At 74.2% G+C, this 83,647-nt stretch carries 75 protein-coding genes and 6 pseudogenes; 34 read left to right on the forward strand and 47 right to left on the reverse strand.

The annotated features are described in order from the left end of the window. A pseudogene (locus tag ABTY56_RS23110) lies at positions 1-704 on the forward strand (hypothetical protein); the annotation flags it as partial. A gap of 127 nt (positions 705-831) precedes the next feature. Here ABTY56_RS23110 and ABTY56_RS23115 read toward each other — a convergent pair. Both ABTY56_RS23115 and ABTY56_RS23120 read right to left on the reverse strand, forming a co-directional pair. Beyond that, a complete protein-coding gene (locus ABTY56_RS23115; protein ID WP_350630886.1) occupies positions 832-2,091 on the reverse strand; it encodes a CaiB/BaiF CoA transferase family protein in 1,260 nt (419 codons plus the stop codon). Continuing rightward, positions 2,088-2,366 carry a hypothetical protein gene (locus ABTY56_RS23120; RefSeq protein WP_502893170.1) on the reverse strand — a complete coding sequence of 93 codons (279 nt, stop codon included), beginning with the start codon at positions 2,364-2,366 and terminating at the stop codon, positions 2,088-2,090. Before ABTY56_RS23120 ends, ABTY56_RS23115 begins: the two co-directional genes overlap by 4 nt. 305 nt (positions 2,367-2,671) lie before the next feature. Here ABTY56_RS23120 and ABTY56_RS23125 point away from each other — a divergent pair, with 305 nt between their 5' ends. After that, positions 2,672-3,424 (forward strand): FadR/GntR family transcriptional regulator, encoded by a 753-nt coding sequence (locus ABTY56_RS23125; RefSeq protein WP_350630887.1) that lies wholly within the window; start codon positions 2,672-2,674, stop codon positions 3,422-3,424. 128 nt (positions 3,425-3,552) lie between these two features. Here ABTY56_RS23125 and ABTY56_RS23130 read toward each other — a convergent pair whose 3' ends face one another. Next, positions 3,553-4,284 carry a (2Fe-2S)-binding protein gene (locus tag ABTY56_RS23130; RefSeq protein ID WP_350630888.1) on the reverse strand — a complete coding sequence of 244 codons (732 nt, stop codon included), beginning with the start codon at positions 4,282-4,284 and terminating at the stop codon, positions 3,553-3,555. A 291-nt stretch (positions 4,285-4,575) separates the two neighbouring features. After that, a complete protein-coding gene (locus ABTY56_RS23135; protein ID WP_350630889.1) occupies positions 4,576-5,142 on the reverse strand; it encodes a hypothetical protein in 567 nt (188 codons plus the stop codon). 161 nt (positions 5,143-5,303) lie between these two features. On the opposite strand from ABTY56_RS23135, the gene ABTY56_RS23140 reads away from it, so the two are divergent. After that, positions 5,304-6,596 (forward strand): ATP-binding protein, encoded by a 1,293-nt coding sequence (locus ABTY56_RS23140; RefSeq protein ID WP_350630890.1) that lies wholly within the window; start codon positions 5,304-5,306, stop codon positions 6,594-6,596. A 104-nt stretch (positions 6,597-6,700) separates the two neighbouring features. On the opposite strand, the gene ABTY56_RS23145 is transcribed toward ABTY56_RS23140, so the two are convergent. Both ABTY56_RS23145 and ABTY56_RS23150 read right to left on the reverse strand, forming a co-directional pair. Beyond that, a complete protein-coding gene (locus ABTY56_RS23145) occupies positions 6,701-8,002 on the reverse strand; it encodes a metallophosphoesterase (RefSeq protein WP_350630953.1) in 1,302 nt (433 codons plus the stop codon). Beyond that, positions 7,927-8,307, reverse strand: a pseudogene (locus ABTY56_RS23150) (fibronectin type III domain-containing protein); the annotation flags it as partial. The gene ABTY56_RS23145 and the pseudogene ABTY56_RS23150, both read right to left, overlap by 76 nt. Before the next feature lie 99 nt (positions 8,308-8,406). On the opposite strand from ABTY56_RS23150, the gene ABTY56_RS23155 reads away from it, so the two are divergent. Then, on the forward strand, positions 8,407-9,114 hold the full coding sequence (locus ABTY56_RS23155) for a response regulator (protein ID WP_350630891.1): 708 nt from the start codon (positions 8,407-8,409) through the stop codon (positions 9,112-9,114). Positions 9,115-9,610: 496 nt separating this feature from the next. Here the strand turns inward: ABTY56_RS23155 and ABTY56_RS23160 are convergent, their stop codons facing one another. Beyond that, a complete protein-coding gene (locus ABTY56_RS23160; RefSeq protein ID WP_350630892.1) occupies positions 9,611-11,275 on the reverse strand; it encodes a peptide-N4-asparagine amidase in 1,665 nt (554 codons plus the stop codon). A 197-nt stretch (positions 11,276-11,472) separates the two neighbouring features. Here ABTY56_RS23160 and ABTY56_RS23165 point away from each other — a divergent pair, with 197 nt between their 5' ends. Continuing rightward, complete coding sequence (locus ABTY56_RS23165) at positions 11,473-12,465, forward strand: pseudouridine-5'-phosphate glycosidase (RefSeq protein WP_350630893.1); 993 nt, start codon at positions 11,473-11,475, stop codon at positions 12,463-12,465. Between the two features lie 3 nt (positions 12,466-12,468). Next, complete coding sequence (locus ABTY56_RS23170) at positions 12,469-13,347, forward strand: carbohydrate kinase family protein (protein WP_350630894.1); 879 nt, start codon at positions 12,469-12,471, stop codon at positions 13,345-13,347. A gap of 33 nt (positions 13,348-13,380) precedes the next feature. Here ABTY56_RS23170 and polX read toward each other — a convergent pair whose 3' ends face one another. Both polX and ABTY56_RS23180 read right to left on the reverse strand, forming a co-directional pair. Further along, complete coding sequence (gene polX / locus ABTY56_RS23175) at positions 13,381-15,108, reverse strand: DNA polymerase/3'-5' exonuclease PolX (RefSeq protein ID WP_350630895.1); 1,728 nt, start codon at positions 15,106-15,108, stop codon at positions 13,381-13,383. Between the two features lie 118 nt (positions 15,109-15,226). Then, positions 15,227-16,048: a histidine kinase gene (locus ABTY56_RS23180; protein ID WP_350630896.1), complete on the reverse strand. Its 822-nt coding sequence runs from the start codon at positions 16,046-16,048 to the stop codon at positions 15,227-15,229. 363 nt (positions 16,049-16,411) lie between these two features. On the opposite strand from ABTY56_RS23180, the gene ABTY56_RS23185 reads away from it, so the two are divergent. Continuing rightward, the gene (locus ABTY56_RS23185) at positions 16,412-17,029 is read left to right on the forward strand and encodes an ArsR/SmtB family transcription factor (protein ID WP_350630897.1); all 618 of its coding nucleotides are present in this window, start codon (positions 16,412-16,414) and stop codon (positions 17,027-17,029) included. Next, positions 17,026-18,438: an MFS transporter gene (locus ABTY56_RS23190; RefSeq protein WP_350630898.1), complete on the forward strand. Its 1,413-nt coding sequence runs from the start codon at positions 17,026-17,028 to the stop codon at positions 18,436-18,438. Before ABTY56_RS23185 ends, ABTY56_RS23190 begins: the two co-directional genes overlap by 4 nt. Positions 18,439-18,493: 55 nt before the next feature. On the opposite strand, the gene ABTY56_RS23195 is transcribed toward ABTY56_RS23190, so the two are convergent. Both ABTY56_RS23195 and ABTY56_RS23200 read right to left on the reverse strand, forming a co-directional pair. Next, positions 18,494-19,168 (reverse strand): DUF6629 family protein, encoded by a 675-nt coding sequence (locus tag ABTY56_RS23195; RefSeq protein WP_350630899.1) that lies wholly within the window; start codon positions 19,166-19,168, stop codon positions 18,494-18,496. Positions 19,169-19,440: 272 nt separating this feature from the next. Then, positions 19,441-20,283, reverse strand: a pseudogene (locus ABTY56_RS23200) (DMT family transporter); the annotation flags it as partial. 329 nt (positions 20,284-20,612) lie between these two features. On the opposite strand from ABTY56_RS23200, the gene ABTY56_RS23205 reads away from it, so the two are divergent. After that, positions 20,613-20,876: a dsRBD fold-containing protein gene (locus ABTY56_RS23205; protein ID WP_350630900.1), complete on the forward strand. Its 264-nt coding sequence runs from the start codon at positions 20,613-20,615 to the stop codon at positions 20,874-20,876. Positions 20,877-21,018: 142 nt separating this feature from the next. Here ABTY56_RS23205 and ABTY56_RS23210 read toward each other — a convergent pair whose 3' ends face one another. Continuing rightward, on the reverse strand, positions 21,019-21,225 hold the full coding sequence (locus ABTY56_RS23210) for a hypothetical protein (RefSeq protein ID WP_350630901.1): 207 nt from the start codon (positions 21,223-21,225) through the stop codon (positions 21,019-21,021). Between the two features lie 478 nt (positions 21,226-21,703). After that, the gene (locus ABTY56_RS23215) at positions 21,704-22,564 is read right to left on the reverse strand and encodes an alpha/beta fold hydrolase (RefSeq protein ID WP_350630902.1); all 861 of its coding nucleotides are present in this window, start codon (positions 22,562-22,564) and stop codon (positions 21,704-21,706) included. Between the two features lie 162 nt (positions 22,565-22,726). Between ABTY56_RS23215 and ABTY56_RS23220 the strand changes: the two genes are divergently transcribed. Next, complete coding sequence (locus ABTY56_RS23220) at positions 22,727-23,206, forward strand: MarR family winged helix-turn-helix transcriptional regulator (RefSeq protein ID WP_350630954.1); 480 nt, start codon at positions 22,727-22,729, stop codon at positions 23,204-23,206. Here the strand turns inward: ABTY56_RS23220 and ABTY56_RS23225 are convergent. Then, on the reverse strand, positions 23,181-24,107 hold the full coding sequence (locus ABTY56_RS23225) for an AEC family transporter (RefSeq protein ID WP_350630903.1): 927 nt from the start codon (positions 24,105-24,107) through the stop codon (positions 23,181-23,183). The two genes, ABTY56_RS23220 and ABTY56_RS23225, sit on opposite strands and share 26 nt — an antisense overlap. 187 nt (positions 24,108-24,294) lie before the next feature. Here ABTY56_RS23225 and ABTY56_RS23230 point away from each other — a divergent pair, with 187 nt between their 5' ends. Then, complete coding sequence (locus ABTY56_RS23230) at positions 24,295-24,753, forward strand: HD domain-containing protein (protein WP_350630904.1); 459 nt, start codon at positions 24,295-24,297, stop codon at positions 24,751-24,753. A 246-nt stretch (positions 24,754-24,999) separates the two neighbouring features. Here ABTY56_RS23230 and ABTY56_RS23235 read toward each other — a convergent pair whose 3' ends face one another. Together ABTY56_RS23235 and ABTY56_RS23240 are read right to left on the reverse strand one after the other, a co-directional pair. After that, positions 25,000-25,374: an aggregation-promoting factor C-terminal-like domain-containing protein gene (locus ABTY56_RS23235; RefSeq protein WP_350630905.1), complete on the reverse strand. Its 375-nt coding sequence runs from the start codon at positions 25,372-25,374 to the stop codon at positions 25,000-25,002. A gap of 489 nt (positions 25,375-25,863) precedes the next feature. Beyond that, positions 25,864-27,519, reverse strand: a complete 1,656-nt coding sequence (locus ABTY56_RS23240; RefSeq protein WP_350630906.1) for a carboxyl transferase domain-containing protein — start codon at positions 27,517-27,519, stop codon at positions 25,864-25,866. 280 nt (positions 27,520-27,799) lie between these two features. Here ABTY56_RS23240 and ABTY56_RS23245 point away from each other — a divergent pair, with 280 nt between their 5' ends. Then, complete coding sequence (locus ABTY56_RS23245; RefSeq protein ID WP_502893171.1) at positions 27,800-28,192, forward strand: ribonuclease; 393 nt, start codon at positions 27,800-27,802, stop codon at positions 28,190-28,192. A gap of 115 nt (positions 28,193-28,307) precedes the next feature. Here ABTY56_RS23245 and ABTY56_RS23250 read toward each other — a convergent pair whose 3' ends face one another. Then, the gene (locus tag ABTY56_RS23250; RefSeq protein ID WP_350630907.1) at positions 28,308-29,123 is read right to left on the reverse strand and encodes an MOSC domain-containing protein; all 816 of its coding nucleotides are present in this window, start codon (positions 29,121-29,123) and stop codon (positions 28,308-28,310) included. A 158-nt stretch (positions 29,124-29,281) separates the two neighbouring features. Here ABTY56_RS23250 and ABTY56_RS23255 point away from each other — a divergent pair, with 158 nt between their 5' ends. Then, the gene (locus ABTY56_RS23255; RefSeq protein ID WP_350630908.1) at positions 29,282-29,953 is read left to right on the forward strand and encodes a TetR/AcrR family transcriptional regulator; all 672 of its coding nucleotides are present in this window, start codon (positions 29,282-29,284) and stop codon (positions 29,951-29,953) included. 248 nt (positions 29,954-30,201) lie between these two features. Next, positions 30,202-30,783, forward strand: coding sequence for a universal stress protein (locus ABTY56_RS23260; RefSeq protein WP_350630909.1), 582 nt, complete (start codon positions 30,202-30,204; stop codon positions 30,781-30,783). A 55-nt stretch (positions 30,784-30,838) separates the two neighbouring features. On the opposite strand, the gene ABTY56_RS23265 is transcribed toward ABTY56_RS23260, so the two are convergent. From ABTY56_RS23265 to ABTY56_RS23275, 3 genes are all read right to left on the reverse strand, one after another. Beyond that, complete coding sequence (locus ABTY56_RS23265; RefSeq protein WP_350630910.1) at positions 30,839-31,549, reverse strand: alpha/beta hydrolase; 711 nt, start codon at positions 31,547-31,549, stop codon at positions 30,839-30,841. A 401-nt stretch (positions 31,550-31,950) separates the two neighbouring features. Next, positions 31,951-32,841: an aldo/keto reductase gene (locus ABTY56_RS23270; RefSeq protein ID WP_350630911.1), complete on the reverse strand. Its 891-nt coding sequence runs from the start codon at positions 32,839-32,841 to the stop codon at positions 31,951-31,953. Continuing rightward, positions 32,838-33,746 (reverse strand): NAD-dependent epimerase/dehydratase family protein, encoded by a 909-nt coding sequence (locus ABTY56_RS23275; RefSeq protein WP_350630912.1) that lies wholly within the window; start codon positions 33,744-33,746, stop codon positions 32,838-32,840. The genes ABTY56_RS23270 and ABTY56_RS23275 overlap by 4 nt, the downstream gene beginning before the upstream one ends. Before the next feature lie 45 nt (positions 33,747-33,791). Between ABTY56_RS23275 and ABTY56_RS23280 the strand changes: the two genes are divergently transcribed. After that, positions 33,792-34,331, forward strand: coding sequence for an Lrp/AsnC family transcriptional regulator (locus ABTY56_RS23280; protein ID WP_350630913.1), 540 nt, complete (start codon positions 33,792-33,794; stop codon positions 34,329-34,331). A 129-nt stretch (positions 34,332-34,460) separates the two neighbouring features. Here ABTY56_RS23280 and ABTY56_RS23285 read toward each other — a convergent pair whose 3' ends face one another. Continuing rightward, positions 34,461-35,267: an IclR family transcriptional regulator gene (locus ABTY56_RS23285; RefSeq protein ID WP_350630914.1), complete on the reverse strand. Its 807-nt coding sequence runs from the start codon at positions 35,265-35,267 to the stop codon at positions 34,461-34,463. A gap of 366 nt (positions 35,268-35,633) precedes the next feature. Between ABTY56_RS23285 and ABTY56_RS23290 the strand changes: the two genes are divergently transcribed. The 3 genes from ABTY56_RS23290 to ABTY56_RS23300 all read left to right on the forward strand — a co-directional run bounded on the left by ABTY56_RS23290 (position 35,634) and on the right by ABTY56_RS23300 (position 38,921). Further along, the gene (locus ABTY56_RS23290) at positions 35,634-36,944 is read left to right on the forward strand and encodes an extracellular solute-binding protein (protein ID WP_350630915.1); all 1,311 of its coding nucleotides are present in this window, start codon (positions 35,634-35,636) and stop codon (positions 36,942-36,944) included. A gap of 139 nt (positions 36,945-37,083) precedes the next feature. Next, positions 37,084-38,064 carry a carbohydrate ABC transporter permease gene (locus tag ABTY56_RS23295; protein WP_350630916.1) on the forward strand — a complete coding sequence of 327 codons (981 nt, stop codon included), beginning with the start codon at positions 37,084-37,086 and terminating at the stop codon, positions 38,062-38,064. After that, a complete protein-coding gene (locus tag ABTY56_RS23300; protein WP_350630917.1) occupies positions 38,061-38,921 on the forward strand; it encodes a carbohydrate ABC transporter permease in 861 nt (286 codons plus the stop codon). The genes ABTY56_RS23295 and ABTY56_RS23300 overlap by 4 nt, the downstream gene beginning before the upstream one ends. A 66-nt stretch (positions 38,922-38,987) precedes the next feature. Here the strand turns inward: ABTY56_RS23300 and ABTY56_RS23305 are convergent, their stop codons facing one another. From ABTY56_RS23305 to ABTY56_RS23315, 3 genes are all read right to left on the reverse strand, one after another. After that, on the reverse strand, positions 38,988-39,326 hold the full coding sequence (locus ABTY56_RS23305) for a hypothetical protein (protein WP_350524749.1): 339 nt from the start codon (positions 39,324-39,326) through the stop codon (positions 38,988-38,990). Position 39,327: 1 nt separating this feature from the next. Further along, on the reverse strand, positions 39,328-40,152 hold the full coding sequence (locus tag ABTY56_RS23310; RefSeq protein ID WP_350630918.1) for a VOC family protein: 825 nt from the start codon (positions 40,150-40,152) through the stop codon (positions 39,328-39,330). 120 nt (positions 40,153-40,272) lie between these two features. Further along, positions 40,273-40,914: an alpha-ketoglutarate-dependent dioxygenase AlkB gene (locus tag ABTY56_RS23315; protein WP_350630919.1), complete on the reverse strand. Its 642-nt coding sequence runs from the start codon at positions 40,912-40,914 to the stop codon at positions 40,273-40,275. 91 nt (positions 40,915-41,005) lie between these two features. On the opposite strand from ABTY56_RS23315, the gene ABTY56_RS23320 reads away from it, so the two are divergent. Together ABTY56_RS23320 and ABTY56_RS23325 are read left to right on the forward strand one after the other, a co-directional pair. Next, positions 41,006-41,659, forward strand: a complete 654-nt coding sequence (locus tag ABTY56_RS23320) for a hypothetical protein (RefSeq protein WP_350630920.1) — start codon at positions 41,006-41,008, stop codon at positions 41,657-41,659. A 105-nt stretch (positions 41,660-41,764) separates the two neighbouring features. Continuing rightward, entirely contained in the window at positions 41,765-42,283 is a 519-nt protein-coding gene (locus ABTY56_RS23325; protein ID WP_350630921.1) for a universal stress protein, read from the forward strand. Between the two features lie 24 nt (positions 42,284-42,307). On the opposite strand, the gene ABTY56_RS23330 is transcribed toward ABTY56_RS23325, so the two are convergent. From ABTY56_RS23330 to ABTY56_RS23370, 9 genes and pseudogenes are all read right to left on the reverse strand, one after another. Further along, positions 42,308-43,927, reverse strand: coding sequence for an amidohydrolase (locus ABTY56_RS23330; RefSeq protein ID WP_350630922.1), 1,620 nt, complete (start codon positions 43,925-43,927; stop codon positions 42,308-42,310). Further along, positions 43,924-44,766 carry a PaaX family transcriptional regulator gene (locus tag ABTY56_RS23335; RefSeq protein WP_350630923.1) on the reverse strand — a complete coding sequence of 281 codons (843 nt, stop codon included), beginning with the start codon at positions 44,764-44,766 and terminating at the stop codon, positions 43,924-43,926. The genes ABTY56_RS23330 and ABTY56_RS23335 overlap by 4 nt, the downstream gene beginning before the upstream one ends. Before the next feature lie 91 nt (positions 44,767-44,857). Next, positions 44,858-45,616, reverse strand: a complete 759-nt coding sequence (locus ABTY56_RS23340) for a maleate cis-trans isomerase family protein (RefSeq protein WP_350630924.1) — start codon at positions 45,614-45,616, stop codon at positions 44,858-44,860. A 109-nt stretch (positions 45,617-45,725) separates the two neighbouring features. Further along, on the reverse strand, positions 45,726-46,619 hold the full coding sequence (locus ABTY56_RS23345) for a fumarylacetoacetate hydrolase family protein (RefSeq protein WP_350630925.1): 894 nt from the start codon (positions 46,617-46,619) through the stop codon (positions 45,726-45,728). A gap of 17 nt (positions 46,620-46,636) precedes the next feature. Beyond that, positions 46,637-47,851 carry a cupin domain-containing protein gene (locus tag ABTY56_RS23350; RefSeq protein WP_350630926.1) on the reverse strand — a complete coding sequence of 405 codons (1,215 nt, stop codon included), beginning with the start codon at positions 47,849-47,851 and terminating at the stop codon, positions 46,637-46,639. Next, positions 47,848-48,822, reverse strand: coding sequence for a carbon-nitrogen hydrolase family protein (locus tag ABTY56_RS23355; protein WP_350630927.1), 975 nt, complete (start codon positions 48,820-48,822; stop codon positions 47,848-47,850). Before ABTY56_RS23355 ends, ABTY56_RS23350 begins: the two co-directional genes overlap by 4 nt. A gap of 9 nt (positions 48,823-48,831) precedes the next feature. Then, the gene (locus ABTY56_RS23360; protein WP_350630928.1) at positions 48,832-51,213 is read right to left on the reverse strand and encodes an oxidoreductase; all 2,382 of its coding nucleotides are present in this window, start codon (positions 51,211-51,213) and stop codon (positions 48,832-48,834) included. After that, positions 51,210-51,545, reverse strand: coding sequence for an acyl-CoA thioesterase (locus ABTY56_RS23365; RefSeq protein WP_502893172.1), 336 nt, complete (start codon positions 51,543-51,545; stop codon positions 51,210-51,212). The genes ABTY56_RS23360 and ABTY56_RS23365 overlap by 4 nt, the downstream gene beginning before the upstream one ends. Before the next feature lie 93 nt (positions 51,546-51,638). Beyond that, positions 51,639-53,237: pseudogene (locus tag ABTY56_RS23370) on the reverse strand (AMP-binding protein); the annotation flags it as partial. 332 nt (positions 53,238-53,569) lie between these two features. Here ABTY56_RS23370 and ABTY56_RS23375 point away from each other — a divergent pair. Both ABTY56_RS23375 and ABTY56_RS23380 read left to right on the forward strand, forming a co-directional pair. Further along, the gene (locus ABTY56_RS23375; protein WP_350630929.1) at positions 53,570-54,832 is read left to right on the forward strand and encodes a sensor histidine kinase; all 1,263 of its coding nucleotides are present in this window, start codon (positions 53,570-53,572) and stop codon (positions 54,830-54,832) included. Continuing rightward, positions 54,817-55,464 (forward strand): response regulator transcription factor, encoded by a 648-nt coding sequence (locus ABTY56_RS23380; protein WP_350630930.1) that lies wholly within the window; start codon positions 54,817-54,819, stop codon positions 55,462-55,464. The genes ABTY56_RS23375 and ABTY56_RS23380 overlap by 16 nt, the downstream gene beginning before the upstream one ends. A gap of 1 nt (position 55,465) precedes the next feature. On the opposite strand, the gene ABTY56_RS23385 is transcribed toward ABTY56_RS23380, so the two are convergent. The 4 genes from ABTY56_RS23385 to ABTY56_RS23400 all read right to left on the reverse strand — a co-directional run bounded on the left by ABTY56_RS23385 (position 55,466) and on the right by ABTY56_RS23400 (position 60,127). Next, positions 55,466-56,536, reverse strand: a complete 1,071-nt coding sequence (locus ABTY56_RS23385; protein ID WP_350630931.1) for a hypothetical protein — start codon at positions 56,534-56,536, stop codon at positions 55,466-55,468. Between the two features lie 269 nt (positions 56,537-56,805). Further along, positions 56,806-58,176 carry a hypothetical protein gene (locus ABTY56_RS23390; RefSeq protein WP_350630932.1) on the reverse strand — a complete coding sequence of 457 codons (1,371 nt, stop codon included), beginning with the start codon at positions 58,174-58,176 and terminating at the stop codon, positions 56,806-56,808. A 134-nt stretch (positions 58,177-58,310) separates the two neighbouring features. Further along, on the reverse strand, positions 58,311-58,808 hold the full coding sequence (locus ABTY56_RS23395) for a GNAT family N-acetyltransferase (protein WP_350630933.1): 498 nt from the start codon (positions 58,806-58,808) through the stop codon (positions 58,311-58,313). Beyond that, complete coding sequence (locus tag ABTY56_RS23400; protein WP_350630934.1) at positions 58,805-60,127, reverse strand: DUF6271 family protein; 1,323 nt, start codon at positions 60,125-60,127, stop codon at positions 58,805-58,807. Before ABTY56_RS23400 ends, ABTY56_RS23395 begins: the two co-directional genes overlap by 4 nt. Before the next feature lie 448 nt (positions 60,128-60,575). Here ABTY56_RS23400 and ABTY56_RS23405 point away from each other — a divergent pair, with 448 nt between their 5' ends. From ABTY56_RS23405 to ABTY56_RS23435, 7 genes are all read left to right on the forward strand, one after another. Continuing rightward, positions 60,576-61,775, forward strand: coding sequence for a peptidoglycan-binding protein (locus tag ABTY56_RS23405; RefSeq protein ID WP_350630935.1), 1,200 nt, complete (start codon positions 60,576-60,578; stop codon positions 61,773-61,775). 181 nt (positions 61,776-61,956) lie between these two features. Next, complete coding sequence (locus ABTY56_RS23410) at positions 61,957-62,646, forward strand: DUF2269 domain-containing protein (RefSeq protein WP_350630936.1); 690 nt, start codon at positions 61,957-61,959, stop codon at positions 62,644-62,646. A 36-nt stretch (positions 62,647-62,682) separates the two neighbouring features. After that, a complete protein-coding gene (locus ABTY56_RS23415; RefSeq protein WP_350630937.1) occupies positions 62,683-63,723 on the forward strand; it encodes an MsnO8 family LLM class oxidoreductase in 1,041 nt (346 codons plus the stop codon). A 737-nt stretch (positions 63,724-64,460) separates the two neighbouring features. Then, positions 64,461-64,844 carry a hypothetical protein gene (locus tag ABTY56_RS23420; RefSeq protein WP_350630938.1) on the forward strand — a complete coding sequence of 128 codons (384 nt, stop codon included), beginning with the start codon at positions 64,461-64,463 and terminating at the stop codon, positions 64,842-64,844. A gap of 163 nt (positions 64,845-65,007) precedes the next feature. Then, positions 65,008-66,192, forward strand: a complete 1,185-nt coding sequence (locus ABTY56_RS23425) for a hypothetical protein (protein ID WP_350630939.1) — start codon at positions 65,008-65,010, stop codon at positions 66,190-66,192. 82 nt (positions 66,193-66,274) lie between these two features. Further along, positions 66,275-66,670, forward strand: coding sequence for a roadblock/LC7 domain-containing protein (locus tag ABTY56_RS23430; protein WP_350630940.1), 396 nt, complete (start codon positions 66,275-66,277; stop codon positions 66,668-66,670). Positions 66,671-66,780: 110 nt separating this feature from the next. Further along, complete coding sequence (locus ABTY56_RS23435) at positions 66,781-67,155, forward strand: hypothetical protein (RefSeq protein ID WP_350526656.1); 375 nt, start codon at positions 66,781-66,783, stop codon at positions 67,153-67,155. Between the two features lie 35 nt (positions 67,156-67,190). Here the strand turns inward: ABTY56_RS23435 and ABTY56_RS23440 are convergent, their stop codons facing one another. The 8 genes and pseudogenes from ABTY56_RS23440 to ABTY56_RS23475 form a co-directional block, all read right to left on the reverse strand. Beyond that, positions 67,191-67,616 carry a DUF6188 family protein gene (locus ABTY56_RS23440; RefSeq protein WP_350630941.1) on the reverse strand — a complete coding sequence of 142 codons (426 nt, stop codon included), beginning with the start codon at positions 67,614-67,616 and terminating at the stop codon, positions 67,191-67,193. Positions 67,617-67,758: 142 nt separating this feature from the next. Next, positions 67,759-68,886: an NUDIX hydrolase gene (locus ABTY56_RS23445; protein WP_350630942.1), complete on the reverse strand. Its 1,128-nt coding sequence runs from the start codon at positions 68,884-68,886 to the stop codon at positions 67,759-67,761. A gap of 206 nt (positions 68,887-69,092) precedes the next feature. After that, positions 69,093-69,971 (reverse strand): SGNH/GDSL hydrolase family protein, encoded by an 879-nt coding sequence (locus tag ABTY56_RS23450; protein ID WP_350630957.1) that lies wholly within the window; start codon positions 69,969-69,971, stop codon positions 69,093-69,095. After that, positions 69,952-71,148 carry a glycosyltransferase gene (locus ABTY56_RS23455; protein WP_350630943.1) on the reverse strand — a complete coding sequence of 399 codons (1,197 nt, stop codon included), beginning with the start codon at positions 71,146-71,148 and terminating at the stop codon, positions 69,952-69,954. The genes ABTY56_RS23450 and ABTY56_RS23455 overlap by 20 nt, the downstream gene beginning before the upstream one ends. 233 nt (positions 71,149-71,381) lie before the next feature. Beyond that, positions 71,382-72,527: pseudogene (locus tag ABTY56_RS23460) on the reverse strand (glycosyltransferase family 4 protein); the annotation flags it as partial. 120 nt (positions 72,528-72,647) lie between these two features. Next, positions 72,648-72,836, reverse strand: coding sequence for a YegP family protein (locus ABTY56_RS23465; RefSeq protein ID WP_350630945.1), 189 nt, complete (start codon positions 72,834-72,836; stop codon positions 72,648-72,650). 280 nt (positions 72,837-73,116) lie between these two features. Further along, the gene (locus ABTY56_RS23470; RefSeq protein ID WP_350630946.1) at positions 73,117-73,764 is read right to left on the reverse strand and encodes an HNH endonuclease family protein; all 648 of its coding nucleotides are present in this window, start codon (positions 73,762-73,764) and stop codon (positions 73,117-73,119) included. Positions 73,765-74,080: 316 nt separating this feature from the next. Continuing rightward, positions 74,081-75,463, reverse strand: a complete 1,383-nt coding sequence (locus tag ABTY56_RS23475; RefSeq protein WP_350630958.1) for an amino acid permease — start codon at positions 75,461-75,463, stop codon at positions 74,081-74,083. 422 nt (positions 75,464-75,885) lie between these two features. On the opposite strand from ABTY56_RS23475, the gene ABTY56_RS23480 reads away from it, so the two are divergent. Continuing rightward, entirely contained in the window at positions 75,886-76,110 is a 225-nt protein-coding gene (locus ABTY56_RS23480) for a hypothetical protein (RefSeq protein ID WP_350630947.1), read from the forward strand. A 113-nt stretch (positions 76,111-76,223) separates the two neighbouring features. Here ABTY56_RS23480 and ABTY56_RS23485 read toward each other — a convergent pair whose 3' ends face one another. Both ABTY56_RS23485 and ABTY56_RS23490 read right to left on the reverse strand, forming a co-directional pair. Further along, positions 76,224-78,320 (reverse strand): MMPL family transporter, encoded by a 2,097-nt coding sequence (locus tag ABTY56_RS23485; RefSeq protein ID WP_350630948.1) that lies wholly within the window; start codon positions 78,318-78,320, stop codon positions 76,224-76,226. Between the two features lie 106 nt (positions 78,321-78,426). Beyond that, positions 78,427-79,389: a deoxyribonuclease IV gene (locus tag ABTY56_RS23490; protein ID WP_350630949.1), complete on the reverse strand. Its 963-nt coding sequence runs from the start codon at positions 79,387-79,389 to the stop codon at positions 78,427-78,429. Positions 79,390-79,588: 199 nt separating this feature from the next. Between ABTY56_RS23490 and ABTY56_RS23495 the strand changes: the two genes are divergently transcribed. The 4 genes and pseudogenes from ABTY56_RS23495 to ABTY56_RS23510 form a co-directional block, all read left to right on the forward strand. Further along, complete coding sequence (locus ABTY56_RS23495) at positions 79,589-80,965, forward strand: cytochrome P450 family protein (RefSeq protein ID WP_350630950.1); 1,377 nt, start codon at positions 79,589-79,591, stop codon at positions 80,963-80,965. 335 nt (positions 80,966-81,300) lie between these two features. Continuing rightward, positions 81,301-82,383: a right-handed parallel beta-helix repeat-containing protein gene (locus ABTY56_RS23500; protein WP_350630951.1), complete on the forward strand. Its 1,083-nt coding sequence runs from the start codon at positions 81,301-81,303 to the stop codon at positions 82,381-82,383. 41 nt (positions 82,384-82,424) lie between these two features. Next, entirely contained in the window at positions 82,425-83,459 is a 1,035-nt protein-coding gene (locus ABTY56_RS23505; protein WP_350630952.1) for a methyltransferase, read from the forward strand. A 45-nt stretch (positions 83,460-83,504) separates the two neighbouring features. Continuing rightward, positions 83,505-83,647 (forward strand): annotated as a pseudogene (locus tag ABTY56_RS23510) (hypothetical protein); the annotation flags it as partial.

The following is an 83,647-nucleotide window of genomic DNA, read 5'->3' on the forward strand; positions in this document are numbered from 1 at the left end:
ACACCTCGGTGGTGGCCGCCACGGCGGTGTTCACCAACGTCACCGACAAGCAGGGCGTCCCGCTGCACGTCACCGACCTGACCACCCTCGCCAAGGGCGACCCGACCGGCCAGGGCCTGTTCTTCCTGCTGGTCGCGCTGAGCATCGGCTCGTACGCGAGCGTGGCGGCGATCGGCGCCGCCGGAGCCGGGCTGAGCATGAAGATCCGGGCGCTCGTCGGCGTGGCGGTCTCGCTGGTGGTCAGCGTCATCGGCATCGTCACCGCCGGGCCGGTGTTCCACGTCGTCGACCACGACCTCGCCGCGATCTGGGCGCTGGGCTGGCTCTACTCGGCGGGGATCGTGCTGATCGGCATCGGCCTGCACAGCTTCCTGAAGCGGTGGACCACGCTGACGATGATGGTCCTGTTCGTGATGCTCAACTTCACCTCCTCGGGCGGCATCTTCCGGCCCGACCTGCAGAACGGCTTCTTCGGCGCCCTGCACGGCTTCTGGACCGGTGCCGGCTTCCTGGAGGGCGCGCGCAGCATCCTGTACTTCGACGGCGGCGCGGGCCTCGGCGGGCGCGTCGTGTCCCTGCTGGTCTGGCTGCTGCTGGGCGCGGCGGCGGTGGTCGCCGGGGCGGCGTACGAGGGCCGCGGGCGTCGTCCGGTCGAGCCGCCGGCAGAGGCCGAGGAGGAGATGGAGGAGGCGGTGGCGGTCTGACCGCACTCCTGGGAAAGGCTTCCACCCGGTGCCAGGGCATCGGCATCGGATGGAGGATTGGCGGCCCGCGCCCGGCTACGGACAAGCCGGACGCGGGCCGACGTGCGGGCCGACGTGCGGGCCGCGCTCAGACCGTTGCCCCGGGGCTTCCGGGGTCCGCGGCATCGGCGTGGGGTGCTCGGACCGCGGGTGGCACGGGTGGCACGGGTGGCACGGGTGGCACGGGTGGTACGGGGGTCGCCGGGGCGTCCAGCCAGGCGGTGAGCTCGGCGGTGTGCTCGCCGAGCCCGGGTGGGGGCAGCTGGTAGCGCGGAGGGGTGCGGGACAGGCCGATCGGGTTGGCGACCAGGTCCAGCGGGCGGCCGTCCGGGCCGGGCAACGGGGCGCGGGGGCTCAGGCCGAGGGAGTCGGCCAGGGCGAACGCCTCGGCCACGTCGTTGACCGGGCCGCAGGGCACGCCGAGCGGGGTGAGCACCGCGAACCACTCGGCGGCGGTGCGGCGTTCGAGCCGGGCGGTGAGCTCGCGGGCGAGCGCGGACACGTGCGCGACCCGGTCGGAGTTGGTGGCGAACCGCGGGTCGCCGGCCAGCTCGGGTGCGCCGACACCCCGGCAGAGGGCGGCGAACTGGCGGTCGTTGCCGACCGCGACGACGAGCGGGCGGTCGGCGGCGGTGAACACCTCGTACGGGGCGATCGAGGGGTGGCGGTTGCCGAGGATGCCGGGCACGGCTCCGGCCAGGGTGTACCCGGCGGACTGGTTGACCAGGCCGGAGAGCAGTGTGGACAGCAGGTTCAGCTCCACCAGCTGGCCCCGGCCGGTGCTCTCGCGATCGCGCAGCGCCGCCAGCACGCCGACCGCCGCGTGCAGCCCGGTGAGCACGTCCACCAACGCGACCCCGGCCTTCACCGGCTCGCCGGGCGCCGGGCCGGTCACCGACATCAGGCCGCCGACCGCCTGCACCAGCAGGTCGTAGCCGGGGAGTTCGGCTCCCTTGCCGGAGCCGAAGCCGGTGATCGAGCAGTAGACGAGCCGGGGGTTGAGGGTCTGCGCACGGGCGGGGCCGAGACCGTGGCGCGCCATCGTGCCGGGTCGGAAGTTCTCCACCAACACGTCGGCGCGGCGGACGAGTTCGACGGCGCGGGCGAGATCGGCCGGGTCGCGCAGGTCGAGGGTGAGGGAGCGCTTGTTGCGGTTGACGGAGAGGAAGTAGGTGGCCTCGCCCTGGGCGTGGGGCGGGCCCCAGGCGCGGGTGTCGTCGCCTGTGCCGGGTTGCTCGACCTTGATCACGTCGGCGCCGAGGTCGGCCAGCAGCATGGTGAGGTAGGGCGCGGCGAGGACGCGGCCGAAGTCGGCGACCAGGACGCCGTCGAGGGGGAGGCCGGTCATGCGACCGGTCCCCGGTCGACTGCTTCCCGTGCGGCTGCCGCGATCAGGAAGCTCCAGACCATCGGCGGGCCCGCGGTCTTGAGGGAGGAGGCGAAGAGCGTGTACACGCCGACGACGGGGGAGAGATAGGTGAAGCCGAGGGAGAAGTTCGCCCAGAGGCTCATGTCGCGTTTGAACTCGGAGGTGTAGCCGAGGGTGGCCAGCCGTTCGGCGTCCGCGTCGGGGGCACCGCCGGGAGGAGGGGAGGTGGTGGCACGTGCACTGGCATCGGTCATGACCTGCTCCTGGGAACGTGTCGTGATGCGTCGGGGGAGTGCGTGGGCGGAGTGCGTCGGGGGAATGCTGTTCGGCAGTGTTGTGCAGCAGTCGGGCAAGTGCTCTGCGGCAGTGCGGTGATCTGGGGCAGTGCGGAGTTCTGCGGCGGCGCGTGGGGCGAGCGGGCCCGCGTGCGGGCCGAGGCTGCGGAAAACATACGAGACTGGGTTTCTAGCGGCAAGGGTGCGCGCCGACCGGCGGTACCCTGCCGGAAGCACCCGGCCGGGCGGTGAACCGGCGGCGGCGATCGAGGAGGGGGCACGGCATGGCGACCATCGGCAGTGCGACCCCGCTGCTCAGCGCCGTGCTCGCGCCGCTCACCGACCTCGGACGCGCCGACGCGGTGGCCCGCCGGATCACCGAGGCGATCGCCCTCGGCCTGGTCGCCGACGGGGACCAACTGCCCAGCGAGAACGACCTGTCCGACCAGCTCGGCGTCGCCAACGGCACCGTCCGGGAAGCGCTCGCGCTGCTCCGCGAGGCCGGCCTGATCGAGACCCGGCGCGGCCGCAACGGCGGCAGCTTCATCCGCACCCCCGTCGAGGGCTCCCAGCCCCTCCAACTCGCCAGGCTGCGGGACATCGCCACGGTGGACCTGCGTGACCTCGGGGACGAGGAGCTGGCCGTGTTCGGCACCGCCGCCCGGCTCGCCGCCGAACGCGCCCCCGCCGACCTCGGCCCCCGGCTCACCCGCCTGGTGCACGAGCTGCGCGACGCTGCCGGGCCCGCCGAGCAGCGCCGCGCCGACGCCCGCTTCCACATCGAACTCACCGTCGCCGCGCAGTCGGTGCGCCTCACCCAGCTCGCCGTCCGGCTGCAGGCCGAACTCGGCCCGCTGCTCTGGCTGCCCGCCCCGTACGGCGCCGACCAGGAGCGCCTCGCCGAGCAGCACCGGGAGATCCTGGTCGCCGTCCTGGCCGGCGACGCGGTCGGCGCCCGCGCCGCCGCCGAGGCGCACGTCGTCGGGTGCGTGCACCACCTGGTCCGGGGGCACCTGGAGTTGGCGGACGACAGCTGACCGGGCGTCGTGCCGTCGTACCCGGAACCCCACCCGCCCGCCGGAGCCGTCATGGCCAGCACGTTCACCCTGCCTGCCACCGCCGAGTGTGACACTCATTTGTCAAGGTATTCGTTGTTCCGCTCCCGCTACCTGCCCCGGCCGCTCTCCCGACGCGTCGGCGGTTCGGTGAAGCAGCAGTCCCCGCAGAGCCCGGCGCCCGGCCCGACCCGGTAGTAGAGGCAGCAGCTGTTCCGTCGGAACGCCGTGCCGCGCGGGCCCGTGCGCAGCGTGCCCGCCCCCGCCAGCGGCGGGCGGCCCAGCAACTCCGCGACCAACGCCCCTGCGGCGCCCGGCGCATGGGCGTCCAGTACCCGCAGCGTGCCGGCCAGCGCGGAAGCGGCGTTGCCGAGCAGCAGGCGTGGGGAGAGCGGCGCGGCGGCCCGGACGGCTGCCGCCAGCGGCTCCAACTGGCCCACCAGCACGGCGGCGTGGAGCCGGTCGGCGAGCGTTCCGGCGGCCGGCCGGGCGGGCTCCGGTGGCGTCCACAGGTCGAGCGGGCCCTGGTCGGGGATCCGTACCCAGGCGTGCTCCAGCGTCGGGACCGTTCCCAGCAGGACGGCCGAACCGAGACCCACCGACCAGAACCGGGCGGCCAGCCCCAGGTGCAGGATCGAGGCGGCGACCCGGGGTTCGTGGGTGCCGAGGCGCTGCGCCACCACCCGCAGGCGCCCGGCCAGCGGTGCGTCCGGGCCGGTGCCGTACAGCTCGGGAAGCGGGCGGAAGCCCTCGGGCGGCACCCCGTCGGAGGAGGTGTCCAGGGCGAAGTACGGGCCGACGGCGGCGAGTCGGCCGTAGTCGGGGGTCGGCGATCCGGGCATGGGGGCACGTGGGTCGGGCGCGGGGTTCAACGGCCCTCCCCTGTGGGGTCGTTGAACCCCGCGCCGGCTTCGGATGGCCCGGGTGCGGTCGGGCGGTCGGGCGACATCGGGGCCTCCAGGGGGTCCGGGTGCTCGGGGCGGCAGCGACCGGGCGGCAGCGACCGGGCGACGGCGTACGGCCCGTTCGGACCCCCAAGGGCCCGTTCGGACCCCCAAGGCCCCGTTCGGATCCGGAGGGCCTGGAGATCCCGTGGGCCCAGGAAGGCCAGGAAGGCCCTGGTCGGGCGGGTGTCAGCCGCGCACGGTGAAGTCGCCGGCGGTCGTGCGGATGAACGGTACCGTGCCCTGGCAGTCCGCGACCGGCTGGCCCAGCGCGGCCCAGACCCAGCCGAGCCGGTCCCCGTGGCGGCCGTTGTCCTCCACCGAGACCGAGACCTTCCGGCCGACCACCTCCAGGCCCGGGAACCACGGCGCCTCGCCCTTGGTGATCACGCCGGTGGCGATCGCCTCCCGTCCGCCGACGCCCAGGCAGGTGATGTCCCCCTCGAAGTCGGCGACCAGCCGGCCGTCGTTGTGCACGTGACGGACGTGGAAGTGGCCGCGGGTGGTGCCGGGGTCCGTGTTGCCGGCGGCGCGGGCGTCGACCGAGATCCGGACCGGGTCGCCCGCGAACTCGCCGAACGCGGAGGTGAGGACGGTGTCCCCGGTGCCGCGCAAGCTCACCGCCCCCGCCCCCGCCGCGGCCCCGGCGTCGCCCGCGCTCGCGGCCGGCTCCGCGGCGGAGGCCGGCACGGCGGTGGCCACCGTCGCGACCAGCAGGAGGATCGAGGCCGCAGCGGTGGCGAGGCGACGGTTCATGACGGTTGGTTCTCCTTCGGGACGGTTGCTCCGGCGACAACGAGTCTGCTGCAGCCGGCCCGGCCGCACCTCACGCTGCGGAGGGGAGTTCGACGGTGCGCCCCTCCCTCCCGGGGATGAGGCCCGCCTCCCCCGGGAGAGCGGCCCGTAGGCTCGGCCGGGTGCGCACCGAATCCCTGCCTCACCCCGCCCGGCCGCGCCAGCTCCGGCGCCCGCTCGCCGTCGTCGCCGCCCTGGTCCTGACGGCGCCCGTCGTGCTCGCCCACGCGGGCGAGCGCGGCGCGGCCGTGCTGCCGGCCCTGACGGCCGCGCTCGCCGCAGTGGTGGCGCTGCTGTCGTGGCCCGCGGGGCGGGTCGCGCTCGCGCCGGCCGCCGCGGCGGTGGCCGGTGCCTCGCTGCTGCTCGACCTGCTCTACTCGGGCCCGTACCGGCTGCCCGCGTTCTGGCTGCCCTTCGAGTGGACTGCGCTGCTCGGGCTGCTGTTCCGGGCCGTGCGCCGGCTGCCCGACCGGTGGGCGGGGCCGGTCGGCGGTCTGGTCGGGCTCGCGGCCGTCGTGCTGCCGCTGCGGTTCGCCCTCCGGACGCCCCAGGGCGGTGCGGCCGGCCCGGTGGTCGGTGTGCTGTTGTCCCTGTTGCCGGCGCTCGGGGTCGCGGGGGCGGCGCTCTACCTGCGCGTCCTGGACGCCCGCCGGGAGCGGGCCGTCGCCCGGGCCCGGCGCGAGCAGCGGCTCGAAGTGGCCCGGGGGCTGCACGACTTCGTCGCCCACGAGATCACCGGCATCGTGCTGGAGGCCCAGGCCGGTCAACTCCCGGGCCAGGAGCCGGCGGAGACCGCCGCGCTGCTGCGCCGTCTGGAGGAGGCCGGGCTGCGGGCGTTGGACTCGATGGACGAGATGGTGGGAGCCCTGCGCGAAACGCAGAGCGGCGGCCCGGACGGTCGGGGCGAGTGGGACGGACAGGGCGAGCGGGACGGGCGGAGCGAACCGGACGGGCCGGGCCGGGAGGACGGGCGGAGCGAGCAGGCCGCCGGGGCGACCACGCGCCGCCTGGGCCTGGCCGACCTCCCCGAACTGGTCGCCCGCTTCGGCGCTACGGGCGGCGGCCTGCGCGCCGACGCCGAACTGGCCCCCGGCGCCGCCGACCTGCTCCCCGCCGAGACCCAGGCGACCGCCTACGCCGTCGTCCTGGAGGCCCTCACCAACATCCGCCGCCACGCCCCGCAGGCCACCGAGGTCGCCGTCCGGGCGGCCCCCGGCCCGGACGGCACCGTCCGGGTGACCGTCACCGACAACGGCGGTCCCGCCCGCAAGCCGCTGCTGCGCCGCCGCCCCGGCTCGGGCGGGACCGGACTGGCCGGCCTCACCGCCCGCACCGCCGCGCACGGCGGCTCGCTGAGCGCGGGCCCGGTCGAGCCCGCGGGCTGGCGGGTCACCTGCACCCTGCCGGGGCGGTAGCGCGGGCCGGGGAGTCCTCCGAGGAGGCCGGCCTCCCGAGGGCGGCGCCCGGCCGAGCCCCCCGGCAGGGGCCGCCCGCGGTGCGTGCCGGGCGGGTCGGCCGGTCAGCGGCCCCGGCCGCCGCCGCGGGCCCCGCGCGGGCGGGTCAGGGTGAAGCGGTCGACGGGGACGAGGTCGCCGTACGGGCCGCTGACGGAGTAGTAGGTGACGTCGATGGTGGTCTGCCCGCCGCGGTCACCCGGGTGGACGTCGAAGGACGCGAAGCCGTACGGGTTGTCGGCGTCGCGGAAGGCGGACCACGGGGCGTCCTCGATCACGTACACCGGCGGGCGCTTGCCGGTGGCCGGGTCGACGGCGCCGACGCCGGTGATGACACGGGCCTTCGGGGGGTCGAAGAAGAGCTGGTTCGACGGGGCCGACGTGCCGCCGCCGCCGATCACCATGTGGACGGTGCCCTTGGTGGTGTCGATGGTCTGCGTGCCGGTGGCGACCGGGATCGGCGTGCGGGTGTCGGTCGGCTGCTGGCCGCGGATCGGGTGCGAGCGCTCGTAGTGGTGCTCGTGGCCGCAGACCACCAGGTCCACGCCGTACCTGTCGAACAGCGGCACCCAGGCCTCGCGGATGCCGAGGTCGGCGCCGTTGAACTTGTCGGCGGTGGAGATCACCACCTGGTGCATGCAGACCACGATCCAGTCGATCTCCGGGTCCGCGTTCGCCGCCGCCAACTCCCGCTCCAGCCAGCGCTGCTGGGCGCCGCCGGAGTAGCCGTGGACGTAGGAGTTGCCGCCGTCCTGGTAGGCCACGTCGTCGTTGTTGAGGCTGATGACGCGCACCGAGCCGGCGGTGAACGAGTACCACAGGCCGTGCAGTTCCTCGTCCGAGCCGGAGTTCGGCAGGTCGAAGTAGGCCTGGTAGGCGCCGTAGCCGATCGGGCCGTTGCCCTTCTCGTTCTCGTGGTTGCCGGCCGCGGGCATCCAGGGGCGGTGGCGGGCGGAGCGGGTGTTGTTCTCGAACCAGTCGGACCAGGTGCGGATCCGGTCGGTGGCGATGTTCGCGTAGCAGAGGTCGCCGTTGAGCAGGTGGAACAGCGGGGCGATCCGTTCGACCCCGGCGGTGGTGTCACCGGCGGCGGGGCTGCCGAGGTTGTCGTTGGCGTAGCCGTTGGCGGTCTTCTTGCCGAGGGTGGGGGTGCCCTGGTCGCCGAAGCTGGTGAAGGTGAAGGCGGACCGGCCGCGCGGGGCGGTGCGGACGGTGCCGAGCTCGGGGGTGGCGCGTCGTGGACGGCGGCGTAGACGTAGTCGGTGTCGGGGTGCAGGCCGGTCAGCCGGGCGTGGTGCGCCTGGACCTCGGTCCCGGAGGCGGCGTCCCGGTAGGTGCGGGTCGCGGCCTGCACGGTGCGGCCGAATCCTCCGTTCGAAGTCCCGTACATCACCCGGGGATTGGCGACGGACCTGGTGGTGTGCCAGGACACCACCACCTCGCGCGAGGCGTCCGAGCCGAACTGGAGGTGCAGACCGGCCACCCGCGGGGCACCGGAGCGCCCGGGCCGCTGCCACAGCAGCGGCGAGTCGGCGGAGGCGGCCGGGGCAGCGGCGGCGGGGGTGGCGGCGAGGCCGGAGAGGGACACGGCACCGCCGAGGCCGAGGCCCGAGGCGCCGGCCAGGAGTCCGCGCCGGCTGACGGGGAGACGTCCACTGGAAGCGTTCATCATGGCGGTCAGCTCACCGCACGGAGGTGAACCGCGCCGGGGCCGACGCGTGAACTTTCCCGTCGGCCGGTCCGGGGCGGGGCTCGTGGCAGACTGCTGGGCGTGACGCGTGCGAACGGTGAGAGCCCGCGGGTGATCCGCACCCTGATCGCGGACGACCAGGAGGCCGTGCGGCGCGGCGTGCGGCGCCTCCTGGACGCCCAGCCGGACATCGAGGTGGTGGGGGAGGCCGCGGACGGGCTGGCCGCGCTGGAGCTGGCGGCCGAACTGCGGCCGGACGTCGCGCTGGTGGACATCCGGATGCCGCGGATGGACGGGCTGGAGCTGACCCGGCGGCTGGCCGGGCCGGGGGTGGCGCAGCCGGTGCGGGTGGTGGTGCTGACCACCTTCGACCTGGACGAGTACGTCTACCCGGCGCTGCAGCACGGGGCTTCGGGGTTCCTGCTGAAGCGTTCCGGCCCGTCGCTGCTGGCCGAGGCGGTGCGGGCGGCGGCCGACGGGGAGAGCCTGATCAGCCCGTCGGTCACGGTCCGGCTGCTGCAGCACGTGACGGCGCCGCGCCGGCCGGAGCCTCGGGGGAGGGCCCGGGGGCCCGCGGCCGTGGTGCCGTTGACCGAGCGGGAGGTGGAGATCGCCGGGCAGGTCGCGGCGGGCCGCACCAACGCGGACATCGCCGCGGAACTGTTCATCTCGCCGGGCACGGTGAAGACCCACGTCGCGAGCATCCAGCGCAAGCTCGGCGTGGCGAACCGGGTCGGGATCGCCGTGCACGCCTGGGAGATGGGCTACGCCGTACCGGACCGGCCGTAGCGGACCGACCGTAGTGGACCGGGCGCCCGCCGGTGCGGGTGGGTGCCGGTACGGATGTCCGTACCGGTGCCGGACCGGTGGCCCGTTCGGACAGTGGCGAGGGGGACATGGACAGCGCGTCCACGGAACCGAGGGGATTGTTCCGTGGACGCGCGCGGAACCCACGAGGTGGGGGTGGCCTCCGGACGTCACGTCCTCCGGCCGGTAGTTCGATCGTCGACCGAGGTAGAACCAGCGGCAGACCCTGATCCGTCTCGATCTGTCGCCACTGCCTCCTGCGGTCGAACTTCCTTCAGCTACCTCGCAGGTCCATCTCCCATCATGCGCCTCGCACGCCGCGTGCACCAGGGGTGAACGGCATGAATTCGGGCAATTTTCGCAAGTCGATCACCGGCAGGTCGATCACGCGGCGATCCGTCGGTCGTCGGGCGATCCGTCGGCCACCGGGGCGATCCGGCGGTCATCCGGGTGGAACTGTCGGTCGCCGGAGGTGGGTTCAGGGCCGCGGCCACCCGTCCACGAAGCTCAGCGTCCGGTGGTACGGCCCGTCGGGCCCGGTGCTCCGGTAGTCCTCCGTGCTGCTGCCGGTGCGCACGGTGCGGTCGCCGTCGTGGCGCTGGGCGGTCGGGCGCAGGGTGTGGTCGACGGTGGCGCGCTCGGTGACGTGGCCGCCGGTCGCCGTGGTGGCCTCGCGGTGGTAGCCGAGGTCCATCGCGGTGGTCTGGTCGGTGTTGCCCGCCGTGTCGTGGCTCACCTTGTAGGTGACGTCCAGCGGTTCGCCCTCGTGGACGGTGGTGGTGCGCTGCGGCCCGCCGCCCCGGGTCGAGGTGGTGCGGGTGAGGTCGGTGTCGTTGTGCAGCGTCACGTCGTTGCCGCTGTCGCGCAGTTGCTGGCCGGAGCGGAAGGACAGGTCGTCGCGGACCTCGGTGGTGATCCGGCCGTGCGAGGTCTGCACCCAGCCCCGGGCGAGGTCGTGCCGGGCGGCGGTGACGGCCCAGTCGCCGCTGCCGCCGCCGTGGTCGGCGAGCGCGGTGCCGACGGCGGCTTCCGGGGCGACCCGGTAGTCGGTGAGCTGCCCGCTGGTGCGGGCGGCGCCGTGGTCGACCTCGGCGAAGAGGTTCACCTGTCCGGTCCAGACGTCGTTGCTCTGCGCCTCGGCCGCGTTCAGCGTGACGCCGACGGTGTGCGGTCGGCCGTCGAGCAACAGGCCCACGTACGGGGTGAGGTCGAGCCGGTAGGCGGGCAGGTCGAACGCGAAGACGCCGGGGACGGGCCGCCAGAGCAGCGGGTCCCAGCCGCCGGTGTAGATCACCGGGTACGGCCAGACCGCTCCGGCCACCCGCCCGTCCACGGTGAGCCGCAGTTCGCGGAACGGGCCCTTGCCGCAGAGGCCGAGGCCCGGGTTGGCGGCGACGAAGGCGTCCGGTGCGGAGGCGTACGCGAACTCCTCGCAGGCGCCGCCGCCCCGGGTGTAGACCTCGGCGGTGAGGCGCTCCAGGTTCTGCGGGAAGGCGAGTTCGCGCTCGGCGGCGGGGGCGGCCTGGGTGAGCGCGAACGGTCCGGTGGTGAGCAGCCGGTCGGCGCCGCGGGCGGCCGGCCAGTGGCTGCTCGCGGTGTAGTAGGTCAGGGTCGCGCTGATCGTGAAGACACCGGTGTAGGTGGCGTCGGTGACGTTGGCGAGGTCGAAGGAGAACTCCTGCGGCCCGGCGGCGAACAGTGGGGCGTACCGGGTGACGTCGTGCTCGACGTTCCACTCGATGCCGTCCTTGGACGGCTCCGGGGTGGAGGAGAGCATCACCTGGACGCCGCCGACGCGGACGCTGAACATCCGGTCGAACTGCCGTCCCGCGACCTGTCCGTGGAGGTCCAGCACCACCGCCGACCACGGGCCCGCGCAGTCGGCGGGCGGGGTGAGGGTGGCGGTGTACGGCGTGTCGGGCGGGTTGCCGTAGCCGTTGCGGAACTCGCGCTGGTGCATCGCCTCGACGGTGCAGGAGCGGGTGTCGGGCCGGGTGAGGGGCTTGGTGGCGGTGACCGGGTCGTGGTAGTCGGTGCCGAAGTCGGCGTGGGCGGGGCCGGCGGCGGTGAGGGTGCCGGCGAGGGAGAGCACGGCGGCACCGAGTAAGCCGGCGGCGCGGCGGAGCAGCGGGCGCAGGGCCAAGGCGGGTCCCCGGGGTCGGGCGGCCCGTAGCGCTGCCGCGGGCCGGAGGGATGATCCGGCATCCTTCCGGCGGTGGCATGCCAGCGTCAAGGGCGGCGGACGGGGTAGGGCCAAGGGTGGTGGACGGGGTAGTGCCCGTCCACACGCTGACAACCGCGTTGCCCCGCCGCAGTGGCATCTCACAGAGAGTGCGCATCATGACCGGACTTCCGCCCAGCACCCCCGCCGTCCACGTCGCCGAGGAGGTCGTGCGGGCCCTCGCCGACGGCCGGCCCGTGGTCGCCCTGGAATCGACCATCTTCACGCACGGCCTGCCGCGCCCCCGCAACCTGGCCGTCGCCCTCGAGGCGGAGCAGCAACTGCGGGAGGCGGGCGTCGTGCCGGCGACCGTCGGGGTACACGCCGGGGTGCCGACGGTCGGTCTGAGCACCGGGCAGATCACCGAACTCTCCGCCACCGACGGCCTGGACAAGGTCAGCCTGCGCGACCTCCCGGTGGTCGCCGCGCTCGGCCGGCACGGCGGTACCACCGTCGCCGCCACCGCCTTCCTCGCCCACCGCGCGGGCATCCGGGTCTTCTCCACCGGCGGCCTCGGCGGCGTCCACTTCGGTGCCTCCGAGAGCTTCGACGAGTCGGCCGACCTGACCACCCTGGCCGCCACCCCGGTCACCGTGATCAGCGCCGGTGTGAAGTCGATCCTCGACATCCGGGCCACCCTGGAGCGCTTCGAGACCCTCAACATCCCGGTCCTCGGCTACCGCACCCGCAAGTACCCCGGCTTCTACGTCACCGACTCCGGCCACGAGATCAACTTCAGCGTCGAAACGCCCGAGGAGGCCGCGAAGGTCATCGACGCCCGCGACCGGCTCGACCTGCCGCAGGCCGTCCTGATCGCCAACCCGGTCGACCCGGCCAAGCAGCTGCCGCCGGAAGAGCTGGACGGCATCCTGGCCCGCGCCCGAGCCGAGGCCGATCGCCTGGGCATCACCGGCAACGCCTCCACCCCCTTCCTGCTGGACCACATCCAGCGCGACACCGGCGGCCGCAGCCTGGAGGTCAACGTCGAGGTGTACCGGGGCAACGTCAGGCTCGGCGGCGAGATCGCCACCGCCCTGGCCGCCTCGGCTGCCTCGGCTGCTTCGGCGGAGTCGGCGAAGTCGCCCGCTCCGGCTGCGCAGAGCGGGGCCTGAGCCGTGCTGGGGGTGCTCGGTGACCTCGTCGAGGACGTCGTGGTCTGGGTCGACGGCCCGCTGCGGCACGGCACCGACTCCGGCGCCCGGGTCTTCCGACGGCGCGGCGGCAGCGCGGCCAACGTCGCCCGCTTTGCCGCCGGGCAGTACCCGGCGCGCTTCCTCGGCTGCGTCGGCGAGGACGCGGTCGGCGACGCCGTGGTCGCCGAACTGCGCGGTCACGGCGTCGACGTCCGGGTGTCCCGGCGCGGCCGGACCGGCAGCATCGTGGTGCTGATCGACCGGGACGGCGAGCGGACCATGCTGCCCGACCGGGGCGCCGCCACCTTGCTGGAGCGCGTTCCGGACGAGTGGCTGGCCGGTCTGACCCACCTGCACGTGCCGGCCTACTCCTTCGACGGAGAGCCGGTCGCCGCCACGGCGGTGGACGCCCTCGCACGGGTGCGGCAGGCGGGCGGCACCACCTCGGTGGACGCCTCCTCGACCGGCATGCTGGAGCGGTTCGGACGGGAGCGGTTCCTCGCCCTGCTGGCCGGGTTGGCGCCCACCTTCGTGTTCGCCGACCGCTCGGAGTCCACCTTCCTGGGCCTGCTGGTGGGGGGCCTGCCCGGGCCCGAGCGGTCCCGGCTGGCGGCGACCACGGTGGTCACCAAGGCGGGCGCCGAGCCGACCACCGTCGACGTGCCCGGCGAGGGGCTGTTCACGGTGCCGGTACCGCCGGTCGCGGAGGTGCGCGACCTCACCGGCGCCGGGGACGCCTTCGCGGCGGGATTCCTGGCCGGGTTCCTCGAGACCGGGGACCTGCGGCACGCGGCCGGGCTCGGGCACCGCAGCGCGGCCCGGGTACTGGCGTCGCCGGGGGCCTCCTGCGGCGAGGGGTGACGGTCCGGCGGCGGCGCGGGACGCCCTGTGCGCTCAGCGCAGGGCGTCCTTGCGCAGGAAGCGCTTCAGCTTCTGCCACGTCCAGGTGTTGACCACGTCCTCGGCGGTGAGCCAGCCGCGCTGCGCCGTGCCGATGCCGAACCGCGGGTAGGCCAGGTGCGGGGTGGCGTGGGCGTCGCTGTCGATGCTGAACCGGACGCCGTGGCGCCTGGCCCGCAGGATGTCCTCGTCCCGCAGGTCGAGCCGCTGCGGGGAGCTGTTGATCTCGATCGCGGTGCCGGTACGAGCGGCGGCCTCGAACACCGCGTCCAGGTCGACGTCGATGGGGCCGCGGCTGCCGATCCGTCGGGTGGTGAGGTGGCCGATGACGTGCACGTACGGGTTCTCGCAGGCGCGGACCAGCCGTCGGGTCTGGGCGGCGCGGTCGAGGGTGAAGTGCGAGTGCACGGAGGCCACGCAGACGTCGAAGCCGGCCAGGAACTCGGCTGGCCAGTCCACCCCGCCGTCCGGGTCGATGTTCAGCTCGGTGCCGTGCAGCAGCCTCAACTTCTTGTGCCGGTCGGCCAGTCGGCGCACCTGCTCGCGCTGGGCGAGCATCTTCTCGTCGGTCATCCGCTGCATGACCAGGTTCGGCGCGTGGTCGGTGACGGCGAAGTAGGAGTAGCCGCGGGCGGCGGCGGTGTCGATCATCTCCTCCAGGGTGGCCAGCCCGTCGGTCAGGTCGGTGTGCGTGTGCAGGTCGCCGCGCAGGTCGGACTCCTGGACCAGGTCGGGGAGTTCACCGTTCAGGGCGGCCTCGATCTCGCCCCGGTCCTCGCGCAGCGTCGGTGCGATCCACGGCAGGCCGAGCGCCGCGTACACCTCGTCCTCGGTCTCCGAGACCACCTTGGCGCCGCCGTCCACCTCGAACAGCCCGTACTCGGAGAGCTTCAGTCCGGCCCGTACGGCCATCGTGCGCAGCTTGATGTTGTGCGCCTTCGAGCCGGTGAAGTAGACCAGCGCCGCACCCCAGTCCTCCTCCGGGACGACCCGCAGGTCCACCTGCACGCCCCGGGTGGTGCGCACCGAGGTCTTGGTCGTGCCGCTCCCGATCACCTCGGCCACGTACGGGAGTTCGGTGAGCGCGGCCATCAGCGGGGCGGAGTCCTCGGCGGTCGCGAGCACATCGATGTCGCCCACCGTCTCGCGCATCCGGCGCAGTGAGCCCGCGTACGCGCAGCGGGTGCAGCCGGGGACGGCGGAGAGCGCGGCGACGAGCTGCTCGGCCAGCTCGGTGGCGGTGTCGAGCAGGGTCCGGCCGCCGGACTGCCGCATCAGCTCGATGCCGTGCAGGATCTTCTCGCCGCTGCGGTCGCCGAAGCCGGCCAGGTCGGACAGCTTGTCGGCGCGGACCGCCTCGGCGAGTTCGTCCACCGAGGCGATGCCGAGGTCGCGGTAGAGCGCCAGGGCGCGTTTCGGGCCGACGCTGGGGACGGCCATCATCTCCCGCACCCCGGCCGGGATCTCGGCGCGCAGGGCCTCCAGGGCGGTGATCCTGCCCGAGTCGAGGTACTCGGCGATCTTCTCGGCGGTGGACTTGCCGACGCCCGGGATCTGCTGCAGACCCTTGACGTCCAGGCCCGCGAGGTCCTCCGGGTGGCCGCCGACCGCGCGGGCGGCCTTCTCGTAGGCGCGGGCCCGGAAGGCGTCCCCGCCGGTGATGTTGATCAGGTCGGCGTACTCCTGGAGCAGCTCCCTGACCTGGTCGTTGAGCCGGGGCATGGGGCAAGTCTAGGTTCGGCGGGGCGGGTTCGCCGGGTGTGGGGCGTCGCCCCGGGGCGGTCCGGGGGCGTTGCGGGGGCGTTGCGGGCGCGCCGGGGCGGGTGGTCCGGGCACGCCGTCAGTCGGACGCGACGGTCAGCAGCAGGACGACGGTCAGTCCGCCGCCCGGGGTGGACTCGACCGCGAGCCGGCCGCCCGCCGCGAGCACCAGGCTGTGCAGGGCCGGTCCCACCGGGCCGCCGGAGCGCACGCCCGCGAGCAGCCAGTCGCGCGCCTCGGGCGGCTCGTGGGTGCCGCGGTCCGAGATCCGGATCTCCACCCGGCCGCGTCCGCCACCGCCGTCCCGGGCGCCGGACCGGTCGCGGTCCCGGCTGCGGTCGCGGGTTCGGTCCCAGCTGTGGTCCCGGTCCCAGCTGTGGTCCCGGTCCCAGCTGTGGTTCCGGTTGCGGTCCCGGGCCGAGGCCGTCGGGCCGGGACGGCGTCCGCCGCCCGCCACCTCGGCGCGGACCAGCACCCGGCCGCCCGGCGGGCTGCGCCGGATCGCGTGGTCGACCAGCCCGGCGAGGGCCGCCTCCAGGCGTCGGGCGTCCCCGGCCACCACCGGCAGCCCCGGTGCGACCCGCACGGTGACGGCCGCCGAGCGTCCGCCGCCGCGCATCACCCGGCGGACCACGTCGGCCACCTGGACGTGCCGCGCCATCGGCTCGCAGCCGGTCTGCCGGCCGGTCCACCGCAGCCGCTCCAGTTCCACGCGGGTGAGCGCCCTGGGCGCGGCCATGGTGCCGGACTGGAACGGCCCGGGGCCCTCCTCGGGCTCGACGGCGACCGAGCCGCCCGTGCGTCCGGTGCCGCTCCTGCGTCCGGTGCCGCCCGCGCCGCCGAACGCGGCGAGCGCCCGGGCCCCCGACGCGACGTAGCCCCAGAGCCTCCCGTGTGTCATCGCCCTGCCCCTCGTGCCTCACCGGCGGCCGTCATCGGTTCCGCGGCCGGCCGGGGCGGGCCGCTTCCCCGGCCCTCCTGCCAGCCTGCGCCCCGCCCGCCCGGGTGACAATCCCGCCCCGGGACGCGAACCCGGCCCGCGCCCCCGCCGAGCGGCCGGTGGTGCACCCGCCGAGCGGCGGGGCGCTCCACGCTGACCAGGCCCTTCCGGGAGCCGTGGGGAGGCGCGGGGAGGCGCGGAAACGGAGGGAAACCGAGGGAAGCGGAGGCAAGCGCGGGCAAGCGCGGGCAAGCGCGGGAACCGCAAAGAGTTCTTCGCAGAAAACCCTTTGCAAAGGATCCTTTGTGGTTTTAGGCTCCTGCCATGACCGAAGACCGCGGCTGGAAGCACAGCGACGACCCGCACATCGCCATCACCGCCAAGGGCATGAAGGCGATGGCGCACCCGGTGCGCATGCAGCTGGTCGGGCTGCTGCGCAAGCACGGCCCGTCCACGGCGACGAGGCTCGCCGCCCAGCTGGGGCTCAACTCCGGGGCCACCAGCTACCACCTGCGCCAGCTCGCCGCCGCGGGCTTCGTCGAGGAGGACCAGGAGCGCGGCAACGCCCGTGAGCGCTGGTGGCGTTCGGCCCACCGGCTCACGGTGTGGACGGGGGACGACATGGCGGACGAGGAGCCCGACACGGCCGTCGGCTTCCTGCGGTCCGTCCTGGCCGCGCACAGCCTTGCCGGCCAGCGCACGCTGGACGCCTTCGAGACCATGCCGCGCGAGTGGCGCCGGGTGACGGACCTCAGCGACCTGATCCTGCAGCTCACGCCCGCCGAGGCCGAGCAGCTGACCGGCGAGCTGTCCGAGGTGATCGGGCGCTACCGCCGGATCGACGCCGCAGGGCCCGCGCCGGAGGGCACCGAGCAGGTCTCCGTGATCGTCCACGTCCTGCCGGATCCGAGCAGCACCGCCACCGAGGGGGAATCAGCATGACCGCCAGCGTCGCCGTCGGCACCGCCGCCACCGTCGATCCGCCCGCACGCAGCTTCCGGCCGCTGGCCGGGGTGCTGACCGCCACGGCCGTCTCCGTGACCGGCACCCGCGTCTCGGCCATCGCCCTGCCCTGGTTCGTCCTGGCCACCACCGGCAGCGCCACCATGACGGGCCTGGCCGCCTTCGCCGAGATGGCGCCGTACGTGCTGGTCAAGGCGCTGACGGGGCCGGTGGTCGACCGGCTCGGGCCGCGGGTGGTGTCCTGGACGACGGACGCGGTGAGCGCCACCGCGGCCGGGCTGGTCCCGCTGCTGCACGCGCAGGGGCTGCTCCCGTTCTGGGTGCTGCTGGTGATGGTCGCGGTGATCGGCGCGATGCGCGGTCCGGGGGACTTGGCCAAGTCGGTCATGGTCCCGGAGGCGGCCGACCGCGCCCGGGTGCCGATGGAGCGCGCCACCGGGCTGTCCGGTGTCACCGAGCGGCTGGCCTCCACGATCGGGCCGGCGGTGGGCGGCGGGCTGGTCGCGCTGATGGGCCCGCTGGCCGGGCTGGCGGTCAACGCGGCCACGTTCGCCCTCGGGTCCCTGATCATCGCCCTCGCGCTGCCGCGCGGCATGGGGCGCCCGGCCGTGCCCGGTACGGCCGCTGCGCCGTCCGGGCCGTCCGAGTCGTCCGAGTCGTCCGAGTCGGCGGGGGACGGGGCGCAGGGCGCCGGCTACTGGCGGATGTTCCGCGAGGGCTTCGCCTTCCTGCGGTCCGAGCCGCTGCTGCTCGCGGTGATCGTGTTGGTCGGCATCACCAACCTGCTCGATGCCGGCTTCATCACCGTCCTCGTCCCGATCTGGGCGCAGGAGTCCAGCAACGGCCCGGCCGCTATCGGCCTGTCCGCCGGTGTCATGGGCGCCACGGCCGTCGTCGGCAGCCTGATCGCGGCGGCCGTCGCCTCCCGCCTGCCCCGTCGGACGGTCTTCTTCGTCGGCTTCCTGCTGTGCGGCGCGCCCCGGTTCGTGGTGCTCGCCCTCGGCGCGCCGCTGTGGGTGGTGCTCACGGTCTTCGCGATCGGCGGTTTCGGCTCCGGCTTCCTCAACCCGATCCTCGGCGCCGTGCTCTTCGAGCGGGTGCCCCGCCACCTGCTCGGCCGTGTCCACGCCCTCGGCGACTCCCTCGCCTGGGCCGGGATCCCCCTCGGCGGTCTCGTCGCCGGTGCGGCGGTCGCGCTGGTCGGCCTGATACCCAGCCTGCTCGCGGCCGGCGCCCTCTACTTCGCCGCCACGACGCTGGCCGGACTGCGGCCCGAGTGGCGGGAGATGGACGACCTCCGAGGCCGTGCGGCGGGCTCGGACGGCGAGGCCGTCGGGAGCGAGCAGGCGGCGGACGCCACGCGGGAGCCGGCTCCGGCGCACTCGTAGGCGCCGTTCGCGGGGCTGATCAGCGGGTGGTTCAGCGGGTGGTTCAGCGGGCGGTTCAGCGGATCGGTCGGGCGATCCGATCGGCGCCCTCCGCGACTGGTGAGTGGCCCGCCCACCGGAGCAACAGGAGGCTCGCCAGGGCGGCGAGGGCGCACCAGGTGGAGATGAAGGCGAGCCGCCAGAACAGGACGCAGGCGAGGGCGCCCACAGCAGTGACGAGACCGAGGCGGCGCAGCAGCCGGTCGCCGCTCACGAGGAGGGAACCGACCGTGGCCACGAGATAGCCGGTCAGGAGGACGGCCGGGTGCGGGATGCCGACGGAGTAGCCGAGGGTGTGGCCGTGCGCGGTGGCCGTCACCGGGTGGGAGGCGACGGCAGCGGCGAGTGGGACGGCGACGGCCGCGCCCAGGAGGGTGAGCGCCGCGAGCACCCGCCGACGCGGCCCGGTGGTCGCGCACCACACGCCCGCCGGGACGAGCACGGGCAACAGCGGGAGCGCGATCACTGCCCAGGCGGTCCGGGCCGCTCCGGCGAGGGCCGCGGGCAGCCCATCGTCCGTACCGAGCCAGACCATGGCCTCGACCAGCTGGTGCAGACCCAGCACCAGCGGGAGCGCGGCGAGCGGTAACCGCTCCGGGTGGCCCGTCCGACGGGCGCGGACCAGGCACGCCACCCCGACGGCCGCGACCACCCCACCGGCCACGGCGTCCGCCTGCGCGCTCCAGCACATCGGGACCTCTAGCCGGACTTCTCCGGGCCGCCGTCGGGTCCGCCGTCGGGTCCGCGGTCGGGCCTGCCGTCCGGTTCGCCGTCGGATCCGGTGTCGCCCCCGGACCGGCCTTCGGCACCGTCCGCCGACCGGTTCGTGGAACGCTCGTCCGAGACGTTCCCCGAGACGTTCCCCGAGCCGTTCCCCGAGTCGTTCCCTGAACCGTTCCCCGCTCCGGCCTCCGATTCGTCCTCCGGGGCCGCGCCGATGTCTTCCAGGGTGTCGCGGACGGTACCGGGCATCGCCGGGTGGCGGCCGATCACGATCACCCCGGTCACGATGGCGAGCATCCCGGCCGACTGCCAGGCCAGCGCACTCGGAGTGACCCGCAGTCGGTCGCCGAGGAAGCCGACCGCGCAGGCGATCCCGGCCAGCGGCTGGGCGGCGGTGAGCGCCGGCAGCGACATCCGCAGCGGCGCGGCCTCGAAGGCGCTCTGCACCAGCAGCAGGCCGACCACGCCCGCGACGACCACCGCGTACGGCTGCCAGCTGCGCAGCACGGCCGACAGCCCCTCGTGGTCGAGGCGTTGGGTGGTGGTCCGGGTGAGCGCGTCCTGGAGGCCGTAGAGCAGTCCGGCGGCGAGCGCCAGCAGCGTCGCCTCCTCGAACAGCGGCAGTCGCCGGGCCATGGACACCAACAGCACGACCAGCCCGACCACCGTGCCGGCCACCAGCCAGTGCCGCAGCTCCCCGGCGGGCGCCCCACCGCCCGTCGGTTTCCCGGCCACGATGAAGGCCGTCACCCCGAGACCGAGCAGCAACACCCCGGCCCAGCCCGAGCGGCCCAGGGTCTGACGGGTCAGCACCCGGGCGAGCGCCATGGCGAACAGCAGATTGGTGGCGAGCAGCGGTTCGACCAGGGAGACCTCGCCCTGGTTGAGCGCGAGCGCGGAGAGGATCAGCCCGCTGACCATGAATCCGGTGCCGAGCAGCCATTCGCGCATCCGCATAAGGTCGAGCAGCAGCCGCCACCGCAGGAGGTCGGCACGGGGTGCCCGCTGCGCCGCGTGCTGCTGGAGGACGAAGCCGAGACCCAGACAACAGGCCGCGCTGAGGGCGAGAAGGAAGACCGCCACGGAGGGACCACCAGGTTGTCGCTGCCCGCGCCGCGCCGACGGGTCCGGGGTGGGTACGCGGTCGCGGCCCGCTCCCGTCAGCGTACCGCCGGGGCGGCGGCCGGGCCGATCGGACACGACACGCGAGTGCCGCGTCGAGCGCCCGCCCGGGCCCGTGCGGCCGGGCGGGCGGTGCCACGGTGCGTGCCCGTGCAGCCGCGCCCCGGTACCGTCCGCCGCGCTTGCCGCTACGGGCGGGGCAGGCGCACGCTGGTGTGAGCGGCCGCCACGGGTCACCGTCCGTGCCGGTCAGGACAGGCGCGACGGGGGTCGGCGCCAGGAGGTGTGGCATGCACAACCAGTGGGACGTGGAGCTGACATTCGACGAGGACGGCGTGCACACGGCGTGCGACGCCAGGCTGACGGGCGCGCGGGCGCCGGGCCTGAGCGCGCACGGCGAGGCTATGAAGAGCGCCGACGACCGTCCGCTCGCCCGGATCGGCGAGGAGGTCGCGGCCTCCCGCGCCCTGGAGGAACTGTCCCGCAAGCTGCGGGCGCAGGCCACCGGGGAGATCGACGACGAAGGGCACCGTCCGGGGTACCTGATCTACTGACGGCGGCTACTGGCGGCGGCTTCCGGCGGCGGTCACGGCCCGGGCGGCGCGGTCGTACGGTCCACGGCCGTTGCCGCCCGGAGCTGCCCACCGGGGTCTGCCAACGCGGTCTGCCCACCCGGGTCTGCCCACCCGGGTCTGCCTACCAGGTCGGGAACGGGGTGCGGCAGAGCCGGTCCGCCGCAGAGCGGAGGGTCTCCTCCCAGGCCCGGTAGGCCTCCGGCTGCTCGGCCGCGATGCGTTCGACGTGGTACTCGTAGCCTGCGGCGTCCACGAAGTCGCGTTCGGCCGCGGTCCGGCCCGCGTGGAGGCGCCGCCAGACCTCGGCCGTCACCTCCGTCGGCGTCATCGCACCGGCCACCAGCCGGTCCCATGTCCGGCATTCTGCGGCACCGGACCGCGCTCGAGCCCGGCGATGCCCCCGGCGAAGCGCCCGCCCCGGCCGCCGAGCCGATCGACGGCTGGCACGGCCCAAGCGGTCGTGACGCACGGTCAAGGGGCCCACGCCGGAGCCCGCTCGGTGAGGTGCAGGCTGCCGGGGCCGCCGGCGACCGGGGTTCAGGCCCTGGGTCCGTCCGCGAACTCCCGCTGCGGGCCGACGTGCTCCCGGCCTGGCGGCTGGTAGGTGCTCCCGGAGGCGGATGTCGTGGTGGTGCGATGGGTCGCCGATGGCCTCCGACTTGCGGTGCGCGCACCCACCGCCGCCCGCCCGCCCTCGGAGCGGTCGACGGGGTTTCGGATACGGACCCGGAACCGACGGCGCAACCGGTCCTGGGCAGCGAGCGGTCGGCGCTCCCGCTGCGGCGGGCCCCGGTGGGGGCTGGTCGTCAGTGCCTGCTGAGGAACCGGACGAGGCGTTGGTTGATCTCGGGGGCGGCGGCCATCGGCAGGTTGTGGTGGGTGGCGTCCGGGAGGACGGCGACCTCTGCCGACGGGAGGGTGCGGCGGGCGGTCTCGGCGACGCGGGCCGAGTGGTGGGTGCGGCTCCGCGCGGCGAGGAGGGTGAGGACGGGGGTGGTGAGGGTGCCGAGTCGGGCGGGGGTGGGGCGGGTGCCGGTGACGACGCGGGAGGCGGGGAAGTCGGCGTAGCCGAGGGCGTAGACCTCGCGCCAGTCGGGGTCGAGGTGGGTGCCGCCGCCGGTTTCCCAGTCGAGGAAGGCGCGGGCGCGGTCCGGGGTGCGGCCGGGGAGGAAGAGGGGGAGTGCGTGCAGCAGGTAGCCGGGGCGGAAGCCGGCGAAGCAGAGGTTGGGGTCGAGCAGGGCGAGCCGGCCGACCCGGGCCGGGGCGTGCAGCGCGTACTCCAGGGCGATCCAGCCGCCGTACGAGTGGCCGCAGAGGTCGGCCTCGGGGACGTCGAGTCGGTCGAGCACGGCGTCCAGCCAGCCGAGGAGTCCGGGGACGCCGTCGAGCGCGGCGCCGTCGTGGATGCTGCGCCCGGGGTCGCCGATGAGGTCGACCGCGAGGACGCGGTGTCCGGCTTCGGTCAGGGCGGCGGCGTTGGCGAACCACATGGTGGAGGTGGCGCCGCCGCCGTGGAGGAGGACGAGCGGTCGTCCGTCCCGGGGGCCGCAGGCGTTGATCCGTGTGGTGCCGTGGTCGGTGCGGACGGTGAGGGCCTCGACCGGGGTGGGCCAGCGGGCCAGCAGGGTGTCGTAGGCGGCGAGGAAGGTGGCGGTGCGGGCGGACATGACGGGCCTCCGCAGGTGTGGTGTGATGGCGTGCGGAACCACTCGCTCGGCAAGTATCTTGCCCAGCGAGTGTCTCGTTCAGCAACTATCTCGCTGATCGAGAGAATAGTGACACGGGCGTGCCCGAGGGAGGACGACAGGGTGTCCGAAGTCGAGGAGCCGATGCGGCTGGTCCACCTGCTGCGCGGTCTGACGGTCGAACTCGACCTGTTTGGGGCCGAGTTCGCATCCCGTAACGGTCTGCATCCGACCGATCTGCGGGCGCTGATCCATCTGCTGGACGCCTCCCGGGCCGGGGAGGTGGTCACCCCGGGCAGGCTCGGTGAGGCGTTGCACCTGAACTCGGCCGGGACGACCGGTCTGGTGGACCGGCTGGAGCGGCTCGGGCTGATCCGCCGCGAGCGCGACCCGCAGGACCGACGCAGGGTGCGACTGCTGGTGGAGGAGCGGGCGATGGAGCTGGGGCAGGGCTTCTTCGGCGGGTTGATCGGCGATCTGCTCGCCGAGATGCGGCGGTTCGACCCGGCGGAGCTGGCCACGGCCCGGCGTTTCCTGGAGGCCATGACCGGGGTGGTCACCGCCGCCCGTCAGGACGGGCGGGAGGAGGCGGCGGGGCCTACGCCGGCCCGAGGGTCCAGCTGATCACCGACAGGGTCGCCATCGACGCCAGCGTCGACCAGAGCACCGCGTCCCGGGCGAGCACCGTGCCCTGGCCGTACTCGCGGGCGTAGGTGTACACGTTCTGCGCGGTCGGCAGTGCGGAGAACAGGACGACGGTGAGGAGTTGGTGGGCGGGCAGGTGGAGCAGCGGGCCGGCCACGACCAGTGCGACGAGCGGTTGGACCAGGGTCTTGATCGCGACGGTCAGCCCGACCTCGGCGCGCCGGGAACGGCCGTCGGCCGGCGGGCGGTTGTGCAGCGAGATGCCGAGGGCTATCAGGGCGGTCGGCACGCCGGCGCCGCCCAGCAGTTCGCAGGAACGATTCAGCTCGGCGGGCAGGTGCACCCCGGTCGCCGACACCACGGCGCCGAGCGCGGTGGCGAGCAGGATCGGGTTGCGCACGGGCAGGGTCAGCAGGGCCCGGCGGCCGGCCGAGCCGCCGTCCAGCACGGCGAGGACGGCGGGGGTGACCAGCAGGATCTGGAACAGCACCACGGGCGCCACGAAGGAGGCGTCGCCGACGACCTGCATGGTCACCGGGATGCCCAGGTTGGCGGAGTTGACGTACCCGGAGGCCATCGCGCCGATGGCCAGTTCGCCGGGCTTGCGCCGGAAGAGCAGGTGCCCGGCGAGCAGTCCGAGGCCGGTCGCGACGGCGGTGCCGGCGGCGAAGGCGAGCATCGACGGGTTGGCGAAGCGCCCCAGCGGGGTGCGGGCGATCATCAGGAAGAGCGCGGCCGGCATCGCCACGTGGAAGACGAACCGGTTGAGCACCGCCTCGGCGTGCGGTCCGAGCAGGCCGGTCCGGCCGACGAGGTAACCGACCGCGGTGAGCGCCCAGATCGGGGCGAAGCCGGACAGCAGCGGATGCAGGGATGGCATGGTTCCTCGGATCGCTCGGACGTGTCTGCCGGGTGCGGCGGGGGTCGCCCGCCGGGGGCGTCGACGCGCGAGCCGGTGGACCCCCTGAGCCGCTGAAACCCCCGGGGCAGTAAACCAGTGGCCGCCGGCCCGTCGATCACGGGCCTACGATGAGCGAGCAGCCGAGGGGCGAAGCGAGGGGTGAAGCGTGGAGGACGAGTACCTGAGCCTGTCCGAGGTGGAGGCGATCGCTCGCGGCGCCCACCGGGGACAGGTGGACAAGAACGGCCACCCGTACGGCGAGCACATCGCGGCCGTTGCGCACGGGACGGCCGCGCGCGGGGGCAGTGAGGCGCAGATCGCGGCGGGCTGGCTGCACGACACGGTCGAGGACGACCGGTTGAGCCGGGAATGGCTGGCGGCGGCCGCGCTGCCCGAGGAGACCAAGACGATCGTGGACGCGCTCACCCGGCGCCCGAAGGAGCCGCTTGAGGAGTACACCGCGCGGATCCTGGCCACGCCGGGCGCACTGTTGGTCAAGCGCGCCGACCTGGCCCACAACTCCGACCCGGCCCGGCTGGCCTCGCTGGACCGGGCGACCGCCGAGCGGCTGGCCGCCAAGTACGCGCGGATGCGCGAGCTGCTGGGGCTGACGGGGGAGCTGTAGTACCGGGCGGCCCGTGCAGCCGGCCGGCCGGACGGGCCGTGAAGCCGGACGGGCCGTGCAGCAGGCCGGCCGGCCGGCCGGGCAGCCGACCGTGGCGGCGTGCCGGGGAAACCACGAAAGGGCCCGGGCCACGCGGATCGCGCGGGTCCGGGCCCTTTCGGGCACCCCGGTGGCCCCTGTCCGACCCCCGGGGTGAGGGGGAGTGGTCAGGGTCGGGAGGGAATCAGTGGGCCGATGGGGTCCGGCTTAGTACCAGTGGTGGTTCTGCCAGAAGGACCAGGCGGCGTTCGGGCTGCCGTAGCGGGAGTTCATGTAGTCGTAGGCCCACTTGATCTGGGTCTTGGGGTTGGTCTTCCAGTCGGCACCGGCCGAGGCCATCTTGGAGCCCGGCAGCGCCTGGCCCAGGCCGTAGGCGCCCGAGCTCGGGTTGGTCGCGGTCACGTTCCAACCGGACTCGTGGGAGATGATCTGGTTGAACGAGGCCAGCTGGCTCGCCGGGACGATCTGCGCGGCGATGGTCTTCGGGGACGCGGTGGCGGCGTTCGCGGTGGCGGGCAGGACACCGGCGCCCAGGGCGGTCAGACCGGCGGCGCCGGCAAGAATCGCGGCCGAAGTACGCATACGGAGCTTGAAAGCGGGCATGAAGAACAGGACCTCAATCAGGTTGGGCCGGGTCACGCCCCGCCCAGGACCACGGCCGGACAGGGGCCGAAATGGTTGCGGGGCGTGACTCAGCAGTAAGCCATTCGCCGGCGGGACAGGAGCCGGTGTGGCTGGCGACGAGAGCCATTGTTGGCAGACCGGATCGGCCGCCGCCAAGACCCCCTCGTTACGACCGGCAGTCGTAGGAGAGTGGCCGCCGTGGATTCGAAGGGCCGGTCGCGCGGAGCGCGCGGACCGGCCCTGACGTGCGCGTACGTGGGGACATCGGGGAGCAGGCCGACCGTTCGGGTAGGTCTACTACGGTCCGTCGTGGGCGTTGATTCCGTGTGAGCGCACTCACCGTTTGAGCCCGGAGTGCCGTCACCCGCGGGTCCCGCGGTAGCACTTTGGGTACAGACGATCAACCCGGTGCTGAGACCGGCGCCACACCCCGGAGCGCACGGGCGGTCAGCGCAGGTCGCCCAGTCGCCGGTGCCGCGCCGCCCGGGCCGCGAGCCGGTCCGCTTCGGTGGACGCCGCGATGGCGCCGAGCGCCGTACCGACCGCCCGGCCGAGCCGGGCGCAGAAGGCCTCCGGCTCGTCGGCCGCGTCCGGCAGCTCCGGGACCACCTCGTCCACCAGCCCGACCGTCGCGAGGTGCTGCGCCCCGATCCCCTGCGCCCGGGCCAGCTCGGCGGCGTGCTCGCCGTCCCGGTGGACGATCGCCGAGGCGCCCTCCGGCGGCAGCGGCGCCAGCCAGGCGTGGCCGGCGGCGAGCACCCGGTCGGCCGGGAGCAGTGCGAGCGCGCCGCCGCCCGAGCCCTGGCCGAGCAGCACCGCGAGGACGGGGGTGCGCAGCGCGAGCAGCGTGGTCAGGCAGTGCGCGATCTCCACCGCGATGCCGTCCCGCTCCGCCTCGGCGGACAGCTCGGCCCCGGCCGTGTCCACCACGGTGACCAAGGGGAGCCCGAGCTGCTCGGCCAGGCGCGCGGTACGGCGGACGGCCCGCAGATCGGCCGCGGTGAACGGACGCTCGTGCTCCGCGGACTGCCGCTGCTGGCCGACCACCAGGACGGGCCGGCCGCCGAGTACGGCGAGCGCGCGGACCAGGGCGCCGCCGCGGCCGCCCGGGGCATCCAGCAGCACCAGCTCCTCGGCGGTGTGCCGCAGCAGCTCGCGGGTGCCCGGGCGGTCGGGACGGCGGGTGCGGCGGACGGAGTCCCAGGCGTCCGGGCTCTCGGGCGTGGCGCCCGGGTCCTCCGCCGGAGGTGTGTCCGTGGCCGCGTCCGTGGACGGGGTGTCCGTAGAACTAAGAGGAGAAGGGGAGCCCGGGGAAGGCGGCCGGGGCGCGGCGAGGACGGCGAGCGTGCGGCGGACCAGCTCGCGAAGCTCCTGCGGCGGGACGACGGCGTCCACCAGCCCCTGCGCGGCCAGCGTCTCGGCCCGCTGGACGTCCGGCGGCAGCTCCACGCCGCGCAGTTCCTCGTACACGCGCGGGCCGAGGAAGCCCAGTCGGGCGCCCGGTTCGGCGAACACCAGCTGGCCGAGCGTGCCCCAGGAGGCGAAGACCCCGCCCATGGTGGGGTTGCGCAGATAGGTGAGGTAGGGCAACCCCGCCGCGCGGTGGGCCTGGACGGCGGCGGTGATCCGCAGCATGCAGAGGAACGCCGCCGATCCCTCCTGCATCCGCGTGCCGCCGGAGACCGGCAGGGCGAGCAGCGGCAGTCGCTCGGTGGTGGCGCGCTCGACGGCCCGGGTGATCCGCTCGGCGGTCGCGACGCCGATCGAGCCGCCGAGGAAGCCGAACTCGGAGGCGACCAGGGCGAGCGGCCGTCCGCCGATCACGCCGCGGCCGGTGAGGACGGCCTCGTCCAGGCCGGTGCGCTCGCGGGCCCGGTCGAGCGAGGCGCGGTAGTCGGGGTCGGCGGGCGGGCCGGGTGTCGGTTCGTCCCAACTGTGGAAGCTGCCGGGGTCGACCAGCAGGCCGATCAGCTGGTGTGCGGTCGATGCGGTCGGCGCGGTTTGCCTGGCCGGTGCGGTCGGCTCCGGTGCGGTCGTGGCGGTCCGTCCGGCCGGCGTCGGAGGGGTGGTCCGCGCCATGTCGTCGTCCTCGTTCGCCGCCATGCCCACCCCGTCAGAGATCGTTCCGGTCCGTCGTGATCCGTCACTCTATGCGGCCCGGTCCGGGCGCGGCGAGAGCCCGGGAAACAGGGCGGGACGGTCTCGTCGCCAGTTCGATGGCGGTCGACCCTTGCGCCGTACGGACGGTTCGTGGACGGCGCCGGAGGAGTGCGACGGCGGCCGGAATACGGGCCAAGTCGCTGCAGGTAAACGGGAGTTACCCGCTGGTTAATACTTGGAAGGAGGGCTTCCGGAGTTGACGGTGTCTCGCCACACTAGGGACATGACCCGCACTCTACGCGCGTGGAAGTCCCGCGCTGCCGCCGTCACCGCCGTCGCCCTGATGACCCTCGCGCCGATCGCCGTCGCCACCGACGCGCACGCCGCCGTCAGTGGCTCGGTGTGCCTCTCCGCGCTCCCGCCCGAGGCCGCCGACACCCTCGACCTGATCGCCTCCGACGGGCCGTTCCCCTACTCCCAGGACGGCGTGGTCTTCCAGAACAGAGAGCACGTCCTGCCCAGCGAGTCCTACGGCTACTACCACGAGTACACCGTCGTCACCCCGGGCTCGCCGACCCGCGGCGCCCGCCGGATCGTGACCGGCCAGGACTACCAGGAGGACTACTACACCGGCGACCACTACGCCACGTTCCGCCTGGTCGACCAGACCTGCTGACCCTCCCGGTACGGCGCTGGCCCCGGCGCACTTCCCCGCCGGGGCCACCGCCGTACCGCCATGGCCCGCCGCCGTGCCCTGCCGCACCCCCCTGCCGCCTCGGCCGCAGCCCCGGTCAGAGCTCCGACGGCCCCCAGTCCGCCACCACCAGCTCGTCCCCGATCCGCAGCGAGCCCGACCGCAGTACGGCGAACTTGCTGCCGAACGCCACCCCGCCCGCCGCCGCCCGGCGGTACCGGGCCAGCGTCCGCAACGGCTCCGGGCCGACCTTGGCGCCGCTGGACTGGTCCACCATCGTCACCGCGCAGCGGATCGCCAGCTTGGCGTAGCCCAACTCGGCGCCGCCCACCGCGATCCGGCGCGCCAGGTCCTCGGTGTGCGGCTCCGGCCAGCCGTCCACCACCAGGTTCGGGCGGAACCGGTCCGCGGACAGCGCGGGAGCGCCGGAGAGCGCGTTGAAGCCGTCCAGCGTGGAACGGGACAGCAGGTGCACGGCACAGCTGTCGGCGTAGCCGGAGGTGCCCGGGGTCAGGCCGTCCGTCACCCGGTCGTGCTCCGGCGGCACCCGGACCAGCCGACTGTGCGCACCCAGCACCTCGGACAGCCAGTCGGCGGCCTCCTCGCCCTGGTCGATGCCGAGAAACGGTGCGCCGAACAACCGCACCTCGCGGCGCGGGCCGTCCGAATCGACCCGGACCACCACCGGCTCCACCCCGGCGGCAAGACGCAGCAGGCGGCCGTCGTCCTCGACCACCGGACGGACGGTGGCCAGCAGCGGGTCCCGACGCTGGGAGCGGAACACACCCCCCTCGTCCACCACCATGAACGCCCGGTCGTGGGCCAGACCCGCCCGAGTCAACTCGGCGCGCTCCACCGAGACCCCGGCGCACCCCTTCACCGGGTAGTACCGCAGCTCCGCCACCCTCGCCATGACTTCCCCCGATCATCCTGGACTCGACGACTCCGTAGGGTAGTTGAGCGATGTGGCGGGAGGTGCGGTTGCGACCCGCCGGCGTGGACGGGGTGACGGGGGCGGAGCCGTCGAGCGGCACGCCGTCGCCCGCCTGCCCGCTTGCTAGGGTCGGGTGCATGGCACCGAGCAGCGCGAACCCTCCGGGACGGCTCCGGCGAGACGCGCAGCGCAACCGCGACCTGCTGCTCGCCGCCGCCCGCGACATGTACTCCCGGCGCGGCCTGGACGTGCCGCTGGACCAGATCGCCAAGGAGGCCGGCGTCGGCAACGCCACCCTCTACCGGCACTTCCCGACTCGCGAGGCACTGATCGTCGAGGTGTTCGCGGACGCCGGCGCCGGCCTGGCCGCCGCCGGCGAGGAAGCGCTCTCCACCGAGGACGCCTGGACCGGCCTCGAACGGTACTTCGAGCGGATCTTCGAGCTCGTCGCCGCCGACCAGGGCATCAACGACCTGGTCACCCAGGCCATCCCGACCATCCCCGGCATGATCGAGATCAGCCGGCAGCACGCCGCCACTGTCGGCGCCCTCATCGCGCGCGCCCAGGAACAGGGCACCATGCGGCGCGACGTGGGCACCATGGACCTGCTGTTCCTGCTGGGCCCGCTCTGCCGTGCCCTGCCCGCCACCACCGAGCTGCGCCCCGACCTCTGGCGACGCTACCTCGCCCTCCTCCTGGACGGCTTCCGCACCCAGGCCACCCACCCGCTGCCGGTCCCGCCGATCGGCGAGGAACACCTGGACCGGATGTTCGCGGACCTCTGGGAGGCGGAGCCCCCGCAGGCCTGAGTGCGCGGCCCCCGGCGCGCGGCTCCCTCGGCACGGATTCCCCGGTGCGGCTCCCTCGGCACGGATTCCCCGGTATCAGGGACGCGTACGGAACACCGGGCGCCGCGTCAGGGCCCCGTCAACGGGCGGCTGCCGCGCGGTCGCGGGGCGCTTTGCTGAGGTGCGACGGAGCGCGCGCGGTCGGCTGGTCCGACGGTTGCGTCGGTTCGGCCGCGTCGACGGTGCGGCGGGAGAGGCAGGGGCGGGGTATGGCGGACAGCGCCGACAGGGTCGCCAGCGTGGACGGCGGTGCGGACGATGGCGGGGACGGCGGTGCGGACGAGGGACGGATCGTGATCGGCCTCAGCGGCTCGCTCGGCAGCCTCGCCGCCCTCCACCACGCCGTCGCCGAGGCCCGACGCACGGACGCCGAAGTGCTCGCGGTGCTCTGCTGGACCCCGCCGGGCGACGAACTCGGCTACCGCCGCACCCCCTGCCCGCCGGTGATCACCGCCGGCCGCGACGCCGCCGTCGCCCGGCTGAGGCAGGCCCTCGACGAGGCCTTCGCCGGTCGGTACGCAGGCGTCCGACTGCGCTGCCAGGCCGTCCGCGGCGACACCGGCCACACCCTGGTGCGGTGCGCCGACCGCCCCGGCGACCTGCTCGTCCTCGGCGCCGGCCGCGAACGCGGCCGCCTCGCCCGGTTGGTGCGCCCCTCGGTCACCGCCTACTGCGTCCGGCACGCGACCTGCCCGGTGCTGGCCGTCCCGCACCCCCCGTTGCTCGGGGACCTGGAGACCCTGGGGCACCGGCGCCGGCACCGGTTGTGGGCATCGGTGGCGCGGAACTGACCGGCGGGTGACAGCCGCCCCGCTCCAACAGCCGCCCCGCTCCGACAGCCGCCCGCTACGACAGCCCGGCAGCCTCGGCCAGCACGGCGGCGGTGTGGCGGCCGGCCTCCAGGGTGTCGGTGGCCGTGGCGGGGAGGCAGCGTCGGGCCTCGGGGCTGTAGGCGGTCATCACCACGCCGGCGTGGTCGGTGGGGAGTTCGAGCAGCGCGGCGGCCGGGACGGCGGCGGCCAGCTTGCGGGTGTGCTCGACGTCCACGATCTCGTCCGCCGTGCCGTGCACCAGCCAGAGCGGGACGGGGGAGGGGCCCGAGGCCAAGTGGTCGAGCGGGGCGTCGCCGGTGGTGGCGGCCGGGTCGGTGTACTGCGAGGCGATGCCGACGGCGGCGATGGGCCGGAGTTCGGCCGGGGTGTCCGGGTGGGTGGCCACCGCGATCGCCTCCCGGCCGCCGAGCGACCAGCCGGCCAGCACCAGGCGCGCCGGATCCCCGCCGAACTCGGCCGCGACCCGGCGGGCATGGGCGAGGGAGGCGCGCAGCTCGGCGGCGCCGCCGTCCGCCTGCTGGCAACTCCAGTCCGGGACGAGCACCAGCAGCCCGCGCCCGGCGGCCTCCCGGGCCAACGGCCGCAGCACATCCCGCTCGTTCGGGCCGCTGCCGTGCCACAGCAGGACGACGGGAGCCAGCCCGGCGGCACCTGTGCCCGGCCGGTGCACGTCCGACAACCGCCCGTCCGCGTACGGAATGACATCGAATGGTGCGCTGTCCATGCGGGGTTCGCCTCCGATTCGGTAACTGATCACTGAGCTGGTACTGTACTTCCTGTCGCGAGGGAGATGATTCCTCGTCAGGCGTCAGTGGTGCTACCAGAGCACGTCCTACTTTCAGTAGGAAGAGTCCGTGCGACCCGGGCCTGGCGCTCTTCGATCGGATGGGGTTCGGTGCCTTTCAGGGGTGCCGGGCCCCATTCGTGTTTCTCGGGGTGGGGTTTGCGGGCGATTGTTCCCGGGTTCTGTATTCGCTCGTTGGGGTGCTAATGTTCTTCCTGTCGCGAGGGAGATGATTCCTCGTCAGGCGTCAGTGGTGCTACCAGAGCACGTCCTACTTTCAGTAGGAAGAGTCCGTGCGACCCGGGCCTGGCGCTCTACGTTCGGATGGGGTTCGGTGCCTTTCAGGGGTGCCGGGCCCCATTCGCGTTTTCCAGGCGGGCCAGTTCCTCGCCGCTGAGCACGAGTTCCCCCGCGGTCGCGGAGTCGCGGATCGTCTCGGGGCGGCTGGCGCCGGGGATCGGGATGGTGACCGGGGAGGTGGCCAGCAGCCAGGCGAGGGCGACGCGTTGCGGGCTGACTCCGCGGTCGGCGGCGATGGCGGCGAATTCCTGGCCGGCCCCGCCGAGTTCGGCGGAGCGGCCGATGCCGCCGAGGGGGCTCCAGGGGAGGAAGGCCAGGCCCAGTTCGGTGCACAGGTCCAGGACGGGCTGGTGCTTGCGGACGGCGGGGGAGTACTCGTTCTGTACGGAGACGAGGGCGTCGCCGAGGATCTCCCGGGCGAGCCGGACCTGTGCCACGTCGACGTTGGAGATGCCGGCCGCGCGGATCTTGCCCTCCTCGTAGAGCTCCCGGACGGCGCCGAGCGAGTCGGCGTACGGGACGGTCCGGTCCGGGTGGTGCTGCTGGTAGAGGTCGATCGCCTCGACGCCGAGGCGGCGCAGTGAGCCCTCGCAGGCGCGCTTGAGGTGGGCAGGGTCGCCGTTGACGGTCCAGGTGCCGTCGCCGGGGCGGCCGCGGCCGCCCTTGGTGGCGACCAGGACGCGGTCGGCGTCCGGGCCGTAGGCGGCGAGTGCCCGGGCGATCAGTTCCTCGTTGTGGCCGTACTCGTCGGCGTGCCAGTGGTAGGAGTCGGCGGTGTCGATGAGGGTGACGCCGGCGTCCAGTGCGGCGTGGACGGTGGCGATCGCGCGGGCCTCGTCGGGACGGTTCTCGACGGAGAGCGGCATCGCGCCGAGGCCGATGGCGCTGGTCCGGACGGTGCCGAGGAGGCGGGTCGTCGTGCTGGTGGTCATGCGGGGAGCTCCTGTCCACGGGTGGCGGCGATCAGGCCGGGCAGCCAGTCGCGGGTGTGCGAGACGGGGTGGCCGAGCCGGCGGGCCCGGGAGTTGTCCATGCCGTAGTAGCGGTCGAAGGAGAACGGCGAGGCCTGCTGCCCGGGCCCGGGTGCGGCGGTGCGGTACGGGCGGCCGGCGGCGAGCAGGTCGCAGAGGTCGGTGGCGGTCAGCTCGCCGTCCGAGGCGAGGTTGACGGGGCCGGTGAACCGCTCGCCGGCCGCCCACGCCAGGAAGGCGGCGGCCTCGTCCTCGTGGGTGTAGGAGGAGGGCAGGTTCTCCGGGTGCACCAGCACGGGCAGGCCGGCCTCGATCCGCTCGGTGTAGTGGGCCAGCCGCCCGGTGAAGTCGGCGGTGCCGAGGACGTGCCCGAGCCGGACGGTGACGAACGGGAAGGCTGCGCCGCGGGTGAACACGGCCTCCGCCTGGCGCTTGCCCTCGCCGTACGAGGACTCGACGAACTCGGCTTCGGTCCAAGGGAGTTCGAGGCGGACCGGCCAGTCGGCCGGCTCGACGGCGGACTCGGTGAACGGGCGGTCCGCCGGGCGGGGCTCGCCGGTGTCGTAGACCTCGATCGTGGAGGTCATCAGGTAGCGGCCGGTCCGTCCGGCGAAGGCGCGGACGGCGAGTTCGGCCTGATGCGGGGTGTAGCAGACCTGGTCGATCACCGTGTCGAAGTCCCGCCCGGCGAGCGCGGTGGTCAGCGCCGCTTCGTCCGTGCGGTCGGCGACGAGCCGGGTGACACCGGGAGGTGGCGGTGTCGAGCCCCGGTTGAGCACACTGACCCGGACTCCGGAGTCACGCAGCCGGGTGACCAACTGCCGTCCGAAGTACCGGTTTCCCCCGATGACGAGCGCGTTTTCCATGCCTACAAGTGTTATGGTGCGGCGCGGTTCGATGAAGGGGTGATCATGGGAGTTCAGGCGCTGCGACCGAAAGACCGACGGCAGTCCGGCGGTTCGGCCGACGATTCGTCGGTGGGGTCCCGGAGCGGCGTCGGCGGGGGTCTGGACGCGGTCGATCTGGGGCTGTTGGAGCTGCTCCAGTCCGACGGGCGGATCACGCTCAGTGAGCTGGGCCGGCGGGTCAACCTCAGCCCGGCCGCGGTCGGCGAGCGGGTGCGCCGGCTGGAGGCGAGCGGCACGATCACCGGCTACGCGGCCCTGGTCGCCCCGGAGCGGCTGGGCTACGGCATCCGCGCCTTCGTGCGGGTCTCGCCGCACGCCCGGATGACGGTGAAGTACCTGCGCAGTCAGGACCTGCTGAACCGGCCGGAGGTGCTGGAGGTGCACCACGTGATCGGCGAGGACTGCTGGGTGTTCAAGGTCGCCGCCCGGGACACCGCCCACCTGGAGGAGCTGATCGAGGCGATCGCGCTGCTCGGCCGGACGACCACCTCGGTGATCCTGTCGTCGCCGGTGGACCAGCGGGCGCTGCTGCCTTCGGACTGACGGAGCGCGGGAACAGGCGAGGGAACCCGGGCAAGGACGGGCGAGGGAACCCGGGCAAGGACGGGCGAGGGAACAGGCGCCGGGAACACACGAGCGGGGACAGGCACCGGAACACGCGCGGGGACACGTTCAGGACGGCTGCCGGTCGGAGCCCAGCTCGCGCGAGATCCGCAGTCCGACCTGTGCCACGACCGGCCCGAGGGCGCGCACCCGGGCGGCCGTCATCCGGGAGGTGAGCCCGGAGACGGAGAGCGCCGCCGTCACCTCCCCGGTGTGGTCGAAGATCGGCGCGGCGACGCACCGCACCTCGGGCTCGTTCTCCCGGTCGTCGATGGAGTAGCCGCGGGCGCGGATCCGGGCGAGGTCGGCGCGCAGCCGGCTCTCGTCCGAGATGGTCCAGGCGGTCACCGGGCGCAGGCCGGCCGCGACCACCTCGGTGACGGCCTCCTCCGGCAGCCAGGCGAGGATCGCCTTTCCGGTGGCGGTGCAGTAGGCCGGGGCCCGGCTGCCGACCCGGGAGGCCATCCGGACGTTGGTCTCGTCCTCGACCTTGTCCAGGTAGACGATCCCGGAGGCCTGCCAGACCGTCAGGTGGACGGTCTCGCCCGCCTCGCGCTGGAGTCGGCGCAGGTGCTCGGCGGCGACGCTGCGCAGGTCGAGGGTGGTCAGGTAGGCCTGGCCGAGGCGCAGGGAGCCGTGGCCGAGCCGGAACCAGCCGGTCTCGCGGTCGCGGTCGAGCAGGTGCTCGTCCAGCAGCGGCCCGGCCAGCCGCAGCACGGTGCTCTTGTTGAGGTCGAGGGCTTCGGCGAGTTGGGCCAGTGGCACGCCGCGCCCGTCGCCGTGGTCGCGGACGTAGCCGAGGACGGCGAGCGCGCGGCGCAGCGAGGAGGACTGGTTGCGTTCGGTCGCGGGCTTCTTGGGTGCCGTCTCCGTCATGGGGTCGTTTCCCTGGTGGTGTGTTCCCTGGTGGCTTCTGCCGGCGTTCCTTCGCCTGCCGCCGTTGGCGGTGTCGGCGGCGGCGGTGGTCAGAACGTACCCGCTCGCGGTCGGATGGCCGCATCTTCGATACAACGTTGTGCAGTGCAAAACTTTCGCCGACCCCCTCTTGTTGGCGCCGATCGCCCACGCCTAACGTCCCTGCCATCGAGCAGGCGACGTCGCCCCACCCGAGCGCTGCGCCCTGCCCCACCCCCACCACTTCACCCACCATCGGCCCCGGTCAGGGCCTGCTTCGACGTGCCCGTCCGCAGTCCGCAGCGGCACACGTCTCGGCGGCAGCTGTCGGGAGGGGAGGTCTCCACCATGCGACTCACCGGACGGACCGCCGTGGCCGTCGTGCTCGCCGCCGGTTGCCTGGCCGCCACCGCCTGCGCGCCGGGCACCGCCTCGTCGGCGGGCGACCGGGCGGGCGACGACCGCACCGGCACCCTGCAGGTCTGGCTGTACAACGAGGCGGGCAACGCGGCCAAGGAGGCCGTGATCGCCAAGGCCGTCGGCGAGTTCCAGTCCTCCCACCAGGGCGTCACCGTGAACGTCAGCTACATCGACACCGACGCCTCGGCCCGCGCGGCCAAGATGAAGGGCGCCTTCAACGACCCCGACAGCGCCCCCGACCTGGTCGAGTTCGGCAACACCGACCTGCCCGGCTACGTCGCCGCCGGCGGTCTCGCCGAGATCGGTGCCGAGCTGGAGCGGTGGAAGGACAAGGGCGACCTCGACCCGGCCATCGCCAGGACCGCCGTGCTGGACGGCAAGACCTACGGCCTGCCCTGGTGGGTCGGCGTCCGGGCGCTGTACTACCGCACCGACCTGTTCACCGAGGCCGGGCTCACCCCGCCGACCTCGTACGCCGAACTGGTCGCCGCCGCCCGGAAGATCCACGCCGCGCACCCGGACACCTTCGGCATCGCGGTCGGCGGCAAGTACACCTTCGGTGCGCTGCCCTTCGTCTGGGACGCGGGCGGCGACATCGCCGCCAAGGACGGCACCGCGTTCAAGGCGGCCATCGACTCGCCCGCCTCGCAGGCCGGGATCAAGCGCTACACCGACCTCTTCGGCGCCGACGGCTGCCCCGCGCAGCAGTGCGCCGACCTGACCGGCGGCAAGACCGTCGACCTGTTCGCGGCCGGGAAGTCGGCGATGGCGATCCTGCTCAACTCCAACCGCGGCAAGGTGGACGCGGGCGCGGCCAAGGGGAGGTACGGCGTGGTGCCGCTGCCCGGCGAGAAGGCCGGCTCCATCGCCCCCGCCTTCGCCGGCGGCAACAACCTGGGCGTCATGAAGGCGGCCAAACACCGCACGCTCGCCGTCGAGTTCGCCGAACTGCTGGCGAGCCCGGCCTACCAGGAGCAGATGTACGACGCGATGGGCAACCTGCCGACGCTGACGTCCGTCAGCGGCAGGGTCGCGGCGAAGGACGCGTTCCTGAAGCCGTTCACCGACACCATCGCGGCCGGCACCAGGTTCGTGCCGCTGGACCAGGCGTGGGCGCAGATCGACGCCCAGTCGGTGATCCCGACGATGCTCCAGCAGGTCGTCACCGGCAAGGCGGACGTGGCCAAGGCCTCCGGTGATGCCGCGGCACAGATCAACTCGGCCTTCGCCGCGCGCTGACGGCCGCGTGCTGATGGCCGCGCGCCAGCCGTGCGTCGGCCGTGCGTCGGCCGTGCGTCGGTCGTGCGCTGATGGTCGCGCGCCGACAGCCCCGCCTTGACGGTCCCGTTCCGGTTCGTCACAGAGAGCAGGTCCGCACGTGTCCGCATCCACCACGACCGCCCCGCCGGTGCCGCCTTCCCCGCAGCGGCGCCGTGGGGGCAGGACGCCGGCCGCACCCCCGGGCGGTCGGCGCCGCAGGCCCCCGCTGCTGCTGCTCCTGCCGGCCACGGTCATCCTGATCCCGCTGGTCGCCTACCCGATCTACCAGCTCGGGCTGCTGTCCGTCCTGGACTTCGGGCAGGCCCAGGCGTCCGGCGGCGCGCCGACCTCCTTCGTCGGCCTCGGCAACTACGCGAAGATCCTGGCGGACGACCAGTTCTGGTCGGTGCTGCTGCAGACGGTCGGTTTCGCCGCGTTCTGCGTGGTCGCCACCCTGGCCGTCGGCGCCGCCCTCGCGGTGCTGCTCACCAAGGTCGGCCGGTGGCCGCGGCTGGTGCTGACCACCGCGGCGATGGCCGCCTGGGCGGCGCCGGCGATGACCGGCTCGACGGTGTGGAGCTTCCTGTTCGACACCAACCTGGGCCTGGTCAACCACACCCTGGAACGGCTCGGGCTCTCCGGCTTCCACGAGTTCAACTGGTTCTACGACAAGTGGACGGCGTTCCTGATCGTCGGCGCCGTGGTGGTGTGGCACTCCTTCCCGTTCGTGATGGTCACCCTCTACGCGGGCATCCGGGCCATCCCGGAGGAGGTGCTGGAGGCGGCCGCGCTGGACGGCGCCGGCACCTGGACGACCTTCCGCCGGGTCACCGCGCCGATGCTGCGGCCGATCCTGACCATCGTGGTGATCCAGTCGGTGATCTGGGACTTCAAGGTCTTCACCCAGGTCTACGTCATGACGGAGGGCGGCGGCATCGCCGGCCAGAACCTGGTGCTCAACGTGTACGCGTACCAGAAGGCGTTCGCCTCCTCGCAGTACGGGCTGGGAGCGGCGATCGGCGTGATCATGCTGCTGATCCTGGTGATCCCGACGGTCCTGTACATCCGCAGCCTGCGACGGACGGGGAACGAGCTGTGAACTCCCTTCGGAACTCCCGCGGTCGGTGGCGGTTCGGCGCCGACGCGGCCGCGATCCTGGCGGCCGTCGTCACCGCCTTCCCGATCTTCTGGATGGTGCTCTCGGCCTTCAAACCCAAGGGCGAGGTGCAGTCGCTGGACCCAGAGCCGTGGACCGCCCACCCCACGCTGCAGAGCTTCCGTCAGGTGCTCAGCGTGGACGGCTTCGGCCGGTACTTCGCGAACAGCCTGGTGGTGGCGCTGTCGGTGGTGGTGCTCTCGGCGGCCGTGGTGTTCCTGGCGGCGGTGGCCGTGACCCGGTTCAGGTTCAGGTTCCGCACCACCGTCCTGGTGATGTTCCTGATCGCCCAGATGATCCCGGTCGAGGCGCTGACCATCCCGCTGTTCTTCATGTTCCGGGATGCCGGGCGGTTCGTCCCCGGCATCGGGCTGAACACCCTGGCCTCGCTGGTCCTGGTGCAGTTGGCGTTCTCCCTGCCGTTCGGGATCTGGATGATGCGTGGCTTCGTCGCCGCCGTCCCGGTCTCGATCGAGGAGGCCGCGCAGATCGACGGGGCCTCCCGCGCCCGCATCCTGTGGCGGATCCTGCTGCCGCTGGTGGCCCCGGGCCTCGCGGCGACCAGCGTGTTCTCCTTCATCACGGCGTGGAACGACTTCGTCTTCGCCAAGACCTTCATCATCAGCGCCACGCGGAACCAGACGCTGCCGTCGGCGCTGCTGGTCTTCTTCAAGCCGGACGAGAACGACTGGGGCGGCATCATGGCGGCGTCCACGCTGATGACCGTCCCGGTGCTGATCTTCTTCGTCGCGGTGCAGCGGAGGCTGGTGTCGGGGCTGGCGGGCGCCGTGAAGGACTGACGCGCGCGGTGCAGGACGGGCGGGCGTGGTGACCTGACCGGCGGGGGTGACGGGCCGGCGGAGGGCTCAGCCCTCCCGGTGGACGAACGCGTACGCCTCGCGCGCGAGTCGGGACCAGGACAGCGGGGAGGCCGGGTCGAGGGCGAGCCACTCGCGCATCGGGCGGCCCTTGCCCGCGTCGAAGTTCGTGCCCTCGCCCGCCGCGACCAGCTCGTCCACCCGGGCCCGCGGCAGCTTGAGGACCAGGCGGCCGGCGGACAGCATCGCGAAGATGTGACCGTCCGCCTTGAGGGCGTCGGAGCCGAAGCGGCGGCCCGGACCCGGCGTGGTGACACCGGGGAGGCCGGCCGTCTCCCGGACCAGGGCGGCGAAGCGGTGCTCGGGGTCGAGCTGGTCACCGGTCATCTCAGGCCGCCTCCGCGGACTCGTGGGAAGGGACGGCGACCAGGACGAACACCGCGTCGGCGTCGTCCCGGACCAGCGCGGCGCGGCCGTACGGCGTCGGCTCGGGTCCGGTGAGGACGGTTCCGCCGAGGGCGCGCAGCCGGTCGGCCGCGCGGTCGGTGTCGGCGGTGCCGAACTGGGCCAGCCAGCGTGCCCCGGTCGCGGTCGCGGTCGCGGTCGCGGTCGCGGTCGGGTCGGTCAGGCTGGTCAGGTCGGCCGGGTCCGTGCCGGCGGCGGACGGGCCGATGCTGCAGGCCGGGTGGCCGGCGGCCCGGGCGAGGGTGTGGCCCGCCTTCGGCCGGTCGTAGGTGTAGCCGAAAACGCGGCGGTAGAAGGCGCGTGCGGTGTCGGGGTCGGGGGAGAGGTGCTCGTTCCAGGCGAGGGCGCCGGGTTCGTCCACCAGGCCGGCGCCGTCGATGGTGCCCGCCTGCCACAGGCCGAAGGCCGCGCCGAGCGGGTCGACGGCGAGTGCGGCCCGGCCCTGCTCGGGCACTTCGTACGGCTCGCGGACGATCCGGCCGTCGGCGGCGCGGACGAGCGCGGCGGTGCGGTGCAGGTCGGCGCAGGCGAGGTGGGTGGTCCAGGCGGCGGGTCGCGCGGTGTCCACGGGCGGCCCGATGCCGGCGACCTGGGCGCCGTACCGGGTGGCGACCGTCTCGGCGGGGCCGGTCGGCACGAACTCCCAGTCGAACAGCGCGCCGTAGAAGCGCTGCGCGCGTGCGGCGTCCGAGGTCGTCAGGACGACCCAGCACGGGACGCCCTCGCGGTACCTGCCCGCCTTCGGCATGCCGCCCTCCCGGTGGCAACGGCCCCACCCGCCAGCCTCCACGCGCGTTCCACGACCGGCAACCGGGGGCTCGGACGGGCCCGGATCTCAGGAGGCCCGGGGCTCAGGCGGCCCCGGGGCTCAGGCGACGCCGTGCGGCCGGAACTGGATGCTGATCCGCGGGCCGACCGCGCGGGCGGTCTTGGGGATCGCGTGTTCCCAGGTGCGCTGGCAGGAGCCGCCCATCACCACCAGGTCCCCGTGGCCGAGCGGGAGCCGGACGACCGTCGAGCCGCCGTACCGGGGCCGCAGCGCCAGGACGCGCGGCTCGCCGACGGACAGGATCGCCACCATGGTGTCCTCGCGGGCGCCGCGCCCGATCCGGTCGCCGTGCCAGGCCACGCTGTCCCGGCCGTCCCGGTAGTAGCAGAGCCCGAGGGTGCGGAACGGCTCGCCCAGCTCGTCGGCGTAGTGCTCGCTCAGCGCCGCGCGGGCCTGCCCGAGCACCGGGTGCGGCGGCTCGGCGTCCGCCGGGTACGAGGCCAGCAGGCGCGGGACGTCCACCATCCGCTCGTACATCTCGCGGCGCTCGGCCCGCCAGGGCACGGTCGCGGCCAACTGTTCGAACAGCGCGTCCGCGCCGTGCAGCCACGCCGGCAGCACGTCCAGCCAGGCGCCGTCGCCGAGCGCCTGCCGCCGTAGGCCGTCGAGCGGGCCGAGGCGGATGTCGTCGCGGTCCGCGTCGTCGAACAACGAGGGCTGGAGGGGGACGGTGCCGTGCATGGGGCCAGCGTACGCCTTGATTCGAACAAATGCTCGAACAGGGTTCCTGTGATCACCGCGCGGCGTCGCCGTCGGGCCGTAGCCTGCGGACATGGCGATCAACGGCTTCGGGGTGACCGAGTTCCAGCTGGTCCTGCTGCGCCGGATGGCGGACTTCCGGCCCGGCCTGGTCGAGGACGCGGTGCGGCGGCTGGGCGCCGACCGGGCCTCGATGCGGGAGGCGAACAAGCGGTGGCAGGCGATGGTCCGGGCGCCCCGCTTCCCACGCGGGGCGGCCCGCCACGCCGCCGTGCTGGGGCCGGCGGAGGCGACCGTGCCGCGCCGGATCGGGGACCTGGCGTGCACCGCGCGGCAGTGGACGCTGCCGCTCTGGCCGGAGCTGCGCTTCGAGGTCCTGCTCGGGCCGGCGGAGATCGGCGCGCCGGTGTTGAACGAGTGGCTGGTGCGGGCGCCCGGCGTTCCGGTACCCGAGCTGCGCACGGTGGCCGACCTGGTGTCGTGGAGCTGTGTGGTGGGAGACGTCGGAGCCGCGTTCCCGCCCGCCGTGCCGCGGGAGGGGAGTGCGCCGACCAGGTTCCGGCTGGACTTCGAGGCGCCGGGCGCCACCGGGCGGGTGCGGCCGTGGACGGCGGACTTCACCTGGGGGCTGCTGCAGGAGGTCCGGCGGGAGGGTGGTGGACCCGCCGGGGCCGCAGAAGCCGGCGGGGCCGGCGAGGCCGCAGAGTTTGCCGAGCCTTCCGAGTGATGCAAGGCGACATTCAGTTAATGCCTTCGATTTGCAGGTGCCTGTGGAATCGTGGCAGCATAATCGCAGACACTGTTGAGGCTTGACATCGGAAAGTGAAGGATCATGTCGGACGGCGCCCGCGTCATCGTCGGAGTCAGCGGCTCACTGCACAGCCTGACCGCCCTGCACCGGGCGGCGGAGGAGGCCCGGATCCGGCAGGCCGCCCTGGTTCCGGTGCACGCCTGGACGCCGGTCGGCGGCGAGCGCAACTACCGCGCGCGGCCGTGCCCGCCGCTGCTGCGCGCCTGGCAGGACCTCGCCGACACCCGGATGGCGGGCGTGCTGGAGCAGGCCTTCGGCGGGCTCCCGATCGGGGTGCCGGTGCGGCCGCTGGTCGTGCGCGGTGAGGCCGGGGCGGTGCTGACCGAGCTGGCCGACCGTCCGGGCGACCTCCTGGTGATCAGCACCGGCGAGCAGGACGGCCTGCGGGCCCGGCTGCGCCGGATGACGGGTCGCTCGGTTGCCCGCCACTGCCTGGAGCAGGCGCGCTGCGGCGTGCTCGTCGTCCCGCCGTCCACGCTGCACGAGGACCTGCGCGCGCTGCACCGCGGCATCGACCTGCGGGAGCTGGTCGCCGCCTGACGAGTCGTCAGGCACTATGCACCGTCAGGAAGCGTGTACCGCCAGCCCGTTGACCACGGTGCGGGACGGGCGCAGGTCGTGCAGCGCGTCCACCGGGCAGTCCAGCGGGTCGAGCGGCCACACCGTGAGGTCGGCGAACGTCCCCGGTCGCAGGCTGCCGCGTACGGCGCTCTCGCCGGTCAGTCGGGCGGCGTTCACGGTGTGCAGCGCGACCGCCTCGGACCGCTCGATCGCGTGCTCCGGGCCGACGACGCCGGCCGTGGTGCCCCGGGTCGTCATGCCCCACACCGAGACCATCGCGCCGTACGGGCCGACCGGGAAGTCCGAGCCGCCGGTGAGCAGCGCGCCCTCGTCCAGCCACTCGCGCAGCGGGAAGAGCGCGGCCGTGCGCTCCTCGCCCCAGGCCCGCTGCTGGGTGAGCGCGCCGTCGTGCAGCAGCGGGTGCTGGACGGTCACCGGAATGCCGAGCGCGATCGCCCGGGCCCGCTGGTCGGGGCGGGCCAGGCCGCCGTGCTCGACCACGAGCGTGCCGGGCGGCAGGCCGGGGCGGCGCTTGAGCACCTGCTCGAAGACGTCCAGCAGCACGCGCAGACCGCGGTCGCCCCAGGCGTGCACGCCGACCCGCCAGTCGCGCTCGACGACCCGGTCCACCGCCGCGAGCAGCTCGGCCGGCTCCCAGAGCAGTCGGCCGTGGTAGCAGGGCTGCCCCTGGTACGGCTCCTCCATCGCGCCGGCCTCGAAGCCGCCGTCGATGCCGAACTTGACGCCCCACAGCCGGAGTCGGTCGTCGTCGCGGCCGTCCGCGCGCCAGGCGTCCATCCGGTCCAGCAGGGCGTCGACCTGCTCGGGCGTCCGGGCGGCGAAGCCGGAGACCAGGGCCCGGACCCGGACGGCGAGGGCGCCCCCGGCCCGGGCCGCGTCCAGTACGTCGAGGTCCTCGACCGGGACGAGGCAGTCGCGCACGGTGCCGATCCCGGTCGCGGCATAGTCCGCCGAGGCCGCGCGCAGGCCGTCGATCCGCTCGGCGAGCGTGGGGCTCGGCAGCACCGGCTCGACCAGCTCGATCGCCCGGTTGATCAGCCGACCGGTGAGCCGCCCCTGCTCGTCCCGCTCGATCACGCCGCCGGGCGGGGCCTCGGTGGCCTCGGTGATCCCGGCCAGCCGCAGCGCGGCCGAGTTGAGCACCATGTTGTACGCGCCGCGGCGCACCAGCACCGGGTGGTCGGTGGTCGCGCCGTCCAACTCGCCGGTGGTGGGCATCCGTTGCTCGGTCAGCAGCACCTCCTGCCAGTTGACCGTGGTGTGGATCCACTCCCCGGCGGGGGTGCGGGCGGCGCGCTCGCGGATCAGGTCGAGGAAGCCGGCCAGGTCACGGGCCCGGTGCACGGGCACGCCGTGGACGCTCCGGGCGGCCAGGATCAGATGGGTGTGGGTGTCGTCGAAGGCGGGCAGCACGGTCGAGCCCGGCGCGTCGACGACCTCGGTGGCCGGCCCGATCAGGGCGTCCAGGCCGTCGGGCACCGGGGAGAGGGCGGTGATCCGTCCGTCGGTCACGGCGATCGCGCGCCGGGGCGGCTCGCCGGGGACGAGGGTGTGCACGGCGGCGGCACGGATCAGCAGGTCGGCGGGGGGTTGGGGGGTCATGACGGCTCCTGGGGGTGGGACAGACCGGTGACCTTCTCGACGTAGCGCAGGCTGGGCCCGGCGAGCAGCCCGTGCAACTCGGCGAAGACCGCTCGGGCCGGGACGGCGTTCCAGTCGGCGGGCAGCAGTTGCGCGGGCAGCCCGGGGTCGAGGTAGGGCAGGCGGCGCCACTGGGTGAGCATCGGGACGTAGGCGCGGAACGCCTCCGGTTCAGGTCGGCTGCCCGGCCCGCGCAGTTCCTCGGCCACCGGTCGCCAGGCGTCGGTGAAGGCCGCGTACTGCGCCTCGATCGCCGGCAGGTCCCACCAACTCGCCACCGCCGTCCGGAGATCGGCGAAACCGGCGTACTCGGCGGAGAGGAAGAGGTGGACGTAGGCGCTCAGCCCGAGGCGCTCCAGCAGGCGGCGGGCGTCCGGCAGCAGCCGGGCGGGGGCCAGCCAGACGCCGGGGGCGGCGTTGCCGAATCCGAGCCAGCTCAGCCGGGAGCGCAGCTGGTGGCGGTGGGCGCGTTCGGACTCGGGCACCGAGAAGACCGCCACCACCCAGCCGTCGGCGAGTTCGGCGGGCTCCAGGCTGTGGAAGATCCGGCGGTCGCCCTCCTCGAACACCGGCTCCATCGCGGGGGCGAGCCGGTAGCCGGTGCCTGCGCGGCGCTCCTGGTGGAGGGTGCCGGCCTTCTTCAGCCGGGACGTCGCCGAGCGGACCGCCGGCCCGTCGACGTCCAGCTCGGCCATCAGCGCGATCAGGTCGGCGATGGATATCCAGCCGCCGAGGCGGCGGACGAACTCGCCGTAGACGGTGTGGATCAGGGAACTCGGCCGGGGCGTGGTCTCCGACATGCGTGGGCGCTCCTCCCCGGCGATCGGCGGTGACCGGGCCACCGGTGGCGCCCCGGTGACCGGTGGTGATCATAGCGTCGGTCCCGCCGGTTCAGGCCTCCGCGTAGGCGCCGGAGAGCAGGTGCCCGGCCCCGGGGGCGAAGGCGGGCAGGCCGAGGGCGCGGAGCAGCTGGTGGGCGGTGCAGATCGCGGCCGACACCACCGGTTTGCCCAGCTGCTGTTCGGCCTCCTCGACGGCGGACAGCGAGGGCATCTGCACGCATGCGGAGAGCACCACGGCGTCCGCCCCGGCGTGGGCGAGGCCGCGGGCGATCGCGGGCAGCCGGGCCGGGTCGTGGGCGGCCACGTCGAGGTTGTCGGTGATCTCCAGGGCGGCGTGGTCGAGCACCTCGACGCCCTCCTCTGCGAGGTAGTCGACCACCGTCCGGGCCAGCGGCCGCGGGTACGGGGTGACCATCGCGACCTTCTCGGCGCCGAGCGTCCGCAGCCCGGCGACCAGGGCTCCGGCGCTGGTGACGACGGGTGCGGGCGCGCCGTTCTCCACGGTGCGCCGGTGCAGCCGCTGTTCGGCCTCGCGGTGGTAGCCGGGGCCGGTGGCCATCACGGCGACCAGGCAGGCGTAGCCGATCACGTCCACCCGGGCGTCCGAGAGTTCGGCGGCGCAGCGGTCGGACTCGCCGTCCATGGCGCGCAGTTGCTCGGGGGTGACCCTGGTCATCCGCATCCGGCTGGAGTGGAAGGTGAACCGTTCGGGCGCGACCGCCTCGCGGGCCCGCAGCAGGGCGGGGACCTCGGTCTCCATGGTGACGTTGGAGCTCGGGACGATCTGGCCGATCCGGTACGTCGACATCGCGGGAAGGGTCCTTTCGGGCGACGGGGCTGCGCGGGGGTACGGGCTCGGCGACGGGGCTGCGCGGGGGTACGGGCTCGGCGGGCGGGGCTGCGCCCGGGGCGTGGGCTCAGCGGGCGTCGATCACGGGGTTGGCGAGCGTGCCGATCCGTTCGATGGTTGCCTCGACCAGGTCGCCGGGCTGCAGGAACTGGGGCGGGACCATGCCGGCGCCGACGCCCGAGGGGGAACCGGTGGCGATCACGTCGCCCGGTTCCAGGGTGACGCCGGAGGAGATGTCGGCGATCAGCCGGGCGATGCCGAAGAGCATGTGGCGGGTGTTGGAGTCCTGCCGCAGCTCGCCGTTGACCTTCAGCGAGAGGTCGAGCCGCTGCGGGTCGGGGATCTCGTCGGCGGTCACCACCACCGGGCCGAAGGGCGCGTAGCTGTCCTGGCCCTTGGAGAAGAACCACTGCCCGGAGCGGCGTTGGTCGCGGGCGCTGATGTCGTTGACGATGCTGTAGCCGAACACGTGCCGCAGCGCGTCCCGTTCGGCGACCTGGAAGGCGGGTTCGCCGATCACCACGGCGAGTTCGCACTCCCAGTCGAGCTGCTTGGTGAGGTTCGCGTTGTGCCGGATCGGCTGGCCGGGCCCGGTGACGGCGGTCGACGGCTTGCCGAACAGCACCGGGCGGTCGGGCAGTTCGCGGTCGGTGTCCAGGGTGCGGTGGGACTCGGCCACGTGCTCCACGTAGTTGAGGCCGACCCCGACGATCTTGCCGGGGCGCAGCGGCGCCCGCAGTGACACCTCGGCGAGCGGCCGGGTGTCGGGCGACCCGGCGACCAGCCGGCGTGCGGTGGCGAGGGCCGGATCCCCGGCGCTGATCAACCCGAGGAGGCTGTCCGGCAGTTGCGCGCCGGCGGCGTCGGCGAGGGCGGTGAGGTCGGCGACCCGGTCCCCGGCGAGCAGCGCGCCGAGGCGCGGGGTGTCGTCGCCGTCCGCGAGGTAGGTCAACAGGTGCATGGTGGCGGGTCTCCTGGTCAGGCGGCGGTCGTGGTGGGCTGGTGCCCGTCGTGCTCCGGGTAGGCCTCCTCGCGGTACAGGCCGAGCGAGTGCATCACCGGGAAGTCGTTGAAGGAGAACAGGCAGGCGTCCTCGCCCTGGTCGAGGTTCGTGTGCTCGTGCCAGGCCCAGGACGGGACGACGAAGATGTCCCCCTGCTGCCACTCGAAGCGCTGCCCGGCGATCACCGAGACGCCGTGCCCCTTGGCGGCCGTGTAGACCACCGAGCCGGTGTGGCGGTGGGCGCGGGTGGCCTGGCCCGGGCGCAGCAGCTGCAGGTGGGCGGCCATGGTCGGCATCACCGAGCCGCCGGTGGCGGGGTTGGTGTACTCCATGATGACGCCGTCGTACGGCGATCCCTCCGTGGCGCGGGCGAGTTGGCACAGCGCGTGGTAGCTGGGCTCCCAGGGCCAGCCGAGCAGCGGCGAGTACGGCCGGGTCCACTTCTCGACGCCGTACGGCAGCAGGTTGGCGCCGTAGCTCAGCAGCGAGGAGTTCACCACCGGGCCGGGGCGCTGGTACAGCTCCGGGTGGACCTCGTAGAAGTTGGCGTCGAGGGTGTTGACCAGCGGGATGTCCAGGCCGTCCTGCCAGATCACCGGGGCGTCGTCGGCCTCGTTGCCGTGCTCGTGCCAGGTGTTGTTGGGGGTGATCGCGAAGTCGCGCGGGCCGACCTTGAGCTTCTGGCCGTCCACGATCGTCCAGGCGCCGGTGCCCTCGTGGACGAAGCGCAGTGCGGAGGCCTGGTGGCGGTGTGCGGTCATCGCCTCGCCGGGGCCCATGATCTGCAGGCCGGTGTACAACAGGCCGACGGCGGCGCTCAGTTCGCGGCGGCCGGGGTTCACCAGCATCACCACCCGGCGGCCGGCGTCGTCGGCCTTGACCAGGGGGAGCGCCTTGCGGACCAGCGGGCGCAGGTCCGCGTAGCGCCAGAGCACCGGGACGGACTTCGGTTGCGGGTACCAGGGCTCGATCTCGTTCGCCACCGTCCACAGCGCACCGGCCTCGTGCTTGGCCAACTCCTCGTAGTAGGCGAGGAGTTCGGGGCTGTCGGTGACACGAGCCCGGCCGATCCGGTCGTCGCTGAGGCCGCCGCGGTCGTCGCTGGGGCCGCCGCGGTCGTCGCGCGCAGGGCTGTCGTCACGGCTGTTGTCGCGGCTCTCGCCGCGGGCAAGGTCGTCCTGACCGGTCATGACTCCTCCTCCTCGGGGAACACCAGGGGCCGCAGCGGGCGGTCGTTCACGTGCAGTCGGAACACGTCGAAGCGGTTGTAGTGGCCGACGATGTCGTGCATCTGCTTGGGCTGGATGCAGCGGCCGAGGTCGATCTCGGCGTAGACGATGCCCTCGTCGTCCACCAGCGGTTCGGTGACCGCGCGCCCGTCGGGGCCGAAGATCCCGGACAGCGCGCTGCGCGGGCGGGCGAGTTGCTTGCGGACCTGCTGGTCCTCGCCGGCGATCAGGTCCACGATCTCGGGGGAGACGGTGGAACAGGAGACCACGGTGAACAGCTTGCCCTCGAAGCAGTGCGCCGCGGCGCGCACCGCGATCGCCTCCGCCATGTCGTAGTCCTCGGGGGCGACCGGCAGGGCGATGTAGCTGGCGGCGTGGACGAGTTCGCCCTGGGCCAGCAGGGTGAAGCGGGCCAGGATGTTGGTGTTCTCGCCGCAGGCGAGCGCGCCGAGCGGGCCGACGGCGGTGCGGTGCACCTTCAGGGTGCTGCCGTCGCCCTGGGTCCAGGTCAGCTTCTCGGCCCAGGTCGGTACCAACTTGCGGTGGACGCTGAGCAGTTCGCCGTCCGAGTCGATGATCAGCAGGGTGTTGTACAGCACGCCGAGGCTGTGCCGGCCGCGCTCGTTGACGCCGATCACCAGCACCACGCCGGCCTGTCGGGCGGCGGCGCGCAGGGTGTCGACGTACGGGCCGGGGACGTCCACGGCGGCGCGGTACAGGCGCTCGTACCAGGGCGAGCCCTGCACCGGGGTCATCGTCCAGTTCCAGTACGGGTAGCCGGCCACGAAGACCTCGGGGAAGACGACCAGTTCGGCGCCGCGGCCGGCCGCCTCCTGGATCAGCGCGACGGCCTTGTCGACGGTGGCGGCCGGGTCCAGGTAGACGGGGGCGGCCTGGACGGCGGCGGCGGTGAAGCGGGGCAGGCGGAGCACGGGTCCTCCTCACTCCTCGGGCGGGGTCGGCAGCCAACGGCGGTGGACGGGGGCGGGCGGCTCGCGCAGCAGGTGCAGCCGCGGGGCGACCCGGTCGGCTCCCGGGCCGGGCGGCTTGCGGCTGCCCGCCCGCCAGGGCCCGGGCCAGCGGGCGCCCGGCCCGGTGTAGCCCTGGTCCGCGGCGGCGTGCAGGGTCCAGAGCGGGTCGTACAGCTGGGCCCGGCCGACGGCGACCAGGTCGGCCCGCCCGGCCAGCAGGACGGAGTCGGCGTCGTCGGGCCCGGAGATCGCGCCGACCGCGATGGTCGGCAGGCCGGTGGCGGCGCGGATCAGCTCGGCGAACGGCGTCTGGTAGCCGCGCCCGTACGGCGGGCGCTGGTGCGCCACGACCTCGCCGGTGGAGACGTCCAGGGCGTCCGCCCCGGCCTCGGCCAGCGCGCGGCAGATCGCCACGGCCTCGGCCTCGGTGGTGCCGCCGGGCGCCCAGTCGCTCGCCGAGATCCGGACCAGCAGCGGCTGTCCGGCGGGCCAGGCGGCGCGCACGGCGGCCAGGACCTCCAGCGGCAGCCGCAGCCGCCGGGCGAGCGCGCCGCCGTAGTGGTCGGTGCGGTGGTTGGTGAGCGGGGAGAGGAAGGAGGAGGCGAGGTGCCCGTGGCCGAACTGCAGCTCCAGCACGTCGAACCCGGCGCGTGCCGCGCGCTCGGCGGCCGCGGCGAAGTCCGCCGTGACGGCGGCCAGGTGGACCTCGTTCGCCTCGTGCGGCACCTGGCTGTCGGCGTCCCAGGGGATCGGTGAGGCGGACAGCAGCGGCCAGCCCTCGGCAAGCGGGCGCCCGATGCCGTCCGGCCCGGGCACGGCGGTGGCGCCCCGTCGTCCGGCGTGGGTCAGCTGGATGCCGAGAGGGGTGTCGCTGACCGCCCGCACGGCCCGGACGAGTTCGCGCCAGGCCGCCTCCTGGCGGTCGCTCCACAGGCCCGGGCACCGGTCGGTGGCCCGGCCCTCGGGGCTGACCGCGGCCATCCCGGCGAGGACCAGCCCCGCGCCGCCGAGCGCGTGCCCGGTCAGCTGGGCCCGGTCGAAGGCACTGGGCAGGGTGTCGGGGGAGGTGAAGGTCGCGAGCGGCGGGACCACGACGCGGTTGCACAGCTCCAGCGCGCCGAGCTTCAGCGGCCGGAACATCGGCGGCACCCCGGGCGATCCGCCGAAGGCGGTGTCCACGGCGTCCACGAAGGCGGGGTCGCGGGCCCGGAGGTTGCCGTAGGTGACCCGACGGCTGCGGGTGAGCAGGTTGAAGGCGAACCGGTCGACGTCCTGTCCGGTGCGCCGCCCGACGGTCTCGAACCACTCCAGGCTGGCCTGCGCGGCGCGCTGGGTGGATTCCACCACCGGACGCCGTTCGGCCTCGTAGGCGGCCGACGCCTCGTCCGGGGTGGGCTGTTCGCTGAGCGCGGCGGCCAGGGCGAGGGCGTCCTCCAGGGCCAGCTTGGTGCCCGAGCCGATCGAGAAGTGCGCGGAGTGTGCGGCGTCGCCGAGCAGCACCACGTTGCGGTGGCGCCAACTCGCGTTGCGCACCGTGGTGAAGCGGATCCAGCGGGAGGCGTTGGGGATCAGCCGGTGGCCGTCGAGGTGGTCGGCGAGCAGTTCCGCGCAGCGCCGCACGCTCTGCGTGTCGCTCTCGCCGCGCGCGAACTCCCGTGCGGCGAGGGCCTCGAAACCGGCGCGGCGCCAGGCGTCCTCGGCGATCTCGACGATGAAGGTGGAGCGGGTGGCGCTGTACGGGTAGGCGTGCACCTGCAGCACGCCGAAGTCGTACTGTTCGACGATGAAGGTGAAGGCCTCGAAGACCTTGTCGGTGGCGAGCCAGATGTAGCGGCAGTGCCGCTCGTCGAGTTCGGGGCGGAAGGCCTCCGGGTACGCCGCCCGGGTGCCGGAGTGGATGCCGTCGGCGGCCACCACCAGGTCGTACTCGGCGGCGAGGCGTTCGACGGGCGGGGCGGGCGTGCGGTAGCGGACGTCCACCGCCAGCTCGGCGCAGCGCTGCTGCAGGATGGCGCGCAGCCGGTTGCGGTCCAGGGCGGCGAAGCCGTGCCCGCCGCTGGTGCGGACCTCGCCCCCGTAGCGGATGTCGATGTCGCTCCAGCGGGCGAACTCGGCGCTGATCGCGGCGAAGACCCGCGGATCGGCCTGGGCGATGCCGTCCAGGGTCTCGTCGGAGAAGACCACGCCGAAGCCGAACTCGTCCTCCCGGCCGTCCCGTTCGAAGACGGTGATCTCCCGGTCGGGCGCCAGCTGCTTGGCCAGGGCGGCGAAGTACAGCCCGCCGGGGCCGGCGCCGATCACCGCGATGCGGTGGGCGCCGGCGGTCGCCGGGTGGTGCGGGGTGCCGCTCATGCGACGACCTCCGGCTGCTGCGGACCGGCCTCGGTCAGGGCCCGGCGCACCGGTACGGGCCACGGCTCGGCGCCCTTGGTGTGCGGCGCGGCGTGCACCACCGACATCCGTCCGCTCGCGGCCAGGCCCTGCGGGCCGTGCACCTCGAAGGCGTAGTGCAGCGAGGAGCCGCCGACCCGGACGACCCGCAGTTCGGTGCGGACCACGTCCCCGAACCAGAGCCGCTCGCGGTAGTCGGCCTCGAAGTGCACCCGGGGGATCCGCCCGAACAGCTCCGCCAGGCCGAGGCGGCGCAGCAGCGCGGCCTCCGCCGCCTCGGCCCAGCGCTGCACGGCGGAGAAGTGGTAGTGCCCGGCCGCGTCGGTGTCGGACCACTCGACCCGGCGCTCGATCGTGACGCTGGCCGGGGTGAGCGAGGCCCGCCGCCGCAGTTCGGCGCGGTGCAGCTTGCCGGTCGCGGTGCGCGGCAGCTCGGCGACGAACTCGACCGCCCGCGGGTACTTGTACGGGGCGATGGTGCGCTTGACGTGCTCCTGGAGGTCGCGCACGGTGTCCGGACCGGCCGGGACGCCCGTGCGCAGCACCACGTACGCCGTGACGAGGCTGCCGCGCCGCTCGTCCGGCGTGCCGACCACCGCGCAGTCGGCCACGTCGGGGTGGGCGGCGAGCGCCTGCTCGACCTCCGGGCCGGCGATGTTGTAGCCGGCCGAGACGATCATGTCGTCGTTGCGGGCCTGGTACCAGAAGTAGCCGTCCCGGTCGCGGACGTAGGTGTCACCGGTGAGGTTCCAGCCGTCCCGGACGTAGCTCAGCTGGCGCTCGTCGTCCAGGTAGCGGCAGCCGGTCGGGCCCTTGACGGCGAGCAGCCCGGGTTCGCCGTCCGGCACCGGGCGGCCCCGGTCGTCCAGTATCGCGGCGCGGTAGCCGGGGACGGGTCGGCCGGTGGAGCCGGGGCGGATGGCCTCGTCGGCGGCCGAGATGAACACGTGCAGCAGCTCGGTGGCGCCGATGCCGTCGATCAGCCGCTGCCCGGTGGCCGCGTGGAAGGCCTGCCAGACGGCGGCGGGCAGCGGCTCGCCCGCCGAGACGCAGCGCCGCACCCCGGCCAGCCGGTCGGCCAGCCCGGCGGCCAGGATCGCCCGGTAGGCGGTCGGCGCGGTGAACAGCACGCTGACCCGGTGCTGCCGGACCTGCTCGGCCAGCTGCTCGGGCGTGGCCTGCTCCAGCAGCAGGCTGGCGGAGCCGGCCCGCAGCGGGAAGACCAGCAGGCCGCCGAGGCCGAAGGTGAAGCCGAGCGGCGGGGTGCCGGCGAAGAGGTCGTCGGGGGTGGGGCGCAGCAGGTGGCGGGAGAAGGTGTCGGCGTTGGCGAGGACGTCGCGGTGGAAGTGCAGGGTGGCCTTGGGGCGGCCGGTGGTGCCGGAGGTGAAGGCGATCAGGGCGACGTCGTCGGCGGCGGTCGGCACGGCGGTGAAGCCGGGCGGCTTGGCGGCGCAGCGGGCGGTGAGGTCCTCCGGATCGCTGCCGCCGTAGGCGAGAATCCGCAGGCCGGGGGCCTGCGCTTGCCGCAGCTCGGCCAGGAAGCGGTGGTCACAGAGGGCGAGCACGGGCTTGGCGGTGCCGGCGAGCTCGGTGAGCTCGGTGGCGCGCAGCAGCGGCATGGTGGTGACGACCACCCCGCCGGCCTTCAGCACGCCGAGCCAACAGGCCGCCAGCCAGGGGGTGTTGGGGCCGCGTAGCAGCACCCGGTTGCCGGTGGCGAGGCCGAGGTCCTCGGTCAGCAGGCGGGCGATCCGGTCGGCGTGGTCGCGCAGTTCGCCGTAGGACCACTGCTCGGTGGGGGTGAGCAGGCAGCGGCGGTCGGGTCCGAGGCGGTCGATGGTGTCGTCGAGCAGGGCGGCGGCGCAGTTCAGGCGGTCCGGGTAGGCCAACTCCGGTAGTTCGAAGAGGAGTTCCGGCCACTGCTCGAAGGGCGGGAGGTGGTCTCGACAGTATGTGTCCACGTGCGCTGAGGGGGAGAGCTCCATGGGCGGGCACCTCGTTGTGCGAGCGGGAGTGAGGCCAGTATGGCGCGTCGGTGACGCCAGTCAAGAGAGCGATACATGCATTCGGGCGACGGGCGACGGGCGACGGGCGACGGGCGACGGGCGACGGGCGACGGGCCCGGTGGCGGGGTGGGGCGTCCCCGGCGGCGGCGCCGGCCCCGGGCGCACGGGCGGGTGGGGCCTTGGCGCACGGAGAGCCGGGGGTCTGGGCACACGGAGGGGTGGGGCCAGCCCCACTTCCGCGCCGACCAGCGCCTCGGCGGGCTCCGTTTGGTGCAGAGTGGGGGCATCGAACGGAGGGCCGAGGGGCGGGAATGATCAGACAACTGGCTTCGTGGGGGGTACGCGCCGGGGCGGGCTTCGTCCGGGCGTGCGCGGTGGCGGTCGTCACCCTGTCGATCCCGGCGGTGTGGGCCGCCGCCGTGGCGCTGGGGATCGCGTGGGGCCCGGCGAACCCGTGGTCGTGGCTGCTGCCGGTGGTGCTGGTGTGCACCGGCACGCTCGCCCTGGCCCGACCCGTCTGCCGGGCCGTGCGCCACCTCGTCGAGCGGTGGACCGGCACGGTCGTCCCCGCCGGGTACCGGGAGCCCGGGCCGGTCACCCGGATGTCCACCGGCTACTGGTGGAACGGCCACTCCTACGAGCGCAGCCGCCGGGACGCCGTGCTGGACCAGTCGTGGCGGACCTGGTGGGGCGACCCGGCCACCTGGCGGGACCTTCGGTTCACCGGGATCGCGCCGTTCACGGCGGGCCTGGCGGCGGCCGTCCCGCCGGCCGCGGCTGCGGTGGCGGTCCTCGGACTGGCCCGGCCGGAGCCCGTCGCCCGGCTGGTCGGGGCACTCGCCGCGGTCGCGGCCGTGGCCTGCGCCCCGTACGCCTGGCGGCCGGTCGAGCCGGTCGCGGTCCGCTTCCTCGGCCCCTCCGCCGCGATGCAGCTGGCCGAGCGGGTGGACGAACTGACCGCCCAGCGGGCCGACGTGACGGTCGCCCAGGCCGCCGAGATCCGCCGGATCGAACGCGACCTGCACGACGGCGCGCAGGCGGGCCTGGTCGCGCTCGGGCTCTCGCTGGCCACCGCCGAGAAGCTGATGGAGACCGACCCCGAGCGGGCCAGGGCGCTGATGCGGTCGGCACGGGCCGGCGCGGCGAGCTCGCTGGCCGAACTGCGGGACCTGGTACGGGGGATCAACCCGCCGGTGCTGACCGAGCGCGGCCTGGTCGACGCCGTCCACGCGCTCGCCCTGAACAGCCCGCTGGCGGTGACCGTCACCGCGGAACGGCGGTTCCGGCTGGAGCCGCCGATCGAGTCCGCCGTGTACTTCGGGATCGCCGAACTGCTCACCAACGCCACCAGGCACGCCCGGGCGACGACCGTGCGGATCGCCGTCGCCCACAGCGAGACCGGCATCGTCGTGGACGTCGAGGACGACGGCCGCGGCGGCGTGGTGGTGCGCGAGGACGGCGGACTCGCCGGGCTGCGCCGCCGACTCGCGGTGTTCGACGGCACCCTGGAGATCACCGGCCCCGAGGGCGGGCCGACCCGAGCGACGATGATGGTGCCATGCGAATCGTCGTAGCCGAGGACCTCTACCTGCTCCGGGACGGAATGGTCCACCTCCTGGAGGCCTACGGACACCAGGTGGTCGCCACAGCCGCCACCGGGCCCGAGACCCTGGACGCCCTGCTGACCCACCGTCCGGACGCCGCCGTCGTCGACGTCCGGATGCCACCGACCCAGTCGGACGAGGGACTGCAGGCGGCCCTCGCCGCCCGCCGCGAGGTGCCCGGGCTGCCGGTGCTGATCCTCTCCCAGCACGTGGAGCAGCTGTACGCCCGCGAGTTGCTGGCCGACGGTGCGGGCGGCATCGGTTACTTCCTCAAGGAGAGCGTGTTCGACGGCGAGCAGTTCATCGACGCCCTGGAGCGGGTGGCCGGGGGCGGGACGGCCATGGACCCGGCGGTGATCGCCGCGCTGGTCTCCTCCGCCCCCTCCAACCGACGGCTCGACCGGCTCACCGCGCGCGAGCTGGAGGTGCTCGGCCTGATGGCCGAGGGGCTGTCCAACCAGGCCATCGCGCAACGACTGTTCCTCAGCGACAGCGCGATCGGCAAGTACACCACCTCGATGTTCGGCAAGCTCGGCCTCACCGACGACGAGAACGGCAACCGGCGGGTGCTCGCGGTCCTCGCCTACCTCAACAAGCCCTGAGTCAGCCGGTCGTGTCCCGGGCGACGGCGTCCGGGGTCCGGCCGTCCTGGGCCTGCCGGGCGCGGTCGGCGAGCAGCCGGGCGAACACCGTGAGCACGGGCGCGGTGGCCGCGGCGCCGATCCCGTCGTCGTGCACGAGGAGCACCACGCCGTCGACCCGGACCAGTGCCACCGCCGACGAGGAACCGCGGGTGCGGGTCGCGCTCTGGTCGCCGATCCGGGGGAGGGTCACCGCCCCCGAGTCCTCGCCGGCGGTGCGGTCGAGCGTGGTGTCGAAGGCCCGGGCGGCCGTCTCGGGGGAGTCGAAGGTGACGACGCTGAGCGCCACGCTCTGGACGGCCGCGGCGAAGGTCACGGTGGCGTAGGCGAGTTGCCGGTCGCAGGAGTCCGGCAGCAGGCACGGCACGGCGCCGCCCGTGCCCGTCCCCGACTGCGGCCCGCTGCGCACCTGCCAGCCGCCGGGCACCGCCCGCGCGTCCGGCAGCACGCCCTGCACCAGCGCCGGATCGCGCAACGGCTGCGCGGCGTGCGCCAGACCGGGCCCGCCCGGTCTCAGCAGCGGGCGGGAGCCCAGGTGGATCCCGATCGCGACCACGGCGGCGATCAGGACCAGCACGAGCGCCACCACGATCCCGATGTTGCTCCGTCGTGCGGCGAGGGCACTGGCCCGGGCGTCCACGGGATCGACCCGCAGCTGGACGGTGGTCGGGCCGGCCGGCGGTGACGCGGCGCCGGCCCGAAGTTGGACGGTCGTCGGGCTCGCCGGGGGTGGCAGGGAACCGGTCCGCAGCTGCACGGTGCCGGGGTCCGTCCGCAGGTGGACGGTCGGCGGATCGGCGGGCCGTCCCAGCCCGGTCGTCGCCAGGTACTGGGCGAACGCCTCGTCGGAGGCGAGCAGATGGGCGACCGCGGCGGTCAGCTGCGCGCGCGCCGGCCCGTCCTTCGGGCTCGCCTTCGCCGAGTCCAGTGCCCGCGCCCCCTCCGGCACCATCCGCAGCCGCGCCCGCACCACGTCCGCCACCGCCCGGTGCGGCCCGTCGACCAGCAGCGCCTCCACGACGTCGGGTACCATCCCGCGGCCGTCCCCCATGGCAACTCCCCTTGCCGGACCAGTCGTTGCCTCCACGATCCCGGACCGTCCGGTACTTCGTACCCCCGCCGAGACGGAACGGAGACGCAACTGCAACCACTCCCGGACGTAGCCGGTACGGGTGAGGCAGGCGGGGCGATGCCCCGGCCGGGCGTTCGCAGGACCGGAGCGGCGTTCGAGGTGTGCGTGCCGCCGGAGCAGGCCAGGCGCTGCCCCGCGGGTCACAGGGTTTCCGGGCCTCCGAGGCCCGGCTACCGGCCGGGCTCCGCCTGCTGCTCGCTCCCGCTCCCCGCGGCGCCGGCGGACCAGACCTCCCCGGCCAGTGCGGCGATGACCTCCGGCGGCAGTGCCGGATTGCCCGCGGCAGCCTCGGCGGTGCGCCGGTCCGCGGAGGCGAGGCAACGGGCCAGGGCCTCCGGGCCGGCGTGCGGGTGGGCCGCGATGGCGCGCAGCGCCTTGGCGGGCACCGGCTCGGTGCCGGCGATGCGGTCGAGCAGCGCGGTCGGGGCGTCCGGGTTGGCGGCCACCGCGGTGGCGACCTTGCTGCCGAACCGGTCGATCAGCGCGGTGAGTTGCGCGGTCGTGAGGCCGGGGTGCGGGGCGACCGACTTCGCCACCGCGGCGTCCGGGTCGGCGGCGAGCGCATCCCGTACGGGGGCGGGCAGGCTCCGGTGCAAGGCGACGAGCATGCGCACCCTGGGCTCCGCCGAGCCGGCCAGCCGGGCGAGTTCGGCCGGCTCCGCGCCGGCGATCCGGGGGAGCAGGGCCGGCCCGATCCGGACAGCGACGGCCAGGCGGTCGAGCAGGTCGAGCGGGACCGCCGGATGGTGCGCGAGCCGGCGTCGTACGTCGTACCCGTCGTCGTCGGCGAGCCGGTGCATCAGCGGCAGGTCGATCCCGGGGTTCTCGGCGAGGTTGCCCCGGACCCAGGGGGTGGGGTCCTCCGCGAGCCGGTGGTAGGCCTCGGCGGGCAGTCCGGGGTGCTCGGAGAGCTGCTGCCGGACCGGCAGGTGGTCGTCGAGGTGCCGGGCGGCCGCCGCGCCCGGGGTCGCGGGGTTGCCCGCCGCCTGGCGGCGGACCCGGACTTCGTCGGCCAGCAGCGCCGTCAGCAGCTCCGGCGGCGCGGCCGGGTTCGCCGCGACCCACCGCCGCACCTCGGCCTCCGGGTGGCCGGCGAGCCGGGCCAACAGGTCCGACCGGCCGGTGTGGAGGCCGAGCTCACCCAGCACGTCGGTGTCCTCGTCCACCGCGAGGAGGTCCGCGGCCTCGTCCGGCAGACCGGGGCACGATCCGAGCCGCATCCGGACGTACGGATCCGGATCCCGGGCCAGCTGCCGCGTCCAGGCCGGGTCCCCGCGTCCCTCGTCCAGCAGGGCGAGCGCGACGAGGGGCCGGGCGACCGGATCGACGTCCTCCGCGCGCAGCAGACCGCCCCACGCGAGCCGGGCGGCGGTCTCCTCGTCGCGTGCGGCGAGCCGTCGGACCTGCTCCGGCCCGAGGTCCGGCCGGTCCGCGAGGGCCAGGGCCAGCTCCTCGTCGGCGTCGGCGGCGAGGACCAGACGGTCGAGGAGGTCGCCCGGCAGCGCGGGGTTGAGGGCGACGGCGTACAGGAGCTCCGGCATCCGGGCATTGTGCCCGCGCGCCGGCCGGGCCCGCCGCCGGTTTTCCCGAACCGGGCCGGGGCAGGCCGGGCCGGGCCGGGCAGGACCGGACGGGATCGGGCCGGTCCGGGCGGGGCCGGTCCGGGCGACGGACCTCAGGCCACCGGCATCGACATGTACACCGCCCGCCGCCCGTAGCACTCCGGCACCGCCACCTCCCGGTGCGCCCGGTAGCCGAGCAGCCGCAGCAGGATGTCCGCCCCGCGCACCGCGACCATCGAGATCCGCTCGTACCCCTGCCCGGTCGCCTGCTCCCGGAAGTGCCGCATGAAGCCCAGCGCGACCTCCCGCCCGCGCAGCTCCTCGGCGATCACCAGGTCGTGCACATGCAGGTTGCGCGACACGTGGGCCGTCTCCTCCGGCCGGCCGAGGTCCGGGCAGTGCAGTGGCGGGTACGGCAGGCTCAGCAGGTAGCCGCGCACGAGGCCGCGCTCCTCCAGCACGAAGCAGGTGGCGGGCGAGCTGCGGGCGCGGGACTGCAGCGCCTCCCGGCCCTCGGACAGGCCGTCGGCCGCGTAGGCGGCGTGCTCCAGCTCGACCACCGCGTCCCAGTCCCCGTCGACCAGCCGCCGGATCCGGAGGCCGTCGCTCACCGCGCTGTCTCCCCACCCGCGGCCAACCCCTCCGCGCGGGCTGCGGCCACCAGCGCCGCCCAGGCCTCGATCAGCACCGCCCACCGCTCGACGTCCTGCTGCGCCTCGTCCAGGAGCTGCTGCCGCCGGCCGGCCACTACGTCCGCGAGCTCGGCGTACTTGCCGCCCAGCTTGCGGTAGGAGCGGTCCAGGACGTCCAGGCAGTGCTCGTTGCGGGACCGGTCCCAGTGGGTGCTGCGCCGCACCGAGTCGAGGATCGGCTCGACCCGCAGCCCGTGACGGTCGTCGAGCAGGTCGCCGCCCAGGTCCATCATCTCGCCGTAGACCGGGTACAGGTACAGCATCGAGAGCAGGAACTTGACGAACCGCAGCTGGTAGGCGACGAAGCCGGGGCCGGTGCGCCGCTCGGGCGTGTAGTAGTTGACGATGTGGCGGTTGTGGACGACGCCGGGCAGGCCGGAGTCGAGCACGACGTGCGACAGGAAGTAGTCGCTGCCGATGGTCTCGGTCGACGGCAGCAGCGGCAGCAGTTCGTAGACCCGGTGGTCCAGGGCGATGTTGCACATGTCGACGTGCCAGATGTCGGGCACGCCGAGGACGGAGTCGTCGGCGGTGAACGGCTCGGTGCCGGCGCCGGTGAACGAGGCCTCCACCACCGCGTTCCGCTCCTCCTCCGACCACAGCGGCGGGGCCCACAGGCTCACCACGTCGTGGTAGACGGCCGGGTCCAGCTCGCGGATCTCGCTCACGTCCACGGACAGTTCGCCGATGAAGGAGCCACCGACCAGCACCACCGGCTTGTCGGCGTCGGCCGGGTCCAGCTCGGACCGGGTGACCCCGGCCGCCGCCTCGCCCGCGGGCCGGCCGAGCGAGAGCAGCTCGTGGTGGATCGGGAAGACCTTGCGGCCGTCGAGGGTCTGGAAGTCGGCGTCGTCGTTGCGCTGGTGCACCGAGGTGCAGCCGAGGGCGGCCGCGGCCAAGAAGAGCCGGTTCGTGCAGGCGCCGTACGCGACGGCCTGCGGGAGCATCAGGTCGAGCAGCAGGGCCGGGTCGGCGGCGCCGGAGCGCTCGGCGACCCGGCCCAGGAACTCCCGCTGCCGCGCCTCGCCGAGGTGGTGGACGACCACACCGGGGGTGGGGGCCAGTGCGGCCACGGCGCCCGCGTTCTCCGCGAATCCGGCGGCGTCGGTGGTGTCGAGGACGAGCAGGTGCACCTCGACGTCGAAGTTCGCGACGGCGTAGGCCGCCTCCTCCGCGAGGTCCGCGATGGTGGTGGCGCAGGGCCGCATGGTGGGCAGGGCGAGGCAGACTCTCTGCATGGCTGGGCATTCTCCGTCGGATCGTCAGATTCATTGCCATGTGGGCCAGTTGGATGCGCGCGGATGCCCGGGAGAGGGCTCCGGTCGGTCCGCTGGACTACCGTGGACTAGACCATTTGTGATGTCAACGATTGACAGCACGGTCCGACGGGGCAAACATGTGCCCCTCCTTCGGGCGACCGACCCGGCGTGGCGTGCCCCGGCTCGGCCCGGCCCGGCTCGGCCCGGCCCGGCGCGGCGGGCCGAGGCGCGGTGCGGCCCGACCCGGCGCCTGACGCGCGACTCAGGGGGTCCGAATCGCACACGAGGGCGATCCCCCCTCGTGCAGTCGAACGGCCGGTCGAGCGTGGCGGGTTCAGTGCCGCGCATTGCGCCGTCGGGGTCAATCCGGACCGCGGACCTGCCGATACCGGATACGACGCCCTCACGTCGTTCGGAGGAGACCGCAATGCCCGACCTGTGGCTTCCCGGTGCCGAGATCCACGACCTCGGCGACCATGCGCCGACCGATCAGCAGTACCCGCCGAAGGCCATCGCCCACATCACCTGGGACCGCAACGCGACCGCCGCCGCACCGCAGGACTGGTGCACCTACGAGGACCTGGTGAACTACTTCACCGGCAGCGGCGCCGGCGACGCGCCGCACCTGGTCTGGGACCCGTTCAGCGGCCGGACGGCGCAGCTGTTCCCGGCCGACTCCCGCTCGAAGAGCCTGCTCAGCCCGACCGAGAGCCCGACCCGCACCAACCGGGCCGGACGGGTGGTGATCCAGATCGAGGCGGTGTTCTTCCCCTACTGCCGCTACCAGGGCCGGGTCTACCCGCGGCTGGTCGACACCCCGTGCGCGGGCTGGGGCCGGATCCACGCCTGGATCGCCTCCTGGGGCGTCCCCGACGTGTGGCCGATGGGCCGGCCCGCCGACTTCTCCGGCCACCGCGACGAGCAGGTGTGGGAGACCCGCGGCGGCTGGTACGCGCACGCCCACGTGCCGTTCAACGACCACACCGACCCCGGCTCCTGGCCCGACTTCACGGCCGGCTCCGGAACGCCGGACTCCCCGCCCTCGCAGCAGCACCCGGTGCCTCCGCAGGACCCGGCGCCCGCCCGCTACCAGGTCTCCATCAACGGCCTGGCGTACGGCTACGGCGCCCAGGGCTACCAGGTCACGGCGGTCGGGCGGGCGCTCGTCTCGCGCGGCTTCGGCGCCCACTACCACTCCGGCCCCGGGCCGACCTGGACGGACGCGGACACCGAGAACTACGCGGACTACCAGGGAAGTCTGGGCTACTCGGGGCAGGCGGCGGACGGCGTCCCCGGCGAGGGCTCGCTGAACCGGCTGCTCGGCTACATCCCCGGGCAGCGGGCGGTGTCGGTCGCCCACGTGGTCTCCGCCGCGCGCACCGACCCGGGCGCCGAGCAGGGCCACCGCACGTACGGGTCCGAGGTGGCGATCGTGGAGCAGGCGCTGGTGGACGAGGGGCTGCTCGAACAGCGCTGGGCGGACGGCTCGTTCGGCACCCGCACGGTCGCCGCGTACGCGGCCTGGCAGCGGCGCTGCGGGTACGAGGGGGGTGCGGCGGACGGTATCCCGGGGCAGGCCACGCTGCACCGGCTCGGCGCGGCGCGGGGCTTCTCGGTGACCGACTGAGCGGCGCGGGGCTCGGGGGAGTGGCTCGGGTACTCCCGGGGGAGGTGTGTCGGCGCGTCCGGACCGGGGGCGCGTACTCGCCCGGGAGTAGCCGAGGTTACTTCTGCCGGCAGATGCCCGATGAGGGGCGAGCGGGAGAGTCTGGGGCCGTGTCCGTGGCCACGACTCGAAGGAGGTACCCGTGCGCTCGTCCACCGGAGCCGGCGGGGTCGACGGAACCACCACAGTCGGCGGGGCCACTGCAGCCGGCGGGTCCCCTGCGGCCGACGCGGCCGGGGGAGCCGTCGCGACGCCCGAAACGGCCCTCGGTGGCAGGCGGCGCTCGCCGGATCGTCGCCTGCCACCGAGGGCGCGCAAGCCCCTGGTCGTCCTGCACGTCGTCGCCTCGGTGAGCTGGCTGGCGCTGATGCTCTGCCTGCTCACCCTGGCCGTGACGGCACTGACGACCGGGGACGCCGACCGGCTGCGCACCTCCTACCGGGCGATGGGCCTGCTCGGCGACGCCCTGGTGCTGCCGCTCAGCCTGCTCACCTTCCTGAGCGGGGTGGCGCTCGGGCTCGGTACGTCCTGGGGCCTGTTCCGGTACTACTGGGTCAGCACCAAGTTCTGGCTGACGCTCGCGGCGATGACGGCCTCGATCTTCGCCCTCACCGCCCGGCTGCACGACGCGGTGCGTGCGGTGGACGCGCATCCGGCCGGCCCGATCCCGGCGGCGGAGCTCGGCTCCGTCCGCTACACCACGGTGATCGTCCCGGCGGTCGCCCTGTCGCTCTACCTGTTCAACGTGGTCCTCTCGGTGTACAAGCCCTGGGGCCGCCGCCGCACGGCGGGGGGTGCGCGTCCGGGCCGAATACCGCAGGCGGGTTCCTGAGGCGCGGCACCTCGGCAGGGCGCCGGAGGAAGGGGAATGCCCACCCGGCGGGAGGCGTTGTCCACCCACGTGACCAGCACCGCGCCCACCACCAGGCTCTCCGTGCTCGACCGTTCCCGCACCCGCCAGGGCGAGGACCCGGCCCGGGCGCTGCGGGACACGGTGGACTTCGCCCGCGAGGCCGAGGGGCTCGGGTACCACCGCTTCTGGGTCTCCGAGCACCACGGGGTGCCGGGGGTGGCCGGTTCGGCGCCCACCGTGCTCGCCGCCGCGGTGGCGGCAGCCACCTCACGGATCAGGGTCGGCACCGGCGGGGTGATGTTGCCCAACCACCAACCCATGGTGGTGGCCGAGCAGTTCGGCGTGCTCGCTGCCCTGTTCCCCGGCCGGATCGACATGGGCCTCGGCCGCTCGGTGGGCTTCACCGACGGTGTCCGCCGGGCGCTCGGTCGGGAGAAGGACGCGGCGGACGACTTCGGCGCCCAGCTGGTCGAGTTGCTCGGCTACTTCGACGGTTCGCAGCAGGTGCACCGCGGTGTCCACGCCCGGCCCGCGGAGGGCCTGCACGTCCCGGCCTTCGTGCTGGCCACCGGTGCCGGCGCCGACCTGGCCGCCGACGCCGGGCTGCCGCTGGTCATCGCCGCCGCGCATGGGGAGGACCGGATGCTCGCGGCGATCGACCGCTACCGCGCCCGGTTCCGCCCCTCCGCGCAGGCCGCCGAGCCGTACGTGGTGGTCTCGGGGACGGTCGCGGTCGCCGAAACCGCCGAGCGGGCCGACGAGCTCCTCGTCCCGGAGGCCTGGTCCGGCGCGTACTCCCGCACGCACGGGGAGTTCCCGCCGCTGGCCCCGGCCGCCGAGATCCGGGCACGGTCGATGACGGCGCGGGAACGGGCCGCGTACGAGCAGTCACTCAAGGGCCACATCGCGGGCACCCCGGACCAGGCCGCCGCCGAGCTGGCCGCGCTGGTGGAGCGTAGCGGCGCGGACGAGTTCCTGGTCACCACCAGCACCTACGACCGCGCCGCGCTGCTCGACTCCTACCGCCTGCTCGCCGAGGCGGTCGGTCAGGCCTGAGCCGGCGGGCACCCTCGGGCGGTGCCGGGCCGACCACCCGCGATCTGCCCGGCACGATTTCTGGCCTGGCGTGATGACCTGCTAATGTTCTGTCCGTCGAGAGGAAGTGATCTTCCGGAGAGCGAATCTCTCGAACAGGCGTCAGCGGTGCTACCAGAGCACGTCCTACTTTCAGTAGGAAGAGTCCGTGCGACCCGGGCCTGGCGCTCCACCCGAAGGGGCTCGTTCCGTCCAGCGGAACGGGCCCCTTCGTCATGCGTGTTGCTCATGGGCGAGGGCCATGAGCGTTCCTCATGGCCCTCGCCCATGAGTGCCCCTCATGGCCCCGGCGTGAGCGTTCCTCATGACGGCCGCCATGAGCCCCCCTCGTCGCGTTCGTCATGAGCGCCCCTCATGGCCGAGCTCAGGTGTTCGCCTCTCGCTCGTGCATCCCTTTATCGCATTCTGCGACCTGAAACCCTCCCCGTCAGCCCGGTATCGGCCAAGGTCCCGTGCCAGGTGGCCGAGGAACACCGTTCCCGAACGGTGGACAGGCCAGCGGGTTTTCCCACCCGGGACGGTCTGACGAATCGTCATACCTTGGCTGGAACACACCGCTAATGATGTGAATATGCCATTGGAACGTTCGCCAGACGGAACCCCGGCAGTAGCCTTCCGTGTCGAACCTGCCACTGCTGGTGGCGATCCGGTCGGTGCCGCACAGCGCCCGGCCGCCCAGACCCCGCGAAGGAGCCGGTGTGCCGGGTATCGACGAATGCCTCTCCGGAGCGATGGGAATCGCCGGAGCCCGCGCCGCGAGCCTGGTCGACTGGAGTAGCGGGCTCGCCCTCGGCAGCCTCGGAGAGAGCCCGACGGGCGAGCACGAGACCTCCGCCGCCGAGGCAACGGACCTGGTCCGAGCGGCCGTTGAGAGTCAGACCTTCACGGCGGCGGAGAACCGGCGATCCCCGCTGGAGGACATCATCGTCACTGCCGGCCGCAGTTACCACCTGATCCGCTTCATCGACACGGTCTTCGACAGTCGGCTCGTCCTGCACCTCTGGCTGGACCGTACCGAGGGCAACCTCGCCGTCGCCCGCTTCCGCCTCCAGGCGCTGGCCGAGGAACTGGTGCTGGGGTGAACCCGACGTCCGTGACCACCGAATCGCTCCGGCCGCCCGTCGCATTTCGGCCGCCGACGCGTCCTGTCGTCGCCTGCGAATCCGCACCGGGATCCGCACCCCGATCCGCCTGCGAATCCGCGCCGGGACCCGCCTCCGAAGCCGCTGTCCGGCGGTGGCCGGCGTGACCTCCGCCATCGGCACCGTCCCGCCCCTGACGGAGTACGCCGCACCGAAGACGCCGGGCGAGGCGCTCGCCCTGCTCGCCGACCGTCGAGCCACCGGCGCACTGCACGGTCCGCTCGGCACCCTCCACCTGGCCGACGGCGCGGTGGCCGGCGCCGAGTCCCCGCGCGCACCGGGCCTGGCCGACCTGCTCATCGGCTGCGGCCGGATCACTCCCGAGGACTGGGCGGAACTCGTCCACGTCCACGGCCCGCGGGCGCGGGTCGGCGACGTCCTGGTCGAACGGCGGCTGCTGACCCGGGGAGAGCTCGAACTCGGCCACCTGGGAACCCTGTTCGACGCCGCCTTCTTCGTCCTCGCCGATCCGGGCGGCGGCCTGTGGCGGTTCGAGTCCGACGTCCGGCACTGGCTCGGACCGGTTGCGACGGTCGACCCGGACCGGCTCCGCCGGGAGGTGGACCGCCGAGGCCGACTGCTCGACCGGATCTGGCCCTGGGCGCAGCTCGACACCGCCCCGGTCCGCCCGGTGGAGCACAGCCGTCGGCCGTCCCACCGTCCGCCCGGTCGGCGCCGTCGGGAGCTGATCGACCAGGCCGACGGCCGAAGAACCCCGGCGGACCTGGCGCGCCTGCTCGGCCGCTCCGGCTTCGGTGTCACGGCGGACGTCCGCCGTCTGGCCGCCGCCGGACTGCTCGACGCGCCGGGGCCCGCTTCGCCTGGGCCCGCCGCGCCGGGACACCAGCCCACTGCGCCGCAACCCGGTGCGCTGCACGTCGGTGCGCTGCACGTCGGTGCGCCGCACAGTGGCGCGCCGCAACCGACCGCACCGTACGCCACGGCACCGGGCACCGACCGGTCGGAGACCGCGCCGCCGGCCGTCGCCCCCGTCGCGAGCGGGAGACCGTCCGGTGGCCTGCACCGCCGGATCCCCGGTGCCACCCTGCGCGGTGTCACCAGGAGCGGTGCCGTCGTCGTCGGCGCCGTACAGGTCGGTACCCCGGTCGCGGCGTACTCCGCCGCGGCCGCCCGACCCCCGGCGGAGTACGCCGCGCAGGCCGACGCCGGAACCCCCGCCCGCCCCGACTGCCGGCCCACCCCGGCAGCGGCCCACCCGCTGACCGTCCCCGACCCGGACATCGCGCTGCTGACCCGGGTCCGAGACCTTCTGGAGGCCCGACTTTGACCCACTCCCCGCCCGCGACCCCGCCGTTCCGGCCATGAGGCGGGCGCTCAAGCAGCGTGTCGGAAGGAGACAACTGATCGCCTTGGAGACCGAGCTGCTCGCCGAACTGCGTGCCTGCAAGCACCGCGTCCCGCACCTCGCGGGCGGCCTGGTGGCCAGCGTGGACGGCTTGCTGGTCGCGCATGACACCCATGGGGCGGAGCCCTCCGGCCTGGCCGCGATGACGGCGGCCTCGCTCTCGCTGGCCCAACGGCTCGCCGACACCACCGGCCAGGGTGAGTTCCGGGAGTCGCTGGTGCGCGGTGAGCACGGCTACGTCGCCACCTACGCGGCCGGTGGCAGCTGCGTGCTGACCCTGCTGGCGCACCCGGACGTCAACGTCGGCCGCCTCCACCTGGAGGCCCGTCGCAGCGCCCAACGCATCGCCGATCTGCTCAACGACGCCCTCCTGCCCAAGGACCCGCGCGACGTGGGCTGACCCGAGCCACCCGCCCCCTACCTCACTACCTCACTACCTCATCAAATCACCACGTCGACACGTCACCACATCACCACCTACAACCCAACCACCGAAAGGGAGTTACCGAGATGACCGACGCACCCGGCGCACTCAAGCAGGCCATGACCAGCATCGAGGGCGCCATCGGCGCCGCCCTGGTCGACTACAACAGCGGGATGGCGCTCGCCACCCTCGACGGCCCCGGCGGCCTGGACCTCAACGTGGCCGCGGCCGGGAACACCGACGTGGTCCGCGCCAAGATGCGCACGATGGACATGCTCGGCCTGGGGGACGGAATCGAGGACATCCTGATCACCCTGTCCAGCCAGTACCACCTGATCCGCCCGCTCACCAGCCGCACCGGCAAGGGCCTGTTCCTCTACCTCGCGCTGGACAAGGGCCGCGCCAACCTGGCCATGGCCCGCCACCAGCTCCTCAAGATCGAGGCCGACCTGGAGGTCTGACGGCCCCGGGCACCGGAGGAGTCCCCGGCGGTGGCTCAGGCCCCGCCGGGCTCTTCCCCCGACGTCCCGCACGGCCCCGCCCACCGGACCTCGCCGCCGGGCAACCCCGCGCACGCCACGTCCCCGGCGGTCAGCACGCTCCACGGCGCCAGCAGCGCGTGCGGCGGGACGGACAGCGCACCGCCGCCGGCGAAGCCCAGCTCCAGTCCGCCGGCCAGGGTGATCCGGGCGGTGGCCACGGTCCGCCCGACCAGCGCCAGGAGCGTGGCGCTCGGCTGGAAGGTCAGTGCCGGGAAGAAGTGCCCGACCTCCTCCGCCGCGGCGAACGACGGTGCCGCGAAACGGAACTCGTGCGCCACCCGGACGGTCACCTCGCCGTCCAGGAGCAGGTCCAGCCGCCCGCCCCCGCTGACCGACTCGACCCGACGGCCGGCCAGCACCTCCGTGATCGCGTTCTGCATGCCTCCAGTCTGTCCCAACCGGCCCCCGGTGTACCCACCGGTCCGGCCGACCCCGGCCGACCCCGGCCAGGCCGCCGGTCCGCCTCCCGCTACCCCGCCTCCCGCTACCCCGCCGCCCGGCCGCTACCCCGCCGCCCGACCGCTACCCCGCCGCCCGACCGCGCACCAGCTCGACCGGCCCGCCCGTTCCCTCCCGGGCCGCCAACGCGGCGGCCGTACGGTCCCAGGACGGCCCGCTCAGCAGCGAGCGCGCCTCGGCCGGGTCGCAGAGCCGCCACTCCACCAGCTCCGCCTCCTGCAGCACGATCGCGTCGAGCGTCCCGTCCGTCACCGTGCCCCCGTCGTACACGTACACCAGCACGGCCGTGTCCCGCCCGGTCGCCGGGTCCGCCCCGGGATCGGCCGCCGCTCCCGGCTGCCAGTCCAGTGCGAGCAGCGGCCCGGGTTCGACCTCCAGGCCCAGTTCCTCGCGGATCTCCCGGCGGGCCGCCGTACGGGGCGTCTCCCGGTCCGCCTCGACCCCGCCGCCCGGCAGCGTCCAGTACGGGACCTGCCCGCGCGGCCCGTCCCACGGCCGCAGCCGTACCAGCAGCACCCGCCCGGCGGCGTCGGTGAACAGCGCCCGTGCCTTGGCCCGGATCCGCGGCCGGGTGGCGTAGAAGGTGTCCGGGTCCAGCGGCGGCTCCGGCCGCTGCGCGGTCGCGGGGTTCAGCTCCGGGGCGGCGGCCAGTCCGAGGTACTCGGGCACCGGGCCTTCGGCGGGCAGCTCCCGCAGGGTGTGCCCGGCCGGGCGGCTGCCCTCCAGCTCCAGCGGTCCGGCCGTCCGCGGCGCCCGCAGACAGGCCGTCACCCGGCGCGACAGCAGGGGCGGCAGCGCGTGGCCCGCCTGCTCCGCGGTCAGCCACGTCCACCCGCCGACCTCGGCCGCATCCGGCCGGATGGCCGCGGCCTGCTGCTCCGTCAGCGGGTCGGCCCAGTACAGGTACGCCACGATCGGCGGGCGGACGGGGTTGAGCGCCCAGTCGACGCAGGCCAGCGGCCCCAGCCGGGGCGTGAACCCGAGCTCCTCGGCGATCTCGCGCAGCGCGGTCTCCCGAGGCGACCGGTCCGTCGGCTCCCACCCGCCACCGGGAATCGCCACCGGGTGCTTCCGGTCGTACGGCAGCCGCACCACCAGCAGCCGCCCGTCCCGATCAGGGAACAGCACCCCGGCCGCCGCCAGGATCCCCCGACCATCCATGCCCGCGCTCGCCACCCCGACTGCCTCCACCCCGGCTCCCTTCGCCGCACTCTTCCCCGGTCACGACACTCCGGGCCACCTCCATGGTTCCCCCGTCCCGCACCGGCGGCACACGTGGTCCCCTGGACGCCCGCCGCCTCTGACCGCCCGCACTCACGCGCGGCCGCGACCCTGACCGCCCTGACCGCCCCGGCCGCCCCGCCCGCGCGGCTCCGACCGGGTGCCCTGCCGCACCGTCACCCCAGGGAGGCCAGCGCCTGTGCCGCGGCGCGTGCCATCTGCTCGTCGTGCCGGCCGCTCGCGCCGCGCAGGCGGGCGGCCGTTTCGGCTGCGGCGAGCGCCAGCAGGCCGGGCAGCAGGTCGGTGCTGCGGGCGACGACCCAGCGGGTGCCCTGGGTGGCCATCCACCACAGGTCGGCGGCCAGCCCGGGCGGGGGCTCGGCCGGTGCGGCGGCGGGTGGCGGGCCGAGGGGGTGCCCCGCTTCGGCGAGCAATGCGTGGAAACGGCGGGCGATCAGGTGGTGGCCCTCGGCGCTGGGGTGCAGGCGGTCCACGCTGAGCAGTCGCCGTTCCTCCAGCCACGGCAGCTCGGCGAGGTGCAGGTGTATCGCCCGGTGGCGGACGGTGAGGGCGTGCACCACCGTGTTGACGGCCCGCATCCGCCGTGCCAGCGGGCGGGCGAGCGGGGCCGGGAGGCGGAGCAGGGTGCCCGGGTCGGGCAGGCATGCGGTCAGCAACACGGCGCCGTGGCCGGACAGTTCACCCAGTGTCGCATCCAGTTCCAGGGTGGTGCGCCGGATGTCGAAGGCGGCCCGCAGGGTGTCGTTCCCGCCGACCACCACGGCCGCCACCTGCGGCCGCAGGGCCAGCGCTGCCGGTAGCTGACGCATCGTCAATTCACTGCTCAGTGCCCCGCTGTACGCCAGGTTGGTGAACTCGAAGTCCCGTCCCTCGGGCGCCAGGGAGTGTGCCAGGACGGCCGCCCAGCCTCGCCACTCCTCGCCCACCGCGTCCCCGACCCCTTCGGTCAGCGAGTCCCCGAGTGCGACGAACCGCGTCAACTCACCGGCGGGTGACCGGTCTTTCTCCAGCCGGTCAGGACCGGTGCCGAGCATGCTCATCCCGACCCCCTTCCCTCGTCCCGCCGTTCCGTACGCCGTGCGCCGCGAGGAACGCGGCCACCGCCGCCGGCCAGCCGTACCGCTCCGCCTGCGTGCGGGCGGACGCCCGCCGGACGCCCTCCGGCCGGTCCAGCAACTGGCCGACCGCGGTGGCGAATCCACCTCCGGTGTCGGCGGCCGCGACCCCGGCGAGCCCGATCAGGCCGGGCAGTGCGGAGGATCGGCTCACCACGACCGGCGTCCCGCAGGCCAACGCCTCCATCGCGGCCAGCCCGAAGGTCTCCACCGGCCCGGGCGCGAGCACCACGTCGGCGCAGCCCAGTAGTCGGGCCAGTGCCGCGCGCCCGCTCAGGTGCCCGAGGAAGCGCACCGGGAGTCCCAGCCGCGCGGCCCGGTCCGCCAGCCGTCGCCGCAGCGGGCCGGTCCCGGTCACCACCAGGACGGCGGGCACCCGTCGCGCCCGTAGTGCGGCCAGGGCCTCGATCGCCCGCTCGGGCCGCTTCTCCGCCGAGAGCCGCGAGCAGAGCACCAGCAGCACCTCCTCCGGGGCGGCGTACCGGGCCCGCTCCGCCGCCCGGTCGGCGGGTGGCAGCGGCCGCATCTCCTCCAGGTCCACCCCGAGCGGTGCCCGGGCCAGGTTCGGCGTGCCGATCCGCCGGAACTCCGCCGCCGCCCAGTCGGTGGTGCACACCACCGAGTCGTATGCGCGGGCGGTGGCCGCGTTGAGCCGGTCGGCGGCGGCGTTCGCCAGCGGTCCGGGCACTCCCCGGGTGCGCAGCACGCCGGCGGCGCTCTCGTGCGACACCATCACCGAGCGCACCCCGTGCCGGCGTGCCCAGGCGCCGGTCCAGCGCAGCGTGGTGCGGTCGGACACCTCCAGCCGGTCGGGGGAGAGCCGGGTCAGCTCTGCGGCCACCGCCCGGCGGTCGGTGAGCAACCGGTACCCGCCGCTGGCCGGCAGCACCGGCCCCGGCAGGGTGACCACCAGGCCCTGCTCGGTCTCCTCCTCGGTGCGCCGTGCCCCGGGCACGAGCAGCACCGGCCGGTGCCCGGCTGCCCGGTACCCGCTGCCCAGGTGCCGCAGCGCGGTGCGCAGGCCGCCGGAGACCGGGGTGACGAAGTTGGCGAGCCGCACGATCGTCAGGGCCTCGCCGTTCCGGGTGGAGGTCATGCCGGCAACTCCTCCGGCATGCCGTCCGCGGCCGCGGGGTCCTCCGCGCCCGCCGTCGCCGGCCCCGCCGTCACCGGCCCGGGCGTCGCGAAAGCCGACACGCCCGCCCCGGACACGCCCGCCCCCGACACACCCGGCCCCGCCGTCAGCAGCCCCGCCGCCACCGGCCCCGCCGCGTCCGACGCCAACACGACCGGTCCCGCCGCCGGCAGCCCGGCCGTCACCGGCCCCGGCACCCCCCGGTGCTCCGCCAGCACCTCGGCGTAGTGCCGCAGCAGCAGGTCCCCGACCGCCTCCCAGGTGCGCGCGGTCACCTCCGCCCGTCCCGCCTGCCCGTACGCGGCCCGCCGCGCCGGGTCGCCGGCCAGCTCGGCGACCGCCCGGGCCACCGCCGCACCGTCCCGGGGCGGCACCAGCAGGCCGGTGCGGTGGTGCGCGACCAGGTCCAGCGGGCCGCCCGCCGCCGGGCCGATCACCGGCACCCCGCTCGCCATCGCCTCCTGGATGGTCTGACAGAAGGTCTCCAGCGGGCCGGTGTGCACGAACACGTCCAGCGTCGCGAAGCAGCGTGCCAGTTCCTCACCCGTCCGGCGGCCCAGGAACACCGCGCCGGGCATCGAGGCCTTCAGCCCGGGCGCGGACGGCCCGTCCCCGACGATCACCACCCGTACCCCGGGCAGCGCCGAGGCCGCCGCCAGCAGGTCGACCCGCTTCTCCGGTGCGAGCCGCCCGACGTAGCCGACCAGCACCTCCCCGCCCGGCGCGAGCGCCCGGTGCAGCGCCTCGTCCCGGTGCCGGGGGTGGAACCGCACCGAGTCCACCCCGCGCGGCCACAGCTGCACCCGCGGCACCCCGTGCGCCGTGAGGTCCTGTGCGGCCGGGGTGGACGGCGCCAGGGTACGGGCGGCCGCCCGGTGCACGGCCCGGATCCGCCGCCACGCGGCGGCCTCCCCGAGCCCGCGCCCGGCCCGGTAGGCGTGCGCGTACCCGGCGAGGTCGGTCTGGTAGACGGCGACGGCGGGCACCCCGAGCCGCGCGGCCACCTGCCCGCCGCGCGCCCCGAGGACGAACGGACTGGCCAGGTGGACGATGTCCGGCCGGTGTCCGGCGATCGCGGCCGCCAGCTGCCGGCTCGGCAGGGCGATCCGCACCTGCGGGTACCCCGGCAGCGGCATCGAGGGGATGTGCACCACGGGGATCGCGGCCGCCTCGGCACTCCCGAAGGTCCCCGGCGGGCACTCCGCCCCCCGTGTCGGCGCGGGAGTGACGACGAGGGGCTGATGACCCCGGCGGACCAGATGCTCGGCCGTCCGCAGCACGCTGTGGGCGACCCCGTTGACCTCGGGCGGGAAGGATTCGGTGACGATGACGACACGCATGCCAGTGTTCTGTCCGCACCCGGCATGCTCCGGGCCAAAGGGATCTGTCGTACAAGCGAACGCGGGTCGGCGATTTGTACCGCCGGCCCGCGTTCCCTTCTGCCTGCTGCCACCCCGGCCTCACATCGACCCGGCAGCCTCCTTGAGCTCCGCGTACGGCGCGAGTTTGCGGATCGACTCGATGCTCTTCAGGCAGTCGTCCTTGCTCTCCTCCGGGTCCCCGGTCACCACGACCGACCCGTTGCTGGCCTTGAGCCGGAACCGGTGCATCCCGCTCTCGTCCACGTACAGCTCGAATCTACCCGCCATGCCAGTAACAGCCTTCCGCTCGGATGACCCCCCTGGCCGCACCGTAGGCGCGGGGGCGCCGCGGGGCGCGCGGGGAGTGGCGTTCGGGTGGCCGGGCTGTCACCTCGTTCGTCCGGCAGGTGGGTCCGCCGTCCGTCGGTGGGCGGTACCGGGCGCAGGTGTGGGGGCGGGCGGTCCGCTCCGAGTCCCCTGTCCCGACTGACGGTTCGTCATCGGACGCGGCGGCGCCCCGCGCCGGACCGGGTGGGGTCGGAGCGGGGCGCCGCCGTGCGGGTTGCGGTCAGCAGCCGTTGAGGATCCCGGTGAGCGCGGTCTTCTCGGCGCTGTCGACGCCGAGGCCGTAGTACTGCTTGACCTGCACCCAGGCGCGGGCGTAGGTGCAGCGGTAGGAGGCCTGGGGGAGCCACTCGGCGGGGTCGCGGTCGCCCTTGGAGCGGTTGCTGCTGGCGGAGACCAGGAGCAGCTGGGGGCGGGTGACGTCGTTGGCGAAGGCCTGGCGCTGGGCGTCGGTCCACGCCCAGGCGCCGGAGGCCCAGGCCTCGGCGAGCGGCACCAGGTGGTCGACGTCGAAGGAGGAGGCGTTGGTGGTGGTCGCGTTGTCGTACGGCGAGGTCCAACTGCCGCTGGTGGACTTGCAGGAGGTGTCGGTGGCGACGTTGCTGCCGTCCCGCTTGACGACCCACTCGCGGGTGTCGCAGGTGCCGCTGATGGTGATCCAGATGTGGAACAGCGTCCGGTCGTAGGTGTCCCCGTGGGTCTCGGCGGTGGCGGGCATCGCGGCGAGGTAGGCCCGGGCGGTGGCGGCGGAGATCGGGGTCGGCAGGGCGGCCTGGGCGGGCGTGCCAGCCGCGAGCACGGTGGCTGCGGCGAGGACGGCGGCGGCCGGTATGCAGGACAGGAACCGGCGTATGGACGCGGCGGGGGCCATGGCGAACGCTCCATCATCAGATCGGAAAAGATGCTGAGTTGCGTGCGCCAGTGTGGCGAGTTCGGAGCTACGCGGGTAGACCCCGGAGGTGAAATCCTCGTGGATATCGGGCCGTTACCGGCTGACTACCGGACAAGTCCGGCATCCTGTACGGGTGTTCACGACCTCCGGCCGCCGCGATGAGGTCACCCGGAGGCCGTCGCGGGAAGGCCGCCACCGGGAGGTCACGACCAGTCGCGACCTCCCGCGTCGACGGCTCGGCCGCGACCTCCCGCGCCGGCCCGGCCGAGCCCGGCTCAGTCCTGCTCGGCCCGGCTCAGCCGCGCCGCCGCCCCGCCATCCAGACGTAGACCAGGATCCCCGCGAACAGGAACAACACCCCCTGGTAGACGGCGGCGTAGCCGGCGCCGGCGAGGAGCCAGAGGGAGAAGGCGAAGGCGCCCAGCCCGAGGACGGCGTCGCGGACGAGCCGGCCGTTGTCGACCTTCTCGGTGGCGCCGCGGACCAGCCAGTACAACTGCGCGGCGGTGGAGAGCAGGTACGGGACGGTGGCGGTGAAGGTGGTGACCAGCACCAGGGTGTCGAAGGCGCCCTTCGCGCCGCTGGCGAAGTCGAGGACGGTCAGCACCGAGGCGAGGGCGACGCTCACCACCACGCCGAAGACCGGAACGCCGCGTCGCTCCTTGGCGAAGGCGGCCGGGAAGAGGCCGTCCTCGGCGGCCGCGTACGGGGCCTGGGCGGCCAGCAGCGTCCAGCCGTTGAGGGCGCCGCTCATCGAGACCAGCGCGGCGACGGCGATCGCCGTGCCGCCCCAGGTGCCGCCGAACATGGCGTCCACGGCGTCCGAGAACGGCGCGGTGGAGTGGACGAGCCGCTCGTGCGCGACGCTGCCGAAGACCGCCACCGTGCCGAGCAGGTAGACCACCGCCGCGCCGGTGGTGCCGAGCACGCTGGCCCGCCCGACGTTGCGTTCCGGGTCGCGGACCTTGCCCGCGCTCATCGCGGCCGATTCCACGCCGAGGTAGCTGAACAGCAGGATCGCCGCAGCGGCGGTCATGCCGCCCGCCCAGCCCTGGCCGCTCCCGTCGAAGGGCCCGAGGTTCTTCGGGTCGAAGAAGAACAGGCCGCCCACCGATACCAGCAGCAGCGGGACGAACTTCAGGACGGTGGAGACGAGTTGGACGGCACCGACGTAGCGGGTCCCGGCCAGGTTGGCCAGCGCGGGCAGCCACTGGAAGGTCAGGGCGGCGGTGATGCTGAACGCGGTGGAGTGGCCGACGGGCAGCAGCACGTCGAGGTAGCCGACGGCGGCGACGGCGAGCGCGGCGTTGCTGACCCAGGTGGTGATCCAGTACGACCAGGCGGACAGGAAGCCGGCGAAGTCCCCGAAGGCCTCACGGGCGTAGACGTACGGCCCGCCGGTGCGCGGGTTGCGGCGCGCCAACTGCCCGAAGACCAGCGCCAGTGCGACGGCGCCGACGGTGAGCACCGCGAAGGAGAGCAGGCTGACGGTGCCGTAGGGCGCGACGGCGGCCGGGATCATGAAGATGCCGCCGCCGATGATGTTCCCCATCACCAGGGCGGTGGCGGTCGCCAGCCCGAAGCGGCCGTTCTTCGACGGAGTGGGGTCGACCGGGGCCGGGGTCTCCGGGCCGCTCGGTCGGGTCGCCTGCCGGGGTGCGGCGGGACTGGTCTGCATGAAGGTGGTGCGCCTTTCGTGGTCCTGCTCGTGCTCCGATGCGCGCTCGGTGGAGCGCGTGGAGCGTGCGGAGCGACCGTTCATGCTCGAACCAGGCGACACCTTGCACCAAATCGACGGGATTTGTTCAGTTCGTCCGGCGCTTCACCGCAAGTCTTGCGGTGGCGCGGCGGCCGGACGGGCACTCGTCCGGCCCGGTGACGGGCGCTCTCCCCCCACCTGTTCGACCGGACCCGCCGCCGGGCCGCCGGTTCGTCCGGGAGGGGGAGTTGTGTCACCCGAATGCCGCAGTCGGCTTGCGATGAAGGCGGGTTCGTGCGCGTTCGTGTGCAAACCTGTGCCGGTGTCGCGGGGTGGCCGGGTGTGCTGGTGGCCGGCCCCGGGGCGCTCCTTCATGCCAGAGACCACCCAAAGGACATCTGATGTCGCTTCGTGGAAACATCCGCAAGCTCGCCGTGATCGTCGCCGTGACGGGCGCTGCCGCTCTCGCGGCGCCGGTGCCGGCGATGGCCGCTTGGCACGCGTCGGACTCGTCGACCTCGGCGAGCCTGGAGTCGGGTTCGGCCGGTGTCGGCCTGTTCGGCCCGCACGCCCAGTGGCTCAACGCGCACGAGCACACCAACGACAAGTGCATCGGCGACTGCTGATCGACGGGTGAACAGGCCCGGGTGCCGCCGCGGCGGCACCCGGGCCTACTGCTGCCCGCTCACCGCCGTCCCCGCACCGCCGTCCCTTCACCGCACCTGCTCACCGCATCCGCTCACCGCGGTTCGCTCGGCGCGGCCTCCGCCGCCGCAACGGGACGGGACAGCCGCCCGGGCCACCACATGTGCCGGTCGAGGTCCATGGTGAGCGCGGTGACCAGCACCGAGCGCACCACCAGGGTGTCGAGCAGCACGCCGAGGGCCACCGCGAAGCCGATCTCGGCGAAGCCCACGACCGGCAGGGTCCCGAGGACGGCGAAGGTGCTGGCCAGGATCAGACCGGCCGAGGTGATCACCCCACCCGTGGCGGACAGCCCGTTCAACGCCCCCTGCCGGGTGCCGTGCTGGGCGGACTCCTCCCGCACGCGCGTCATCAGGAAGATGTTGTAGTCGATCCCCAGCGCGACCAGGAACACGAAGACGAACAGCGGGAACGCCTGGTCCTGGCCCTGGAAGTGGAAGACGTTCGCGAAGAAGAACGCACTGATCCCGAGCGCCGCCGCGTACGACAGCACCACGGTCGCGATCAGCACCAGCGGCGCGGTGACGGCCCGCAGCAGCAGGGCCAGGATCAGCAGCACCACGCCGAGGACCAGCGGGATGATCGCCCGGTTGTCGTTCCCGGCGGCGCGCCCGGCGTCCAGCACGACGGCGGTGCTGCCGCCGACCTTGGCGTCCGCGTTCGGCACGGCGTGCACGGCGTCCCGCACCCGGTCGACGGTGTCCTTGGCGGCCTGACTGTCCGGCGGGTCGGCGAGCGTGGCCTGGAAGAGGGCCTGCCCGTCGTGCACGACCGGCGGTGTCGTGGCCGCCACCCCGGGCGTCGTCCCGGCGGCCTCCCGTACGGCGGGAGCCCCCTCGGCGGTGGAGATGATCGTCAGCGGCGCGCCCGTACCGCCCGGGAAGTGCTGCTCCAGCACCTGCTGGCCGACCACCGAGTCCGGCTTGCCGGTGAAGGTCCCGGCCGTGCTGAGGCCGTTGGCGTCGAGCCAGACCAGCCCGATGCAGCAGGCACCGAGCGCCAGCGCCGTCGTCACCCACACCTTGCGGGGCTTCCCGCCGATCCACGTCCCGATGTGCGCCCAGCGGCCGGTCCTGGTCGGCTCCGGCGTGCCGTACCCGGGCCGGACCGGCCAGAACACCCAGCGGCCGACGATCACCAGCAGTGCGGGCAGCAGGGTCAGCATGGCCACGAGGGCGACCAGCACACCGATCGCGCACACCGGGCCGAGGCCGCTGGTGGAGTTCATCTCGGCGATCAGCAGGCAGAGCATGGAGGCGATCACGGTCGCCGAGGAGGCGAGGATGGCCGGCCCGGCCCGGTGCAGGGCGAAGGCCATCGCCTCGTGCCGGTCCTGGTGGCGGCGCAGTTCCTCGCGGTAGCGCGCGGTGAGCAGCAGCGCGTAGTCCGTGCCGGCGCCGAGCACCAGGACGATCAGGATGCCGGCGCTCTGCGCGTTGACGGTCAGTCCGGAGTGCTTGGCGAGCAGGTAGATGATCGCCTCGGCGACGGTCAGCGCGCCGGCCGCCGAGACCAGCGGCAGGATCCACAGCACCGGGCTGCGGTAGGTGAGCAGCAGCAGGATGATCACCACGCTGACGGTGGCGGCGAGCAGTGAGCTGTCGATGCCCGCGAAGGCCGCGGCCTGGTCGGCGCCGACGCCGCCGGGGCCGGTCACATGGGTGGTCATGCCGTTGCTGCCGGTGGCGGCGATCCGGCGCAGCTGTTCGACGGCGGGCTTCAGGTCGTTCCAGCCGTTGGTGCCGATGTCGATCGGCACGATGGTCTGCATCGCCTGGCCGTCGCCGGAGACCACCGGGCCGGTGACCGGCCCGACGACGTGCGGCACGGTGCGGAACTCGGCGGCGTCACGGGTGGCTTCGGCCTGGTCGGCGGGGGTGATGCCACTGGCCCGCTGGTACACCACGACGGCCTGGGCGGTGTCCACCGGCTGGAAGGCCCGCTGCTCGTCGAGCACCTGGGTGGACTCGGCGTTGCCGGGCAGCCAGCTGGACGCCTGGTTGTCCTCGGCGCCCATGAGCTTTCCGGCCAGCGGCCCGACGGCCACCAGCAGCACCAGCCACAGCGCGAGCACGACCCACTTGCTGCGGCGGCCGCACGGCAGCGCGGCGAGTTTCCGGGTCGGGGACATCCAGGAACCCCCTGGGAGGCCGGCGGCAAGGACGAGTTCCACATTCCCACCCGCCCCGCCATCCGGCAGCTCCAGCTCCGGTGGCCACCCGGCCTGCGGCGCGGACTCAGACGCGGACGGCCGCCCGCTCCCGCAGCTCCTTCAGCACCGCGATGTCCATCGCGTGGCCGGTGCCGTCCCCACCGTGCTTGCGGTCCGGGGTCTCCACCAACAGAGGTACGCCGGCCGTCTCCGGGTGCTCGAACAGTTCCCGGAACGGCTCCGCGCCGATCATTCCGGCGCCGATGTTGGCGTGCCGGTCCTTACGGGCGCCGACGGCGTCCTCGGAGTCGTTGGCGTGGATCAGCCGCAGTCGGCCAGGCCCGGCGGCGGAGGCCAGGGCGTCGAGCGCGGCCGTCACCCCGCCGGGTGCCGCCAGATCGTGTCCGGCGGCGAAGGCGTGGCAGGTGTCCAGGCAAACTCCCACCTTCGGGTGACGGTCCAGCGCCTCCACGTACTCGGCCAGTTCCTCCATCCGTGAGCAGAGGGAGCTGCCCTGGCCGGCGGTCGGCTCCAGCAGCAGCCAGGGCGCGTCCTCGCCGAGCGCGTCGAGCTCGTCCAGCAGCGGCCGGACGTCCTCGCGGACCTGCGCCATCGCCTCCGCCCGGCGCGAGCCGCCGCCGGGCGCCGTGCCGACCGCCGAGCCGGTGTGCAGCACGACACCGAGCGCGCCGATGGCGTGGCCGCGGAGCAGCGAGTGGCGCAACGACTCGGCCGAACGCTCGCGGGTGGCCGGGTTGTCCGAGCCGAAGTTGATCAGGTACGGCGCGTGCACCCAGGCCGGGACGCCCCGGTCGGCGCAGGCGGTGCGGAACTCCTCGTCCTGCGCAGGGTTGCCCGCGGGCGTCGCCCAACCGCGCGGATTGGCCACGAACACCTGCACCGTCTCGGCACCGACCCGCCGCGCGTACGCCAGGCCCGTCCCGGCCAACCCCCGGCCGGCCACCGGGACGTGGGCGCCGATCGGGTTGCGGACGGTGGTGGTGGCGGCGGTCGCGGTGGCGACGGACGGTGCGGGCACGGTGGTCATGGCCCCGAGGATGTCACGCGGCCGGACGACGGCGGCGGGCAGGTCACTCCGGCCCCGCGGCGACGGGGTCTCCGGAGGCTTGAGGAAACGATCCTCTGTACTCCATCGAGTGAATCGCGTCCGGAAACCCCGGACCGCGCGCACCCGGCTCCATCACGATCCGTGACCACAAGGACTCCGTGTCCCCGAGGAGGCAGCCGTGACCACCGCCGAAACCGTCGAGACCGTCGACCTGCGCGCCGACCACCTTGTCCGTGACCCCTTCGCCGCCTTCGCCGAGCTGCGCGAACGCGCCCCGCTCGCCCGCGCCACCATCCCCGGCGTGGACCCGTTCTGGATCGCCGTCCGCTACCGGGACGTCCGCACCGTGCTCTCCGACCCGCGCTTCGCCAACGACGTGCACACCGTCCACGGCGCGCCCGGCCTGGACGACGCGCCCACCGCCCACGACGCGCCCGGCGTGAACAGCGCGCCCACCGTCCACGACGCGCCCGCCGAGAACGGCACGCCCGCCCCCGCCCACCGCACCGAGCAGGTCTGGCGTGCCCGCGGCATGCCGCCGGAGTGCGCCGCCTACCTGCGCGCCGGCGTCTTCGACGCGGACGGCGCCCGGCACCGCCGGATGCGCGGCCTGGTGCACCCCGCCTTCACGGCCGGCGCGGTCGAACGCCTGCGACCCCGGATCGAACGGCTCGCCGAGGAGTACGCCCGCGGGCTCGCCGACCACGCCGACCGGGACGGCGTGGTCGACCTCGTCGCGCACTTCGCCTACCCGCTGCCCGTCACGGTGATCTGCGAGTTGCTCGGCATCCCCGAGGCCGACCGCCCGCAGTGGCGCCGCTGGAGCTCCTACCTCGGCCGGGGCGCCGGGCCCGGCCTGGACGAGGCGCTGCGCGGGATGGTGGCCGCCGCCCGCGGGCTGATCGAGCGGCGCCGCGCCGAACCGGCCGAGGACCTGCTCTCCCGCCTGGCCGCCGCCGAGGGCGACACCCTCGCCCCGGTCGAGACCGTCTCGCTGATCCTCAACCTGATCGTCGCCGGGCACGAGACCACCGCCACGCTGATCGGCAACGGGACGGCCGCCCTGCTCGCCCACCCCGAGCAGCTGGCGCTGGTCCGCACCGACCCGGGCCGGCTGCCCGCCGCCGTCGACGAGCTGATGCGCTGGTGCGGCCCGACCATCGGCGGGGTGCCGCGCTACGCGACCGAGGACCTCACCCTGGCCGGCACCCTGATCCGCAAGGGGGAGGCGGTGATGCCGATCCTCGCCGGGGCCAACCACGACCCGCGGGTCTACCCCGAGCCGGAGCGCCTGGACATCTGCCGGGCCGGCGCCCCGGACCGCGACGGGCACCACGACGCGCACCTCGGCTTCGGCCACGGCACCCACCGCTGCCTGGGCGCGGCGCTGGCGCACGAGGAGGCGGTGGTCGCCTTCGGCGCGCTGCTGCGCACGTACCCGCAGCTGGCCCTCGCGGTCGGGCCGGAGGCCGTCGAACGCGGCCCCAACCCGGCCGCCTGGCACCTCGCCGCCCTGCCCGTACGCCTCGGCCCGCAGGCCCCGGCCGAGGGCTGAGCCGGGGCCCGCCGGGAACACCGGCGCAACCCTCACCCCCCGCGCGCGCCCCCCCGCGTCCGACCCCCGCGCGCCCGACCGCACCCGCGGTCGGGCGCGTCGTCATGTCCGCCCGGCGCGCGCCACGCCGGGCCGTCCCACGCCCGGCCGACGCCCCGTCAGTCCCGCAGCCCAGCCCTGGTGGCGGCCCCACCCGGGCGACCGTACCGTCGACTCGGCCGCACCCACCGGCCGTCACCGCCCGCACACAGCGCGTCAGTCCACGCCGCTGGACCGGGCCGAACACCCCGACCCACCCACGAGCACTGCGCGCGCCGAAAGACAGGTCACCACTCATGCCCACGCGACGGGTCCACCACCTCGCCGCGGCCACCGCGGCCGCCACCGCCCTGATCACCGTCCTCACCACCCTGGCCGCCGCGCCCGCGGCCCACGCCGTCGACATCGGCCGGCTGCACCTCGTCCAGCCCGGCGAATCGATTCAGCAGGCCGTCGACGCCGCCCACTCCGGCGACACCGTCCTGCTGCTCCCGGGCACCTACCGGGGCAGCGTCCGCATCACCACCCCCGGCCTCACCCTGCTCGGCTCCGGCCCCGACAGCGTGATCACCCCCGGCACCGGCACCGAGAACGCCTGCGCCACCGCCGGGCACGGCATCTGCGTGGTGGGCACCGAGTCCACCCCGCTCCCCGGCGTCACCATCGCGACCCTCGCCGTCACCGGCTTCGCCAAGAACGGCATCGACGCCAGCGGCACCACGGGCCTGACCGTCAGCCACACCTTCGTCCACGACAACGCGCAGCAGGGCATCAGCCAGGAGATGTCCACCCGGGCCTCGATCGTCGGCAACCGCTCGACCGACAACGGCCAGTCCGGCGTCTTCCTCGCCAACTACGCCTACCGCGAGGGCGGCGCGCCCGACACCGGCGGCACCGTGGTCGAGGGCAACGAGCTGACCGGCAACCGGGTCGGCGTCACCGTCCGCCGGCTGCGCGGGCTGGCCGTCCAGGACAACGACATCAGCGGCAACTGCGGCGGCGTCTTCGTGGTCGGCGACGAGGGCCTGCCCCGCGCCGGGGACCTGGACGTGCGGCGCAACAAGGTCGTCGCCAACAACAAGTTCTGCCCGGCCAACCCGCGCCTGGGCGCCATCCAGGGCGCCGGCATCGTGCTCACCGGCACCGAGGACACCCGGGTCACCGACAACGAGGTCCGCGACAACACCGGCACCTCGGACTTCTCCGGCGGCATCGTCCTCTTCAAGAGCGTCGTCGGCGTCTCCAACGCCCGGGCCATGGTCACCGACAACCGCCTGAGCGGCAACGGCCCCGCCGACCTCGCCGACCGCGACGCCGGAGCCGACAACACCTTCGCCCGCAACACCTGCGAACGCTCCGAGCCGTCCGGCCGCTGCTGAGCACCCCGACCCCTCGCCGCCCACCCCTCAAGGAAGCGCCCATGACCACCGCACCCGCCCACACCAGCCCGCAGGCCGCGATGCGCCTGCGCGAGCTCGTCTTCGGCGCCGCCTGCGCCGCCGCCGTCCGGGCGGCCGCCCGGCTCGGAGTCGCCGACGCGCTCGGCGACACCCCGACCACCGTCACCGACCTCGCCGCCTCGCTCGACACCGAGCCCCGCCAGCTGCGCCGCCTGCTGCGCGCGCTCACCTGCTACGGCATCTTCGCCGAGACCGGCGACGACCGCTACGAGCACACCGAGATGTCCCGGCTGCTCCGCGAGGACGCCCCCAACTCGCTGCGCTACATCTCCCTCTGGTGCACCGAGCCGTGGACCTGGGAGGCCTGGCCGAAGCTGGACGAGGCGGTCCGCTCCGGCCGCAACGTCTTCCCGGAGCTGTTCGGCAAGGAGTTCTTCGACTACCTGCACAGCGACGGCGGCGACTCGGCCAAGGTCTTCGACAAGGCCATGACCACCTCCAGCCGGCAGTCCGCCCAGGACTTCGCCGACTACCTGGACCTCACCGGCGTCGACTCGGTGGTCGACATCGGCGGCGGCCAGGGCCACGTGCTCGCCAGTCTGCTGGAGAAGCACCCGGCCCTGCACGGCACCTTGCTCGACCTGCCCAAGGTCGTCGCCGGCGCCGACCCCCGGCTGCAGGACGGCGGCGTCTTCGCCGCCCGCGCCCGCATGGTGCCGGGCGACTGCCGGGTGGACATCCCGGTCCGCGCCGACCTCTACATCATCAAGAACATCCTGGAGTGGGATGACGAGAGTACCCGCCGCACCCTCGCCAACGTGGTGAAGGCGGCCCGCCCCGGCGCCCGCGTGGTGGTCGTCGAGAACCTCGTCGACAACAGCCCGTCGATGCGCTTCACCACCGCGATGGACCTGCTCCTGATGCTCAACGTGGGCGGGGCCAAGCACTCCGAGGACAGCATGGTCCGGCTGATGGAGGAGGCCGGCCTGACCGTCACCGAGGTCTGCCCGGTCAACCCCTACCTGCACGCCTTCGAGGCCACCGTCCGCGGCTGACGCGACGGCTCCGCACCCGACGACCGCCGGCCCTCCGTTCCAGGGACCGCGCTGGTCGTGGTGGGCGACGGTGACGGCACCGTGGGTGTCGGATACGGCAAGGCCAAGGAGGTGCCGGCCGCCATCGCCGCGACCCGTCGCGACGACGCGGTCGGGGCCAGGAATCCGACGGAAGGACCAACGCGATG

The organism is Kitasatospora sp. NPDC097691 (genome assembly GCF_040302665.1).
GTDB lineage: Bacteria > Actinomycetota > Actinomycetes > Streptomycetales > Streptomycetaceae > Kitasatospora.

Excerpts from the sequence above, each read along its gene's own strand:
- ABTY56_RS23115 (WP_350630886.1), bottom strand. The coding sequence starts at position 2,091 with ATGACCGGCCTCCCCCTCGACGGCGTCCTGGTCGCCGACTTCGGCCGC.
- ABTY56_RS23120 (WP_502893170.1), bottom strand. The coding sequence starts at position 2,366 with ATGACCGATGCCAGTGCACGTGCCACCACCTCCCCTCCTCCCGGCGGT.
- ABTY56_RS23125 (WP_350630887.1), top strand. The coding sequence starts at position 2,672 with ATGGCGACCATCGGCAGTGCGACCCCGCTGCTCAGCGCCGTGCTCGCG.
- ABTY56_RS23130 (WP_350630888.1), bottom strand. The coding sequence starts at position 4,284 with ATGCCCGGATCGCCGACCCCCGACTACGGCCGACTCGCCGCCGTCGGC.
- ABTY56_RS23135 (WP_350630889.1), bottom strand. The coding sequence starts at position 5,142 with ATGAACCGTCGCCTCGCCACCGCTGCGGCCTCGATCCTCCTGCTGGTC.
- ABTY56_RS23165 (WP_350630893.1), top strand. The coding sequence starts at position 11,473 with ATGACCGGACTTCCGCCCAGCACCCCCGCCGTCCACGTCGCCGAGGAG.
- polX (WP_350630895.1), bottom strand. The coding sequence starts at position 15,108 with ATGCCCCGGCTCAACGACCAGGTCAGGGAGCTGCTCCAGGAGTACGCC.
- ABTY56_RS23180 (WP_350630896.1), bottom strand. The coding sequence starts at position 16,048 with ATGACACACGGGAGGCTCTGGGGCTACGTCGCGTCGGGGGCCCGGGCG.
- ABTY56_RS23185 (WP_350630897.1), top strand. The coding sequence starts at position 16,412 with ATGACCGAAGACCGCGGCTGGAAGCACAGCGACGACCCGCACATCGCC.
- ABTY56_RS23190 (WP_350630898.1), top strand. The coding sequence starts at position 17,026 with ATGACCGCCAGCGTCGCCGTCGGCACCGCCGCCACCGTCGATCCGCCC.
- ABTY56_RS23195 (WP_350630899.1), bottom strand. The coding sequence starts at position 19,168 with ATGTGCTGGAGCGCGCAGGCGGACGCCGTGGCCGGTGGGGTGGTCGCG.
- ABTY56_RS23205 (WP_350630900.1), top strand. The coding sequence starts at position 20,613 with ATGCACAACCAGTGGGACGTGGAGCTGACATTCGACGAGGACGGCGTG.
- ABTY56_RS23210 (WP_350630901.1), bottom strand. The coding sequence starts at position 21,225 with ATGACGCCGACGGAGGTGACGGCCGAGGTCTGGCGGCGCCTCCACGCG.
- ABTY56_RS23215 (WP_350630902.1), bottom strand. The coding sequence starts at position 22,564 with ATGTCCGCCCGCACCGCCACCTTCCTCGCCGCCTACGACACCCTGCTG.
- ABTY56_RS23220 (WP_350630954.1), top strand. The coding sequence starts at position 22,727 with ATGCGGCTGGTCCACCTGCTGCGCGGTCTGACGGTCGAACTCGACCTG.
- ABTY56_RS23225 (WP_350630903.1), bottom strand. The coding sequence starts at position 24,107 with ATGCCATCCCTGCATCCGCTGCTGTCCGGCTTCGCCCCGATCTGGGCG.
- ABTY56_RS23235 (WP_350630905.1), bottom strand. The coding sequence starts at position 25,374 with ATGCGTACTTCGGCCGCGATTCTTGCCGGCGCCGCCGGTCTGACCGCC.
- ABTY56_RS23240 (WP_350630906.1), bottom strand. The coding sequence starts at position 27,519 with ATGGCGGCGAACGAGGACGACGACATGGCGCGGACCACCCCTCCGACG.
- ABTY56_RS23245 (WP_502893171.1), top strand. The coding sequence starts at position 27,800 with ATGACCCGCACTCTACGCGCGTGGAAGTCCCGCGCTGCCGCCGTCACC.
- ABTY56_RS23250 (WP_350630907.1), bottom strand. The coding sequence starts at position 29,123 with ATGGCGAGGGTGGCGGAGCTGCGGTACTACCCGGTGAAGGGGTGCGCC.
- ABTY56_RS23255 (WP_350630908.1), top strand. The coding sequence starts at position 29,282 with ATGGCACCGAGCAGCGCGAACCCTCCGGGACGGCTCCGGCGAGACGCG.
- ABTY56_RS23260 (WP_350630909.1), top strand. The coding sequence starts at position 30,202 with ATGGCGGACAGCGCCGACAGGGTCGCCAGCGTGGACGGCGGTGCGGAC.
- ABTY56_RS23265 (WP_350630910.1), bottom strand. The coding sequence starts at position 31,549 with ATGGACAGCGCACCATTCGATGTCATTCCGTACGCGGACGGGCGGTTG.
- ABTY56_RS23270 (WP_350630911.1), bottom strand. The coding sequence starts at position 32,841 with ATGACCACCAGCACGACGACCCGCCTCCTCGGCACCGTCCGGACCAGC.
- ABTY56_RS23275 (WP_350630912.1), bottom strand. The coding sequence starts at position 33,746 with ATGGAAAACGCGCTCGTCATCGGGGGAAACCGGTACTTCGGACGGCAG.
- ABTY56_RS23280 (WP_350630913.1), top strand. The coding sequence starts at position 33,792 with ATGGGAGTTCAGGCGCTGCGACCGAAAGACCGACGGCAGTCCGGCGGT.
- ABTY56_RS23285 (WP_350630914.1), bottom strand. The coding sequence starts at position 35,267 with ATGACGGAGACGGCACCCAAGAAGCCCGCGACCGAACGCAACCAGTCC.
- ABTY56_RS23290 (WP_350630915.1), top strand. The coding sequence starts at position 35,634 with ATGCGACTCACCGGACGGACCGCCGTGGCCGTCGTGCTCGCCGCCGGT.
- ABTY56_RS23305 (WP_350524749.1), bottom strand. The coding sequence starts at position 39,326 with ATGACCGGTGACCAGCTCGACCCCGAGCACCGCTTCGCCGCCCTGGTC.
- ABTY56_RS23310 (WP_350630918.1), bottom strand. The coding sequence starts at position 40,152 with ATGCCGAAGGCGGGCAGGTACCGCGAGGGCGTCCCGTGCTGGGTCGTC.
- ABTY56_RS23315 (WP_350630919.1), bottom strand. The coding sequence starts at position 40,914 with ATGCACGGCACCGTCCCCCTCCAGCCCTCGTTGTTCGACGACGCGGAC.
- ABTY56_RS23320 (WP_350630920.1), top strand. The coding sequence starts at position 41,006 with ATGGCGATCAACGGCTTCGGGGTGACCGAGTTCCAGCTGGTCCTGCTG.
- ABTY56_RS23325 (WP_350630921.1), top strand. The coding sequence starts at position 41,765 with ATGTCGGACGGCGCCCGCGTCATCGTCGGAGTCAGCGGCTCACTGCAC.
- ABTY56_RS23330 (WP_350630922.1), bottom strand. The coding sequence starts at position 43,927 with ATGACCCCCCAACCCCCCGCCGACCTGCTGATCCGTGCCGCCGCCGTG.
- ABTY56_RS23335 (WP_350630923.1), bottom strand. The coding sequence starts at position 44,766 with ATGTCGGAGACCACGCCCCGGCCGAGTTCCCTGATCCACACCGTCTAC.
- ABTY56_RS23340 (WP_350630924.1), bottom strand. The coding sequence starts at position 45,616 with ATGTCGACGTACCGGATCGGCCAGATCGTCCCGAGCTCCAACGTCACC.
- ABTY56_RS23345 (WP_350630925.1), bottom strand. The coding sequence starts at position 46,619 with ATGCACCTGTTGACCTACCTCGCGGACGGCGACGACACCCCGCGCCTC.
- ABTY56_RS23350 (WP_350630926.1), bottom strand. The coding sequence starts at position 47,851 with ATGACCGGTCAGGACGACCTTGCCCGCGGCGAGAGCCGCGACAACAGC.
- ABTY56_RS23360 (WP_350630928.1), bottom strand. The coding sequence starts at position 51,213 with ATGAGCGGCACCCCGCACCACCCGGCGACCGCCGGCGCCCACCGCATC.
- ABTY56_RS23375 (WP_350630929.1), top strand. The coding sequence starts at position 53,570 with ATGATCAGACAACTGGCTTCGTGGGGGGTACGCGCCGGGGCGGGCTTC.
- ABTY56_RS23380 (WP_350630930.1), top strand. The coding sequence starts at position 54,817 with ATGCGAATCGTCGTAGCCGAGGACCTCTACCTGCTCCGGGACGGAATG.
- ABTY56_RS23385 (WP_350630931.1), bottom strand. The coding sequence starts at position 56,536 with ATGGTACCCGACGTCGTGGAGGCGCTGCTGGTCGACGGGCCGCACCGG.
- ABTY56_RS23390 (WP_350630932.1), bottom strand. The coding sequence starts at position 58,176 with ATGCCGGAGCTCCTGTACGCCGTCGCCCTCAACCCCGCGCTGCCGGGC.
- ABTY56_RS23400 (WP_350630934.1), bottom strand. The coding sequence starts at position 60,127 with ATGCAGAGAGTCTGCCTCGCCCTGCCCACCATGCGGCCCTGCGCCACC.
- ABTY56_RS23405 (WP_350630935.1), top strand. The coding sequence starts at position 60,576 with ATGCCCGACCTGTGGCTTCCCGGTGCCGAGATCCACGACCTCGGCGAC.
- ABTY56_RS23415 (WP_350630937.1), top strand. The coding sequence starts at position 62,683 with ATGCCCACCCGGCGGGAGGCGTTGTCCACCCACGTGACCAGCACCGCG.
- ABTY56_RS23435 (WP_350526656.1), top strand. The coding sequence starts at position 66,781 with ATGACCGACGCACCCGGCGCACTCAAGCAGGCCATGACCAGCATCGAG.
- ABTY56_RS23440 (WP_350630941.1), bottom strand. The coding sequence starts at position 67,616 with ATGCAGAACGCGATCACGGAGGTGCTGGCCGGCCGTCGGGTCGAGTCG.
- ABTY56_RS23450 (WP_350630957.1), bottom strand. The coding sequence starts at position 69,971 with ATGCTCGGCACCGGTCCTGACCGGCTGGAGAAAGACCGGTCACCCGCC.
- ABTY56_RS23455 (WP_350630943.1), bottom strand. The coding sequence starts at position 71,148 with ATGACCTCCACCCGGAACGGCGAGGCCCTGACGATCGTGCGGCTCGCC.
- ABTY56_RS23465 (WP_350630945.1), bottom strand. The coding sequence starts at position 72,836 with ATGGCGGGTAGATTCGAGCTGTACGTGGACGAGAGCGGGATGCACCGG.
- ABTY56_RS23470 (WP_350630946.1), bottom strand. The coding sequence starts at position 73,764 with ATGGCCCCCGCCGCGTCCATACGCCGGTTCCTGTCCTGCATACCGGCC.
- ABTY56_RS23475 (WP_350630958.1), bottom strand. The coding sequence starts at position 75,463 with ATGCAGACCAGTCCCGCCGCACCCCGGCAGGCGACCCGACCGAGCGGC.
- ABTY56_RS23480 (WP_350630947.1), top strand. The coding sequence starts at position 75,886 with ATGTCGCTTCGTGGAAACATCCGCAAGCTCGCCGTGATCGTCGCCGTG.
- ABTY56_RS23485 (WP_350630948.1), bottom strand. The coding sequence starts at position 78,320 with ATGTCCCCGACCCGGAAACTCGCCGCGCTGCCGTGCGGCCGCCGCAGC.
- ABTY56_RS23490 (WP_350630949.1), bottom strand. The coding sequence starts at position 79,389 with ATGACCACCGTGCCCGCACCGTCCGTCGCCACCGCGACCGCCGCCACC.
- ABTY56_RS23500 (WP_350630951.1), top strand. The coding sequence starts at position 81,301 with ATGCCCACGCGACGGGTCCACCACCTCGCCGCGGCCACCGCGGCCGCC.
- ABTY56_RS23505 (WP_350630952.1), top strand. The coding sequence starts at position 82,425 with ATGACCACCGCACCCGCCCACACCAGCCCGCAGGCCGCGATGCGCCTG.